The sequence below is a fragment of the Sphaerotilus montanus genome (genome assembly GCF_013410775.1).
Lineage (GTDB): Bacteria > Pseudomonadota > Gammaproteobacteria > Burkholderiales > Burkholderiaceae_C > Sphaerotilus > Sphaerotilus montanus.
In genome coordinates this window covers 401,661-516,111 of the sequence record NZ_JACCFH010000001.1, presented here as the reverse complement: position 1 = coordinate 516,111, position 114,451 = coordinate 401,661, and the positions used below count along the sequence as shown (strand labels likewise).

At 70.3% G+C, this 114,451-nt stretch carries 86 protein-coding genes and 1 riboswitch (2 of these 87 only partly in view); of the genes, 43 read left to right on the top strand and 43 right to left on the bottom strand.

The genetic code is table 11. The annotated features are described in order from the left end of the window. Both BDD16_RS02170 and BDD16_RS02165 read left to right on the top strand, forming a co-directional pair. Positions 1-894, top strand: the 3' portion of a protein-coding gene (locus tag BDD16_RS02170) for a diguanylate cyclase domain-containing protein (RefSeq protein WP_179632426.1). The gene continues 144 nt to the left of window position 1, outside the view; 894 of the gene's 1,038 nt are visible here — the last part of the coding sequence; its start codon lies off the left edge, out of view; its stop codon occupies positions 892-894. A 33-nt stretch (positions 895-927) separates the two neighbouring features. After that, on the top strand, positions 928-5,778 hold the full coding sequence (locus BDD16_RS02165) for a PAS domain S-box protein (protein ID WP_179632425.1): 4,851 nt from the start codon (positions 928-930) through the stop codon (positions 5,776-5,778). Here BDD16_RS02165 and BDD16_RS02160 read toward each other — a convergent pair. Then, positions 5,724-6,797 carry a homocysteine S-methyltransferase family protein gene (locus BDD16_RS02160; RefSeq protein WP_179632424.1) on the bottom strand — a complete coding sequence of 358 codons (1,074 nt, stop codon included), beginning with the start codon at positions 6,795-6,797 and terminating at the stop codon, positions 5,724-5,726. The genes BDD16_RS02165 and BDD16_RS02160 overlap by 55 nt on opposite strands. Before the next feature lie 128 nt (positions 6,798-6,925). On the opposite strand from BDD16_RS02160, the gene BDD16_RS02155 reads away from it, so the two are divergent. After that, the gene (locus BDD16_RS02155) at positions 6,926-7,474 is read left to right on the top strand and encodes a helix-hairpin-helix domain-containing protein (protein ID WP_179632423.1); all 549 of its coding nucleotides are present in this window, start codon (positions 6,926-6,928) and stop codon (positions 7,472-7,474) included. 22 nt (positions 7,475-7,496) lie between these two features. Here BDD16_RS02155 and BDD16_RS02150 read toward each other — a convergent pair whose 3' ends face one another. The 3 genes from BDD16_RS02150 to BDD16_RS02140 all read right to left on the bottom strand — a co-directional run bounded on the left by BDD16_RS02150 (position 7,497) and on the right by BDD16_RS02140 (position 11,416). Beyond that, positions 7,497-9,857, bottom strand: a complete 2,361-nt coding sequence (locus BDD16_RS02150) for an ATP-binding protein (protein WP_179632422.1) — start codon at positions 9,855-9,857, stop codon at positions 7,497-7,499. Positions 9,858-9,992: 135 nt separating this feature from the next. Then, positions 9,993-10,238 (bottom strand): BTH_I0359 family protein, encoded by a 246-nt coding sequence (locus tag BDD16_RS02145; RefSeq protein WP_179632421.1) that lies wholly within the window; start codon positions 10,236-10,238, stop codon positions 9,993-9,995. 74 nt (positions 10,239-10,312) lie between these two features. After that, a complete protein-coding gene (locus BDD16_RS02140; RefSeq protein WP_179632420.1) occupies positions 10,313-11,416 on the bottom strand; it encodes a DUF3108 domain-containing protein in 1,104 nt (367 codons plus the stop codon). 96 nt (positions 11,417-11,512) lie between these two features. Between BDD16_RS02140 and BDD16_RS02135 the strand changes: the two genes are divergently transcribed. The 7 genes from BDD16_RS02135 to glcF all read left to right on the top strand — a co-directional run bounded on the left by BDD16_RS02135 (position 11,513) and on the right by glcF (position 19,453). Continuing rightward, a complete protein-coding gene (locus BDD16_RS02135) occupies positions 11,513-12,361 on the top strand; it encodes a fumarylacetoacetate hydrolase family protein (RefSeq protein WP_179632419.1) in 849 nt (282 codons plus the stop codon). Beyond that, positions 12,358-13,338 carry a TraB/GumN family protein gene (locus BDD16_RS02130; RefSeq protein WP_179632418.1) on the top strand — a complete coding sequence of 327 codons (981 nt, stop codon included), beginning with the start codon at positions 12,358-12,360 and terminating at the stop codon, positions 13,336-13,338. Before BDD16_RS02135 ends, BDD16_RS02130 begins: the two co-directional genes overlap by 4 nt. Positions 13,339-13,422: 84 nt before the next feature. Then, positions 13,423-14,217 carry a PhaM family polyhydroxyalkanoate granule multifunctional regulatory protein gene (locus BDD16_RS02125; RefSeq protein ID WP_179632417.1) on the top strand — a complete coding sequence of 265 codons (795 nt, stop codon included), beginning with the start codon at positions 13,423-13,425 and terminating at the stop codon, positions 14,215-14,217. Between the two features lie 31 nt (positions 14,218-14,248). Next, the gene (locus BDD16_RS02120; protein ID WP_179632416.1) at positions 14,249-15,460 is read left to right on the top strand and encodes an FIST signal transduction protein; all 1,212 of its coding nucleotides are present in this window, start codon (positions 14,249-14,251) and stop codon (positions 15,458-15,460) included. Between the two features lie 46 nt (positions 15,461-15,506). After that, the gene (locus BDD16_RS02115) at positions 15,507-17,009 is read left to right on the top strand and encodes an FAD-linked oxidase C-terminal domain-containing protein (RefSeq protein WP_179632415.1); all 1,503 of its coding nucleotides are present in this window, start codon (positions 15,507-15,509) and stop codon (positions 17,007-17,009) included. Between the two features lie 50 nt (positions 17,010-17,059). Next, positions 17,060-18,181, top strand: coding sequence for a glycolate oxidase subunit GlcE (glcE, locus tag BDD16_RS02110; protein ID WP_179632414.1), 1,122 nt, complete (start codon positions 17,060-17,062; stop codon positions 18,179-18,181). Positions 18,182-18,187: 6 nt separating this feature from the next. Continuing rightward, positions 18,188-19,453 carry a glycolate oxidase subunit GlcF gene (glcF, locus tag BDD16_RS02105; RefSeq protein WP_179632413.1) on the top strand — a complete coding sequence of 422 codons (1,266 nt, stop codon included), beginning with the start codon at positions 18,188-18,190 and terminating at the stop codon, positions 19,451-19,453. Between the two features lie 18 nt (positions 19,454-19,471). On the opposite strand, the gene BDD16_RS02100 is transcribed toward glcF, so the two are convergent. The 3 genes from BDD16_RS02100 to BDD16_RS02090 are packed head-to-tail and all read right to left on the bottom strand — an operon-like array spanning position 19,472 to position 22,204. Then, positions 19,472-19,945, bottom strand: coding sequence for an SMI1/KNR4 family protein (locus BDD16_RS02100; protein ID WP_179632412.1), 474 nt, complete (start codon positions 19,943-19,945; stop codon positions 19,472-19,474). 2 nt (positions 19,946-19,947) lie between these two features. Further along, the gene (tgt, locus tag BDD16_RS02095; RefSeq protein ID WP_179632411.1) at positions 19,948-21,087 is read right to left on the bottom strand and encodes a tRNA guanosine(34) transglycosylase Tgt; all 1,140 of its coding nucleotides are present in this window, start codon (positions 21,085-21,087) and stop codon (positions 19,948-19,950) included. A gap of 13 nt (positions 21,088-21,100) precedes the next feature. Beyond that, positions 21,101-22,204 (bottom strand): ABC transporter ATP-binding protein, encoded by a 1,104-nt coding sequence (locus BDD16_RS02090; protein WP_179632410.1) that lies wholly within the window; start codon positions 22,202-22,204, stop codon positions 21,101-21,103. 57 nt (positions 22,205-22,261) lie between these two features. Here BDD16_RS02090 and BDD16_RS02085 point away from each other — a divergent pair, with 57 nt between their 5' ends. Beyond that, a complete protein-coding gene (locus BDD16_RS02085) occupies positions 22,262-23,911 on the top strand; it encodes an ABC transporter permease (protein ID WP_179632409.1) in 1,650 nt (549 codons plus the stop codon). Between the two features lie 12 nt (positions 23,912-23,923). On the opposite strand, the gene BDD16_RS02080 is transcribed toward BDD16_RS02085, so the two are convergent. From BDD16_RS02080 to BDD16_RS02020, 13 genes are all read right to left on the bottom strand, one after another. Further along, positions 23,924-26,380 carry a beta-glucosidase H gene (locus tag BDD16_RS02080; RefSeq protein ID WP_179632408.1) on the bottom strand — a complete coding sequence of 819 codons (2,457 nt, stop codon included), beginning with the start codon at positions 26,378-26,380 and terminating at the stop codon, positions 23,924-23,926. Positions 26,381-26,441: 61 nt separating this feature from the next. Continuing rightward, positions 26,442-27,602, bottom strand: coding sequence for a Gfo/Idh/MocA family protein (locus BDD16_RS02075; RefSeq protein WP_246332444.1), 1,161 nt, complete (start codon positions 27,600-27,602; stop codon positions 26,442-26,444). Further along, positions 27,599-28,672: a sugar phosphate isomerase/epimerase family protein gene (locus BDD16_RS02070; protein ID WP_179632407.1), complete on the bottom strand. Its 1,074-nt coding sequence runs from the start codon at positions 28,670-28,672 to the stop codon at positions 27,599-27,601. Before BDD16_RS02070 ends, BDD16_RS02075 begins: the two co-directional genes overlap by 4 nt. A gap of 13 nt (positions 28,673-28,685) precedes the next feature. Continuing rightward, complete coding sequence (locus BDD16_RS02065) at positions 28,686-29,441, bottom strand: sugar phosphate isomerase/epimerase family protein (protein WP_179632406.1); 756 nt, start codon at positions 29,439-29,441, stop codon at positions 28,686-28,688. 15 nt (positions 29,442-29,456) lie between these two features. Then, positions 29,457-30,557 carry a Gfo/Idh/MocA family protein gene (locus BDD16_RS02060; protein ID WP_179632405.1) on the bottom strand — a complete coding sequence of 367 codons (1,101 nt, stop codon included), beginning with the start codon at positions 30,555-30,557 and terminating at the stop codon, positions 29,457-29,459. Then, positions 30,554-31,594, bottom strand: coding sequence for a substrate-binding domain-containing protein (locus BDD16_RS02055; protein ID WP_179632404.1), 1,041 nt, complete (start codon positions 31,592-31,594; stop codon positions 30,554-30,556). Before BDD16_RS02055 ends, BDD16_RS02060 begins: the two co-directional genes overlap by 4 nt. Before the next feature lie 16 nt (positions 31,595-31,610). Beyond that, positions 31,611-34,169: a beta-mannosidase gene (locus BDD16_RS02050; RefSeq protein WP_179632403.1), complete on the bottom strand. Its 2,559-nt coding sequence runs from the start codon at positions 34,167-34,169 to the stop codon at positions 31,611-31,613. A 27-nt stretch (positions 34,170-34,196) separates the two neighbouring features. Continuing rightward, on the bottom strand, positions 34,197-35,282 hold the full coding sequence (locus BDD16_RS02045) for an ABC transporter ATP-binding protein (RefSeq protein WP_179632402.1): 1,086 nt from the start codon (positions 35,280-35,282) through the stop codon (positions 34,197-34,199). Between the two features lie 25 nt (positions 35,283-35,307). Then, the gene (locus BDD16_RS02040) at positions 35,308-36,222 is read right to left on the bottom strand and encodes a carbohydrate ABC transporter permease (protein ID WP_179632401.1); all 915 of its coding nucleotides are present in this window, start codon (positions 36,220-36,222) and stop codon (positions 35,308-35,310) included. 12 nt (positions 36,223-36,234) lie between these two features. Next, a complete protein-coding gene (locus BDD16_RS02035; protein WP_179632400.1) occupies positions 36,235-37,134 on the bottom strand; it encodes a carbohydrate ABC transporter permease in 900 nt (299 codons plus the stop codon). Positions 37,135-37,254: 120 nt separating this feature from the next. Beyond that, positions 37,255-38,493 (bottom strand): ABC transporter substrate-binding protein, encoded by a 1,239-nt coding sequence (locus BDD16_RS02030; RefSeq protein ID WP_246332443.1) that lies wholly within the window; start codon positions 38,491-38,493, stop codon positions 37,255-37,257. Positions 38,494-38,506: 13 nt separating this feature from the next. Continuing rightward, on the bottom strand, positions 38,507-39,850 hold the full coding sequence (locus BDD16_RS02025; RefSeq protein ID WP_179635954.1) for a GH1 family beta-glucosidase: 1,344 nt from the start codon (positions 39,848-39,850) through the stop codon (positions 38,507-38,509). 184 nt (positions 39,851-40,034) lie between these two features. Continuing rightward, the gene (locus BDD16_RS02020) at positions 40,035-40,802 is read right to left on the bottom strand and encodes a helix-turn-helix domain-containing protein (protein ID WP_179632399.1); all 768 of its coding nucleotides are present in this window, start codon (positions 40,800-40,802) and stop codon (positions 40,035-40,037) included. 232 nt (positions 40,803-41,034) lie between these two features. Here BDD16_RS02020 and BDD16_RS02015 point away from each other — a divergent pair, with 232 nt between their 5' ends. The 5 genes from BDD16_RS02015 to BDD16_RS01995 all read left to right on the top strand — a co-directional run bounded on the left by BDD16_RS02015 (position 41,035) and on the right by BDD16_RS01995 (position 45,887). Beyond that, the gene (locus BDD16_RS02015) at positions 41,035-41,442 is read left to right on the top strand and encodes a YiaA/YiaB family inner membrane protein (protein ID WP_246332664.1); all 408 of its coding nucleotides are present in this window, start codon (positions 41,035-41,037) and stop codon (positions 41,440-41,442) included. Between the two features lie 32 nt (positions 41,443-41,474). Continuing rightward, on the top strand, positions 41,475-41,909 hold the full coding sequence (locus BDD16_RS02010) for a hypothetical protein (RefSeq protein ID WP_179632397.1): 435 nt from the start codon (positions 41,475-41,477) through the stop codon (positions 41,907-41,909). Next, complete coding sequence (locus tag BDD16_RS02005) at positions 41,906-42,703, top strand: DUF2145 domain-containing protein (protein WP_179632396.1); 798 nt, start codon at positions 41,906-41,908, stop codon at positions 42,701-42,703. The genes BDD16_RS02010 and BDD16_RS02005 overlap by 4 nt, the downstream gene beginning before the upstream one ends. Positions 42,704-42,801: 98 nt before the next feature. Continuing rightward, on the top strand, positions 42,802-44,766 hold the full coding sequence (locus tag BDD16_RS02000; RefSeq protein WP_179632395.1) for an MFS transporter: 1,965 nt from the start codon (positions 42,802-42,804) through the stop codon (positions 44,764-44,766). Continuing rightward, on the top strand, positions 44,763-45,887 hold the full coding sequence (locus BDD16_RS01995) for a GNAT family N-acetyltransferase (RefSeq protein ID WP_179632394.1): 1,125 nt from the start codon (positions 44,763-44,765) through the stop codon (positions 45,885-45,887). Before BDD16_RS02000 ends, BDD16_RS01995 begins: the two co-directional genes overlap by 4 nt. On the opposite strand, the gene BDD16_RS01990 is transcribed toward BDD16_RS01995, so the two are convergent. Next, positions 45,877-46,845, bottom strand: a complete 969-nt coding sequence (locus BDD16_RS01990) for a LysR substrate-binding domain-containing protein (protein ID WP_179632393.1) — start codon at positions 46,843-46,845, stop codon at positions 45,877-45,879. The two genes, BDD16_RS01995 and BDD16_RS01990, sit on opposite strands and share 11 nt — an antisense overlap. A 115-nt stretch (positions 46,846-46,960) precedes the next feature. Between BDD16_RS01990 and BDD16_RS01985 the strand changes: the two genes are divergently transcribed. Genes BDD16_RS01985 through BDD16_RS01975 form a run of 3 tightly spaced genes read left to right on the top strand, consistent with a single transcriptional unit; the run spans position 46,961 to position 50,042 of the window. After that, on the top strand, positions 46,961-48,484 hold the full coding sequence (locus BDD16_RS01985) for an acetyl-CoA hydrolase/transferase family protein (RefSeq protein ID WP_179632392.1): 1,524 nt from the start codon (positions 46,961-46,963) through the stop codon (positions 48,482-48,484). Next, complete coding sequence (locus BDD16_RS01980; protein WP_179632391.1) at positions 48,481-48,720, top strand: bestrophin family ion channel; 240 nt, start codon at positions 48,481-48,483, stop codon at positions 48,718-48,720. The genes BDD16_RS01985 and BDD16_RS01980 overlap by 4 nt, the downstream gene beginning before the upstream one ends. Before the next feature lie 44 nt (positions 48,721-48,764). Next, positions 48,765-50,042 (top strand): RNA-guided endonuclease InsQ/TnpB family protein, encoded by a 1,278-nt coding sequence (locus BDD16_RS01975; RefSeq protein ID WP_179632390.1) that lies wholly within the window; start codon positions 48,765-48,767, stop codon positions 50,040-50,042. On the opposite strand, the gene BDD16_RS01970 is transcribed toward BDD16_RS01975, so the two are convergent. Together BDD16_RS01970 and BDD16_RS01965 are read right to left on the bottom strand one after the other, a co-directional pair. Next, positions 50,039-50,341, bottom strand: coding sequence for a hypothetical protein (locus BDD16_RS01970; RefSeq protein ID WP_179632389.1), 303 nt, complete (start codon positions 50,339-50,341; stop codon positions 50,039-50,041). The two genes, BDD16_RS01975 and BDD16_RS01970, sit on opposite strands and share 4 nt — an antisense overlap. Before the next feature lie 20 nt (positions 50,342-50,361). Further along, the gene (locus BDD16_RS01965; protein ID WP_179632388.1) at positions 50,362-54,114 is read right to left on the bottom strand and encodes a DUF748 domain-containing protein; all 3,753 of its coding nucleotides are present in this window, start codon (positions 54,112-54,114) and stop codon (positions 50,362-50,364) included. A gap of 126 nt (positions 54,115-54,240) precedes the next feature. On the opposite strand from BDD16_RS01965, the gene BDD16_RS01960 reads away from it, so the two are divergent. Genes BDD16_RS01960 through BDD16_RS01950 form a run of 3 tightly spaced genes read left to right on the top strand, consistent with a single transcriptional unit; the run spans position 54,241 to position 57,883 of the window. Beyond that, positions 54,241-56,340, top strand: a complete 2,100-nt coding sequence (locus BDD16_RS01960) for a hybrid sensor histidine kinase/response regulator (RefSeq protein ID WP_179632387.1) — start codon at positions 54,241-54,243, stop codon at positions 56,338-56,340. Beyond that, the gene (locus tag BDD16_RS01955; protein ID WP_179632386.1) at positions 56,337-57,152 is read left to right on the top strand and encodes a response regulator; all 816 of its coding nucleotides are present in this window, start codon (positions 56,337-56,339) and stop codon (positions 57,150-57,152) included. Before BDD16_RS01960 ends, BDD16_RS01955 begins: the two co-directional genes overlap by 4 nt. Positions 57,153-57,163: 11 nt before the next feature. Continuing rightward, positions 57,164-57,883 (top strand): Crp/Fnr family transcriptional regulator, encoded by a 720-nt coding sequence (locus tag BDD16_RS01950; RefSeq protein WP_179632385.1) that lies wholly within the window; start codon positions 57,164-57,166, stop codon positions 57,881-57,883. On the opposite strand, the gene BDD16_RS01945 is transcribed toward BDD16_RS01950, so the two are convergent. Both BDD16_RS01945 and BDD16_RS01940 read right to left on the bottom strand, forming a co-directional pair. Next, complete coding sequence (locus BDD16_RS01945; protein WP_179632384.1) at positions 57,829-58,452, bottom strand: PAS domain-containing protein; 624 nt, start codon at positions 58,450-58,452, stop codon at positions 57,829-57,831. The genes BDD16_RS01950 and BDD16_RS01945 overlap by 55 nt on opposite strands. A 10-nt stretch (positions 58,453-58,462) precedes the next feature. Then, on the bottom strand, positions 58,463-61,033 hold the full coding sequence (locus tag BDD16_RS01940; RefSeq protein ID WP_218897662.1) for a chemotaxis protein CheB: 2,571 nt from the start codon (positions 61,031-61,033) through the stop codon (positions 58,463-58,465). A 110-nt stretch (positions 61,034-61,143) separates the two neighbouring features. Then, positions 61,144-61,276, top strand: a riboswitch (TPP riboswitch). An 84-nt stretch (positions 61,277-61,360) separates the two neighbouring features. Here BDD16_RS01940 and thiC point away from each other — a divergent pair. The 5 genes from thiC to BDD16_RS01915 are packed head-to-tail and all read left to right on the top strand — an operon-like array spanning position 61,361 to position 67,032. Continuing rightward, positions 61,361-63,241, top strand: a complete 1,881-nt coding sequence (gene thiC / locus BDD16_RS01935) for a phosphomethylpyrimidine synthase ThiC (RefSeq protein ID WP_179632382.1) — start codon at positions 61,361-61,363, stop codon at positions 63,239-63,241. Further along, positions 63,238-64,338, top strand: coding sequence for an FAD-dependent oxidoreductase (locus BDD16_RS01930; protein ID WP_179632381.1), 1,101 nt, complete (start codon positions 63,238-63,240; stop codon positions 64,336-64,338). The genes thiC and BDD16_RS01930 overlap by 4 nt, the downstream gene beginning before the upstream one ends. Further along, positions 64,335-64,541, top strand: coding sequence for a sulfur carrier protein ThiS (gene thiS / locus BDD16_RS01925; protein WP_179632380.1), 207 nt, complete (start codon positions 64,335-64,337; stop codon positions 64,539-64,541). Before BDD16_RS01930 ends, thiS begins: the two co-directional genes overlap by 4 nt. 5 nt (positions 64,542-64,546) lie before the next feature. Beyond that, on the top strand, positions 64,547-65,362 hold the full coding sequence (locus BDD16_RS01920; RefSeq protein WP_179632379.1) for a thiazole synthase: 816 nt from the start codon (positions 64,547-64,549) through the stop codon (positions 65,360-65,362). A gap of 8 nt (positions 65,363-65,370) precedes the next feature. Beyond that, positions 65,371-67,032 carry a PfkB family carbohydrate kinase gene (locus BDD16_RS01915; RefSeq protein WP_179632378.1) on the top strand — a complete coding sequence of 554 codons (1,662 nt, stop codon included), beginning with the start codon at positions 65,371-65,373 and terminating at the stop codon, positions 67,030-67,032. Here BDD16_RS01915 and BDD16_RS01910 read toward each other — a convergent pair. After that, the gene (locus BDD16_RS01910) at positions 67,022-68,326 is read right to left on the bottom strand and encodes a GGDEF domain-containing phosphodiesterase (protein ID WP_179632377.1); all 1,305 of its coding nucleotides are present in this window, start codon (positions 68,324-68,326) and stop codon (positions 67,022-67,024) included. The genes BDD16_RS01915 and BDD16_RS01910 overlap by 11 nt on opposite strands. Positions 68,327-68,544: 218 nt before the next feature. Here BDD16_RS01910 and BDD16_RS01905 point away from each other — a divergent pair, with 218 nt between their 5' ends. Next, positions 68,545-69,822 (top strand): hypothetical protein, encoded by a 1,278-nt coding sequence (locus BDD16_RS01905; protein WP_179632376.1) that lies wholly within the window; start codon positions 68,545-68,547, stop codon positions 69,820-69,822. Here the strand turns inward: BDD16_RS01905 and BDD16_RS01900 are convergent. Both BDD16_RS01900 and BDD16_RS01895 read right to left on the bottom strand, forming a co-directional pair. After that, on the bottom strand, positions 69,785-75,592 hold the full coding sequence (locus BDD16_RS01900; protein WP_179632375.1) for a CHAT domain-containing protein: 5,808 nt from the start codon (positions 75,590-75,592) through the stop codon (positions 69,785-69,787). The genes BDD16_RS01905 and BDD16_RS01900 overlap by 38 nt on opposite strands. 22 nt (positions 75,593-75,614) lie before the next feature. Then, positions 75,615-76,589 carry a caspase family protein gene (locus BDD16_RS01895; protein WP_179632374.1) on the bottom strand — a complete coding sequence of 325 codons (975 nt, stop codon included), beginning with the start codon at positions 76,587-76,589 and terminating at the stop codon, positions 75,615-75,617. 298 nt (positions 76,590-76,887) lie between these two features. Here BDD16_RS01895 and BDD16_RS01890 point away from each other — a divergent pair, with 298 nt between their 5' ends. Beyond that, on the top strand, positions 76,888-77,865 hold the full coding sequence (locus BDD16_RS01890; RefSeq protein ID WP_179632373.1) for a GMP reductase: 978 nt from the start codon (positions 76,888-76,890) through the stop codon (positions 77,863-77,865). Here the strand turns inward: BDD16_RS01890 and BDD16_RS01885 are convergent. The 5 genes from BDD16_RS01885 to BDD16_RS01865 form a co-directional block, all read right to left on the bottom strand. Next, positions 77,813-80,704 carry an EAL domain-containing protein gene (locus tag BDD16_RS01885; protein ID WP_179632372.1) on the bottom strand — a complete coding sequence of 964 codons (2,892 nt, stop codon included), beginning with the start codon at positions 80,702-80,704 and terminating at the stop codon, positions 77,813-77,815. The genes BDD16_RS01890 and BDD16_RS01885 overlap by 53 nt on opposite strands. Further along, a complete protein-coding gene (locus BDD16_RS01880) occupies positions 80,701-82,092 on the bottom strand; it encodes a FecR family protein (RefSeq protein ID WP_179632371.1) in 1,392 nt (463 codons plus the stop codon). The genes BDD16_RS01885 and BDD16_RS01880 overlap by 4 nt, the downstream gene beginning before the upstream one ends. 128 nt (positions 82,093-82,220) lie before the next feature. Then, positions 82,221-83,132, bottom strand: coding sequence for a Dyp-type peroxidase (locus tag BDD16_RS01875; protein WP_179632370.1), 912 nt, complete (start codon positions 83,130-83,132; stop codon positions 82,221-82,223). Between the two features lie 56 nt (positions 83,133-83,188). Then, the gene (locus tag BDD16_RS01870) at positions 83,189-84,013 is read right to left on the bottom strand and encodes a segregation and condensation protein A (RefSeq protein ID WP_179632369.1); all 825 of its coding nucleotides are present in this window, start codon (positions 84,011-84,013) and stop codon (positions 83,189-83,191) included. A gap of 1 nt (position 84,014) precedes the next feature. Further along, on the bottom strand, positions 84,015-84,215 hold the full coding sequence (locus BDD16_RS01865; protein WP_179632368.1) for a DUF3460 family protein: 201 nt from the start codon (positions 84,213-84,215) through the stop codon (positions 84,015-84,017). Between the two features lie 55 nt (positions 84,216-84,270). Here BDD16_RS01865 and BDD16_RS01860 point away from each other — a divergent pair, with 55 nt between their 5' ends. Next, positions 84,271-85,212 carry a CYTH domain-containing protein gene (locus BDD16_RS01860; protein WP_179632367.1) on the top strand — a complete coding sequence of 314 codons (942 nt, stop codon included), beginning with the start codon at positions 84,271-84,273 and terminating at the stop codon, positions 85,210-85,212. Here the strand turns inward: BDD16_RS01860 and BDD16_RS01855 are convergent. Further along, positions 85,172-87,028 carry a SulP family inorganic anion transporter gene (locus BDD16_RS01855; RefSeq protein WP_179632366.1) on the bottom strand — a complete coding sequence of 619 codons (1,857 nt, stop codon included), beginning with the start codon at positions 87,026-87,028 and terminating at the stop codon, positions 85,172-85,174. The two genes, BDD16_RS01860 and BDD16_RS01855, sit on opposite strands and share 41 nt — an antisense overlap. A gap of 92 nt (positions 87,029-87,120) precedes the next feature. Further along, complete coding sequence (locus BDD16_RS01850; protein WP_179632365.1) at positions 87,121-87,729, bottom strand: PH domain-containing protein; 609 nt, start codon at positions 87,727-87,729, stop codon at positions 87,121-87,123. A 94-nt stretch (positions 87,730-87,823) separates the two neighbouring features. On the opposite strand from BDD16_RS01850, the gene BDD16_RS01845 reads away from it, so the two are divergent. Beyond that, positions 87,824-88,360 (top strand): isochorismatase family protein, encoded by a 537-nt coding sequence (locus BDD16_RS01845; RefSeq protein WP_218897660.1) that lies wholly within the window; start codon positions 87,824-87,826, stop codon positions 88,358-88,360. A gap of 22 nt (positions 88,361-88,382) precedes the next feature. Here BDD16_RS01845 and metG read toward each other — a convergent pair whose 3' ends face one another. Continuing rightward, positions 88,383-90,452, bottom strand: coding sequence for a methionine--tRNA ligase (gene metG / locus BDD16_RS01840; RefSeq protein WP_179632363.1), 2,070 nt, complete (start codon positions 90,450-90,452; stop codon positions 88,383-88,385). 68 nt (positions 90,453-90,520) lie between these two features. Between metG and BDD16_RS01835 the strand changes: the two genes are divergently transcribed. Both BDD16_RS01835 and apbC read left to right on the top strand, forming a co-directional pair. After that, complete coding sequence (locus tag BDD16_RS01835; protein ID WP_179632362.1) at positions 90,521-90,847, top strand: 2Fe-2S iron-sulfur cluster-binding protein; 327 nt, start codon at positions 90,521-90,523, stop codon at positions 90,845-90,847. A 123-nt stretch (positions 90,848-90,970) separates the two neighbouring features. Then, positions 90,971-92,068: an iron-sulfur cluster carrier protein ApbC gene (gene apbC, locus BDD16_RS01830; protein ID WP_179632361.1), complete on the top strand. Its 1,098-nt coding sequence runs from the start codon at positions 90,971-90,973 to the stop codon at positions 92,066-92,068. Between the two features lie 2 nt (positions 92,069-92,070). On the opposite strand, the gene BDD16_RS01825 is transcribed toward apbC, so the two are convergent. The 4 genes from BDD16_RS01825 to BDD16_RS01810 all read right to left on the bottom strand — a co-directional run bounded on the left by BDD16_RS01825 (position 92,071) and on the right by BDD16_RS01810 (position 99,170). Continuing rightward, the gene (locus BDD16_RS01825) at positions 92,071-93,501 is read right to left on the bottom strand and encodes a DUF1501 domain-containing protein (RefSeq protein WP_179632360.1); all 1,431 of its coding nucleotides are present in this window, start codon (positions 93,499-93,501) and stop codon (positions 92,071-92,073) included. Positions 93,502-93,509: 8 nt separating this feature from the next. After that, positions 93,510-95,675, bottom strand: a complete 2,166-nt coding sequence (locus BDD16_RS01820) for a DUF1800 family protein (RefSeq protein ID WP_179632359.1) — start codon at positions 95,673-95,675, stop codon at positions 93,510-93,512. A gap of 141 nt (positions 95,676-95,816) precedes the next feature. Further along, complete coding sequence (locus BDD16_RS01815) at positions 95,817-96,326, bottom strand: hypothetical protein (RefSeq protein ID WP_179632358.1); 510 nt, start codon at positions 96,324-96,326, stop codon at positions 95,817-95,819. A 150-nt stretch (positions 96,327-96,476) separates the two neighbouring features. Further along, positions 96,477-99,170, bottom strand: coding sequence for a S8 family serine peptidase (locus tag BDD16_RS01810; RefSeq protein WP_179632357.1), 2,694 nt, complete (start codon positions 99,168-99,170; stop codon positions 96,477-96,479). 245 nt (positions 99,171-99,415) lie between these two features. Here BDD16_RS01810 and BDD16_RS01805 point away from each other — a divergent pair, with 245 nt between their 5' ends. From BDD16_RS01805 to BDD16_RS01780, 6 genes are read left to right on the top strand one after another with little or no spacing between them, the layout of a single operon-like run. Beyond that, positions 99,416-100,333 carry an RNA-guided endonuclease InsQ/TnpB family protein gene (locus BDD16_RS01805; protein WP_375139059.1) on the top strand — a complete coding sequence of 306 codons (918 nt, stop codon included), beginning with the start codon at positions 99,416-99,418 and terminating at the stop codon, positions 100,331-100,333. An 18-nt stretch (positions 100,334-100,351) separates the two neighbouring features. Beyond that, complete coding sequence (locus tag BDD16_RS01800) at positions 100,352-101,323, top strand: LysR family transcriptional regulator (protein WP_179632355.1); 972 nt, start codon at positions 100,352-100,354, stop codon at positions 101,321-101,323. A 36-nt stretch (positions 101,324-101,359) separates the two neighbouring features. After that, positions 101,360-101,872 carry an NAD(P)H-dependent oxidoreductase subunit E gene (locus BDD16_RS01795; protein ID WP_179632354.1) on the top strand — a complete coding sequence of 171 codons (513 nt, stop codon included), beginning with the start codon at positions 101,360-101,362 and terminating at the stop codon, positions 101,870-101,872. Further along, complete coding sequence (locus BDD16_RS01790) at positions 101,869-103,440, top strand: NADH-ubiquinone oxidoreductase-F iron-sulfur binding region domain-containing protein (RefSeq protein WP_179632353.1); 1,572 nt, start codon at positions 101,869-101,871, stop codon at positions 103,438-103,440. Before BDD16_RS01795 ends, BDD16_RS01790 begins: the two co-directional genes overlap by 4 nt. A gap of 16 nt (positions 103,441-103,456) precedes the next feature. Further along, positions 103,457-106,396, top strand: coding sequence for a formate dehydrogenase subunit alpha (gene fdhF / locus BDD16_RS01785; RefSeq protein ID WP_179632352.1), 2,940 nt, complete (start codon positions 103,457-103,459; stop codon positions 106,394-106,396). Next, positions 106,393-106,707, top strand: a complete 315-nt coding sequence (locus BDD16_RS01780) for a formate dehydrogenase subunit delta (RefSeq protein WP_179632351.1) — start codon at positions 106,393-106,395, stop codon at positions 106,705-106,707. Before fdhF ends, BDD16_RS01780 begins: the two co-directional genes overlap by 4 nt. On the opposite strand, the gene BDD16_RS01775 is transcribed toward BDD16_RS01780, so the two are convergent. After that, a complete protein-coding gene (locus BDD16_RS01775; RefSeq protein ID WP_179632350.1) occupies positions 106,694-108,379 on the bottom strand; it encodes a S8 family peptidase in 1,686 nt (561 codons plus the stop codon). The genes BDD16_RS01780 and BDD16_RS01775 overlap by 14 nt on opposite strands. Positions 108,380-108,617: 238 nt before the next feature. Between BDD16_RS01775 and BDD16_RS01770 the strand changes: the two genes are divergently transcribed. The 4 genes from BDD16_RS01770 (at position 108,618) to BDD16_RS01755 (ending at position 112,620) form a co-directional block, all read left to right on the top strand. Then, on the top strand, positions 108,618-109,424 hold the full coding sequence (locus tag BDD16_RS01770) for a WecB/TagA/CpsF family glycosyltransferase (protein WP_179632349.1): 807 nt from the start codon (positions 108,618-108,620) through the stop codon (positions 109,422-109,424). A 13-nt stretch (positions 109,425-109,437) separates the two neighbouring features. Continuing rightward, entirely contained in the window at positions 109,438-110,247 is an 810-nt protein-coding gene (locus tag BDD16_RS01765; protein ID WP_179632348.1) for a WecB/TagA/CpsF family glycosyltransferase, read from the top strand. Beyond that, complete coding sequence (locus BDD16_RS01760) at positions 110,195-111,403, top strand: DegT/DnrJ/EryC1/StrS family aminotransferase (protein ID WP_179632347.1); 1,209 nt, start codon at positions 110,195-110,197, stop codon at positions 111,401-111,403. The genes BDD16_RS01765 and BDD16_RS01760 overlap by 53 nt, the downstream gene beginning before the upstream one ends. Positions 111,404-111,537: 134 nt before the next feature. Beyond that, entirely contained in the window at positions 111,538-112,620 is a 1,083-nt protein-coding gene (locus BDD16_RS01755) for an NAD-dependent epimerase/dehydratase family protein (protein ID WP_179632346.1), read from the top strand. Here BDD16_RS01755 and BDD16_RS01750 read toward each other — a convergent pair. Both BDD16_RS01750 and BDD16_RS01745 read right to left on the bottom strand, forming a co-directional pair. Next, positions 112,607-113,824, bottom strand: a complete 1,218-nt coding sequence (locus tag BDD16_RS01750) for a glycosyltransferase family 4 protein (protein WP_310732765.1) — start codon at positions 113,822-113,824, stop codon at positions 112,607-112,609. The genes BDD16_RS01755 and BDD16_RS01750 overlap by 14 nt on opposite strands. Continuing rightward, positions 113,817-114,451 carry the 3' portion of a glycosyltransferase family 2 protein gene (locus BDD16_RS01745; RefSeq protein WP_179632345.1) on the bottom strand. It continues 331 nt past the right edge of the window, so the window shows 635 of its 966 coding nt (coding positions 332-966); its start codon lies off the right edge, out of view; its stop codon occupies positions 113,817-113,819. Before BDD16_RS01745 ends, BDD16_RS01750 begins: the two co-directional genes overlap by 8 nt.

The window sequence follows — 114,451 nt, the reverse complement described above, 5'->3', positions numbered from 1 at the left end:
GAGGCCTTGCGCCTGATGGCCAGCCAGCGGCCGGACCTCGTGCTGCTGGACGCCGACATGCCCGGCCTGAACGGATTCGCGGTCTGCGAGACCCTCAAGGCCGACCCGGAGCTGGCGGACATCCCCGTCGTGTTCGTCACCGCCCACCACTCGGCCGAGTTCGAAGTCTCGGGCTTCGACGCGGGGGCGGCCGACTACATCACCAAGCCGGTGACCGCGCCGCTGGTCCGGGCCCGGGTGCGCACGCAGCTCAGGATCAAGCGCCTGTCGGACGAACTGCGGCGCATCGCGACCGAAGACCCGCTCACGGGTGTGGCCAACCGGCGCCGCTTCGACACGCTGATCCGGCGGGAACTGGCGATCGCGCAGCGCAGCGGCCAGCCGCTGGCGCTGATGATGGTCGACATCGACCAGTTCAAGGCCTACAACGACCACTACGGGCACCCGGCGGGCGACGGCTGTCTGCGCGCGGTCGCTGTGGCCGTGGCGAGCGCCTGCCAGCGTCCGGCCGACCTCGTGGCCCGCATCGGTGGCGAGGAGTTCGCCGTGCTGCTGGCGCAGACTTCGCTCCCGGCGGCGGCCACGGTGGCCGGCCGCATCCTGGATGCCGTGGCCGCGCTTGACCTGCCGCACCACGGTGTCGGCGCGCAGGCGCGGGTCAGTGTCAGCGTGGGGGTCGGCGTCGTGACCCTGGCCGGCACGGCGCTGCTGGCGCATCCGCCAGACCTGGCCGGAACGATGGACGCGCTGCTGGCTTCGGCCGACGCCGCCCTGTACGAGGCCAAGCGGTCCGGCCGCAACCGGGCCTGCGCGCTGCACGTGGCGGGCGAGGGCCGCCATGGTGTCCTGCTGCCCGGTACGGACCGGGTAGCGTGGTCGACGGGGACGACCTGAGCCGGGCCTGGCCCTGAACGGCGGAGGATCGACATGTATCTGAACACGCCTTCCCGACGGGCCGCCCGTCGCCGGCTGGTGCTGGTGTGGCTGCTGGTGGTCCTCGGGTTCGGTCTGTCGATGCTGGCGGCCTGGCTGCAGGGTCAGTCGAATCGGCGCCACCTCGATGCCGTGGTCCGCCAGGAGACCCAGCGCGTGGCCGCGCAGGTGGCGCACCAGGTGCTGCGGGTGGAACTGGGCCTGCTCGGCGCACGCGGGGCCGTGCTCACGGTGGGCTGGGAGGCGCTGACCCGCGAGGCCTTCCTGCGCTACAGCCAGTCGCGCAACCTCGACGTCGAGTTTCCGGGCGTGCGCGGCATCGGCGTCATCCGGCGCATCGCCCGCGCACAGGAGGCCGACTTTGTTGCCCGCGCCGCGGCCGATGGCTGGCCGTCCTTTGCCATCCGGGCGCTGGCGCCGCACGGCGACGAGCGCATGGTCATCCAGTACATCGAACCGGTCGCCCGCAACCGCGAGGCGATCGGCCTGGACATCGGCTCGGAACCCCGTCGGCGCGAAGCGGCTCTCGCCGCCTTGCGCACCGGCCGGGTCACCCTCACCGGGCCGGTCACGCTGGTGCAGGCGGCCGGACAGCCCCGGGCCGGCTTCCTGATGCTGCTGCCGGTCTATCCGGATGCCCGGGTCGCCGCCGATGCCGGACAGCGGGTGGAGCGGGCCCTGGGGTGGACCTACGCGCCGCTGGCCGTTCAGGAGGTGCTGCAACATCTGGACCTCGACACGCGGGCCTACCGCCTGCGCATTGCCGATGTCGAGGCCGACCAGGTCATACCGTTCCACGACACCGTATCAGGCGCCGCCTGGGCGGACAACGCGCCGCAGGCCTGGCTGGACACGGCCGTGGCCGGCCGCACCTGGCGGGTCGCGCTGCAGGCGTCGCCTGCGCTGTTCGCCCGCCAGGCGCAGCTCGATCCGCGCTGGGTGGGGCTGGGCGGGATGCTGGTGACGCTGCTGCTGGCCGGGGTGCTGCTGGCCTACCTGCGCGCCGAAGACCATGCGCGCGACCTGCGTGTCGAGCGCGAGCGCCGCGCCGTGGCCCTGCAGACCAGCCGCGATGCCGTGGTGATGGTCGATCCGAACGGCAGGGTGTTCGACTGGAACCAGGGCGCCGAGGCGCTGTTCGGCTACGCCGCGCACGAGATCGTCGGGCAATCGTCGCTGGAGCGGCTGGTGCCGGCTGCGCATCTGGCCGAGGCGCAGCATCTCCTGGTGCGTGCCGCCCGCGGCGAAGCGCTGCCCGCGTTCGACACCCAGCGGCTGGACCGCGCCGGCCGGCTGATCGACGTGTCGATGCTGATCGTGCCGCTGCGCGACCTGCGCGGCGTGTTCGCCGGACTGGCGCTGTCGATGCGCGACATCCGGCCGTCGAAGCAGGCCGAGCGGGACATCCAGCAACTCAATGCGGCGTTGCAGGAGCGCGCCGTCGCACTCAAGACCGCGCTGACCGATGTGCAGAGCACCCTGCACGCCGTGCCGGCCCTGATCTCCTACTGGAATGCCGCGTCCGTGCTGGTGCGCGGCAACCTGGCCTGGCACCGCCAGTTCGGCGCAGCGCTGGCTGCGCACCCGGGGCTGCGCTGCACCGACCTGTTCGAGCCGCTGCATCCGCAGTTCGGACGCTGCGTGGCGGTGGCGGTGGCGGGCCGCAAAAGCGTCTTCGAATGCAGCCTGCGCGCGCCGGACGAGCACACGCTGTGGCATGCGCAGGTCGAACTGCTGCCCGATCTGCGCGATGGCGAGGTGGTCGGCTACCACCTCGTGCTCCAGGACATCACCCAGCAGGCCCTCGACAAGGCGCGGCTCGCCGCGGCGCTGCGCGAGAGCGAAGCCTTCCTGAACACGGTCCACACCCACGCACTGGTGTCGGTCACCGACCGCGCGGGCCTCATCCTCGACGCCAACCCGAACTTCTGCCGCATCACCCAGTACCCCCGCGAGGCGCTGATCGGCCAGAACCACCGGATCGTCAATGCCGGCCGCCATTCGCGCGACTTCTGGCTCCGCATGTGGCAGACGATCGGCCGCGGCCGGCCCTGGCGCGGCGAGATCTGCAACCGCGCCCGCGACGGCAGCCTGTACTGGGTGGACGCGATGATCGCGCCGATCCCCGGTGCGGACGGGCTGATGGACCGCTTCATCGCCATCGGCACCGACATCACCTCGCGCAAGCGGCTGCAGACCGAGGTCGACCGGGCCCGCGTGCAGGCCGAGGAGCGCGAGCGCTTCCTGCACGACATCACCGACAAGGTGCCGCTGCGCATCGCCTATGTGGACAGCGCGCTGCGCTTGCGCTTCGTGAACGCGGCGCACTGCGTGCGCTTCGGCCGGCCGCGCGAGCAGATCGTCGGCCACACCTGGGTCGAGCTGACCGGGAAGCCCTTGCCGGCGGCGGTGCAGGCCCACGTCACCGCGGTGCTCGACGGTCAGCCGCAGCACTACACTTTCGAGGAACTGGACGAGGCGACCGGGCAGCGCGCGTACATCGAGGCCCAGTTCGTCCCCGACATCGACGCCAGCGGCGCGGTGCGCGGCTTCTACACCGTCAGCAGCGACATCACCGCCCGCCACGAGGCCGACCGGACCTTGCGCCGCACGATGGCGCTGCTGAATTCGGTGCTCGACGCCTCGTCGGAGGTCGGCATCATCGCCACGGACGCCGAGGGCAGCATCCAGGTCTTCAACCGCGGCGCCGAGCGCCTGCTCGGCTGGACCGCCGAAGAGATGATCGGCCGCAAGTCGCACCTGGCCTTCCACGACCGGCCGGAGCTGGACCGGCGCCGCGCGGCCCTGTCCGACACGCTGGGCCGGCCGGCCACGGTGGCCGATGTCTTCACCGATCCGGTGTGGCTCTGCCGGTCGCGCGAGTGGACCTATGTGCACCAGGATGGCCACCACGTGCCGGTGTCGCTGATCCTGACGCCGATGGCGGCGGGCTCGGGCGGGGTGACCGGCTACCTGGCGGTGGTGATCGACATCACCCGGCGCAAGGAGACCGAGCAGCGGCTGGAGCAGGCCACGGCGCGCGCCGAGGCGGCCAACCGCGCCAAGAGCGAGTTCCTGGCCAACATGAGCCACGAGATCCGCTCGCCACTGAACGCGGTGCTCGGCCTGACCTACCTGCTGCGCCAGACTGCGCTCGACAGCGAGCAGCGCACCTTCCTCGACCGCATCAAGCTCGCCAGCGACGCGCTGCTGCACACGGTCAACGACGTGCTGGACCTGTCCAAGGTCGAGGCCGGCCAGTTCAGCCTCGTGCAGGCGCCGTTCGATCCGGGCCAGACCGTCTCGGACCTGGTGGCGGTGATGGGCGTGCATGCCCAGGGCAAGCGCCTGCCGATCCGGCTGCAGCGGTCGCCCGCGCTGCCACGCTGCGTGGTGGGTGACGGCATGCGGCTGTCGCAGGTGCTCACCAACCTGCTGTCGAACGCGATCAAGTTCACCGAGCGCGGCCAGGTCGAGGTCGTCATCGACTGGCTGCCGGGCGAGGCGGGGCAGGGCACTGCGCGCCTGGAAGTCACCGACACCGGCATCGGCCTGGACGCCGACGCGATCAGCCGGGTCTTCGAGCCCTTCGTGCAGGCCGACAGCACCACCACGCGCCGCTTCGGCGGCACCGGGCTGGGCCTGTCGATCGTGCGGCAACTGGTCGGGCTGATGGGGGGGCGGCTCGGGGTCGACAGCACGCCCGGCGTCGGCAGCACCTTCTGGGCCGAGATCCCGTTCGAGGTGGACGCCGCGGTGCAGGTGCGCCGCGCCGCGGACCGGGTGCTGGCGAGCGACGCGCTGGCCGGCCGGACGATCCTGGTCGTCGACGACAGCGACGTCAACCGCGAGGTGGCCCGCCGCATCCTCGAACGCAAGGGCGCGCGGGTCGTGCTGGCCGAGGACGGGGCGCAGGCCGTGGAGCTGATGCGGCGTGGCCGGCACACGGTCGATCTGGTGCTGATGGACATCCACATGCCGGTCATGGACGGCTTCGAGGCGACCCGGACCATCCGCCGCACGCTGCAGCACGCCGACCTGCCGATCCTGGCGCTGACGGCCGGCGTGACCAGCGACGAGCGCGACGGTGCACAGGCCGCCGGGATGGACGATTTCATCACCAAGCCCTTCGATCCGGACCGGCTGCTGCTGGGCATCGTGGACCGCCTCGGTCTGGAGACCGGTTCCGATGCGGTCACAGCCGCGGCGCCGGCGCCGCCTGCCGCGCCCGCGCTGGCCTGGCCGGAGATCGCCGGGATCGACACCGACCGCGCGCGTCTGCACCTCAGCCAGGACCTCGGACTGTTCGTCCACCTGCTGCGCCGGTTCTTCGGCATCTGCCGGCCGCTGGCACCGGGCACCGAACTGGACGATCCGGCCGAACGGGCGCGGGCGGTGCACGAGGTGCATCTGCTGAGCGGCAATGCCGGCACGCTGGGCATGACGCGGCTGCATGCGCTGGCCATCGAGCTGGAGGCACGTCTGCGCGAAGGCGCCGTGCCCCAGGCCAGCGTGCTGGTCGAGCCGATGCAGGCGGAGTGGGTCCGGCTGCAACAGGCCTGTGCCGACGTTCTGGCCACGGCGCCGGAGGCCGCCGATCCCGGCGAAGGGGCCGCGGATGCCAGCGCGGACATCCCGCCCGATGCGCTGGAGGCGCTGATCGGCTGGCTGAACCGCCGCAGCATGCGCGCGATGGGTGCGTTCGCGGCGCTGGCGCCGGCCTTGCGCGCCCGGCTCGGTTCAGCCGACTTCGCGGCGCTGAAGGAGGCCGTCGACAACCTCCGCTTCGCTCAGGCCGCGGCCGTGCTCTCCGCGTTGAGCAAGGCGCTGAACAGCCGGTCCTGAACGCCACGCGGCCGGTAGGCGCTGACCCGCTGGGCGATGGCGTGGATGTGGTCCGGCGTCGTGCCGCAGCAGCCGCCGGCGATGTTCAGGAAACCGGCCTTCGCGAACTCCTCGACCAGCGCGCCGGTGATCTCCGGCGTCTCGTCGAAGCCGGTGTCGCTCATCGGGTTGGGCAGGCCGGCGTTCGGGTAGCAGGAGATGAAGGTGTCGCCCGCGATGCGCGACAGCTCCTCGATGTAGGGCCGCATCAGCGTGGCGCCGAGCGCGCAGTTCAGCCCGATGGCGATCGGCTTGGCGTGGCGCACGCTGTTCCAGAACGCGCCCACCGTCTGGCCGGACAGGATGCGGCCCGAGGCGTCGGTGACCGTGCCGGAGATGATGACGGGCAGGCGCTCGCCGGTGTCTTCCATCAGCTCGTCGAGCGCGAAGATGGCGGCCTTGGCGTTCAGCGTGTCGAAGATGGTTTCCACCAGGAACAGGTCGGCGCCGCCATCGAGCAGCCCCTTGGCCTGCTCGTAGTAGGCCGCACGCAGCTGGTCGAAGCTGGTGTTGCGGGCGCCGGGGTCGTTGACGTCCGGGCTGATGCTGGCGGTGCGCGGCGTCGGGCCGAGGGCGCCGGCCACGAAGCGCGGCTTGTCCACGGTCGAGAACTGGTCGCAGCAGGCGCGGGCGAGCCTGGCTGCCGCGACGTTCATCTCGTAGGCCAGCCCGCCGAGGTCGTAGTCCTCTTGCGCCACGCTGGTCGCGCCGAAGGTGTTCGATTCGATGATGTCCGCCCCGGCGGCCAGGTACTGGCTGTGGATCTCGCTGATCACGTCCGGGCGGGTCAGCACCAGCAGGTCGTTGTTGCCCTTGAGGTCCTTGCCATGGTCGCGCAGCCGCTCGCCGCGGAAGTCGGCTTCGGTGAGCTTGTAGCGCTGGATCATCGTGCCCATCGCACCGTCGAGGACAACGATGCGCTGGCGCAGCAGCTCGGGCAGCCGGGTGGCGCGGGTGTAGGCGGTGGTGGGGGCAGTCATGCCCGGGATTGTAGGGAAGTCCTTTTCGCCACAGTTTCCGGCGTGTTCAGGATCAAACCATCCGCGAGTCGGTCTCGGGACAGCCGGGGACCGCACAATCCGGAGGTCATTTCTTGCGAGGCAATGCCATGAGCTTCATGACCTTTCCCGATACGGATACCCCGCAGCGCGACGCTGTGCTCCCCGCCCTGGCCGATCTCTATGCGGATCTGTTCGCCACGGCACTGACCCCCTGGACCTGGGCGAGTGCCTGGTGGCAGCCGTGGACGCTGCTGGACATCCGGCTGGAGGTGATCCCGCACCCCGGCGCGTCCGCATCCGACTTCACCGTGCCGGCCTCGGCCTTCGACGCCGCGTCGGTGATCGAGGTGGTGCCGGTGGTCGTGCCCACGACCCCGGAGGCTGCGGCGGTGTCCGCCGCCGCGGACAACCTCACCCGCATCGAAGGCATCGGCCCGAAGATGGCGCTCAAGCTGGGCGAGGCCGGCATCACGACCTTCGCCGCGCTGGCCGCGACGCCCGTCGCGCAGCTGGAGGCGCTGATCGCCGCGGCCGGTGCACGCTTCAAGCTGGTGCGCCCGCAGACCTGGCCCGAGCAGGCGGCCTTGCTGGCCGCGGGCGACGAGGCCGGCTTTGCGGCACTGACGGCGCAGCTGAAGGGCGGCCGACGCGCCTGACGCCGTGCGGGGCTGTCGCCCCTCAGTGCATGAACCCGATGCTGCGCCGCTCGCGCACCTGCGGTTTCACCCGGTGCTCGCTCTCGATCTGCGACAGGAACTCGTCCGCATCGAAGGCCTCGCCGAGGATGTCGATCTGCCGGCGCACCGCCGCGAAGTCGCCGCAGGCCAGCTGATCGAGGATCGACAGTCGCTGGCGCTGCTCGTCGGTCAGCCGCGCGGCATCGCCGTCCAGCGCCTCGGCCACGAACATGCGCACGCGCTGTTCGCTGGTCAGCGGGTTGAAGCGGATCTTGAAGGTGAAACGCCGCAGCGCCGCCTCGTCCAGGTCCTCGAACAGGTTGGTCGTGCAGATGAAGACGCCGCCGAAGCGCTCCATGCCCTGCAGCATCTCGTTGACCTCGGTGACCTCGTAGGTGCGTTCGGCACGCTTGCGGCTGCGCAGGAAGCTGTCGGCCTCGTCCAGCAGCAGCACGGCCTGCTCGGCCTTCGCCTCGTTGAACATCCTGGCCATGTTCTGCTCGGTCTCGCCGACGAACTTGCTGACCAGATCACTCGCCTGCCGGACCATCAGCGGGCGGCCCAGTTCGCGGGCGATGTGTTCGGCCAGCGCGGTCTTGCCGGTGCCGGGTGCGCCATGGAAACACAGCGCGCCATGGCCACGCCGCTTCAGCGCCTCGACGATGCGCGGGATCTCGAAGCGGCTCTCGACGTTCAGCAGGCCCAGGTCGTAGGTCGTCACCGCCGGGCGGGCACGGTCGGCCTGGCGGTCGACGGTGCCGAGCGCGTGGTCGGCGTGGGCGATCTGGCGCTCGATCAGGGCTTCGATCGACTGCAGCGGCGCGGCGCCCTGTGCGTCGCCGATCAGCTTGGCGAAGCGCACGGCGGTGCGGATCTGCGCGGGGGTCAGGGCCTTGCGCTGCGTCAGGCGCTCGACGAACTCGGCGCTCACCGGCGTGTCGCCAAGCGCGCGCAGCACCAGCGCCTCGCGGGCGCCGGGCGGCGGCGAGGTGAGTTCCAGGTGGTACTGGAAGCGGCGGCGGAAGGCCGGGTCGATCTGCTCGATGCGGTTGGTCACCCAGACCACCGGTACCGGATTGGTCTCCAGGATCTGGTTCACCCAGGCCTTGCCGTTGACGGACGAGCTGCCGCCGTGGGGGGTGTCGCTGCTGTCCATGCGCGCCATGAGCTGCGCTGCATCCGATGAAATCGGCGGGAACACGTCCTCCACCTCGTCGAACAGCAGCGCCACGTTCGGGCTGGCCTTCAGGAAGACCTGGCTGATCTGCAGCGAGCGGTAGCGGTCGCGGCCGGACAGCGAGTTGCCGTCGCGGTCGGCGTATTCGACCTCGTACAGCTCCAGCCCGGCGGTCTGTGCGACGACGCGGCCGAGTTCGGTCTTGCCGGTGCCGGGCGGGCCGTACATCAGCACGTTCACGCCCGCCTCGCGCCGCTCGACCGCGTTCTTCAGCAGTGCGATCAGCACGTCCACTTCTTCGCCGACGAAGTGGAAGTCGGCCGGGGTCAGCTCGCTCTTGGTCGCCGGCCGGGTGAACACCGCCATCAAGTCCTGCGGGTCGCGGTACTCGCGCATCAGCACCGGGGGCAGCTGGTCCGACACCTTCATCAGGTCGGCCAGGTCGGTGATGTTGTGCTCCGAGATGAGGTTCTCGATCATGCCGATGCGCTCCAGCCGCGAGCCGGCGCGCAGGGCTTCGGCCACGTCGCGCTGGTCCACGCCGGCGACCTCGGCGATGGTGGCGTAGGCCTCCTGCGCGCTGGAGACCTTGAACTCGACCAGCAGCCCGCGCAGGTCGCGCTGGTAGCGGGCGAGGGTGCCGTAGAGGATCAGCGCGCGCTCGGCCGGGTTGAGCTGCAGCAGGCCGGCCAGCACCTCGACGTTCTTCTCGACCAGCGTGGCGCTCTCGCGCAGGTGCTGGCCCAGCCATTCGCCGGTGGTGCCGAGGACAGCCATCAGGTCCTTCGGTGCGTCCTTGACGTACTCGTCGAGGTAGAAGAAAAGGGTGCCTTCCTCGTAGGGGCCGCGCCACCAGCCGTGCTTTTCGAGGAAGTCCACATCGTCCAGCGCCTCGTGGCCGGTCCAGGCCTCGTGTTCCTTGACCCTGCGGCCGAGGAATTCGCGCAGGCGGCCCAGCACGGTGACGGGCCAGACCAGGTGCCGCGCGGTGAGGGCGAGCAGGCTGTTCCAGTCGCGCCGGCCGGCGAACCGGCCAGCCTGACGCAATGTGAGCGTCAGGACGAAGTGGGAGCACAGCTGGTCGAGCACCGGCGCGTCCTGCAGGCCGGGCGAGAGCAGCACGGGCGCACCGCCGGGACGGCTGCGGGAGCGGCGGACAGTCTGCCTGGACACTTCCTTGCGCATGCAAGCTCCTCGGGATCGTTCAAGGACGGACAAGCGGCCATCTTCGCGCCAATGGCCGATCAGGCGCAAGTTGCAAAACGGGTTCGGGACTTGCCGTTTACCCGCTGTTGCACGCGCGCCCGGGCTCGATGCGGCTCAGTGGAGCACGACCGGGTGGTGGGCCAGCGTGGTGTAGCCCGCCAGAAAATCGTCGATGCGTGCTTCGTCATCGGTCTGGCTGATCAGGTATTCGACACCGGCCTGGAAGTGGTCGGCCAGCAGTCCGCCGAGGTAGATCTCGCGCCGGCTGGTCTTGTCGACGATCTCGAACCCCTGGCCTGCGGTGGTGTTTCCGGAAAAACGCATGACGGCGAAGTTTTCCGAGTTGTAGAGCATGTGCATGGTGCAGTCCTCCTGGCGTTGGGTGGGGGGCAGGTGGGGTGGTGACCGGTGGATTCAAGCGTCCGGCGGTGGTGTCAGGCGGGTTGCAGTCCGTCGAGGGTCAGCTCCAGTGGCTCGCCGGAGGGCTCGGTGAGCTGGATGCGCACCGGCCAGTGCTGCTGGCGGGCATCGATCCAGACCTCGGCCCGGGTGTCGCGCAGGCTGTCGGGTTCGCGGCGCAGGTGCCACAGGCCGCCGGCCTCCCGACCTTCGATGGTGAACACCCAGCGCTGCACGTCGCCGCCGGTGCTGGCCACGTCCATCGCGAGGCTGCTGCCGGGGCGCCAGTCGCCGCCCGGTGGCGAGGCCATGCGGGTGGCGAGCTGGGCAATCCAGCTCAGCCGGTCCTGGGCGCCGGGGCGCAGCGGCTCGTCGCCTTCGCGGGCGGAAAACAGGATCCGCGGTGCGCCCTGGTCGCGCACGAAGCTGACCGCCCGTTCGCTGCGCTTCAGGCGGCGCTCGGTGTGGCGCAGGGGGGCCAGGCCGCTGGCATCGATCCGGCCCTCGCTGGTTTCCAGGAAGATCTGCCCGAACACGGGCACCCGGGCTTCCAGCCGCATCCGGTAGGTGCTGCCGTCGCGCAGCCAGTCGATCTGGCCGGAGCCCGACAGGGGGCCTTTCTTCATGCGGTAGTGCAGCCGCACCGATGGCGGTGCGGTCAGTGCGGTCGAGGCCACGGCAGCGGGGGCCGGACGGGTGGCGCCGGTGCCGGGCGTTGCCAGGGCGAGCAGGTGCGGCGCGGGATCGGCTGCAACGGGTTCGGCGCGGGTCTCCACAGGGTCTGCCGGGGGCTCCGATGCGGTCGGGGGGGCGGATGGAATGGCCACGGCCGGCGGCATGGGCTTCGGTCGGAGCCTGGCGGGCGGGGTGGCGTGCTGGAGGACCGGCACGGGCGCCGGTGCGGGCTCCGGGCTCGCCACCGGACGCGGCACCTCGGGTGCCGGCAGCGCGGTGATGCGCGTCGTCAACGGCCGTGCAGCCCCGTCTGTCGCGACCGGCAGGCTCCAGGCATCGATCACCCAGAGATGCCCGCCGAGCACGGCCGCCAGCGCCAGACCCAGCACCGGGCGCACGCCGCCGCGGCACTGCGCAGGATGGACGGCAGGGGCAGTGCGCGGGCGGGGACGGGCAGCGGACATGGTCGCAATCTACATCGGATCGGTGAAGGCCCGTCCTCAACGCGCCAGACAGGGCCTGCGGTGACAGGCGCGCAAGCTGCGTGCCATCATCGCCGCATGAAACTCGCGACCTACAAGGACGGCTCCCGCGACGGCCAGCTCGTGGTGGTGTCCTCCGACCTCACGCAGGCCCACCACGCCAGCGGCATCGTGACGCGCCTGCAGCAGCTGCTCGACGACTGGAACTTCCTCGCCCCGCAACTGCAGGACCTGGCCCGCACGCTGGCGCAGGGCAAGGCGCGGCACGCGTTTCCCTTCGAGCCGCGCATGTGCATGGCGCCGCTGCCGCGCGCGTTCCGGCTGGTCGATGCACAGCCACCGGCCGGTGACGAGCTGGCCGGGGACACGATGGCCGGGGACACGATGGCCGGGGCGCACGATGCGCTGCCGTTCGGGACGCCGGAGATCGACTTCGGCGCACGGCTGGCGGTGGCGCTCGGCGATGTGCCCCGGGGTGCCGCGGAGGACCAGGCGCGCGACGGCGTGCGCCTGCTGCTGCTCGGCAACCACTGGCAGCACCGGTGCCAGGGTGTGCGTGTCGCGTCGTCGATGGCCTGGGCGCCGGTGGCGGTGACCCCGGACGAGCTGGGGCGCGCCTGGCACCGCGGGCGGCTGGCGCTGACCGTGTGTGTGGCCGTCGATGGCCGCGCGCAGGCACCGGTCGAGACCGCCAAGGTCGGCACGCCGGACGCCGGGCTGCTGATCGCGCAGCTGGCGCGGCACCGGGCGGTGTCGGCGGGCACCCTGCTGGCGCTGCCGGGCCTGCCCCGCACGGTGCTGGACAGCGCCCCGGACGTGGAGACGGTGCGCATCGACGCCTTCGACGCCCAGGGGCAGTCGGTGTTCGGCGCGGTCTGCCAGTCGAGCCGGCGCACGGTGGAACCAGTGCCTCCTGGATGCGCATGAATCTGCCGCGCGGACTGCCTCGCTGGGTGAAGGGACTTGTCTGGGTCTGGTGCACCGCGACGGCACCCGCCGGCATGGCGGCCGACGCTGCGCCGGATTGCCCGGCCGCGCCCGTGCCCTTCAGCGCGGCCGAGCTGCAGGCTGCGGAGCAGGTGCCGCAGGACCACGGCCTGCTGTGGCGCATCGAGAAGGACGGGCGCGTCTCCTACCTGTACGCGACCATCCACCTCGCCCGACGCGAATGGGCGCTGCCGGGGCCGCAGGTGCGGGCGGCGATGCAGGCGGTCGACCGGGCGGCCTTCGAGCTGGATCTGCTCGACCCCGACGTGCTCCGCCGCCTGCAGCGTGCTGCCCAGGCGCGCCCCGGCGGGCCGCGCCTGCCCGCCGCAGAGGCCCGCCAGATCGAGCAGGCTGCGCGTGCAGCCTGCGTCCATGGCAGCCTCGACGGGCTGCGGCCCGAGTTGCAGGTGGTCACGCTCGTTTCACTGGCGTTGCGCCGGCAGGGGCTGGATCCCGCCTGGGGCATCGACGCCGGGCTGATGCACCGCGCCCACGGCCGCGGCCTGCCGATCGTGTCGCTCGAAACCCCCGAGCAGCAGATGGCGCTGATGGTGCACGACGCGCCGGCGGCGGCGCTGGCCGCGGTCCGCCAGGGCCTGCGGGAGCTGGGCAGCGAGGCTTCACGCGCGGTCGTGCAGCGTCTGGTCACCGACTGGGCCGAGGCCCGGCTGGACGATCTGGAAGCCTTCGCCAGCTGGTGCGGCTGCCAGGACACGGACACGGACCGTGCGCAGCACCACGCCACCGTCGACGCCCGCAATCCCGCCATGGCCGACCGCATCGCCGCGCTCCACCAGCGCGGGCAGACCGTGTTCGCCGCCGTCGGCGCACTGCACATGATCGGCCCGGCCGGCCTGCCGCTGCAGATGGCGCGCCGCGGGTTCAGCGTGCGCTACATCCCGCTCGATCGTCAGTGACACTGCAGGGATCGCTCGGCACAATGGGCTGGCAGCGCACGACTGCCATCCCGTACCACCGACCAAGATCCCGAGGCAAACAAGATGTCCGACACCCCTTCCTTCACCGACACGTTCAGCAAGTTCGTTCCTGGCTTCGAGTTCCTGCAGGGGCTGGTCAAGAACGCCGGGCAGACGCTGCCCAGCATCGGTCAGTGGGTCGCGCCGACGCTCGACCCGGAGGAACTGGACCGCCGCATCAGCGAGCTGCGCACGGTGCAGTTCTGGCTCGACCAGAACGCCCGCATGATCGGCACCACCGTGCAGGCGCTCGAAGTGCAGCGCATGACGCTGGGCACGCTCAAGACCATGAACGTGCAGATGGGCGATCTCGGCGAGGCGCTCAAGGTGCGGTCGATGGCCGACATGTTCCAGTCGGCGGCTCCTGCTGCTGCGTCGGCCCCTGCGCCGGCAGCCGCTCCGGCAGCAGCACCCGCACCGGAATCTGCCGCTGCGGAGGCCGGGGCTGCTGGTGCGGTCGACCCGATGCAGTGGTGGGGCGCGCTGACCCAGCAGTTCACGCAGCTGGCCACGCAGGCCATGCAGGCGACCTCTGAAGCCACGAACGAGGCGCAGGCCCGCGCTGCCGAGGCGCTCAAGGCCACGACCGAGGCGGCTGCCCAGGCGCAGGCCCGTGCGTCCGAGGCGATGGCCGAGGCGGTCAAGGGTGCGGTGAACACCGCGTCGGAGACGGTGGCGGCTGCGAAGCCTGCTAGCAAGGCGCCAGCCCGCAAGACGGCTCCGAAACCATCGGCCCCGCCGCCTGCCCCTGCTCCGGCCGCTGCCGCCAAGAAGGCGCCGGCCAGGAAGGCGCCCGCCCGCAAGTCCGCCAAGGGCTGAGCAGGCGTTGCCGCGCCTCGACCGCTGATCCATGCACACCTTTCTCACCGCACACGCCACCCATCCCGACGCGCACATGGCGCTGGCGCTGGTGGCGGCCCAGATCGATGCCCAGCGGGCATCGCTGTCCCCGCCCGCAGACGCTCCTGCGGACTTCACGCTCGGGCTGGTCTACATCACCGACCACTACGCGCCGCAGGCCGACGCGCTGCTGGCCGAGCTGCGCCAGCGCTGGCCACGGGTGTCGTGGGCCGGCGGGGTGGGTGTCGGCGTGGCGGTCAGCGGGGTCGAGTACTTCGACGAGCCCGCGCTGGTGCTGATGCTGGCCGATCTGCCGCCGGGCAGCTTCGAGCTGTACAGCGGCGAGCGGCCGCTGGTGCGCAGCGATGTCCACACCGCGCTGGTGCACGGCGACGGCCACACGCCCGACATGGGCGAGCTGATCGTCGAGCTGTCGCAGCGCACCGCCAGCGGCTACCTGTTCGGCGGGCTGATGGCCTCGCGCGGGCGCAGCGTGCAGTTCTGTGCACCGGCCGTGGCGGTGGGATCGGCCGCGCTGTCCGGGGTCTACGAGGGCGGGGTCTCCGGCGTGGCGTTCACGCGCGAGGTCGGGCTGCTGTCGCGGGTGTCGCAGGGCTGCCAGCCGATCGGGCCGGTGCGCCAGGTGGACGAGGCCCGCGACCACATCGTCTCGGTGCTGGACGGGCAGTCGGCGCTGTCCTGCCTGCTGCACGATCTGGACATCGACCTCGACCGGCCGCGCGAGGCCGTGCCGCGCCTGCGGGCCACGCTGGTCGGGCTGACCGACGCGCAGGACGACGTGTTCAGCCGCGGCAGCCAGTTCGGCAGCGACACCCGCGTGCGGCACCTGATCGGGCTGGACCCGATGCACCACGCCGTGGCGGTGGCTGCACAGGTCGAGCCCGGCATGAAGCTGACCTTCTGCGCCCGCAACCCCGAGGCGGCCCGGCGCGACCTGATGCGCATCTGCGCCGAGATCCGCGAGGAGCTGAGCCCCGATCCCGACGACGGCGGCGCACCCGCCCGGCGCATCGCCGGCGCGGTCTACGTGAGCTGCTCCGGACGGGGCGGGCCGCACTTCGGCGGTCCCTCGGCCGAACTGCAGATCGTGCGCCACGCGCTCGGCGACGTGCCGCTGGTCGGTTTTTTCGCCGGTGGCGAGATTGCACGGCATCATCTGTACGGATACACCGCCGTCCTGACGGTCTTTCTGCATTCCTGATCCCCCGCATTACAGTGCGGTCCACCTTTGCTGGAGAAGTTTTCCGATGAACGCCCCCTTGCCGCAAGACGTGCTGGACGCCGCTGCCCGGCGCGAGCGCCAGAGCCGGCTTGTGCAGGCGCTGTCTTCCGTGCTGCCCGCCCACGCGCTGCTGTGGCACGCCGAGGACACAGTCCCCTACGAATGCGACGGCCTGACCGCCTACCGCGCCCAGCCCATGGCGGTGGCGCTGCCCGAGACCGAGGAACAGGTCGCCAACGTGCTGCGCGCCTGCCGGCGGCTGGACGTGCCGGTCGTGGCGCGTGGCGCCGGAACCGGCCTGTCCGGCGGTGCCATGCCGCACCGTGACGGCCTGACCCTGTCGCTGGCCCGCTTCAGCCGCATCCTGAAGATCGATCCGCGCGAGCGCACCGCGGTCGTGCAGTGCGGCGTGCGCAACCTCGCCATCAGCGAGGCCGCCGCGCCGTTCGGCCTGTACTACGCGCCGGATCCGTCCAGCCAGATCGCCTGCACCATCGGCGGCAACGTCGCCGAGAACTCCGGCGGCGTGCACTGCCTGAAATACGGCCTGACGCTGCACAACGTGCTGAAGGTGCGCGGCTACACCGTCGAGGGCGAGCCGGTCGAGTTCGGCAGCGCCGCGCTCGATGCGCCGGGGCTCGACCTGCTGAGCGTGGTCATCGGCAGCGAGGGCATGCTCGCCGTGATCACCGAGGTCACCGTCAAGCTCGTGCCGCGGCCGCAGATCGCGCGCTGCATCATGGCCAGCTTCCCCACCGTCGAGACGGCGGGCGACGCGGTGGCCGAGGTCATCGCCGCCGGCATCATCCCCGCCGGGCTGGAGATGATGGACAAGCCGATGACCGCCGCGGTCGAGGACTTCGTGCACGCCGGCTACGACCTGGAGGCCGCAGCGATCCTGCTCTGCGAGAGCGATGGCACGCCGGAAGAAGTCGAGGAGGAAATCGGCCGCATGACCGAGGTGCTGCGCCGCTGCGGCGCGAGCCGGCTCGAAGTCAGCCGCGACGAGGCGCAGCGGCTGAAGTTCTGGTCCGGCCGCAAGAACGCGTTTCCGGCGTCCGGCCGCATCAGCCCGGACTACCTGTGCATGGACTCCACCATCCCGCGCAAGCGCCTGGCCGACATGCTGCGCGCCATCGCCGAGATGGAGCTGCGCCACGACCTGCGCTGCTGCAACGTCTTCCACGCCGGCGACGGCAACCTGCACCCGCTGATCCTGTTCGATGCCAGCCGTCCCGGCGAGCTGGAGCGGGCCGAAGCCTTCGGCGCCGAGATCCTGGAGACCAGTGTGGCCATGGGCGGCACGATCACCGGCGAGCACGGCGTGGGTGTCGAGAAGCTGAACTCCATGTGCGTGCAGTTCGCCCCCGAGGAGCGCGAGATGATGCTGGCGGTGAAGCGGGCGTTCGACGCGCCCGGCCTGCTCAATCCCGGCAAGGTGATTCCGACCCTCCACCGCTGCGCCGAGTACGGAAGAATGCATGTCAAGCGCGGTCTGCTGCCCTTCAGCGAACTGCCCCGGTTCTGAACCGTTTCTGATCCGTGATCCCTGATCGTGTCCCTGAACACCACACACCCATGAGCAAGGCCCTCGACAGCCTGATCGAACGCGTCCGCGTCGCCCGCGAGGCGCGCGGCAGCCTCGCCATCCGTGGCACGGGCACCAAGTCCTTCTACGGCGAGCCCATCCAGGGCCAGCTGCTCGACGTGCGCGGCCTGACCGGCATCACGCGCTACGAGCCGAGCGAGCTGGTCATGACCGTGCGCGGCGGCACGCCCATCGCCGAGGTCGAGGCCGAACTCGCCCGGCGCAACCAGTACCTCGCCTTCGAGCCGCCGCGCTACCCCGACACCGAGCGCCCCGGCCAGCGGGGCGGCACCATCGGTGGCATGGTGGCGACCGGCTTGTCCGGGCCGTCCCGCGCAGCGATGGGCAGCGTGCGCGACTACGTGCTGGGCATGACCCTGCTGACTGGCAAGGCCGAGGTGCTGACCTTCGGCGGCCAGGTGATGAAGAACGTCGCCGGCTACGACGTGGCGCGCATGGTGGCCGGTTCGCTGGGCATCCTGGGCGTGGTCTGCGAGGTGTCGCTGAAGGTGATGCCCACGCCGTCCTACACCAGCACGCTGCGTTTCGACTGCTCCGAAGGCGAGGCGCTCGATCTGATGCAGCGCTGGGCCGGTCAGCCGCTGCCGGTCAACGCGACCGCGTGGTGGCAGGGCGCGCTGGTCGTGCGCCTGTCCGGGGCGACGACGGCCGTGGCCGCCGCCAACCAGAAGATGGGCGGCGAGCCGATCGACAACGCGCTGGCGCAGCGCTTCTGGCTCGGCATGCGCGACCAGACCGACGACTTCTTCGTCGAGGCCCGCCGCGCGCTGGCCGATGGTGCGGCGCTGTGGCGGCTGTCGGTGCCTTCGGGCGCGCCGCCGCTGCCGCTGCCGGGCGACCAGCTCATCGACTGGGGTGGCGCGCAGCGCTGGTGGGTCACGCGCGAGCCGGCGGCCCGCGTGCGCCAGATCGCCAGCCAGGTCGGTGGCCACGCCACGCTGTTCCGCGCCCGCGACAAGGCGGCGGTGTCCAACGGCCTGGGCGTGTTCGCGCCGCTCAAGCCGCCGCTCGACCGCATCCACCAGGAACTCAAGCAGGCCTTCGACCCCGACGGCGTGTTCAACCCGGGCCGTCTCTACCCGGGACTCTGAGCCAGCATGCAAACCACCCTCGCGCCTGAATTCCAGGACACCCCCGACGGCGACCGCGCCGAAGAGATCCTGCGCCGCTGCGTGCACTGCGGTTTCTGCACCGCCACCTGCCCGACCTACCAGCTGCTCGGCAACGAGCTGGACAGCCCGCGTGGCCGCATCTACCTGATCAAGCAGGTGATGGAAGGCCACGCGCCGACCCGCAAGACCCAGCTCCACCTCGACCGCTGCCTGACCTGCCGCAGCTGCGAGACGACCTGCCCGTCGGGCGTGGAATACGGCGCGCTGGTCGAGATCGGCCGGCGCGTGGTCGATGCCAAGGTCGAGCGCCCGCGCGCCGACCGCAGCGTGCGCTGGATGCTGCGCGAGACCATGACCTCGCCCAGCTTCGGCCCGATGCTGCGGACGGGGCAGAACGTGCGGGCGCTGCTGCCCGGCATGCTCAAGAACAAGGTGCCGCCAAAGCTGAGTGCCACCGCGATGGCCCACGCCCAGCGCTGGCCCACGCGCGAGCACCGCCGCAAGGTGCTGATGCTGCAGGGCTGCGTGCAGCCGACGCTGGCCCCCAACATCAACAGCGCCACTGCCCGTGTGCTCGATGCCTGCGGCGTGCAGACGCTGGTGTCGGACGAGGCCGGCTGCTGCGGCGCCGTGCGCGACCACCTCGGCGACCGCGAAGGCGCGCTGACCGACATGCGCCGCAACATCGACGCCTGGTGGCCCAAGGTCGAAGGGCTGGGCGGGGTCGAGCCGGTCGAGGCCATCGTGTTCAACGCCTCGGGCTGCGGCCTCTCGGTCAAGGACTACGGCCACGCGCTGGCCGGCGACCCGGCCTATGCCGAGAAGGCCGCGCGCATCAGTGCGGTGGCGCGCGATCTTTCCGAGCTGCTGCCGACGCTGATCGGGCCGCTCAAGGCGGTGATGGGCCAGCGCCGCGCCCGCGGTGTGCTGGCCTACCACCCACCCTGCACGCTGCAGCACGGCCAGAAGCTGCGTGGCGGCGTCGAGGCGGCGATGGCCGAGATCGGCTTCGAGGTGCACCTGCCGACGCAGGACAGCCACCTCTGCTGCGGCTCGGCCGGCACGTATTCCGTGCTGCAGCCCGAGATCGCCTACCAGCTGCGCGACCGCAAGGTGCAGACGCTGGAGGCCCGCCAGCCCAGCGTCATCATCTCCGGCAACATCGGCTGCATCCAGCACCTGCAGTCGGGGACGCAGTTGCCGGTGAAGCACTGGGTCGAGGTGATCGACGAGGTGCTCGCTGCGGGGTGAGGACGCGGGTTGCTGGCGCTACGCCGTGGTGCGTGTCAGCCAGCGGCCAAACCATTCACCGAAACTTCGGCCTTCCACCGTGCGTTCGGCCGCGTCGTGCCACATCGCGATGACCTGACCGACCGAGCCGCCTTCGGCAGGGTCGAGGTCCAGGCAGAGGTGGTTGCCACCGCCGTCGTGCGTGAACGGGATCCAGCGCGGGTTCCACCAGTCGTCGCGCACGCCCGCCGCCGGTGACGAGTGCAGCGCCTTGAACTCTCCCGCGTCGTGCAGCCCCTTCCAGATCCGCCACTGCGCAAACACGTTCTGCGTCGACAGGAACTCCTGCCCGTCGAACAGCCCGTCCGCCAGGCCGCGCTGGCCGTTGTGCTGGCGAAGCACCTGCACATAGTCCGCCGGCAGCGTGACGCCGAGTTGCTGCTCCAGCGTGGTGATCTCGGCGTCGGTGGCCGGCGGGTTCAGGTCGTCCAGGGCTGGCCAGCGGATCTCCATGGCTAGACCCCGCGGGCGCGATCGGCCTTGAATTGCGCCTGAAATGCCGCGAACTCGCCGGCATCCAGCGCGTTGCGCACTTCCTGCATCAGGTTCAGGTAGTAATGCAGGTTGTGGATGCTGGTCAGCATCGGGCCGAGCATCTCGCCGCAGCGGTCGAGGTGGTGCAGGTAGGCGCGGCTGAAGTTCTGGCAGGTGTGGCAGCCGCAGGTCGGGTCGATCGGGCCTTCATCGGTCTTGTGGCGCGCGTTGCGGATCTTCAGGTCGCCGAAGCGGGTGAAGAGGTGGCCGTTGCGCGCGTTGCGGGTCGGCATGACGCAGTCGAACATGTCCACGCCGCAGGCCACGCCCTCGACCAGATCTTCCGGTGTCCCCACGCCCATCAGGTAGCGCGGCTTCTGGCTCGGCAGCAGGTGCGGCGTGTGGCGCATGATCCGCACCATCTCGTCCTTGGGCTCGCCGACCGACACGCCGCCGATCGCGTAGCCGGGCAGGTCCAGCTCGACCAGGCCGTTCAGCGACTCTTCGCGCAGGTGTTCGAACATGCCGCCCTGCACGATGCCGAAGAGCGCGTTCGGGTTCTGCAGCCGCTCGAATTCCGCCTTCGACCGCTTGGCCCAGCGCATCGACAGCTCCATCGACACCCGCGCTTCCTTCTCGCTGGTGATGTGGCCGCTGCCCTTGACGCCTTGCCAGTAGGGCGTGCATTCGTCGAACTGCATGACGATGTCGGAGTTCAGCACCGTCTGGATCTGCACGCTGATCTCGGGTGTGAGGAACAGCTTGTCGCCGTTGACGGGCGACGCGAACTTGACACCTTCCTCGCTGATCTTGCGCATCTCGCCGAGCGACCAGACCTGAAACCCGCCCGAGTCGGTGAGGATGGGCTTGTGCCAGTTCTCGAACTTGTGCAGCCCGCCGAACTGGGCCATCACGTCGAGCCCGGGGCGCATCCAGAGGTGGAAGGTGTTGCCCAGGATGATCTGCGCGCCCATCTCTTCGAGCGAGCGCGGCATCACGCCCTTGACGGTGCCGTAGGTGCCCACGGGCATGAAGATGGGGGTTTCGACGACGCCGTGGTTGAGCGTCAGGCGACCGCGGCGCGCGTGGCCTTCGGTGCCGAGGAGTTGGAATTGCAGCATGGGCCGGATTGTCTCAGGCCGCCGCTGTTTCCGTCCCCGTCCGTGTCCGCTGGTACGCCACCACATGCGCCAGCTCCAGCCGGATCCCGATCGCCTCGCCGATCGCGTGGTTGTGGTGCGAGGGCACGAGCGAGAGCACCTGCGCGCCGCTGTCGAGTGCCAGCGTGTAGAGGAACTCCGCGCCCCGGAAGGCCTTGTGGACCACGCGGGCGCGGGTCGGCGCGTCGTCGTCATGGACCACGTCGTCCGGGCGCAGCAGCACGTCCACCGCGCAGCCCGCGCCGCACAGGTCGCCGTGCTCGGTGCAGCGGATCGGCTGATCGCTGTGCGCGACCCCCAGCTCGGTGCGGACGTGGTGGTGCCCGGCCAGCACTTCGCCCGGCAGGAACGCGCCTTGCCCGACGAAGTCGGCGACGAAGCGGTTGGCCGGTTCGTGGTAGAGCTGGTAGGCGCTGGCCCATTGCTGGATCCGGCCCTGGTGCATCACGCCGATCTCGTCGGCGATGGCAAACGCCTCGTGCTGGTCGTGGGTGACAAGCAGGGCGGTGGTGCCGGCGGCTTTCAGCAGGCTGCGCAGCTCCGCGCCGAGCCGCTCGCGCAGCTCGATGTCGAGGCTGGAAAACGGCTCGTCCAGCAGCATCAGCCGCGGCGACGGCGCCAATGCCCGCGCCAAGGCCACGCGCTGCTGCTGGCCGCCGGAGAGTTCGTGCGGGTAGCGCTGTGCGGTGTGGCCCAGGCCGACCGTGTCGAGCATCTCGGCCACGCGCTTGTCGGGACTCGGGTGGCCGCGCAGCCCGAAGCCGACATTGGCGGCGACCGTCAGGTGCGGGAAGAGGGCGTGGTCCTGGAACACCATGCCGATGCGGCGCTGTTCGGGCGGCAGGTGCACGTGGGTCGAGCTGACCACCTGCCCGTCCAGCCGGATCTCGCCGCCCAGCACCGGCTCGAACCCCGCCACCGCGCGCAGCACCGTCGTCTTGCCGCAGCCGGACGGCCCCAGCAGACAGCCGATGGTGCCCTGTGGCAGGTGCAGCGCGAGGTGTTCGACGACGGTCTTGCGGCCGTAGCCGAGCCGAAGTCCGTCGAGGGCGAGCCAGGGAGTGGAGTGCGTGGACATGATCAAGGATGATAATCATTATCGTTGGCCGAATCGTACCGTTCGAAAGGTGTCCTGATGTCTTCTGCTCCGACCCGCCGCCGTCCGCCGTGGCTGTTGTGGATTGCCGTGCTGGCAGCGCTGCTGGTGGCCGCACCGCTGGTGTCGGTCGGCACGCACGTCTTCTCGGGCGGAACCGGCGACACCTGGGCGCACCTGGCCTCGACCGTGCTCGGCGACTATGTGGCGAGCACGCTGTGGCTGTGTGCCGGGGTCGGGCTGGGCGTGGCCGCGCTGGGTGTGGGTGCTGCGTGGCTGGTGACGCGCCACGAGTTCCCGGGGCGGGCGTCGTTCGAGTGGGCGCTGGTGCTGCCGCTGGCGATGCCGTCGTACGTGATCGCTTATGTCTACACCGACTTCTTCCAGTACGTCGGCCCGGTGCAGACCGCCCTGCGCGCCGCGTTCGGCTGGCGCAAGGCGGACTACTGGTTCCCGGACGTGCGCACGCTCGGTGGCGCAGCGCTGATGTTCACGCTGGTGCTGTACCCGTATGTCTACATGCTGGCGCGCACGGCCTTCCTGGAGCGGGCGGGCGGGATGATCGAGGTCGGCCGCTCGCTCGGGCTGTCGCCATTCCGCGCGTTCCTGCGGCTGTCGCTGCCGATGGCGCGGCCGGCGATCGCGGGCGGCGTGGCGCTGGCGCTGATGGAGACGCTGGCCGACTACGGCACGGTGTCCTATTTCGCGGTGCAGACCTTCACGACCGGCATCTACCGCGCGTGGTTCTCGCTTGGTGACCGGGTGGCGGCGGCGCAGCTGGCGCTGGTGCTGCTGGCCTTCGTGGTGGCGGTGCTGGCGTTCGAGCGGGTCAGCCGTGGCGGGCGGCGCTACCACGACACGACCTTGCGCCAGCGTGGCAATCCGCGGGTGCCGCTGGCCGGGGTGAAGGCGGCCGGTGCGGTGATCGGCTGTGTCCTGCCGCTGGTGGCGGGTTTCCTGCTGCCGGCCGGCCTGCTGCTGCGCATGGCGCTGACCGAGGGCGATGCGCAGTTCGGCGAGCGCTTCTTCGTGCTGGCGCGCAACAGCATGCTGGTGGCCGGCACGACCGCGCTGCTGGCGGTGGCGCTGGCGCTGCTGATCGGCTACGCGGCGCGCATCCACCGCGGCCCGGTCACGCGCTGGGCGCACCGGGTGGTCGGCCTGGGCTATGCGCTGCCGGGGTCGGTGATCGCGGTGGGCGTGCTGATCCCGGTGACGCGGCTCGACCACGCGCTGGCGGCCCTGATCGGCGAGCTGACCGGCCACACGCCGGGCCTGCTGTTCACGGGCAGCATCGCAGCACTGGTCTACGCGTGTCTCGTGCGCTACCTGACGGCGGCGGTGCAGGCGATCGACGAGGGCCTCGGCCGCATCACGCCGAACATGGACCACGCGGCGCGCAGCCTCGGCCTGAGCGTGGGGCAGACGCTGCGGCGGGTGCATCTGCCGATGCTGCGCGGCAGTGCGCTGACGGCGGGGCTGCTGGTGTTCATCGACGTGATGAAGGAGCTGCCGGCGACGCTGGTGATGCGCCCCTTCAACTTCGACACGCTGGCGACGCAGACGTACACGCTGGCCTCGGACGAGCGGCTGACCGAAGCCTCGACCGCCGCGCTGGCGATCGTCGTGGTGGGGCTGGTGCCGATGGTGCTGCTGTGCCGGAGCATCGCGAAGGGGCGCTCGGCCTGAGCCGTCCTGCGATCACGCCGCCGCGAACCAGTCCCCCGCCAGCGTCACCCCGGCCTCGCCCCGGATGTCCCGCGACGACGCTCCCAGCCGCAGTCCGAACGCCCCGGCTTCGGCCACCCAGCCGCCGCGCGCCGTGTCGAACCACGCGAAGGCGCGCATCCCGAGCGTGATCGTCGCCGTGCCGGTCTCGCCGGGCTGCAGCGCGAGCTTGGCAAAGCCCTTGAGTTCCTGCGCCGGCCGTTCCACACCGCTGACCGGATCGCTGACGTAGAGCTGCACCACCTCCGAGCCCGCGCGCGTGCCGGTGTTGGTCACGTCCACCGAGACGGTGACCGTGCCGCCCGGCTCGATCGCCGTGCGGTCGACGCGCACCTCACCCCACGCGAACGTCGTCGTCGACAGCCCGTGCCCGAACGGGAACATCGGCGCGACCCCGTGCGTGTCGTGGTGCCGGTAGCCGATGAACACGCCTTCGTCGTAGACCACGCGCCCGCCCTGGCCGGGATAGCGCAGCGGATCGCCGTTCGACGTGACGACATCCGCCAGCCGCTTCGGCCACGTCTGCGGCAGCCGCCCGCCCGGCGCGGCGCGGCCCGTCAGCACATCGGCGATCGCGTGACCGCATTCCTGCCCCGGATACCAGGCCTGCAGCACCGCCGGCACCCGGTCCAGCCACGGCAGCTCCACCGGCGCGCCAGTCTGCAGCACGACGATGGTGTTCGGGTTCGCGGCGACGACGCGCTCGACCAGCGCGTTCTGCTGGTGCGGCAGGGCCATGTCGGGGCGGTCCAGGCCCTCGCAGTCCCACTCGGCGTTCAGGCCGATGAAGACGATCGCCACATCGGCTTGACGCGCCGCCGCCTCGGCCGCGGCCAGTTCCGCCTCGGCCCGCGGCAGGTACACGCCCAGCCGCAGCGCCTTGAACGACACCGGCACGCTGGTCGGCGACGAATACTCGACCGTGATCGTCACCGGCACGCCGGCCCGCAGCGGGTGGCTGACCACGCGCTCGGTGCAGCCGAAGGTGAAGTAGGTGTCGCCTGGCGCCCAGCTCTCCCAGGCCTCGATCACCTGCACGCCATCGACCAGCACGCGGCTCAGGCCCGCGCTGGTGATCGAGACCTGGTAGTCGCCATCGGCTGGCGGCACGAACTCGACCGTCGCGCGGGCCGAGAAGTGCATCGGGTCGATGCCGGGTTCGACCGCGCCAGCCCACAGCTTCTCGCTGCTCGGATAGACCGCGCGCACGGCCACGTCGCCGCTCAGGTCGGTCGAGGTGTAGAAGTCCACCGCCATCGGCTGTTGCAGCAACGGCACCCAGCGGTAGTTGTCTGCGCCGGGCACGCAGACCAGCACGGCGTCGGTCTGCGCGGCCAGCCCTTCGTGCGGGGTGATGCGGTGCAGCGCGTTCACGTTGGCACTGCCGCCGCCCATGATCTGCGCGGTGTCGACGTTCGGGCCGATCAGCGCGATGGTGCGCGCCGTGCCCGCCAGCGGCAGCAGCCCGCCGTCGTTCTTCAGCAGCACCGAGCCTTCCGCGCCGAGGCGGCGGATCAGGGCGCGGCGCTCGGGCGCGTCCTCCGAACGCTCGTCCGGAATGCCCGGCGACGCGAAGCCGCCGACCCGCTCGACCAGCTGCAGCACCCGCCCCGCGCAGGCGCGCACGTCGTCGGCTGACACACGGCCTTCGCGCACCGCCTGCACCAGCGCCTCGCCGCGGTGGCGGGTCGTGCCGGGCATCTCCAGGTCCATGCCGGCGGTGGCGGATTTCTGGGTGGCGTGCTCGGCGAACCAGTCGGACATCACCAGCCCGTCGAAGCCCCACTGGCCGCGCAGGATGTCGCGCACCAGCGGCGCGTTGTCGCCTGCGAAGTCGCCGTTGATGCGGTTGTACGAGGTCATCACGGCCTGCACGTTCGCGTCCTTGACCGCTTTCTCGAACGGCACCAGGTACAGCTCCCGCATCGTGCGCTCGTCGACGACCGAGTCGATCGACATGCGTTCCACCTCGCTGTCGTTGCAGACGAAGTGCTTGATCGTCGCCGCCACACCGTGGTCCTGCAGCCCGCGGATGTAGCCGCAGGCGATCTCGCCGGTGAGGAACGGGTCTTCCGAGTAGCACTCGAAGTTGCGGCCGTTGAGCGTCGAGCGGTGCAGGTTGACGGTCGGCGCGAGCAGCACGCCCGCGCCCTTGAGCCGTGCTTCGGCCGCCAGCGCGGCACCGGCTTCGGCGATCAGCGCAGGATCCCAGGTCGAGCCGAGCGCGATGGCGACCGGGAAACAGGCGGTTTTCGGGCCGCCGTTGAAGATGCCGCCGCGGGCGCCGTTCGGGCCGTCGGTGACCTTGATGGCGGGGATGCCCAGGCGCGGGATGGCGACGGTGCACCAGAAGTCGGCGCCGGTGAGGAGGCTGACTTGCTCTTCCAGGGTCATGGCGTCGAGGAGGGCGGGGAGGTTGGGGGTGGGCATGGGGGTGGTGGTCTGCGTGGGTGCCCGCGTTCGCGGGCATGACGGCGGAGGGGGCGGGGCGTCAGGGGGTGGGGAGGGCGGTCCAGGCGCCGTCGCGGGAGGCGCTGGCGAGGACCGTTTCCACGAAGGCGAGGCTGCGCACGCCGTCGTCCACGCCGGGCACGCTGGCGGGCTGGTCGAGGGCGCGCAGGTCGCGGGCGAAGTCGCGGTAGAGCTGGGCGAAGGCTTCGAGGTAGCCCTCGGGGTGGCCGCCGGGTGTGCGGGTCGCCGCCGCCGCGACGGCCGGCAGCGACGCCATGCCGCGGGTCAGGCGCTGGGCGGGCTGACCGGCCGGGTGCCAGGTCAGTGCGTTGGGCGATTCCTGGTCCCAGTGCAGCGCCGCTTTCGTGCCGTAGACGCGCAGGCGCAGGTGGTTCTCCTCGCCGGTCGCGACCTGGCTGGCCCAGAGCAGGCCGCGTGCGCCGTTGGCGTAGCGCAGTTGCACCTGCACATGGTCATCGACCCGCCGGCCGGGCACGAAGGTGGTCAGCTCCGCGCTAATCCGCTGCGGCGCCATGCCGGTGACGAATTCGGCGAGCTGCGCCGCGTGCGTGCCGATGTCGCCGAGGCAGCCTGCCGGGCCGGCCAGCGCGGGGTCTGTGCGCCACGCGGCCTGCTTCTGGCCGGAGTCTTCGAGCGGCTGGGCGAGCCAGTCCTGCGCATATTCGACCTGCACGATGCGCACGTCGCCCAGCTCGCCGGCCTCGACCAGCGCCCGCGCCGCCCGGATCAGCGGATAGCCCGTGTAGTTGTGCGTCAGGCACAGCCGCACGCCGTGCTGGCGGACGAGCGCCTGCAGGTGCTGCGCGTCGGCGAGGCTGGTCGTCAGCGGCTTGTCGCAGACGACGTGGATGCCGGCCTCAATGAAGGCGCAGGCGACGGGGAAGTGCAGGTGGTTCGGCGTGACGATCGCCACCGCGTCGATGCCGTCGCCGCCGTGGCGGGTGCGCTCCGCCTCGGCGCGGGCCATCTCGCGGAAGTCGCTGTAGCAGCGCTCCGGGTCGAGGCGCAGCTCGGCTCCGCTGGCGCGGGCGCGTTCCGGGTCGGACGACAGCGCGCCGGCCACCAGCACCCAGTCGTCATCCAGCCGCGCCGCGATGCGGTGCACGGCGCCGATGAACGCGCCTTGCCCGCCGCCGACCATGCCGAGGCGCAGGCGGCGCGGAGCCACGGTCGGGCTCATGCGCGGGGCTCCAGGCCGAGCATGCGGCGGTTGGTCGCGTCGTCGGTGGCGCTGGCGGCGAAGTCGTCGAAGGCCTTGTCGGCGACGCGGATCAGGTGGTCGCGGATGAATGGGGCGCCTTCCGCCGCGCCTTGCTCCGGGTGCTTGATGCAGCACTCCCACTCCAGCACCGCCCAGCCGGTGTAGCCGTACTGGGTCAGCTTGCTGAAGATGGCGCGGAAATCCACCTGCCCGTCGCCGAGCGAGCGGAAGCGGCCGGCGCGGTCCTTCCACGACTGGAAGCCGCCGTAGACACCTTGTTTGCCAGTCGGGCGGAACTCGGCGTCCTTGACGTGGAAGGCCTTGATGCGCTCGTGGTAACAGTCGATGTAGGCGAGGTAGTCGAGCTGCTGCAGCACGAAGTGGCTCGGGTCGTACAGCAGGTTGGCGCGCGGGTGGTTGCCGACACGCTCCAGGAACATCTCGTAGCTCGCCCCGTCGCAGAGGTCTTCGCCGGGATGGACCTCGTAGCAGACGTCCACGCCCGCCTCGTCGAAGGCATCGAGGATCGGCCGCCAGCGTGCCGCGAGTTCGTCGAAGGCCGCCTCGATCAGCCCGGCCGGGCGCTGCGGCCACGGGTACAGATAGGGCCACGCGAGCGCGCCGCTGAAGGTGGCGTGCGCCTTCAAGCCGAGGCGCTGCGAGGCTTTTGCGGCCAGATGCAGCTGGCGCTTGGCCCATTCGGTGCGCTCGGCGTACTTGCCGCGCACGGCCTCCGGTGCGAAGGCATCCATCGGTGCGTCGTACGCCGGGTGCACCGCAACCAGCTGGCCCTGCAGGTGGGTGGACAGCTCGGTGATCTGCAGGCCGTGGTCGGCGAGCCGGCTGCACAGGTCGTCGCAGTAGGTCTGGCTGTCTGCGGCGAGCGCGAGGTCGATCAGGCGGGTGTCCCAGGTCGGGATCTGCACGCCCGCGTAGCCGTGGCCTGCCGCCCAGCCGGCCAGGCCGTCGAGCGTGTCGTACGGCGCGGCATCGCCCGCGAACTGCGCCAGGAAGACGCCCGGGCCGCGGATCGGGGAAGTCGTGGGCATGGCGTGCTCCGGCTCAGTTGGCGATCAGGTGCTGGTGCAGGAAGTCGAAGCTGGTCTTCAGCATCGCGGCATGGTCCGTGGGCTTGTCGTGTTCGAGCACGAACAGGCTCGCCCGCTTCTGCAGGTCGGCGAGCAGGGCCGGCCACGGCACGATGCCCTGGCCCAGCGCACACCAGCCGTCCTCGTCCGGCGCCGTGCCCGGCTCGGCGATGTCCTTGGTGTGGATGGCCACCAGCCGGTCGGCGTAGGGGGCGATGGTGGCCATCGGGTCGAGCCCGGCGCGGGCGACCCAGCCGAGGTCGGCTTCCCAGCCCAGCTGCTGCGGCCGGGCGGTGCTGAAGATCCAGTCCAGTGCGGTGCGGCCGCTGTAGAGGTGGAACTCGAAGTCGTGGTTGTGGTACGCCAGCCGCAGGCCTTCGTTGTTGAGCCTGTTGCCGATGGCGGCCAGCCGCGCGCCGACGGCCTGCCAGCCGATCGCGGTGGACGGGCGTTCGCCCATCGGCAGCCACGGCACGATGGCCAGGCGGCAGTCGGTGGCGTGGCAGGTGTCGATCACGCCCTGCAGGTCGTGTTCGGCCATCGCCATGCTGACGTGCATCGAGGACACCCGCAGGCCGTGCGCGGCCACCTTGTCGGCGAACTCCTCGGGCGGCAGGCCGTGGCTGGCCACCGATTCGACCCACTTGAAGCCGGCGGCGCGTGCCATCGCGAGCTGGGTGTCGAGGTCACCGGCGTCGCGCAGGGAATAGAGCTGGACGGAGAGTTTCATGGGGGGCTCCTGGGCCTAGAACAACTTGCCCGCGAGCGGCGCCGGGCGCTCGCAGCGGGTGGTGAGGGAGATGCGCTGGCCGGTTCGGCCGGCGTCGAGGGCGCGGTCCATCACTTCGAGGACGTGCAGCGCCATCTCTGCGCTGCAGCGGTGCGGGCGGCCTTCCTGCAGGGCCAGCGCCATGTCGATCAGGCCGATGCCGCGGCTGTTGGTGGTGTACGGCCGGCCGCCGGGCGCACGTTCGAACTCGCCGGTCTGGCGGTTGTGGCGCACGGTGCCGCCGAACTGGTTCGGGTCGGCGCCGAGCAGGGTGCCGTCGTCGCCGTACAGCTCCATCGGCGTGTGCGTGTGGCGCCAGACGTCGAAGCTGGAGGTCTGCACGAGGTGGGCGCCGCTGGCGAAGGCGAGCTGCGTCACCACATGGGTCGGCACCGCCACCGGCAACTGCTCGCCTGCGCGGGCGCCGAGCGGCACGGTGCGCGGGTTGTGCGTGGTGTGGCTGGTCGAGGTGAGGCTGGCGACCGGGCCGAGGTGGTGGACGAGGTGCGTCAGGTAGTAGACGCCGACGTCGTGCAGCGGCCCGCCACCCGGCTGGTAGAAGAAGGCCGGGTTCGGGTGCCAGTGGTCGGGGCCGTGGTTCATGAACTGCGCCGTGCCGTGGCGGATGGCGCCGACCGTGCCGGCATCCACCAGGGCCCGCAGCGCCTGCCCGGCCGCGCCGAGGAAGGTGTCCGGCGCGCAGCCGACCCGCAGACCCCTGGCGCGCGCCAGCTCGACCAGCTCCAGCCCCTGCTCGAACGTGGCGGCCAGCGGCTTCTCGGTGAAGAAGTGCTTGCCAGCGTTCAGCACGCGCAGGCCGACGGCGTGGTGCGCCTGCGGCGGCGTGAGGTTGAGGATGATCTGCGCGTCGCTGGCGAGCAGGTCGTCGATCGACAGCGCAGTCAGGCCGTGTTCGGCGGCGCGACTGGCGGCGAGATCCGCGTTGGCGTCCGCGATGGCGACGATGCGCACGCGGCGGCAGCGCGAGAGCGTCTTCAGGTAGGCGGGGAAGATGTTGCCGCAGCCGATGATGCCGATCGGCAGGGCAGCGGGGCGGGTCGAGGCGGCGGTGGTCATGGGCATTCCATGGGGGCGTGCGGGCCGGGGCCGACCGAGGCACGCCAGACGACTTCGGGCGGGAAGTCGCGCGTGACCGGCAGGTCCAGCCCGTAGCAGAGGTTGAGGACGTGCCGGCAGGCGCTGGTGGCGACGCTGGCCGTGGGGATGCGGATCGTGGTCAGCGGCGGGGAGGTGTAGGGGGCGAAGTCGTCGTCGTCGTAGCCGAGCACGGAGATGTCCTCGGGCACGCGCAGCCCGGCCTGCACCAGCCGGCTGATGCAGGCCAGCGCCATGACGTCGTTGGCCACGAACACGGCGGTGAAGGCCGGACGCCCGCCGGGTGCCGCGGCCAGCAGGCGCTGCATGGCCGCATCGCCGCTGGGCAGGTCGAAGGCGCCGTCGGCGCTGTGCTCGGGGCGCACGGTGATGCCGTGGCGGGCCAGTTCGCCATTGAAGCCGTTCAGGCGGGCTTCGTTGTCGGGCGTGTCCTGCGGGCCGCGCACGGTGGCGATGCAGCGGTGGCCCCGGGCCAGCAGCGCGCGGGCGGCCAGCCGTCCCCCGGCATGGTGGTCGGCGCAGAAGGCGTTGTCGCGGTGCACGGCGAGCCGGCGGTTCACCGCCACCAGCGTGGGCACGCGCTCCATCAGCCGCTCCAGATCGTCGTCGTCCAGGCTGTTGGAGGCGACGATCAGGCCGTCGCAGTCGCGGCCGATCAGGAAGTCGATGCCGTCGAGGTCGAGCTGGCGGGTCGTGCCGATGCCGCAGCCGTTCGCCGCGATCATGTGGCGCCCGACCGAGCGCAGCACGCCGTCGATGGTGGCAACGATGCCGGAATAGAAATGGCCGTCGAAGCCGGGGACATAGACGCCGATGGCGCTGGATTGCTGCAGCGACAGCGCCCGTGCCGTGCTGGACGGCCGGTAGTCGAGCGCAGCGGCCGCATCGCGCACGCGCCGTGCGGTGTCCTCGGAGACCGAGCCGTTGCCGGACAGGGCGCGCGAAGCCGTCGCCACGCCCACGCCGGCCAGCCGGGCGACATCCTTGATGGTGCTCATCGCGGTGGGGAGCAGGTCACCCCGGAGGGTCCTGCAGAGTATTGAGACAGGTCGCGATGATCCCATCGGCCGCTGTTGCTGCCCCCGTCACCCGCAGGCGCCGCAGCTCGCCGGGCAGCAGATCGAGGAAGTTGTCCTCGAACGGCATCCCCGGCGTGCCGGGCAGGTCCAGCCAGACGCCCTTGGCGGGCCGGGTCGCCTGCACGGTGACGCAGCCGTCCGCGTCCGTGGCGATCTGCAGCCCGGGATCGGGGAAGCGGTGCCAGCGGTAGGGCTCGGGCCAGGCGTGGCCCTGGGCGCTGCCCGTGTCACTGGTGAGCTGGAGCGAGGCGATCAGCGGCCGTTCCGGTTCGGCAGACCACGACGGCGGTGGCGCCAGCTCGGTGGTGGCATTGGCGCGCAGCGTCGCCGCGGTATGGGTGTCGTCGACCGTGTCGCCATCGACCGTGTGCAGCTGCCAGCGCGCCTGCACGGCCAGCGGCTGCGCCCCGGCGTGCATCGCCCAGGCGGCCACGCCCGACGCCCCGCGCCGCACGGCACAGGCCAGCGGCGCCATTGCGCGGCGGATGGCGTACCAGGCCGGCTTGGGCGTGCCGGCGCTGTCCACGATGGCCCAGCTGGTCACCGGCCAGCAGTCGTTGAGCTGCCAGACCAGCGCGCCGCCGCAGCCCCGCGCGCCAGCGGTCTGCCAGCGGCGGCGGAAGGCTTCGTAGGCGTGGCGCAGCGCCTCGGCCTGCACGAACTGCGTGGCGTAGACCTCGGCCGCCAGCGTGTCCGGGCTGCGCAGCGTGTCGGCGCGGTAGACGGCCAGCCGGCGGTGGCCATCCGCGCCGACCGGGGAAAACGCCTTGTTGTGCCACTGCAGCGTGCGGCTGCCGGGAAAACGTGCCTCGGCGGGGATGGCGTGCTCCAGCACCGCCATCGACGGATGCGACTGCATCCCGAACTCGCTGACAAAGCGCGCACCGACCTCGGCGTAGCGCTGGTACGGGAGCATGAGCTGGTGCCAGACCTCCCAGCTGTGGCGGTCGCCGACGGTGGGGTCTTGTGACGGGCGCACGCCGCTGCCGGCCACGGTCGCTTCCGCGCCGGTGCTGGCGGTGTAGGGACTGCCGGGCCAGTAGGGGCGGCCCGGGTCGAGCGCGTGGCACAGCGTCGGCAGCACCTGCTCGTAGATCGCCCGCGCCTCGAAGCGCGACAGGTCGCCGCCCGGTCCGTAGGCGCCGACGGCCTCGGCGAGCATGTAGTCCTCGTTGTTGCCGCACCAGAGTGCCAGGCTTGTGCGGTGGCGCAGCCGGGTGATCGCGGCGCGCGCCTCGGCCTCGACGCTGGCGACAAACGCCGGGTGCGCCGGGTACAGGCCGCAGGCGAAGACGAAGTCCTGCCAGACCAGCACGCCGAGCGCGTCGCAGGCGTCATAGAAAGCGTCGTCTTCGTAGATGCCGCCGCCCCAGACGCGCAGCATCACGAGGTGTGCGTCCACCGCCTGCTGCACCCGCTCGCGGTAGCGCGCCGGGGTGATGCGGTTGAGCAGGTTGTCGTCGGGAATCCAGTTCGCGCCGCCGCAGAAGACCTCGACGCCGTTGACCTCGAACACGAAGCTGCGCCCCGACTCGCCCGCCACCGGCGCCTGCACCAGCCGCAGCCGGCGCAGGCCGAGGCGGCGCTGCTGTGCGTCGACCACGGTGCCGTCGGCGCGCACCAGCCGGGTGTACAGCGTGTAAAGCGGTTGTGCGCCGTGGCCGGCCGGCCACCAGAGCTGCGGTGTGTCCACTGACAGCGACGCGGTGTGCTGCGCGGTGGCAGGGCTGCGGTGCGTGGCGACCAGCGTGCCGGCGGGATCCCGCAGCGTGTGCTCCAGCGCGATGCTGCCGAGCAGGTCACCGTCGAGCCGGGTGTGCAGGTCGATGCGGGCGTGGGCCAGATCGTCGCCGAGCGTCACCGGGCTGGCGAGTTCGGCGATGCGCAGGTCGGCCGACTCCAGCCGGACCGCCTTCCACGGCCCGCAGGTCAGCAGCGTCGGGCCCCAGTCCCAGCCGTAGTGGTAGGGCGCCTTGCGGACGTAGAGCCGGCTCGGGTCGCCGTTCCACAGCGGACGGGCGCCGTGGTGCGCTTCCAGGGCGCGGCCGCGGCGCAGCGCGCTGTCGAAGCGGATCCACAGCGTGTGCCGGCTCGGCCCGGCGTGCGGCAGCCGCGCGGTGATGTCCACACGCAGCGGCACGAACATGTTGTCGCTCTCGGCCAGCGGCTGGCTGTCGAGCCAGACCCGGGCGAAGGTGTCCAGCCCCTCGAACACCAGCGCCACCTGGTCGCGCAGCGCGTCGGCGGCGAGGTCGAAGTCCAGCCGGTAGCACCAGTCGCGCTCGGCCACCCACTGCACGGCGGTTTCCTGGCGGCCGATCAGCGGGTCCGGGAGGGCTCCGCTGTCGATCAGGTCCTGGTAGACGGTGCCGGGGACCGTGGCCGCGTGCCAGCCGTCGGGCGCGGTGAACTGTTCCGTGTCGCCCAGCCGCGCATCGGCCGCACGAAACCGCCAGCCCGCGTGCAAGGGCTGCTGGAGCAGGGGACGGGCCATGGCGTGTCCTGTGGTGGTGGCGTCGGCTCAGAGCCGGGCTTCGCTCTTGGCGTCGAACATCGAGGCGCGCGGCAGGTCGAAGCCGAAGGCGATGGCGTGGCCGACCGTGCCCTGCCACTGGTCGTCGGCGATGGCGCTCAGCAGCACGTCGCCGACCGTGAACCAGACGATCTTCTGCGGCCCGAGCGGCTCGATCAGCGTGAGGCGGCCGGTGTGCGGCGTGGCGTCACCGACCGTGTGGGCCAGGCGGACCTGCTCCGGCCGCACCCCGAGGACCACCTCGCGGCCATCGGTGGCGGGGGTGGCAAACGGATAGGCCGACACGTCGGTGCTCAGCGTGTCGCCGACGAAGGTGGTGCCACCGCTGCGGGTCACCAGCTTGCCGCGCAGCGTGTTCATCGTCGGCGAGCCGAGGAAGCCCGCCACGAACAGGTTCACCGGCCGGGTGTAGATCTCGTCGGGCGAGCCGATCTGCTGGATCACGCCGGCCTTCATCACCGCGATGCGGTCGGCCAGCGTCATCGCCTCGACCTGGTCGTGCGTGACGTAGACCATCGTGGCGCCGAGCTGGTGGTGCAGCTGCTTCAGCTCGCGGCGCAGCTCGGCGCGCAGCTTGGCGTCGAGGTTCGACAGCGGCTCGTCGAACAGGTAGACCTTGGCGTCGCGCACCACCGCGCGGCCGATCGCGACCCGCTGGCGCTGGCCGCCGGAGAGCTGCGCCGGGCGGCGCTTGAGCAGCTCCGTCAGGTGCAGCATCTCGGCCGCCTTGGCCACGCGCTTGTCGATCTCGGCCGCCGGCACCCGGGCCACGCGCAGACCGAAGGACATGTTCTTCTCGACGTTCATCGTCGGGTAGAGCGCGTAGGACTGGAAGACCATGCCGATCTCGCGGTCCTTGGGGTCGGCCCAGGTGACGTCGCGGTCGCCGATGCGGATGCTGCCCTCGGCGACGTCGTTGAAGCCGGCGATGGTGTGCAGCAGCGTGGACTTGCCGCAGCCCGAGGGGCCGAGCAGCACCAGGAACTCGCCGTCGGCGACATTCAGGTTCATCCCTTTCAGGATGGTGTTGCCGCCGAGGACGATGTCGAGGTTCTCGATGTGGACGCTGGCCATGGTGGGGTCTCGTGAAATATTGGGATCAGCCCTTGACCGCGCCGGCGGCAATGCCCCGCACGAACCAGCGACCGGAGAAGAAATACACCGCCAGCGGCACGAGCGAGGTGAGGATGGTGGCGGCCATGTCGATGTGGTAGCGGCGCTCGCCGAACGTGGTGTTGACCAGGTTGTTGAGCTGCACGGTCATCGGGTAGTTGTCCTTGCCGGCGAAGATCAGGCCGAACAGGTAGTCGTTCCAGATGCCCGTGACCTGCAGGATGGTCGCCACGATCAGCATCGGCGTGGCCATCGGCAGCATCAGCTGGAAGAAGATGCGCCAGAAACCGCCGCCGTCGATGCGCGCGGCCTTGAACAGCTCGTTCGGCACGGCGATGTAGTAGTTGCGGAACAGCAGCGTCAGCACCGGCATGCCGAAGATGCAGTGCACCAGCAGGATGGCCCAGTAGGTGTTGTAGAAGCCGCCCAGCCGGAACCACGCCACCAGCGGGTAGATCATCACCTGGAAGGGCACGAAGGCGCCCAGCAGCATGATGCCGAACAGGATGTCGCCCCAGCGCGAGCGCCAGAAGCTCAGCGCGTAGCCGTTCAGTGCGGCGAGGAAGACCGACAGGATGGTGGCCGGCACGACCAGCCGGATCGAGTTCCAGAAGCCGCCCTGGATGCCCTCGCAGGCCAGCGCGATGCAGGCGCTCGACCAGGCTTCCTTCCAGTTGCCGAACTGCGGCGAGGCGGGCCAGGCGAACAGCAGCGCCTGGCGGATCTCCTCGGGCGACTTCAGCGAGGTCACCACCATCACGTACAGCGGCAGCAGGAAGAAGGCGGACGTGGTCAGCAGGAAGGCGTAGATGCCGATGCGGGCGGGCGTGACCAGCGGCCGTCGGGGACGCTGGCCGCGTGGCGTGGTCGGGGTGGCCAAGGAAGCAGCAGTGGTGCTCATGTCGATAAACCCTCAGTGGCCGGCGTTCTGACGCGCCTGGACCTTGGAGCGCCAGTACAGCAGCGGCGCGAGCACGGTGAACACGGTGACCAGCATCACCACGGACGCGGCCGACGCCAGCCCGATGTTGTTGCGGCCGAACAGGTGGTCGATGATGAATTTGGCGGGCACTTCGCTGGCGTCGCCGGGACCGCCGCTCGTCATCACGGCGACCACGTCGAAGGTGCGCACCAGCGCCACGGCCAGCAGCACGAAGGCCGTCGCGTAGGCCGGGCCGAGTTGTGGCAGCACGACGCTGAGGTAGTAGCGTGGCTTGGACACACCCTCCAGCCGAGCCGCTTTCCACTGCTCCTCGTCCACGCCGCGCAGTGCGGCCAGCAGGATGGCCATCGTCGTGCCACTGCCCTGCCAGACCATCGCCAGCCCGATCGCGTAGAGCACCATGTCCGGCTGCACCGTCCAGTCCAGCGTGAAGCTCTCCCAGCCCATCAGGCGCAAGGCGTTCTGCAGGCCCAGCGTCGGGTTGAACAGCCACTGCCAGATCAGGCCCGTGACCACGAAGCTCATCGCGTAGGGGTAGAGGAAGATCGTGCGGAACCAGCTCTCGGCCCGGACCTGCTGGTCGATGAAGATCGCCATCAGCGTGCCGAGCACCAGCACACCGAGGATGTAGACCACCGCCAGCACGCCCATGTGCTGCAGCGACACGATCCAGCGGTCGGTCTCGAACAGGCGCTGGAACTGGTCCAGGCCGACCCAGTCGTTGCGCGGAAACAGCTTGGACGAGGACAGCGAGATCCGGATGCTCCAGATCACCGAGCCGACGTAGGCGAGAAGCGCCGTGATGGCCAGCGGCAGCAGCGCAGCGTGCAGGGCCAGGTTCAGGCGTTTGGGTCGTGCGGAGCGCGCCATGGCGGTTCTCGCTGGTCATGCAGCAGCCCGACCCTGGCGGCTGGGGCCTCGGGGGTCGGACGGTCGCAAAGGGGAGAAAGGGCGCGCGGGGTCAGGGACCTGGTCCCGCGCGGTGCAAGCTCAGCGCTTCAGGGCGACAGCCATGGACTTGATGGCGTCATCGGCCGACTGGCTGGAGTTCCAGTATTTGCTGACCGCGTCCTCGAAGGCGCCCTTGGCATCCGGGCTCAGCAGCTCGTTGTCGCTCTGCAGCAGGCGGTTTTCCTTGATGGCCTGCACGCCGGCCTGGGCGCAGATGTCCATCTTGCTGGTGTCCACGTCGGTGCGGATCGGGATCGAGCCCTTCTTGTTGTTGAAGGCGACCTGTCCTTCCGGCGAGATCATCATCTCGGCCAGCTTCTTCTGCGCTGCTGCCGAGTCCGCCGACTTCTGCTTCGGGAACACGAACACGTCGCCACCGATCGCGTAGGGCATCTTCGGGCCGCCGGCCATGAAGCAGCCGTATTCCTTGCCTGCGGTCTTGCCAGCGTTGACGAACTCGCCCTTGGCCCAGTCGCCCATCATCTGGAAGGCGGCCTTGCCCTCGATGACCATGCCGGTGGCCAGGTTCCAGTCGCGGCCCGGCGAGCCCGGATCGACGTAGCCCTTGAGCTTCTTGAAGGTCTCGACGGCCTTGCGGAAGCCGGGGGTCGAGGCGTCCTTGTCCTTGAAGGTCTTCAGGTACAGATCCTGTCCGCCGGTGGCCAGCAGCACGCCGCGGAAGGTGATGCCTTCCTGCCAGCCCTGTCCGCCAAGCGCCAGCGGGACCACGCCGCCCGCCGCCTTGACCTTGTCCATGGCCGCGAACATCTCGTCCATGTTGGTCGGCTCCTTGGCGCCGGCCTTGGCCAGCACGGCCTTGTTGAACCAGACCCAGTTCTCGTTGTGCAGGTTGACCGGAACGGCGAAGTACTTGCCGTTGACCTTCACGGCGTTGCGGATCTTCTCGGGCAGCAGCTTGTCCCAGTTGCCCTTCTTGGCCACGTCGTCGAGGTCGTTCAGCAGGCCTTCCTTGATGATCTCCTCGTACTGCTTGCCGTAGTTGTACTGGGCGGCCGTCGGGGCGTCGCCGCCCATCGTGCGGTTGGCCATCACGGTGCGGGCCTGCGCGCCGCCGCCGCCGGCGATCGGGGTATCGACCCAGGTGCCGCCCGCCTTGGTGTACATGGTGGCGAACTCCTTGATGGCGGCGGCTTCGCCACCCGAGGTCCACCAGTGGATGACTTCGGCCTTCTGGGCCTGCGCGGCGCCGATGGCACCGAAGCTGATCAGCGCGGCCGCGGCCACTTGCTTCATGCGGATGTTCATGGTCATCGTCATCGCTCTTGTCTCCTCAGGTTGTAAGGGCGGCTGGGGTAGCGGTCGCCCGACGCTGTTGCAGGAAGGCCTGGAAGGCGCGCGCACTGTCCTTGAGCGTGCGCACCTGGGTTGTGTAGTCGACGTGGACCAGCCCGAAGCGGCGCTCGTAGCCGAAGGCCCACTCGAAGTTGTCCATCAGCGACCAGACGAAATAGCCGCGCACGTCCACCCCGGCGTCGATCGCGCGGCTGACCGCGGCGAAGTGGCGCTTGAGGTAGGACTGGCGCTGGGTGTCGTCGATGCGGCCGCCCTCGACGCGGTCGTCGCTGGCCATGCCGTTCTCGGTGATGTAGACCGGCGGCAGGTTCGGGTAGACCGCCTTGAAGCGGCGCAGCAGGTCTTCGAGGCCTTGCGGGTAGACCTCCCAGCCCATCTGCGTGCGCTCGACATCGGCCAGCGGCACATCGGTGAAGCCGTGCGCGCCGTCGCTGCGCAGGTTGCTGCGGAAGTAGTAGTTGATGCCGAGGAAGTCCATCGGCTGGCGGATGAGGTCCATGTCGCCGGGCAGCACCAGCGGGGCGCTGCCGGGCCAGAGCGTGTCCCACAGGTCCGCGGGGTAGCTGCCGGCCAGCAGCGGCTGCAGCACCCAGTCGTTGTGCTGGAGTTCGTAGAGGCGGGCGGCTTCCTGGTCGGCCGGGTCAGCGCTGTCGGAGGTGCCGCGGCCGACGTTGGCGACGATGCCGGCGGGCGTGCCCGGGTCGTGTTCGCGGATCGCCTGGAGGCCCAGCCCGTGGCCGAGCAGCAGGTGGTGCATGGCCTGCGTCGCGTAGCGCGGATCGGCCAGACCCGGCGCATGGTGGCCGTTGCCGTAGCCCAGGAAGGCCGAGCACCACGGCTCGTTCAGCGTCATCCAGCCTTCGACCAGCCCGCCCAGTTCGCGGGCCACCAGCGCGGCGTACTCGGCGAAGCGGTAGGCGGTGTCGCGGTTGAGCCAGCCGCCGCGGTCTTCGAGGTGCTGCGGCAGGTCCCAGTGGTAGAGGGTGACGTAGCGCTGGATACCGTGCGCGCCGAGCCGCGTCAGCAGGCGGCGGTAGAAATCGAGGCCTTCCTGGTTCGGCGTGCCGTCGGCGTGCATGACCCGTGGCCAGGCGATCGACAGGCGGTAGGCGTCGACGCCCAGGTGGGCGATCAGGTCGGCGTCGTCGGCCCAGCGGGCGTGGTGTTCGCAGGCCTGCTCGCCGGTGTCGCCGCCCAGGGTCTTGCCGGGGATGGCGGAGAAGGTGTCCCAGATGCTGGGCAGGCGGCCATCGGCGTCGATGGCGCCCTCGATCTGGTAGGAGGCCGTTGCCACGCCCCACAGGAAATCGGGCCGCGCCATCGCCGATCCGGGCGGCGGGGCGATGCGTTGGGGCAGCGGGCTCTGGTCGTGATCGGACAAGGGGGACTCCGGAAGCTGGAACCGTTGGAACCGGTTCCAACGAGCCGCCAGTGTCACGGTGTCAGCACATCGTCAGGAGAGGGGAAACCCGATTCCTCGGGAATCCCCGGAGCCATGCGCCCCTTCAAGGCCCGGATCCATGGCGCAGTGTCCCGCCCGTGTCGCGTCGCAGATCGCGAAAGGGCCCGAACAGCCACGAGCGGGTGCCGATCACCAGCGTGTACGGGCGCTTCTGGTCCTCGGGCAGGCGCTGGTCGGCCAGGTGCTGCTGCGCGAAGTCGCTGGCGATGCGGGCCAGGCGTTCATTGAAGACCTGCGCCAGCCGGGTGTTGATCTCGCCGTGGACCAGCATGAGCTGCTCGCCTTCGCCGTCGAAGCCGCCGCGGAAGTAGTCCGGCACCACCTCGGCGCGGAAGAACTGCATCACCGGCCCGTGCGGCCGCCAGCGGAAGGTCTTGGCCACCTTCATCCGGTAGCGGTTGTGCGGCTTCAGCTCGATGATGCCGAGCCGGTCGAGCTGCGCAAAGTAGCCCGTCAGCTCGGCCTCGGTGTAGCCGTAGCCGGCCAGCACCTGCTCGAAGGTCCACTGGCTCAGGCAGCAGATCGCCGCCAGCAGCAGCTTGCGGTCGGCGACCACGGCGCGCTCCTGCTCGGGGGTCAGCTCGATGCGGGGCGGGGTGTCCTCGGCGACGCGCCGCGCCAGTTCGGCGAAGTCGGTGCGCAGCACGCGGCAGATGGCGTCGATGCGCGACAGCGGCATGTCGCCCTGCGCGAACATGCGCTTGACGCTGGACTCGGCCATGTCGAGCTGCACGGCCAGCGCGGCGTAGGTGAGGCCAGCGGTCTTCAGCTCGGCCTTGAGGACGCGGATCAGGTCGGCGGTGGTGCTCATGGCGTGGCGGGTCCTCGGTCTGCAAACTGGTATCGCCAAATGATACTCATCAAGGCATTGGCTGATATTTCGTTGCTTATCGTTGCCCCCCGGGGCGCTCTGCCCGAGTATCCATTCCGTGTTCAACGCACTGCCAGTCGAAAGGTTTTTCACCATGCTCCCCGATGTGTCCACCCCGTCTTTCCCGGCTGCTTCGTCCAGCCTGGTGCGCCGCGATACCCGCGCCTGGCGCATGCAGGTCTGGATCTCCTTCGGTCTGGCGGTGACGCTGTGCGCGACCGGCCTGGCCTGGCTGCCGGGGCAGGACCTGGACCGCGCGTTCATGGTGATGGGCTACCTGTTCTGCCTGACCTCGGCCTTCGGCCTGTCCAAGTTCATCCGCGACAACGACAAGCGCCGCAACGACACCCCCGGCTGGCGCTACGTGGTCTGGGGCGGCTTCTTCCTGGCGATGGGCCTGACGGCGTGGGGGCTGTGGCGCATGGACGTGCAGCCGGTGTGGAAGGCCTACCTCGCGGTGAGCTGGCTCTACCTGATCTCCTCGGTGTTCACGCTGGCCAAGACGCTGCGCGATGCCCACGAGGCCGATGTGCTCGAAGCCCGCCTGCAAGGCCGCCGCGAAGCCCGCGACGACGCCTGATCCACGACCTCCGACCCGACAAGGAAACCGCCATGAAAGCGATGAAGAAGTTTCTTGCGCTGGCGCTGGCCGCCAGTGTCGTGATCGCCCCGACGCAGGCCTGGGCGCACCGCGATGGCTCGGAAGCCAGCGCGCTGTCCGCGCTGTCGCTGGGCGTGCCGCTGGCGATCCTGGCGGCTCCTGCGGCAGCGGGTGTGCTGTCGGCCGGTGCGGCGCTGACGGTGGCGAGCGTGCAGGTGGCCGCGGCCGGCACGGTCTGGGTGCTGACACAGGCCTCGACCGGCGCCAGCGTCGCGCTGACGCTGAGCGCCGCAGGCGCCGAGGCGCTCTCGGTCACGGCGGGCACGGCCGTGGTGGTCACGGCGCTGAGCACCGGCTGGATCCTGTCGGCGGCGGGCAAGGCGCTGTGTTTCATCCCCAACGAGATCGGTGCCTCGCTGCTCTACAACGAACGGATGACGCGATGAACGCCGCCGCCGTGCGCCTGGCCCCCTGGGCGCTGCTGCTGCCGCTGGTGCTGACCTCACCGGCCGCCCACGCTGGCCGGAACTGCGAGCAGAAACCGCCGTCCCCCGAGCAGATCCGCAGCGCGCTCGATCTGGCCGCGAAGACCGCGCGCTGGCTCGACAGCAGCGGCGCGACGCTGGCCGTCATCGCCCGCCGCGGCCAGAACCTCGACCGCTACGGCGTGCGCTACTCGCACCTCGGCTACGTCTACCGCGACGAGGGCGCCAAGGCCTGGCGCATCGTCCACAAGCTCAACCAGTGCGGCACGGCCGAGTCGGCGCTGTACCGGCAAGGGCTGGCCGAGTTCTTCAGCGACGACCTGTTCGACTTCGAGGCCGGGCTGGTGGTCCCGACCCTGGCCGTGCAGGACGCGCTGCGCCCGCTGCTGCAGGACAACACCCGCGCCGCCACGCTGCACCACAAGCCCTACAGCATGGTCGCCTACCCGTGGGCGCAGCGTTACCAGCAGAGCAACCAGTGGGCGCTGGAGACGCTGGCCTGCGCGGTGGAGCCGAGCGCCTGCGAGCGCTCCCGCGCCCAGGCCTGGCTGCAGTTCAAGGGCTACCAGCCGACCACGCTGAACCTCAGCGCCGGCCAGCGCCTGGGCGCCCGCGTCGGCAGCGCCAACGTCGCCTTCGACGACCACCCCAGCGCCCGCCGCTTCTCCGACCGCATCGACACGGTCACCGTCGACTCGGTGTTCGCCTTCCTGCCGCGTGCGGGGCTGGCCGGCGCGCCACAGACCGTGCGCTGAACGCGGCACGCCGCGGCTGCCGTGTCACGCCGCTTGGACTACAGTGTTTTCGGCGGCACCATCCCGGCGCGCCGCCCCCCCGACGAGGACCGCTCCCGATGAGTCACCCCGACCAGACCAGCCAGTTCGCGCTGCTCGGCCAGCGCCGCTTCGCCCCCTTCTTCTGGACCCAGTTCCTCGGCGCCGGCAACGACAACCTGTTCAAGTTCGCCTTCACGGTGCTGGTGACCTACCAGCTGCAGGTCGAATGGCTGCCGCCGTCGCTGGCGGGGCTGGCGATCGGGGCGCTGTTCATCCTGCCCTTCCTGCTGTTCTCGGCCACCAGCGGCCAGCTCGCCGACAAGCTCGACAAGGCGCTGCTGATGCGCTTCGTCAAGTCGCTGGAGATCGGCATCATGGGGCTGGCGGCCTGGGCCTTCGTGCAGGACGCGGTGAACGTGCGGGTCGTGACGCTGCTGGCCTGCGTCTTCCTGATGGGGCTGCACTCGACGCTGTTCGGCCCCGTGAAATTCGCCTACCTGCCGCAGCACCTCGGCGAGCGCGAGATCACCGGCGGCAACGGCATGGTGGAGATGGGCACGTTCGTCGCCATCCTGCTCGGCAACGTCGTGGGCGGCCTGCTGATCGGCATGGCCGAGGGCGGGGCGCGGGCCGTGGCGATCGGCTGCGTGGCGGTGGCGCTGCTGGGGCGGGTGGTCGTGCAGTTCGTGCCGCCAACGCCGGCCACCGATCCGACGCTGAAGATCAACCCCAACCCCTTCACCGAGACCTGGCGCAACCTCAAGCTCGCGCACGGCAACCTCGTCGTCTTCCGCTCGCTGCTGGGCATCTCGTGGATGTGGTTCTTCGGCGCGGTCTTCCTGAGCCAGTTCCCCGCCTTCGCCAAGGAGGTGCTGCACGGCAACGAGCAGGTCGCCTCGCTGCTGCTGGTGGTGTTCTCGGTCGGCATCGGCACCGGCTCGCTGCTGTGCGAGGTGCTGTCGAAGCGCCACGTCGAGATCGGCCTGGTGCCACTGGGCGCCATCGGGATGACGGTGTTCTCGGTCGACCTGTACTTCGCCGCGACGGGCCTGCCACTGCCGCAGGGTGCTGCGTCGTACACGCTCGGCGCCTTCCTCGCGCAGCCGGCACACTGGCGCGTGATGCTGGATCTGGCGCTGCTGGCCGGCTCGGCGGGGCTTTACAGCGTGCCGATGTACGCGCTGATCCAGCTGCGCGCTCCGAAGAGCCACCGCGCCCGCATCATCGCCGCCAACAACATCCTCAACGCGCTGTTCATGATCGCCAGCTCGCTGATCGCTGGCGCACTGCTCGGCGCGGGGGCCACGATCCCGCAGGTGTTCCTCGCGACCGGGCTGGCCAACGCGCTGGTGGCCGGCTACATCTTCCTGCTGGTGCCGGAGTACCTGCTGCGCTTCCTGGCCTTCATGCTGACGCGCTTCGTCTACCGCCTGAAGCTGACCGGCGACGCCCACATCCCGACCGAAGGGGCCGCCATCGTCGCGGCCAACCACGTCAGCTTCGTCGACGCGATCGTGCTGGCCGCCGCCAGCCCGCGGCCGATCCGCTTCATGATGGACCACCGCATCTTCGCCACGCCCGTGCTCGGCGCGCTGTTCCGGCTCGTCAAGGCGATCCCGGTCGCACCGCAGAAGGAAGACCCGGTGGTCTACGAGCGCGCCTTTGCCGAGGCGGCGAAGGTGCTCGCCGAGGGCGACGTGCTCGGCATCTTCCCGGAAGGCAGCATCACCCGCGACGGCACGCTGCAGCCCTTCAAGGGCGGGATCATGAAAATCCTGGAGCGCCAGCCCGCGCCGGTCGTGCCGGTGGCGCTGGTCAACCTGTGGGGCTCCACCTTCTCGCGCATCGAGGGCGGGCGCGCGATGGCCCGGCCGCTGCGGCGCGGGCTGTTCAGCCGGGTCGAGGTGATCGCCGGCCCCGCCATCCCCGCGGCGCTGGTCACGCCGGAGCGCCTTCAGACCGCTGTAGGCACGCTGTTGCACACTGGGGGCCCGAACCCCGGCCCGGTGGCCGTCCCCGTTGCCCGCTCTTCGACGCCATGAACCTGCCCGAGTCCCGTGCCTCCGTCCTGTCCGTCACCCTCGTGCGTGACGAGTCCGCCTTGCTGGCGCTGCGGTCGGCGTGGGAGTCGCTGGAGGACCAGGCGGTGGAGTACGGGCTGTACGTGACCTGGGGCTATGTCCACCACGCGTGGCAGCACCTGGCCGAGCCGGGCCATGCGCTGTGGGTGATGGCCGTGCACGACGCGGCGGAGCGGCTGGTGGGCGTGCTGCCGCTGGTGCGGGTGCCGGAGCGCCACTACGGCATGACGGTGCAGGTGCTGCGCCACATCGGCATCTGGGAGGGCGACCGGCCCGGCCTGCTGGCGCTGGAGGACGCGGACCGCGTCTGGAGCGTGCTCTGGCAGGAGCTGGTCGCGCTGCGCTCGGAGTGGCAGGTGCTCGACCTGCGCGAGCTGGTCTCGGGCTGCTGGCCGCTGCGCGAGCTGCAGCGGCCGGGGCGGGGGTTCTCCAGCGAGTCGTTGCCCGACATCGAGGCGCCCTACCAGCGGCTGGACGGCGACTGGGAGCTGCACGTCGCCACCCGCCGCGACGCGGTGCAGGCGCAGTGGGCGCGCATGCAGCAGCGGCTGCAGCTGGAGCAGCCCGGCGCCTGCATGGTGGTGGCCCAGGGGCCGGACGACATCGTGGAGGCGCTGGAGCGCTACCTCGCGCTGGAGCAGGCGCTGGTGCAGGCTGGCGGCGGCGTGACCATCGGCAGCGACCCGCGCCGCGCCGCCTTCTACCGCGCGTGGCTGCCGGTGCTGGCCCGGCGCGGCGATGCGGCGGTGTGGCTGCTCGCCAGCGACGGCGGCGAACTCGCCGGCCTGGTCCGCCTGCGCTGCGGCGACACCTGGATCGAGCGCCACGCCTGCTACGACCCCGCCCACGCCGACATCACGCCGAGCCTGCTGCTCACCGTCGAGGCGCTGCAGCAGGCCTTCGAATCCACGGCCGAGGCTTCGACGCTGGTCAGCGTGCGCGAGCCCGAGGGCGCCAGCGCGTCGGTGCTGGACTGGTACGACGGCCGCAGCCTGACGCGGCGCCTGTCGGTGTGGAACCTGCAGTCCCGGCTCGGGCCGATCGCGCTGCTGAAGGGGCTCGGCAGCAAGTTCAGGGGCTGATGGCGTCCAGCGCCGCCTGCGCCACGACCCACTGCCGGAACGCCACCGCCGCCGGCCGGCGCGCCACATCCGCCCGCGCCACCAGCCAGTAGGTGTACGGCGAGCGGATCGCCACCGGAAACGGCGCCACCAGCGTGCCCGCCGCCAGACTCGGCGCCACCATCGGCCGCGCCGCCAGCGCCACGCCTTGACCGGCCAGCGCCGCCTCGATCGCCAGCATCGCGTCGGAGAAATGCCGCCCCGGCGTCGCCACCGGTGTGTCCACCCCCGCCGCCTGCAGCCACTGCGGCCAGCCCCAGGGCTGCCCGCTGCGGCCGGTGCTGCCGTAGATGTCGCTGTGGATCAGCACTTGCCGGCACAGATCGGCCGGGGTGTGCAGCGGCCGGGCGGCGGTCGCCAGACCCGGCGCGCACACGGGCACCAGCTCCGGCGCGAGCAGCGCGTCCACCCGGCAGCCGGCGTGGTGCCCCGCGCCGTAGACGATCGCCATCGCGCAGCCCTCGTCGCCCGCCGGGCGGTCCAGTGCCGCGAGCACGGCGGCTTCACCCCCAGAGTCCACCGTGTCGGCGCGGCTGGCCAGGTGCAGCTCGATCTCGGGGTGGGCGGCGTGGAACGCCGGCAGGCGCGGCACCAGCCAGTGGCTGGCGAAGGAGGGCGGCGCCACCACCGTGAGCCGCCCGCCGGTCTGCACCACGCCGGCGCGGCGCACCGCCTCGTCCAGACAGCCGAACGCCGCCTGCACCGAGGGCAGCATCGCCGCCCCCTGTTCGCTCAGCCGCAGCGCCCGCGTCAGCCGCAGGAACAGCGGCACGCCCAGGTGCGTCTCCAGCGCCTTGATCTGCTGGCTCACCGCCGCGGGTGTGACGCACAGCTCGTCGGCGGCCTGCTTGAAGCTGAGGTGGCGGGCGGCGGCCTCGAAGGTGCGGAACAGGGGCAGGGGAGGGAGGCGGTCGCGCATCATGGATAAGCAATACTTAACCGTCGGATCATAAGTGCTCGTTTGTCGGCGGCGACCGGGCTGCCTAGAGTGCCGGGCTGTCTCCACTTTCTCCAGCTCCTGCTGCTGCGCCGACATGTCCCACGAGAGCCGCGTCCTCCCTCCCGCCCTGCGTGGCCGCCTGATGTCGGCGGACGCCGCCGCCGCGCTGATCCGCCCCGACGACCACATCGGCATGAGCGGCTTCACCGGCGCCGGTTATCCCAAGGCGGTGCCGAAGGCGCTGGCGCAGCGCATGCAGGCGGTGCACGCGGCCGGGGCGCCGTTCAAGGTCGGCATCTGGACGGGCGCCTCCACCGCGCCGGAGCTGGACGGCGCGCTCGCCGCCGTCGATGGCGTCGAGATGCGCCTGCCCTACCAGTCCGACCCGGTGTGCCGCCAGCGCATCAACGCCGGCCAGATGGAGTACATCGACATCCACCTCTCGCATGTCGCGCAGTTCGTCTGGTTCGGCTTCCTCGGCCACCTGGACGTGGCGGTGGTGGAGGTGGCGGGCATCCTGGAAGACGGCCGGCTGGTGCCCTCGACCTCGGTCGGCAACAACAAGACCTGGCTGGAGCAGGCGGACAAGGTGATCCTGGAGGTCAACACCGCGCAGAACCCGCAGCTGCTCGGGATGCACGACATCTACTACGGCACCCAGCTCCCGCCGCACCGCCAGCCCATCCCGCTCGTGCGCCCTGGCGACCGCATCGGCGAGACCACGCTGCGCTGCGACCTGGACAAGGTGATCGCCGTCGTCGAGACGCACGCGCCGGACCGCAACATCAATTTCGCGGCGCCGGATGACAACTCCGTGCGCATCGCCGGCCACATCCTGGAGTTCCTCTCGCACGAGGTGCGCAAGGGGCGGCTGCCGGCCGAGCTGCTGCCGCTGCAGTCGGGCGTGGGCAACATCGCCAACGCCGTGCTGGCCGGGCTGGCGGACGGCCCGTTCGAGCAGCTCACCGCCTTCACCGAGGTGCTGCAGGACGGGATGCTCGACCTGATCCGCTGCGGCAAGCTGGGCTTCGCCTCGGCCACGGCGCTGTCGCTGAGCAACGCGGCGATGGCCGATTTCAACGCCAACCTGGCCGACTACCGCCGCCGCATCCTGCTGCGCCCGCAGGAGATCAGCAACCACCCCGAGCTGATCCGCCGCCTGGGCGTGGTCTCGATGAACGGCATGATCGAGGCGGACCTCTACGGCAACGTCAACTCGACCCACCTCATGGGCACGCAGATCATGAACGGCATCGGCGGCTCGGGCGACTTCGCGCGCAACGCCTACCTGTCGATCTTCATGACGCCGTCCACCGCCAAGAACGGCCTGATCTCCTGCATCGTGCCGATGACGCCGCACGTCGACCACACCGAGCACGACGTGCAGATCCTCGTCACCGAGCAGGGGCTGGCCGACCTGCGCGGCCTGTCGCCCAAGCAGCGGGCGCAGGTCATCATCGAGCGCTGCGCCCACCCCGATTTCCGGCCCGCGCTGCGCGACTACTACCGCCGCGCGCTCGACCAGTCGCCCGGCAAGCACACGCCGCACCTGCTGCAGGAGGCCTTCGCTTGGCACCTGCAGGCGCTGCGGGGCGAGCGCATGGGCCACGGCGCGTGATCGTCCGGCCGCGGCCGCACTGGGTGCACCTGCTGTTCGTGCGGCGGGGGTCGATGGTGCGGCAGATCCTGGCGCAGCAGCTCTTCACCGTCGGCTTCGCGCTGCTGGTGGCGCTGGCGCATGGCTGCTTCTTCCAGTGGAAGGTGACGCTCACCAGAAAGCGCGAGAAGCCCCGTCCTTCAGGGCGGGGAGGTAGAGCGCAGGCTCGCGCAGCGAGCCGTTGGCTTGGTGGATGAGTTTCCTGTGGCATGGTTGACTGGCTTTGTATACAGTATCGATCATGTCCATTCGAGCCTTCCGCTTCCAGTTGCGCCCCAAGCCCGGCACCGCACACGCCTTGCGCCGGTTCGCTGGCGCGTGCCGCTGGGTGTGGAACCGGGCCATCGGCGAGCAGCAGCGGCTGAGGGCGGCGGGCGAGAAGTTCTCGGGCTACGCGGCGATGTGCCGCTGGCTGACGGCGTGGCGCAACGACCCGGACACGGCGTGGCTGTCCGAGACGCCTGTGCAGGCGCAGCAGCAAACCTTGAAGCGACTGGAGGCGAGTTACCGGCGCTTCTTCGAAGGCCAAGGCGGCTATCCCCGGTTTCGCGGACGTGGGCAAGATGCGGGACTTCGCTTCCCGAAGGCTTTGGACTGCAAGCTCGACACGGACAACCAGCGGCTGAAGCCACCGAAACTCGGCTGGGTGCGGATGCGTCAGTCGCAGCCGGTCGAGGGAACGGTTCGGAACTACACGCTGACGCAGGAGCGGGGCCGCTGGTTCGTGTCGATCCAAGTTGAACAACCGGACGTGATGCCGGCAGCGGGGCTGGTGCCGACACTGGGGATCGACTTCGGTGTGAAGCTGTTCGCCGCGACGACAGACGGCGAGTGTGTGGCACCGCTGAATGCGCTCAAGCGGCAGCAGAAGTACCTGAAGCGCGTTCAGCGATCGGTGTCGCGCAAGGTGAAAGGCTCGAAGAACCGGCGCAAGTCGATTGACCGACTGGGCAGGGTGCATGCCCGGATCGCGGCGCAGCGCAATGACTGGCTGCACAAGCTGACGACGCGGTGGGCGAACGAGCATCCGGTGATCGCGATCGAGGATCTGAAGGTGGCGGCGATGAGCGCCAGCGCCCAGGGCACGGCCAGCGCGCCAGGAAAGCGGGTGCGACAGAAGGCGGGGCTGAACCGCTCGATCCTGGATCAGGCGTGGGGCGAGGCACGGCGACAACTGGAATACAAGACCGCGGCCCGAGGTGGCGCAGTGGTGCCAGTGGAGCCGGCGTACACGAGCCAGCGGTGCAGCGCCTGCGGCCACACCGCCAAGGAGAATCGGCCGACGCAAGCCCGCTTCGCGTGCGAAGCGTGCGGGCACAGCGAGAACGCGGACCTGAACGCCGCGAAGAACATATTGGCCGCGGGACACGCGGTCTGGGTCGCAAGGCCCGAAGCCTGTGGAGCGGAGGTCAGACGCGCCAGACCCGTGAGGGGACGACGCGCAGCCGCGAGGAAGCAGGAACCCGCCGAAAGCTCGGCCGCGCAAGCGGTCGCGCCCGCCGGAATCCCCGTCCTTTAGGGCGGGGAGGATGTCAAGGAGAGCCCGACAAGGACGTGGCCGTGCGACACCAGTGCCAGCGCAGCGAGCTTGACTGGCAGCAGCATCAGCCCCGGTGCGAGGAACACCCCCAGCGCCAGCGCGGGCGGCAGCCGCGCGATGCGGCGTTCCAGCCAGCCGATCAGCGGCAGCTGCGCCAGTTGCGCCATCAGGCGCGCCAGCGGCTCCCAGCCCCACTCCTCGAACAGGACGATCAGCGCGAGCAGCCACTGGAACAGCCAGCGCAGCGGGCGGGCGAGCAGGTCAAGGAACGCGTGCATGGCAGGCCCTCTCCGTCCGGCTAGCGGGCCGACAGCGTCATCGCGGCCGAGGGTTTCCATGCCGCGGCGTCCCCCTCGCCGCGGCCCACCTTGGGCGCTCCGAGGAAGATCCGCTCGTTCGACAGCTGCCGTGCCAGCAGCGCGTCGCGCACCGCCTCGCCGCGTTGTGCGGCCAGTTCGCGCCAGACGTCGGCCGACACGGGCATGGCGGCGGCCAGCGTTGCCGCCAGTTCGGCGTCGGTCGGCTCGCCGGAGGCCTTGGCGGGTGCCGCAGGGGCCGATGCCGCGGCCTTGCCCGGTGCCGGCTTCGGCGCCTTGGGCAGTTGCCGGACCAGCGTGCGGAGCAGGCGTGCGCGCTCCTCGGCGGACAGCGGGGCCTCCAGGGCGTCGGGCGCCACACCGGCTTCGGCCCGCTCGCGCAGGGCCGCGGCCAGCAGGCGTCTTTCCAGCGCGGCGGCCCGGTAGGAGTCCGTTTCCGTCGGGCCGTCGGCCAGGCCGTGCAGCGTCAGGGTCAGTGCCGGCCGGTCGATCAGTGCTTGCGCGACCTTGTCGGCGGTGCTCCGGCCTTCCGCCGTGAGGGTGGCGGTGCCCGGCTCGAACGCCACGGCGCTCAGGTCGTCCGTGCCGTCGCCGGACAGGAAGGAGAACGGGGCCGTGACGGCCTTGGTCAGCACATTGCCGATCACCTTCAGCACCAGCCCGAAGACGCTGAACTGCAGGTCGTTGACCGAGCCGCTGATGGGGATGTTCAGGTCGATCACGCCGTTGCGGTCCTTCAGCAGCGCCACCGCCAGCAGCACCGGCAGCTGCGTGGCGCTCGGGCTCTCGACCCGGTCGCCGAAGACGAGCTGGTTGATGACGACCTGGTTCTTCGCGTCGAGCGTGCCGTCGGGCGCGATGCGGTAGGACACGTCCATGCCCAGCTTGCCGCGCTCGATGCCGTAGCCGGCGTACTTGCCGGCATAGGGCGACAGCGGCGTCAGCTCCAGGTCGGTGGCGCGGGCGCGCAGGTCCAGCGCCAGCGGCTGGGCGGTCGGGTTGATCTGGCCGCTGATGTCCAGGCTGCCGGTGCGCTGGACCTTGCCACGCAGCGCGAGCGTGGCCATGTCGCGGTTGCCGGTGCGAAATTCGCCCAGCGTGCCCTGCAGCTCGCTCAGGTCGGCGCTGTAGTTGGGCTGGATGAAGCGGTCGGTGAAATCGACCGTGCCGCGGCTGATGCGCGTGGCGCTGATGGTGAGATCGACCGGCGGACCTGCACTGGCGCTGGCCGCTGCGACGGCGGCGCTGGCCGCAGGTGCCGCACCGGAGGCCGCAGCAACTGGCGCTGACGCTGCCGCAGCCGGGCTGGCCCCGACGTCCTGCAAGTTGAAACGGCCGTCCTCGGTGATGACGAGCTTCGAGAAGAAGTTGTCCAGCGCCAGCTCGCGCACCAGCACCCGCGGGCGCTGCGAGGGCTTGATCGCCACGTCCAGGCCCTGCAGCGTCAGCGTCTGCCAGCGCAGCAGCGCGTCTGCGTCTTCCGTGGTGGTGCCGCCGGCCGCGTGCCGGCGGGTGTAGAGCTGCAGATCGCCGATCCGCCCGTCGCCGCGCAGCGCGACCGTCCAGCCGGCCGGCGCTTCCTGCAGCGCCAGCTCCCCCTGGTAGCCGAACAGCGCGCGGCGCAGGTCCAGCCCGAGCGCGTCGCCGAAGTAGGGCTCCACCGCGTGGACCGGGAATCCGTCGATGCGCAGCGCACCGCGTACTTGCAGCGGCTGCAGCGCGAGTTCGCCGTGGCCGTCGAGCGTGCGTGTGGCGGTGGCCCCCTTGGCCGGGCGCGCCCGCGGCAGGTCGCCCGCGACGTTGCCGCCGAGCTGCCAGCGCAGCGGCGCCAGCGTGCGGTCGCCGCGGAGCTGGACGTTCTGCAGCCCGGCGGCGAGCTGGGTGATGTCGAGCTGGACCGCGCGGGTGCCGGCCTGCGCATCGGCATAGCGCAGGTGGCCGTTCTGCAGTTGCAGGTCCTTCAGGGTGATCTGCCAGGGCGGGGCCGCCTCCGGTGCCTGGGCCGCCGGTTTTGCGCCGGGTTTGGCGCCGGGTGTCGACACCGCGGTGTCGGGCACGAGCCACTGCGCCACGTTCCACTGTCCCTTGGCGTCGCGGGCGAGGAGGGTGTCCGGCTGGACCAGCTGCACCTTGCCCAGCACCACCGTGCGCGCGGCCACATCGACCGCGGCGTCGTCCACGCGCAATTGGCCCAGGGTGGCCAGCGGCGGCGCATTCGCGGCGGCGGCGGGATCGGTGAGCCGGAGCGTGTCGAGCTGGCCCTTCTGCAGCGCGAGCGTGAGCTGCATCGGCGTGTCGCCTGCAGCCGCTGCCCAGCGCAGCTGCCCTTGCGCGGACAGCGCGCCGCTCAGCCGCGGCTGCAGCACCGTATTCAGGTAGGGCGCCAGCGCGGACAGCGCGAGCTGGTCGAGCTGCAGGTCGATCTGTGCGGCCTGGTCGTCGGCCTGTCCCTGCAGCTGCAGGCGGCCGAGGTCGGGCGATCCGTCCGCCATGCCGCGCAGCGTGGTCGCGGCCTGCACGGTGACCGGCTGGTCGAGCGGCCAGTGCACCGGGCCGGTGACCAGCGACAGGCCGTCCAGCAGCAGCTGTGCCGCGGGCTGCTGGACGGCGTCGTGCCAGCGCACGCGGGTGTTCTGCAGGGCGATGGCGTCCAGCGCGATGTGCCAGGGGGTGGCGGGCGTGCTGGCCGCAGTTTCCGTCGGGGCAGGCGGGGTGTCGCCGAGCTGGACGAGGTTGATCCGCCCGCGGGCGTCGCGCGTGACGTCGAGCACCAGGCCGTCCAGCGTCACCGCGCCGAGCGTGATCCGCCGGGCCAGCGGCTGGACGTCGCGCAGCGCCACGTCCAGTGCGCCCCAGGACAGCAGCGCGGCGCCGGCGCGGTCGGTCAGGGCGAGGTCGTCGGCGTTCAGGCGGCCGCTCAGGCGCAAGGTCGGCGGCTGGTCCGGTGGCGCCTCGAAGTGCAGCGCCATCTCGCTCGACACCTTGCCGCGCTGCAGCTTCACCGGCAGCGCGTCGGGCCAGTAGCCGAGCCAGGGCGCGAGGTCGAAGCCGTCGAGCTTGAACTGCGCCTGCGTGGGGTGCTGCGCCGCGAAGGGGCGGACCTTGGCGTCGGAGTCGAAGGCGGTGCCGTCGAGCTGGAAGGCCAGCCGTGGCGTCACCTCGGTGTCGATCGCCGCCGGCAGGTTGGACAGGAAGGGCACCGCCAGCGTGAGGCCGGTGAGCCGGTGCTCGCGCTGCAGCGGCTGGTCGGTGAAGTGCACCGCGCCGCCACGCAGCTGCACGTTGTGCAGCGCGAAGCGGGCCGGCGCGGCGTCGGGTGGAGCGGGGACGGGGGCCGGCTGGCTGAAACGGGCGATCAGGTCGTCGATGTCGTAGTGGCCGGTGGCGGTGCGGGTCAGGCGGACTTCGGGCTGGTCGATCTCCAGCGCGGTGAGCACGGGCGCCAGGTTCAGCACCGAGCGCAGGTCGGCGTTGGCGTGGAGCCGGGCGATCGTCAGCAGCGGCTCGGCCGACGCGGCCCCCGGCGCGGCACCGATGGCGAGCTGCTCGGCAGTCAGCTCCAGCGTCCAGGGCGTGAAGTCGATCCGGCCGACCGTCACCGGACGGCCGAGCGCCGCGCTGGCGTGCTGCTCGATCTGCGACTTCAGCAGCGGCGGCACACCGACCCAGGCCAGCGCCAGCAGCCCCAGCACCGCCAGCACGGCCCCTCCCAGTCGCTTCAGTCCAGTTGCCACAGTCGCCACAGTTGCCTTCTCCTCGTGAAACTTGTCGTCCGCTATGTACGGCACCGTACAGACACCTTGCCGGTGTATCCGGGACGATTCGTGCCGAATCGTCACACGCTTTGCACAGGAATCTGCATGCCCGATACCGAAAATGGCCTCGCCCGGGCTGAAGTGCAGCGCCAGGCGTCCATCCTGAAGACCGGGGCCCTGCAGGCGGCCATCTTCAACAGCGCCAATTTTTCCAGCATCGCCACCGACACCAAGGGGGTGATCCAGATCTTCAATGTCGGTGCCGAGCGCATGCTGGGGTACGCCTCGGCCGATGTGGTGAACAAGATCACGCCCGCCGACATCTCCGACCCGCTGGAGATGGTCTCCCGGGCGCGGGAGCTGAGCGCCGAGCTGTCGACGCCGATCACGCCCGGCTTCGAGGCGCTGGTGTTCAAGGCGTCACGCGGCATCGAGGACATCTACGAGCTGAGCTACATCCGCAAGGACGGCAGCCGGTTTCCGGCCGTCGTCTCGGTCACCGCGCTGCGCGACGCCGAGGACCTCCTCATCGGCTATCTGCTGATCGGCACCGACAACAGCGCCCGCAAGCAGGTCGAGGCCGAGCAGAAGAAGCTGGACCAGCGCCTGCGCGACCAGCAGTTCTACACGCGCTCGCTGATCGAGTCGAACGTGGACGCGCTGATGACGACCGACCCCTCGGGCATCCTGTCCGACGTCAACAAGCAGACCGAGGCGCTCACCGGCTGCACGCGCGACGAGCTGATCGGCGCGCCGTTCAAGAACTACTTCACCGACCCGGGGCGGGCGGCGGCGGCCATCAAGCTGGTGCTGAACAAGAACAAGGTCACCAACTACGAACTCACCGCCCGCGCCCGCGACGGCAAGGAAACCGTGGTCTCGTTCAACGCCACCACCTTCTACGACCGCGACCGCACGCTGCAGGGCGTGTTCGCCGCGGCCCGCGACGTCACCGAGCGCAAGTTCCTCGACCAGGCCTTGCAGGAAACCAATGTGGAGCTGGAGAGCGCCAAGTTCGCCGCCGAGCAGGCGAACCTGGCCAAGTCCGACTTCCTGTCGAGCATGAGCCACGAGCTGCGCTCGCCGCTGAACGCGATCCTCGGCTTCGCGCAGCTCGTGGAGTCCGGCACGCCCAAGCCGACGCCGAGCCAGAAGGCCAGCATCGACCAGATCCTGCAGGCCGGCTGGTACCTGCTGGAGCTGATCAACGAGATCCTCGACCTGGCGCTGATCGAGTCCGGCAAGCTCTCGCTGTCCCAGGAGGCGATGTCGCTGACCGAGGTGCTGGCCGACTGCGAAGCCATGATCGAGCCGCAGGCCCATGGCAACCACATCCACCTGCAGTTCCCGGTGTTTGCCTGCCCCTGTTTTGTCAAGGCCGACCGCACGCGGGTGAAACAGGTGTTCATCAACCTGCTGTCGAATGCCATCAAGTACAACCGTGTCGGCGGCGGGGTGGAGGTGTCGTGCAAGCAGATTGGCCTCCGCACGCGCATCAGCTTCCGCGACACCGGTGCCGGCCTCGCGCCAGACAAGCTTGCCCAGCTGTTCCAGCCCTTCAACCGCCTCGGGCAGGAGGGCAGCGCGGCCGAAGGTACCGGCATCGGCCTGGTGGTGAGCAAGCGGCTGGTGGAGCTGATGGGCGGCGAGATCGGCGTGCAGAGCACGGTGGGCGTGGGCAGCGTGTTCTGGGTCGAGCTGAACACGACGGCGGCACCCGGGCTGGCAGCGTGCATTCAGGCGCCCGAGCCGACCGCGTCCGAGCCTGCGCCCGACGGCCTGCCCGTCCGCATGGTGCTGTGTGTCGAGGACAACCCGGCCAATCTGATGCTGGTCGAGCAGCTCATCGCGCGTCGGCCAGACCTCCGCCTGCTGAGCGCGCGCGATGGCCAGCGGGGTGTCGAGATCGCCCGTTCTGCATTGCCTGACGTGATCCTGATGGACATCAACCTGCCCGGTGTCAACGGCATCCAGGCACTGAAGCTGCTGGCGCGCGAACCCGCCACGGCCGGCATCCCGGTGATTGCGCTCAGTGCCAACGCCATGCCGCGGGACATCGAGAAGGGGCTGGAGGTGGGCTTTTTCCACTACCTCACCAAGCCGATCAAGGTCGACGAGTTCATGGCGGCGATCGATGCCGCCCTGCAGAGGCACACCGCGACCGCCGATGCCACCAGCGGTCTTGCACCACGTGGCACCCGATGATCACCGACTCGGAACTGCGCGCTGCCAGCATCCTCATCGTCGATGACCAGGAGGCCAATGTGCTGCTGCTGCAGCGCCTGCTGGCCGACAGCGGCTACACCTGCGTCCGTGCGACCCGGCAACCGGCAGAGGTCTGCGCACTGCACCGGCACCAGCCCTTCGACCTGATCCTGCTGGACCTGCAGATGCCGGAGATGGACGGCTTCCAGGTGATGGAGTGCCTGAAATCCTGTCTGCTGGACGACTACATGCCGGTGATCGTGCTGACCGCGCAGCCGGGGCACAAGCTGCGCGCATTGCAGGCCGGCGCGCGGGACTTCATCAGCAAGCCCTTCGACCTGCTCGAAGTCCGCACGCGCATCCGGAACATGCTGGAAGTCCGCCTGCTCTACCGGCATCTGGCGCACGCCAACGCGGTGCTGGAGGCCACCGTCGCGGAGCGCACCGCCGAACTGCGCGAGAGCGAGGCCCGCTTCCGCAGCCTGGCCGAGCTGGCCTCGGACTGGTACTGGGAGCAGGACGAACACGGCCACTTCACGCGGGTGTCCGGCCCGGTGCTGGAGATGCTCGGGATCTCCGTCGATCCGCTGGCAGGGGCGGCCGATCCGGCCCGGGGCGACGGCTGGAACGCGCTGGAGCGCCAGACCCTGCGGGACACCATCGCCGCGCGCCAGCCCTTTCTGGATTTCACCTTCAGCCGGGTCCACCCTGGTGGTGCGGTCCAGCGCTTCCGGGTCAGCGGCGAGCCGATGTTCGGCGAGGCCTGCCGCTTTGTCGGCTACCGCGGCATCGGCGTGGAGATCACCGCCTGAGCGGCGTCACCATGTCCGATCCCATCCTCTGCACGGAACAGAACCACCTGCTCGCCGCGTTGCCCGCCGCGGTGTTCGCCCTGCTGGCGTCCCATCTGGAACTGGTGGCGATGCCGCTCGGGCAACTGGTCTACGGGCCGGGCCGGCCCTTGCTGCACGCCTATTTCCCCACCACGGCGATCGTGTCGCTGCATTACGTGACGCAGTCCGGCGCCTCGGTCGAAACCGCGGGGGTGGGCAACGAAGGGGTGGTCGGCATGGCGCTCTTCATGGGCGGCGACACGACGCCCAGTTCGGCCATGGTGCAGACCGCCGGGTACGCCTACCGGCTGGAACGCAGCGTGCTGAAGGCCGTGTTCGGGCGAGTGGTCCAGGTCCGCGATCCGCTGCTGCGCTACACCCAGGCCTTGATGACGCAGGTCTGCCAGACGGCGGTGTGCAACCGCCACCACTCGATCGACCAGCAGCTCAGCCGCTGGCTGCTGCTGAGCGCCGACCGGGTGCCGGAGCGGGAGCTGGTGGTGACGCAGGAGCTGATCGCCAGCCTGCTGGGTGTGCGCCGCGAAAGCATCACCGAAGCGGCCGGCAAGCTGCAGCTCGCCGGCTGCATCCGCTACCGCCGCGGGCACATCGCGGTGCTGGACCGCGCGGGGCTGGAATCCCGCGCCTGCGAGTGTTACGGCGTGGTGCGCAGGGAGTGGTCGCGGCTGCTGGACAAGGCCAGCAGGTAGCGCCCCCCGGCCGGATCTGCAGCGGCCGAGGCCTCGACGCGGTGGCGTTGGCCGTCGCGTGCGACCAGCTCCAGCGGGCTGGCCGCGCGGGCATCGACGCCCTGACCGGCATCGACCTGCGCCAGCAGGGCCCGCAAGGTCTCGGCGCCCTGTGGGGCAAGGAACGCCTCCAGCGAGTGGCCGGGCAAGGCCTCGCGCTCGACACCGAGCAGGCGTGCGCCGGTGCGGTTGACCTCGCACAGCACCAGACCGCGGTCGATGGTGAAGCAGCCCACCGGCGCGTGGTCGTGGCACTGGGTCAGGCGCAGCAGGTCGGCTTCCAGCTCGGTGCGGTTGCGGTGCAGTTCCTCGTTCTGCAGCTCGACCTCCACCTGGTGCACCTGCAGCTCGTGCAGCAGGGCCAGTGCGTCTGCGGCCGTCGCCGGCGACGACGCGAGCTGGTGCAGCACGCCGAGCGCCGCCGAGGCGGTGGCCTGCCGGCCCGTCGGGGCGGAGTGTCCGGTCAGGCGGGACTCGGCCTGCGTGCGCAAGGTCTGCTGCCGGTCGGATTCGATGGTGGGGTGGGGCATGGAGAGCACTCTACGCCGAGCGCAGCCGGGATTCGAGTTCTTTCGCGACCGTGATGTCGACGAGGGTGATCACCACGCCCTGGATCACGTTGGCCACGGTCCGGTACGGCATGATCCGCACGCTGAACCAGTGACCGTCCGTCGTGGCGATCTGCTTCTCGGACACCGCCAGCGTGCGCAGCGTTTCCCGCGCATCGGCGTTCAGTTCCGGGTAGACGAGGGTGCTGGCCAGATCGCTGAGCGGGCGGCCGATGTCGCCTTCGCGGAGGTGGATGATGCGCGTGACCTGCTCGGTGTAGCGGCGCACGTTCAGCGCGTTGTCGAGGAAGAGCGTGGCGATGTCGGTGCTGTTGAGCAGGTTCTGCATGTCGCTCTGTGCCAGCGCGAGGTCGTCGAGCTTGGAGTTCAGCTCGTTGTTGATGGTCTGCAGCTCCTCGTTCATCGACTGCGCCTCTTCCTTGGAGGTGGTCAGTTCCTCGTTGGCCGACTGCAGTTCCTCGTTGGTGGACTGCAGCTCCTCGTTGGCGGCCTGCAGCTCCTCCTCCGAGGAACGCATCTCCTGGCGCAGCACACGGATCTCTTCCTGCAGCCGCACGAGTTCGTCGCTGGCGGACGGATCGACGGTCCGTGCCGCCCGCCGCCGCCGCACGCCGCTGGCTGGCAGCTCTGCCGCATCGCGGAACACGATCATCACCATGCCCGTCAGCGGCTTCGGCTCGTCGATCCACTGCACCGTCACATCCACCGTGCGGCGCGGGTCGTGTTCCAGCCGCAGTCCGTGCAGTTCGACGGGCCGCTTGTCCTGCAGCGTCTGGCGCAGCGCAGCGGCGATCTGCGTGCGCAGGCCGGGGCGGGCCATGACGTGGATGTTCCAGTTCGCCTTGCCGGCGGCGGGTTCGAGGTACTGGCCGGTGCGCCCGCTGATGTAGACGATGTCGCCGCTGTCGTTGACCAGCACCGCCGGGGGCGAGAACTGCTGCAGCAGCATCTGTTCGGCCATGGCCTGCAGGTTGGCGGGGTTGGGCGGTGAGGAAGGGGACACATGCGGCTCCTGCGCAAGGCTGCGCGACGGGAAGTGGCGGTGCACCGGGAAGTACAGCGTGTCCAGCTGGAGGGGCTGGCCGCTGCGCTGGTAGAGGCGCGCACCGGGGTCGAGCGGGGTGAACAGTGCCAGCGAGCGGCCGACGGTTTCCGAGCCGCCCAGCAGCAGCACCCCCTGCGCGCGCAGGCTGTAATGAAACAGCGGCACCAGCCGCCGCTGCAGTGCTGCGTTGAAGTAGATCAGCACGTTGCGGCAGGACAGCAGGTCGAGCCGCGTGAAGGGCGGGTCCAGGATCACGTCGTGCTGCGCGAACAGCACGACCGCGCGCAGCGACTTGTCGACGGTGTAGCCATCGCCCTCCGCGCCGAAGAAGCGGGCCAGCCGCTCGGGCGCGATGTCGTTGGCGATCCGCGCGGGGTAGTGCCCCTTGCGGGCGAACGCGATGGCGTCCTTGCTGAGGTCGGTGGCGAAGATCTGCAGCGTGAACGCCTTGGGGTCGGGCAGCGTGTCCATGGCCTCGCGGAAGGCGATGGCCAGCGAATACGCCTCTTCTCCGGTCGAGCAGCCGACCACCCAGGCGCGCAGCTGCGCGCCGGGTGCGGTGCGGGCGAGCAAGGCGGGTAGCACGGTGTCCTGCAGCGCCTGCCAGACGGGCGGATCACGGAAGAAGCTGGTGACGCCGATCAGCATCTCCTTGAACAGCAGATCCAGTTCCTGCGGATTGCGTTGCAGGAACTGTTCGTACTCCGCCACCGATTCCAGCCCGTGCACCGCCACGCGCCGATCGATGCGGCGCTTCAGGGTGCTGGGCTTGTAGAGGGACAGGTCGTGCTTGCTGCGTTCGCGCAGCATCGCGAGGATGGTGGTCAGCGGATGGGGGTCGTGGTGCGCGTCGTCCGCGGAGAGGGCGGCGGCGGGCGGTGGCGCGGGGAGCTGGCTGGCCGTGATGCGCAGGATGCGTGCGGGCAGCTCGGCCGGCAGCGCCACGATGTCGACTGCGCCGGCGGCGATGGCGGCACGGGGCATGGAATCGAACGGCGCCGACTCGGGCGGCTGGGTCAGCGTCAGGCCGCCGCGGGAACGGATCGCCTGCAGGCCGAGGGTGCCGTCCGAGCCCATGCCCGAGAGCACCACGCCGATCGCCCGCTCGCCCTGGTCGCGGGCCAGCGAGCTGAACAGCACGTCGATCGGCAGACGCAGGCCGCGCGGCTGGGCGGGGGTGCCCAGGTGCAGCCGGTCGCTGGCGACGGTGAGTTCCGCGTTCGGCGGGATCACGTAGACCACGTCCGGCTCCACCGCCATCCCCTCGGCGGCCACCCGCACCGGCAGGTTGCAGCCCCGCTGCAGCAACTCGGCCAGCATCGCCTTGTGGGTCGGGTCCAGGTGCTGCACGATGACATAGGCCAGCCCGCTGGCTGCCGGCACGTGGCTCAGGAACTGCCCCAGCACCTCCAGCCCACCCGCGGAGGCCCCCAGACCGACGATGCGGACATGGCCCGGCGCGGCGGGGCCGGAGGGGCTGGTCAGGGGCAATGGCATGGGTGGGGACCGGGTCGCTGCGGTGGCACGGAGTGTGGCGTCACGCATTACAACCTACTCGGCAGCGGGGCGGTTGCCTTGACGCCGCCGCGCCGGCTCACCACAATGCGCCCCACGCTCCGGGGTGCCCCGGGCCGGCAGTGCTTCACTGACTGTGGCCCGATGTGCTGAGATGGTCGAACGACCGAACCCGCTGTACTTGACCCGGTTAGTACCGGCGTAAGAAGAGCCCGCACCCAGACCACCAGGCATCCGTCTCCCGGATTGCCGGCCCGGGGCACCCTTCGGAGCGTAGCCATTCCGCGCCCACCGAAGGAGATCTGCCCGATGAACGCCCCCGACAAGCTCCAAGCACTGCTCTCGCTGACCCGCGAGCCCTTTCCCGCGTCCACCAAGGTCTACGTCGACGGCGCACTGCCCGGCGTCAAGGTGCCGATGCGCGAGATCGCGCTGACCAATGGCGAGCGCGTCACGGTCTACGACACCTCCGGCCCCTACACCGACCCGACCGCCGAGATCGACGTGCGCAAGGGCCTGGCTCCGGTGCGCGCCGGCTGGATCGAAGCGCGTGGCGACACGGAAACCTACGTCGGCCGCCAGCGTGCAGCCCTGGATGACGGCGTCAAGAACGAAGACCTGCACGGCGACCGCATCAACGCCCTGCGCGCCGAAGCCGCCGGTCTGCAGCGCACGCCGCGCCGCGCCAAGGCTGGGCAGAACGTCTCGCAGATGCACTACGCCCGCCAAGGCATCGTCACGCCGGAGATGGAATACATCGCCATCCGCGAGAACGGCAAGCGCGAGTGGATGCGCGAATACCTGGGTGACGCCGAGCGCGAGGCCCGCTTGAAGGGCAACGCGATGGGCGCCCGCATCCCCGAGATCATCACGCCGGAGTTCGTGCGCGACGAGGTGGCCCGTGGCCGCGCCGTGATCCCCGCCAACATCAACCACCCCGAAGTCGAGCCGATGATCATCGGCCGCAACTTCCTCGTGAAGATCAACGCCAACATCGGCAACTCGGCGGTGACCTCCTCGATCGAGGAAGAGGTCGAGAAGCTGGTCTGGTCGATGCGCTGGGGCGGCGACACCGTGATGGACCTGTCCACCGGCCGCAACATCCACACGACGCGCGACTGGATCATCCGCAACTCGCCCGTGCCGATCGGGACCGTGCCGATCTACCAGGCGCTGGAGAAGGTCGGCGGCGTGGCGGAAGACCTCACCTGGAACATCTTCCGCGACACGCTGATCGAGCAGGCGGAGCAGGGGGTGGACTACTTCACCATCCACGCGGGTGTGCGCCTGCCGTTCATCCACCTGACGACCAAGCGCCGCACCGGTATCGTCTCGCGGGGCGGCTCGATCCTCGCCAAGTGGATGATCACGCACCACAAGGAAAACTTCCTGTACACGCACTTCGACGAGATCTGCGAAATCATGAAGGCCTACGACGTGACCTTCTCGCTGGGCGACGGCCTGCGTCCGGGTTCGTCGGCCGACGCCAATGACGAAGCGCAGTTCGCCGAACTGCGCACGCTGGGCGAGCTGACCAAGACCGCGTGGAAGCACGACGTGCAGACCATGATCGAAGGCCCGGGCCACGTGCCGATGCACCTGATCCAGGCCAACATGGACGAGCAGATCAAGCACTGCGACGAGGCGCCGTTCTACACCCTCGGCCCGCTGACCATCGACATCGCGCCCGGCTACGACCACATCGCCTCGGCGATCGGCGCGGCCATGATCGGCTGGATGGGCACCGCGATGCTGTGCTACGTGACGCCGAAGGAGCACCTGGGCCTGCCGGACCGCGACGACGTGAAGCAGGGGATCATTGCCTACAAGATCGCCGCCCACGCCGCCAACAACGCCAAGGGCCACCCCGGCTCGCGGGCCCGCGACGACGCGATGAGCAAGGCGCGCTTCGAGTTCCGCTGGCGCGACCAGTTCGCCCTCGGCCTCGACCCGGAAACCGCCGAGTCCTACCACGACGAGACGCTGCCGAAGGACTCGTCGAAGGAGGCGCACTTCTGCTCGATGTGCGGGCCGAAGTTCTGCTCGATGAAGATCACGCAGGACGTGCGCGACTACGCCGACAAGCTCGGCGTGGACGAGCAGGCGGCGCTGGCGCAGGGCATGGCGGAGAAGTCGGCCGAGTTCAAGGCGGTGGGCGGCGAGCTGTACATCCCGATCCACAAGGCATGACCTCCGTGACAGGGTCTGCCCACATCGGCATCGCTGGCGCGGGTGTGCTGGGGCGGTTGCTCGCGTGGCAGCTCTCGCACGCCGGGCACCGGGTCGAGGTCTTCGATCCGGCGCCGGGACCGGAGCCGCGCAGCGACGGGCTGGGTCCGGCCGGCTTCACGGCCGCCGGGATGCTCAGCCCGCTGGCCGAGCTGGACGCGGCGGGGCCGGAGGTGGCGACGCTTGGCCTGCGCTCGGTCACGCTGTGGGCCGAGGTGGCGCAGCGGCTGGCGGTGCTCGACGGGCAGGGCGACGCGGCGCGCTATTTCCGCCAGCACGGCAGCCTGCTGCTCGCGCACGGGCCGGATCTCGGCTCGGCGCAGCGGGTGCTGTCGCGGCTGTCCACCGCGCCGGCCGGCATGGCCGTGCCGACGCGTCTGACACGACCCGGCCTGGCCGAGCTGGAGCCGGCGCTGCTGCCCGGCCTGCACGCGTGGTTCCTCGACGGCGAGGCGCAGGTGATGCCGCAAGCGGTGTTGCCCGCGCTGTGTGCGTTCGCCCGCGACGTGCAGTGGCACTGGGGCCGCACTGCGACGCAGACGGCCCCCGGCCAGATCACGCTGGATAACGGCACCTCGGCCGGGTTCGATCTCGTGTTCGATGTGCGCGGCCTGGGCGGGCGCTCTGCGGAGCAACCGCTGCGGGGCGTGCGCGGCGAGGTGATCTGGCTGCACGCACCCGGCGTGCCGTTGACCCGCCCGCTGCGGCTGCTGCACGCCCGCCACCGCGTCTACATCGTCCCGCGCCCGGACGACCGCATCGTCATCGGCGCCAGCGAGATCGAGAGCGAGGACCGCTCGCCGGTGAGCCTGCGCTCGGCGGTCGAACTGATGGCGGCGGCGCACAGCGTGCTGCCCGCGCTGGCCGAGGCGCGCATCCATCACATGGAAACCAATCTGCGCCCCGCGCTGCCGGACAACGCGCCGAAGCTGACCGTCGAGCCGGGGCGGGTGGCGATCAATGGCCTGTTCCGCCACGGCTGGCTGCTCGCACCGGCCCTGATCGAGCAGGCGCTGCAGCAGGTGGCGCTGCCCTTGATGTCCCAGGAGCTGACATGAGCCTCCACGTGCTTCTCAATGGCGAGATGACCGAACTGCCCACGGGCACGACGCTGGCCGCCCTCATCGCGCAGCGCGACCTGACGCCCGAAGCGGTCGGCTCTGCCGTCAACGGCCGCCACGTGCCGCGTGCCGCCCGCGCCGAGCGCGTGCTCGACGACGGCGACACCGTCACGCTGTTCCAACCCATCGTCGGAGGCTGAACACCATGCATCCCGAGCTTGCCCCGTCCCCGTGGACCGCCTACGGCGTCACGCTCCACAGCCGCCTGCTGCTCGGCACGGCAGGCTACCCGTCGCCCCAGGCGCTGCACGAGGCCATCGTCGCCTCGGGCACCGAGGTGGTGACGGTTGGTCTGCGCCGCATCCATGCGGGTGCCTCGGGCGCGGGCGACAACGGCCACATCGCCGCGATCCAGTCCGCCCTGCGCGCACGCGGCGCGCGGCTGCTGCCGAACACCGCCGGTTGCCGCACCGCGCGCGAGGCCATCGAGCTGTCGCACCTGGCGCGCGAGCTGTACGACACGCCGTGGATCAAGCTCGAAGTTGTCGGTGACGAGCAGACGCTGCAGCCCGACCCGTGGGAGCTGGTCACCGCCGCCGAGCAGCTCATCCGCGACGGCTTTGCGGTTTTCCCGTACTGCACCGACGACCTCGTCACCTGCCAGCGCCTGCTCGACGTGGGCTGCGAGGTGCTGATGCCGTGGGGCGCGCCGATCGGGTCCGGTCAAGGGCTGATCAATCCGTGGGCGCTGCGCACGCTGCGGGAGCGCTGGCCGGACGTGCCGATGGTGGTGGACGCCGGCATCGGCTCACCCGCGCACGCGGTGCAGGCGATGGAGCTGGGCTATGACGCGGTGCTGCTGAACTCGGCGGTGTCGCAGGCGCGCGAGCCGGTGCGGATGGCGGCGGCCTTCGGGCAGGCGGTACAGGCGGGGCGGCTCGGCTTCGAGGCGGGCGTGATGGCGCCGCAGTCGATGGCGGTGGCGACGACGCCGGTCGGCGGTCGGCCGTTCCTGCTGTGAGCGGCGCCATGCACCGTCCGGTCCTCTGGAGCGTCGCCGGCAACGACAGCGGCGGCGGCGCCGGCCTGAGCGCCGATGCGCGTGCCGCCGAGGGCTGCGCGGTCCACCTCTGCCCGGTGGTCGCGGCCGTCACGGCGCAGAACTCGCTCGGCGTGCAGCGGGTCGTGCCGGTGGCGCCCGAGGTGCTGGAGGCGCAGTTCGCGGCGCTGGCCGAGGATCTGCGCCCAGCGGTCATCAAGACGGGCCTGATCGGCAGCGTTGACGGCGTGGCCTTGCTGGCGCGCTGGCTGGACCGGCTTGACGCGGACGGCGGACCGCGCGTGCGGCTGGTGATCGACCCGGTGCTCGGCGCGAGCGCGGGCGGCGCAGCCTTCGCGGACGCCGCGCTGATCGACGCTTACCGCACGCACCTGCTGCCACGCGCCGACCTCGTCACGCCGAACCGGCGCGAGGCGGCGCGGCTGCTCGGTCAGCCGGAAGCCCAGTCGCTCGCCGACGTGCCCGCACAAGCCGCCGCATTGCGCGCGCTGGGTGCGGAGGCGGTCTGCATCACCGGCGGCGACAGCCCGGATGGCGCCGATGCGCTCGACTGGCTCGACACGCCGCACGCCCGCGGCTGGCTGGCGCTGCCGCGGCTCGACGTGCGGCACACGCATGGCACGGGCTGCACCTTCGCCACCACCGCGGCGTCGGCGATGGCGCGCGGCTTTGTCACGGCCGACGCGCTGGTGCTGGCCAAGATGGCGACGACGGCGGGGCTGGCAGTCGGCCACGCGGCGGGGCAGGGGGTCGGGCCGGTCGGGTTCGACGCTGGCTTTGCAGCGGATCCGCGCTGGTTGCCGCGCCTGAGCTGCGACGACTCGCCGGTGTCCGGCACCAGCAGGCCGGCGTTGCCGTGGCCCGCCGGCCTGTACGCGATCGTGGACGCCGCGGACCAGGCCACACCGCTGCTGGCGGCGGCCGAACCGGCGCTGTGCGCGCTGCAGCTGCGCATCAAGCGGGCGTCGCACCCGGCGCTGGACGACCGGGCGTTTGCTGCCGAAGTCCGTGCCCAGATCGACCGCACGCTGGCGCAGGCCGCGGCCATGCCCACGGCGGCGCGTCCCGTGATCGTCGTCAATGACCACCACGCGCTGGTGCTCGACGCGATCGAGGCCGGCACCATCGACCCGGCCGAGATCGCGCTGCACCTCGGGCAGGAAGACGTGCTCGCGCTCGGCCCGGACGGGCGGGCACAGCTGGCGTCGGCGCAGGTCCGCGGGCTGCGGCTGGGGGTGAGTTCGCACAGCCTCTGGGAGCTGTGCCGGGCGGCGGCGCTGGCGCCGGCGTACATCGCCTGCGGCCCGGTCTGGGCGACGACGACCAAGGACATGCCCTGGCATCCGCAGGGGCTGCACAACCTGCGCTGGTGGGCGGCGATGTCGCCGGTGCCGGTGGTGGGCATCGGCGGGCTGCTGGAGCTGGCGCAGGTCGAGGCCGTGGCGGGCAGCGGGGCGGCGTGTGCCTGTCTGGTGCGGGCACTGGCTTCGCGTCCCGGGGAGGCCGAGCCGGTCGCCGGCCGTCTGGTGGCCGCCGTGGCCGCCTGGAACGCCGGTCGCGCCGCGCCGCGCAGGCCGGCGCCGGACTGGCCGCAGCCGAGTCTGGATCCGTCGGACGCCGTCAGCGCCTGACCGGCGGGGAGTGCGCGCGCGTGCTCCCCGTGTGACCGGCGCACCAGGCGAGCACCTGCTCGGCGGGCATCACCTTGCCGCAGGCGGCACCCTGTGCGCCGTCGCAGCCCAGTTCGCCCAGCCAAGCCAGCGTGTCCAGATCATCGACGCCGTCGGCGACTACCCGGGCGTTCCAGCCCCGTGCCAGCGCGAGGATCGAGCGCACGACGGCCGTGCGCTGTTCCGGGCGGGGCAGCAGGCCCAGCGCGGCGGCATCGAACCTGAATTCCGCCACCGGATCGAGCCCGGCCAGCGCGACGTGCAGGTTCAGCCCGGAGCCACCGTCATCGAGCGCCAGTGCCACGCCAGCCCGCGTGAGCGCCTCGATGACGTCACCACCGCGCTGGGCGACGGCGGCGGCCTGTGCTTCGACCATGAAGTGGCGCGCCGGCCAGCGGTGGCGGTCCAGCAGGGCCAGCAGCGCGGAGGCCAGTCCCGGCTCGTCCAGCAGGCGTCCCGGCAGCGGCAGCGACAGGCGCTGCACCAGCCCCTGCTGCCGCCAGGGTTGTGCGTGGCGCAGTGCGGCGTCGGTGGCGGCGATCAGCCGGACCATCAGGTCCTTGCGGCTGGTCTGGCTGGTCGAGCCGAGTTCGGTGGGGGCGAAGTCGTCCTGGGCGGGCGTGAGCCCCGTGGTCGAGATCTGCAGGCGGGAGAGGCCGCCGTCGCGCAGGTCCTGCACGGGCTGGAACGCCGAGCGCACGGCGCTGTCCGTGATCGGCGCAAAACCCGAGGGGGTCTGGGCCGTGCGGGGTTCGAACAGGGCGGTGGTGACCTGGGCCAGACGCGCCTGCTCCAGCGCGCTCCGGGCCTGCATGAGCAGGGTGTCGGCGTCGCCGGCATGCCGCGGACACAGCGCCACGCCGATGTGCACCTGCACCCGGTCGGCGAACTCGGTCGCGATCTTCTGGCCCATGGCCATCAGCCCGGCCACCGACGGATTGCCCGGCAGCAGTGCCGCGAACTCGGAGGCGCTCATGCGCGAGAAGCTGTCGGTGCGCCGGCTGAGGCGGTGCAGCTGGCAGGCGAACTGCTGCATGACCGTCTCCATCGCGCTGCCCTGCACGGCCGGTGTGGCCGGACTGGTGCCGATGTACATCAGCGCGAAGGCCGATCCGCCGCGCGCCACGCCCGCGGTGGCCTGCCCGAGCCGGTCGAGCAGCAGGTCCCGGTGCGGCAATCCCGTGCGGGCGTCGATCAGGCCGAGCTGCCGCATGGTGGCGTCGTGATCCTCCGCCAGCAGGGGGCCAGGTTCCATGACCACGATGCGCAATTGATTCATGAAAGTCGGTTCACCGAGGGAGCGTCTAGGGATGGAAAAAATGCTACCACAGGGTGTCTGACCCGGCTGAAACGAAAACGTTCCAATGGCCGCTATCAGGCTTGCTTCATAAAAAGCGTGATGGTTTTCACGATAGTAGGCACATTGCAGGTGGTTACAAAACGTAACTCGTTTTCTTGCCAAGGAGGTGTTCCATGGGTGTGATCGGTCAGGTGTGGTGGTTGAACCTGTTGCTGGCGGGTCTGACCGGACTGGTGCTGGGTCAGCTGTTCCAGGCACTGCGCGAACGACAGGCACGGCTGGCCGAGATCGATGCCGTGCATCGCCGCTGCTGGGCCGAGCAGGACCGCTGGCTGGAGGAGCACATGCAGCAGTCGGAAGCGGCGGAGACGGACCGGCTCGATGCGCTGGCGCGTGTGCAGGTGCTGGGCCAGTCCTGCGACGAGGCGCTGCAGGCGCTGGCGCGCAGCCAGGCGGACCGCGACAGCCTGGACGCCGAGGTGGCCTGGCTGCGGGACGACGCCGTGCGGGCGGACCAGGCCCTGCGGGCGCTGACCGAGGCCCGCGACGAGGGTCTGCAGACGATCGAGCGGTTGCGCCGCGAGATGGACGGCGCCCGCGCCGGCCACTGCCAGGCCGAGCAGGCCCTGTGCCAGCAGATGCTCGCGCTGGAGCGGCAGATGGGTGGGGAGCGGGCGGCGCACCGGCGCGAAGTGCAGGCGCTGCGGGTGCAGTGCGACGAGCTGAGCGAGTTGCTGGCGGCGGTCCGTGCCGACCTGCTGGTCGCCCAGATGAAACCGGCCCCCGAGCGCCAGGCCCTGCAGGTGGACGCCGAGGCGCACCGGCAGGTCTGCCAGGCGCGCGATGCCTTGCGGGACGAGGTGAGCAAGCTGCTGGACCTGCTCGACCAGTCCGACACGGCGCAGGCCGCGCTGCAGCACCGGGCCAATGTGCTGGAGCAGCAGATGGCGATCGGGCAGCGCCAGCTGGAGGAGTTGCGCCAGGGCCTGCCGCGCGAGCCGGTCCGCCTGCCGCTGATGCGCCCGGTCGCGCAAGCCGCGCTGACCACCTTCACCACGGCCGTGCCGGCGGCCAATGTGGTGTTGCCAGGGCAGGCGAGCCCGTCCGGCGGGCGCGAGCCCCGGCCGTTCGAGCGGCAGCCCGACAGCCCTGCACCCGACAACCTGCAGCGCATCAAGGGGGTCGGCCCGTCCAACCAGGTCTGGCTCAACCGCTGCGGGGTCTGGTACCTGTGGCAGATCGCGGGCTGGAAGGCGGACGAGCAGCAGTGGGTGGCGGGCCACCTGCCGCGCTTCGGTCGCCGCATCTACCGCGAGAACTGGGTGGCCCAGGCGAAGGCGCTGCTCGACGAGCAGCGGCGCGAGCGGCGGGTGTTTCCGGCGCAGCTGCCGCCGGGCGTGCCGGACCGGCGGGTCAATGCGCCGGCGGAGCGGGAACGGGTGGCGGCCTGAGCGGGCGTGGTGGTCGCGGGGGGCGGTCGCGGCGCGGCTGGCTGCCGGGGAGCAGCCCCTCGCACAGCGTCAGCAGGTGCTCGGCCGTCCACCAGTGGCGCAGGACCTGTGCGTCCGCGCTGCCGCCAGCGTCGAAAAGCACCATGGCATCGAACAGGCAGGACAGCGTGCGCAGGCGTGCCATCACCGCGTCGATCTGCCGTGGCTTGACGGTCAGGTTCGACAGCGCCTCCTGGTAGGCGCGCCGCAGATCGTCCCGCACGGGGGTGTCGGGCCTGCCGAGTTCGCCATCCAGCAGCACCTCGGCCAGCCGCGCCTCCGGCACCATCACCGCGTTCCAGAAGTTGTCGCGGGTTCCGAACTGCCGCTCGGCGACCTCGCCGGCCTCGGTCGCCAGACGCCGGGCGGCCATGCGCTCCTCTTCGTTCTCCCACGGCGTGATGGCGTCGAGCGACAGCCGGTTGATGGCGTGGAAGGGCGAGAAGGGGCGGGTGCCCTGTCCGCCCTCTGCCTGCGTGTAGGCGTTGATGGCTGCCTGCAGCGCATTGAGCATGGACAGCCCGTCCTTGCGGATCAGCGCCGGGTTGTCGGCGTGCCGGAGCACATGGGCCGCATGCAGGCTTGCCAGATGCACCTGGCTGCCACCGACCATGGCGCAGTGGTCCGGGCTGTCGGGCATGCGGGTCCGGTCGTGCAGGCCGATGACCCGGCGCACGCCGTTCAGGCGCCGCAAGGCCTGCCGGACCAGACCGGGGTTGCCGGAGCGCTCGCCCCAGCGGGCCTCCATCAGCGCGAGCTGCTCGATGGCGCGCACCGGCACCCGGCCGCGCAGATCCTCGCGCTGCAGCGCGGCCCGGTAGGCCAGGCAGGCCTGCTCCGGGGCGTCGAGTTCGGCCCAGGTCGTGCCGAGTGCCGACAGGATCACCGGGTCGTCCTGCCATTCCGGGGGAACCCGCTGCGCGATGTAGGTGGCCAGCTGCGTGCGCTGCGCCGCCAGCACGCCGGGGTCGAGCAGGCAGATGCGCCGCGAGGCCTGCGCGCTGTGGCGCGACAGCTCGTCCAGCAGCTCCTCGACGCTGGCCGGCGGGGTCTCGGTCGCCGGGGCGTTGCCGCGCTCGCTGCCGCCGGCCTCGGCCTGCCAGGCCGGATCGCCGTAGGCCTGGAAGGCGCCCCAGGTCACGTTGTCCGGCGCCGTGTCCCAGAGGGCCTTGCGGGCGCGGAAGACCGCTTCGCCGAAGGGCTGGTTGTCGCGCAGCAGGGCCTCGTAGAACACCTGCCCGAACTGCGCCGCCAGCGCGTCGTCCACCGCCCAGCCGGCCACCACGACGCAGCGCACGCCGATGCCGATCAGGTGCTGCGCCAGGCTGGCCGCCAGCCGGTTGCCCTGCGGTGTGCCGCCCACCACCACGCCGAGGTGGCAGCAGTTCAGGAACACCAGCTCCGGCACGGCTTCCATGGCCTCGATCTCGGCTGCCGTGATCAGCAGCCCGTCCGACAGCACGACCCCCGAGCGCAGGGCGCCGTCCCGGTGCTGCAGCTGGTGGACACCGTGGGCGCTGATGTGGACGAAGCGGAAGGGCTGTCCGAGCAGCGAGCCGAGGACCTGCGTGGCGGTGGCCGCTTCGGGACCGATCAGCGGCACGACCGTGTGGCCCAGCCCTTCCATCAGCTGGGTGAGCGCGCGGGCCTCGGCTTCGGCGCCGGGCAGGTCGATCGGATCTGCCAGCGCGCTGCCGTCGCGGCCGCGGAAGCCGGTGGAAAAGCCGCGCACGCTCGGGTTGCCGATCATCAGCACCGAGCGGCCCGGGCTCTGGCGCACCCGTGACCGGTACTGGGTGGTGTCGAGCTGGCGCACGACGGGGGTGCGCAGCGACAGCGGCACGCAGGTCTTCTCGTCGTCCGGGTCGGGGGCGTAGAGCAGCTCCCAGGGCACGTTGGCGGTCGTGTCGTCCACCACCAGCACGATGCGCTCCAGCTGGCGGGCGGTGTCCTTGAAGTCGTTCGGCACCATCAGGTGGAACAGCATCCGGCCGATGTGCTCGTTCCAGACCGGGCTGCCGTTGTGCTGCTGGACGATGGCCTCGATCAGCCCTGGCTGGCGCTGCTGCACGACCGATTCGGCCCGGGCGCGCTGGCCGACGTAGAGGAACTTCAGGCAGTCGGCCATGCGCGGGCGGCCCGGCTCGGCCCGGGCTGGTGGGTCGGCATCGGTCCGTGGAGCGACCGGGGTGCTGCGGGTGCAGGGGTCGTCGTCCCGGGCGTCGGTGACGATCAGGCGCGGCCAGTAGCTGGCACTGCGCGTGTCGGCCAGCCGCGGGCGCAGGCCGTCGCCTTCGACGAGGCGGGTCTGGCAGTGCAGCGCGAGGTCGGCCAGGCGGGCCTGGCGGGCGAGGGTGGCGGACAGGTCCCGCAGCGCGTGCACGGCGCTGATGGCGGTGTCGATGTACAGCTCGACGATCTCCAGCCGCTCGATGTGCAGCCGCGCCCGGGCGGTTTCGGCGAAGCGCTGGTTGGCCTCCAGCACGCCGCGCACCAGGGCTTCCACCGACGCGGCCACGGTCAGGTTGAGCGAGGAGTTGTAGCCGATCAGCAGCGTGCTCAGCGACAGCGCCCGCTCGGCGCTGCCGAGCACGTCCTGCGCCTGCATCAGGTAGCGCAGCGCGCCGGTGCGCACCGACTCTGTCAGCTCGCGGGCACCGAGCGCGCCGTCGTAGCGCCCGAGGCCGACCACGATGGCGCCGCGCAGGCTGCCGCGGCGGCGCTCGGTGTCGTTGGGCGGCGAGAGGACGACGGTGGCACTGCCGCGCGGGCCGGCGTAGAGCCCGAGGCGGTAGCGCTCGCTGAGCGCGCCGTCCAGCAGTTCGCGGTCCACCACCAGCTGCGGCCCGGCAATGGGGTCGTGTTCGTAGTGGCCGACCATCAGGGGCGTGCTGACGAAGCGCAGGTCGCCGGCACGCACCTGCACCGTCATCGACCGGGTGGGCAAACGCGGCGCCTGCACGGCAGGGCGGCGCGGCCGGCGGGTGCCGCCGGACAGGCCGCGCATCAGCAGTGCGGTGTCGAGCGCTTCGGGCGGGCCGGCGTCGTAGCGGGTCGAGACGTCCGGGGTCGCGTCCCGTGCCACGGGCGGCGTGCCGGGCAGCAGCCGGGTGGTGCCGCGCTCCAGCAGCTCGGTCAGCGCGGGGAAACCGTCGCGGCAGGTCGTGAGTTCCCCGTGCTCGGCGGCGAGGTAGTAGTGGCGGCCGATGCCGTCGAGGTGGCCCGAGGCCCAGGTCACCGTGCCGTCGCCGCGCGTGGTGCCGACCATCTGCAGCCGCCCGTTCTCGATGCGCAGGCCGCAGGGTGTGAGCCGGGCGATGCCGTGGACGGCGACCGTGCGGTCGGTGTAGGCCGGCGGCAGGGTGCCGCCCGACTCGGTGGTCTGGTGCCAGAGCCAGCTGCCTTCATCGAGCGCCCGCTGGGACGGCAGGGCGCCCCGGCCGTCACCGAACCAGCGGTCCCGGTTGGCCCGACGCAGCGCGGCCCAGGTGTCGGCACGCTGGAAATCCGGGTGTTCGTGCGCGTTGCCGGCATGGGCCGCGTCCTCTTCGTCGAAGCCGCGCCGGGGCAGCAGCTGCAGCAGTCCGCGGAACTCGGCCAGCAGGCCGAGCACGCTGTCCATCGGCTGCGCGGTGTCGCGCCAGACCAGCCCGCGCAGCGCCGCCGACTTGCCCAGCAGGGCCTCGACGGCGGCGTGGGTGCCGTGGTGCGGCGTGCCGAGCAGGACGAGGCGGGCGCCGTTGCGCTGCATCAGTTCGTCCACCACGGCACGGCGCCGGTGGATGCAGGCCCGCACCACCAGCCCGCCCAGCCCGTGGGCCAGCAGCCGCAGCGGCCGGTCGGTCTCGCGCAGCAGGGCGGTCAGGCGCTCGCCGAGCCGGTCGGCGAGCACGTCGAGGGGCTGGCGCCAGTCGTAGGGGAAGGTCTCGACGCGGTGCGTGGCGGCCAGGTGCGCGGCCAGATCGGCATGGACCGCGTCGAACAGCGACTCGGCCTCGACCTGCTGCCGGGACCAGGTGATGGACGGCAGTCCGCCCAGCGGCAGCGTCTGCGGATCGAACCAGGTCCGCTGCCCGTCCGGGCCGCGCAGGTGCGAGCCCATCAGCCCGGGCAGCAGCAGCACGACCGGCTGTTCGCGGCGATCAGGTGCGCGGGGCGCCGCCGCGCTGCGGCTGCCGGTCGCAGGGGGCTCGGGCAGGGGGGTGCCGGTCAGCGGGGTCCAGCCGGGTTCGGCGCGGGGCTGTGCTGCGAGGAGCCAGTTGCAGGTGGCGCGCCGCGTGCTGTCGTTGGTGAAGTAGCGCCAGTGCCCGACCTGCCGGCCGCGGTCGAGCAGCACCTGTGCATCCGCCGCCGCAGCCACCCCGCCGAGCATCGCGTCGGTGCCGATCAGCAGGTCGTGTTCGCTCTGGTCGAAGCGCAGGCAGTCGCTCAGCGAGGCGCCCAGCCGGTGCAGCAGCGAGCCGCCTCCGGTGTCGCCGGCGATCACGGCCATGTCGATGCCGGTCTGCACCCGGGCGCGCAGCAGCAGCCGCGCCAGCGGCGCAGCCGGCAGCAGCGCTTCGAGGCCCGGCACTTCGCGGAGATCGATCTGCCGCGTGACCAGCTCGATCACCGCCCGCCGCAGCGCGGTGTGCACCGGCCGCCCCGCCATCTGCGGCACCTGACCGACCTGGCCCAGCAGCAGGGACAGGAACAGGTCCGGGTGCTCGTCCAGCCAGAGCGAGCCGGCCGCGGGGCTGGCGATGCGGACATAGCGTTGCACCACCGGCTGGCGCGCGCCGAGGCGGCTGGCCAGCGTGTGCATCAGCGCCCGCTGTGCGGCGGTGGCCGGTTCGTCCTCGGGCAGACACTGCGCGACCACCGCCTCGATGTCGCGCAGGCACAGCAGGTCGCCCACCAGTCCGCCGCGCCCATGGGTCACGAGGCTGACCCGGGCGCCCACGGGCAGGGCGTCGAGCAGGTCGATCGCATTGCGCAGCGGGCTGTCGGACAGCGTGCGGTGCTCCAGCGCCCAGATGCCGCCGCTGTAGCGGCGCTCCAGCCCGGCCCAGAGCACGCGGTCGCGGCTGGCCAGTTCGGCGAAGCTGCCCGCGGTGTCCGAGCCCAGGTCGTGGATGAACACGAGCATCGGCTGCTCGGTGCTCAGGCCGCTGGCACGCCGACCGAGCGCCCGTCCGTCCCAGCGGTAGAGACCCGGTGCCAGCGGTGCCTCGATGGCGCGCACCAAGGCCTGCGCCCCGTGGCCGATGGCGTCGACCAGACGGTCGAGCTCTGGCGGCAATCCGCCGGCGATGGCCACGTGCACCTGCGCGATCACCGGGCTCGGCGGTGCGTCGGACGGGCGTGGCCCGGCGGGGGGGATGTTCGGCAGGGTGAGCCGGTCCAGTCGCCACACGCCGTTCGCATCGGCGAGGGTCGGGTGGTGCGCGTTCAGGCACGCGCCGAGCCGCGCCGCGGTGGTGAGCCAGGTGCTGCCGTCGGCCAGGACGAGCGCCAGCAGGGTGCGTCCGTCCGGGGCGTCCGCCGGCACGGTGTCCGGATCGAGGGTGTGCAGCGGCGCGTCGGACGGGCAGGCGACCGCCAGGCTCAGGTGCGCGCGCAGGTAGCCGGGGGGCATCCAGCGGTCGTCCTCGACCGCAGCAACGCCGGCAGGGTGGGCCGCACCTGGCTGCTGCGGTGCACGCAGCAGCGCCGGCAGGGCGGGCGTCCCGGGTTGTGCGCGGAACTCCATGGCGGCCCCCGGCGCGTGCAGGTCAGACCGTGAACGGCCGCTGGGTGAGGAAGCCCGCAGCGCTGCCCAGCACGAACAGGTTCGGCGTCTGGGTCGCGGGCAGCCCGGCGACGATCACGTTGCGGAACTGGGTGTAGTTGCCGGTGAAGCCGCCGTTGTTCCACACCTGCAGCAGCCGCCCGGTGAAGGCGCCGTTGAAGTCGCCGTCCATCGAGGTCTGGTTGTCCTGGCAGCCCGAGATCAGGATCACGGCCGGGGCGAAGGTGCTGACCACCGCGGTGAGGCGGCTGCTGTCGACCGCGACCTGCGCGAGCGCGCTGTCCGGGTCGATGACACCCGCCTTGCCGGCCTGTGCGGCGACCTCGCGCTGCAGGCCGTCGTAGAAGGCCTGGTGGTCGCGGTAGGTGCGCAGCGCGATGGCCGGCGGCATCATGCGCGGCCGTCCGGCGCCATTCGCCGCATGCACGGGCACGACCTCGCGCACCACGGTGCCGCTGTGGCAGCTGTCCGAGAGCACGAGGATGCGCACGCCGGCGGCGAAGCGGCTCAGCTCCAGGTACAGCTCGTCGTCGATGAGCTGGCTGTCGAAGAGGCACCAGGTCTCGTCCTTGCGGTCGAGCTCCTCGCCGGTCACGTCGGCCACCTGGCCCCCATGGCCGGAGTAGGTCAGGAAGAAGAAATCACCCCGCTTGAGGGCCTTGGCGGCGGCGCGCAGGGCGGCCAGCACCGCCGCACGGGTGGCCTTGGCGGTCAGCAGCACGGTCGGCTTCATGCCCTTGGCCTTGGCGATGGCCTGCATGTCGGCGGCATCGGCCTCGCAGGCGGCGAGATCGCCGCTCCAGCCGCCGTAGTGCGCCGGGCTGACGGCGTTCAGGCCGATGTGCAGCGACTGCGCGACCGGCTTGGGTTTGACCGTGGCCTTGGTCGCGGCGGTCTTGCTGGTGGTCCTGGAGGTCTTCTTGGGCGTGGCGGCGGGAGCTTGTTCGGAGGAGGTCATGGCAGCAGGTCAGCAGGTGGAACGGACTCCGGCAGGGCGTGCCGGAAGTGAAACGAGTTGAATGCGCCGTGTGCCGGAAGTCCATAGTCGAATGAATGACGTCCGACCTGCCGTGCGTGCAAATTTCACGGGAATCCGCCCGATGAACTCCGGGGTTTCACCGCCTGGACGCCGCGTAGAATCGGTCACCGGGCCCAAATTCTGCGGCCCGGTCTGCTGACCGGGTCCCAGGTCAAGCGCTCGCAGCTTCGTGGCCGCACTGCCTCCCGCGGCCCGCGTCTCCGAGAGCCTTTTCCCCATGGACATCTTCGACTACGACAACGTGCTGCTCCTGCCCCGCCGCTGCCGCGTGGACAGCCGCAGCGAATGCGACACCGCGGTGGAGTTCGGCGGTCGCCGCTTCCACCTGCCGGTCGTGCCCGCCAACATGAAGACGGTGCTGGATGCGCCGCTGGCCGCCTGGCTGGCCGCGAACGGCTACTTCTACGTGATGCACCGCTTTGACCTGGACAACGTCGCCTTCGCGCGTTCGATGCGGGCGCAGGGACTGTTCGTCTCGATCAGCTCGGGCGTGAAACCCGCCGACATGGCGGTGGTCGACCAGCTCGCCGCCGAGGGCGTGGGCGCCGACTACATCACCATCGACATCGCCCACGGCCACGCCGACAGCGTGCGCCGCATGATCGAGCACATCAAGGCCAAGCTGCCGAACACCTTCGTGATCGCCGGCAACGTCGGCACGCCCGAGGCGGTGATCGACCTCGAAGCCTGGGGCGCGGACGCGACCAAGATCGGCATCGGCCCCGGCAAGGTCTGCATCACGCGGCTGAAGACCGGCTTCGGCACCGGCGGCTGGCAGCTCTCGGCGCTGAAGTGGTGCGCGCGCGTGGCGACCAAGCCGATGATCGCGGACGGCGGCATCCGCCACCACGGCGACATCGCCAAGAGCGTGCGCTTCGGGGCGGCGATGGTGATGATCGGCTCGCTGTTCGCGGGCCACGCGGAGTCACCGGGGCAGACGGTCGAGGTCGATGGCCAGCTCTACAAGGAGTACTACGGCTCGGCCAGCGACTTCAACAAGGGCGAGTACCGCCACGTCGAGGGCAAGCGCATCCTGGAGCCGGTGAAAGGCCAGCTGGCCGACACGCTGCGCGAGATGCGCGAGGACCTGCAAAGCTCCATCTCCTACGCCGGGGGCACCCGGCTGCAGGACATCCGCCGCGTCAACTATGTGATTCTGGGTGGAGATAATGCGGGGGAACATCTGCTGATGTGAGCACCTCCCGGATGGCGTCCGGGCTGCCGGGGCGACCGTAGAGGTAGCCCTGCACGATGTCGCAGCGGTGCTCGCGCAGGAAGCGGATCTGGGCCTCGTTCTCGACGCCCTCCGCCACCACCGGCACCCCCAGCCCATGGGCCAGCGCGATGGTCGCGCGCACGATGGCCGCACCGTTCGGGTCGCGGTGGATGTCGGCGATGAAGCTCGGGTCGATCTTGATCTGATCGACCGGGAAGCGCTTGAGGTGGGCCAGCGAGGAGAAGCCGGTGCCGAAGTCGTCCAGCGCGATGGCCACGCCAAGCTGGCGCAGCTGCAGCAGCAGCTGGCGCAGGTGGTCGAGGTCGGCCATCGCGGTGCTCTCGGTGATCTCGACCTTGAGCAGCGAGGCCGGCACGTTCGCCTCCTTCAGCGCTCCGGCGATCACGTCGATCAGGTGCGAGTCCATGCACTGGCGGGCCGAGACGTTGACCGACACCGGCACCGGCGTGACGCCGGCGTCGATCCAGCGCCGCAGCTGCTGGGTGGCTTCGCGGATCACCCAGTTGCCCACGGCCACGATGAGCCCGGTTTCCTCGGTGATCGACAGGAAGCGCGCCGGTGCCCACAGCTCGCCGTCCTCCTGCCGCCAGCGCAGCAGGGCTTCCAGTCCGATCGGGCGCCCGGAGCGCAGGTCGGTCTGGATCTGGTAGTGCAGCACGAACTCGCCGGCATCGAGCGCCTGGCGCAGCCGGTTCTCCAGCGCGAGCCAGTCGCGGGTCAGCGTGGACATGCCGGAGGTGTAGAACTCGAAGCGCCCGCCACCGGCCGCCTTGGCCCGCATCATGGCGGCCTCGGACATCGTCAGCAGGCCGTCGGTGGTCTGCGCGTCATCGGGCGAGAGCGCGATGCCGATGCTGCAGGTGCAGGCGATGGACACCTCGTCCACGCGCAGGTCGCGGGCGACCACGTCGATGAGCTGCGAGGCGAGCGCGGCCACGACTTCGCGCGAGGTCACGTCCTCGATCAGCACGACGAACTGGTCGCTGCCCCAGCGGGCGATGGTGTCGTGGGCGCGGAAGACGCGGCGCAGCCGGGCGGCGATGACTTCCAGCACCTCGTCGCCCTGGCGCTGGCCGAGGCTGTCGTTGATGCGGCCGAAGCGGTCGAGGTCGATGAACAGCACCGCCAGGGCCTGGCTCTGGTGGCGGCCGTGGGCGAGGGCGTGCGCCAGCAGGTCGGTCAGCAGCACGCGGTTGGGCAGCCCGGTGAGGCCGTCGTGGGTGCTGCCGTGCTCGACCAGCTGTTCGGCGCGGGCCGTGGCGGTGACGTCGGCCAGCACGACCACGACACCGCTCCGCGCATCGCCTGCGGGGCCCATCGGGCTGATGACGGCCTGCACGAGGTGTTCGCCATCGTTCGTCCTGACGTGCAGCGCCACCTCGATGTGCACGACCCGGTGCTGCGTCTGGCAATCGCCAATGGCCTGCAGCAGGATCTGCGCATCGGGTGCTTCCAGGCGCAGTACCGACTCGATGGTCTGGTTCCGTGCAGCGTCCGGTGTGTGCGGGAGCGCCAGACGTTCCGCGCTGGCATTGAGGTAACGGACCCGGCGGCTGTGGTCGAGCGTGATCACCGCGTCGGTGATGGCCTGCAGCGTGACCTCGGCCAGACCGCGCTCGCGGCGCAGGGCGATGCGGGTGTTGCGCAGTTCGAGTGTCCGGCCGAGCAGCAGCGCGATCGTCCAGCCCAGCACCATCGCTCCCAGCGGCAGCCAGACCTGGCCCCAGACCAGCGCGATCCCCTGGACCAGCAGTGGCAGCGGCAGCAGCCACAGCATGGCCTGGAGCCGCACGCCCAGCGACCGCATCAGCCGCCGCCCGAACAGGGCCGCGAACACCAGCGGCAGCACGTTGGCAGCCAGCACGACCGGTTCGCTGGCCAGGGTGACCATGCGGTTGCGGTCCATGGCCTGGTGCACCTGCGCCTGCCACTGCACGGTGCTCAGCGCCATGCTGCCGCGTGCACCGGGAACGGTCACCATCGGGTCGATGCCCTGCGCGGTGACGCCGACCCAGACCACGCGCCCGGTCAGCAAGGTCACCAGACTGGGATCGCGCAGCAGTTCGGAGGCGGAGATCTGCGAGACCGGGTGGTTGCCGAAGGGCAGGAGCTGCACCCGCTCGCGCCACCACGGATCGGTGCCGTGGCGACGGGCATCGGTGTCGGAGAGCAGGCTGGCGCGTGGCGCGCTCACCCGCTGCACGGCCAGTGGCAGCGCTTCCCAGGCGGTCGGGCCGCTGCCGGCGACCAGCGCGATGCGGCGCACCTGACCGTCCAGATCGATCGGCGATTCGGCGTGACCGAGTGCGGCGGCCACCTTGGCGAGTGCCGGCATGGGCTGCAGCACGCGCGCCGGCGTGCCGTCCAGCCGGTCGCCCGGCACGACGGGCAGCACGATCTGGCCGTGCGCGGCGATCGCTTCGGCCAGCCGTGCATCCTCGGCCGGATCCGTGGACGGTTCGGTGAACAGCACGTTGTAGCCGACCGCCTGCGTGCCGGCGCTGCGCAGCACGTCGATCAGCTCGGCGTGGCGCTGGCGCGGCCAGGGCCAGCGGCCGAGTGCCTGCAGGCTGGCATCGTCGATGGCGACCACGAGGCTGTCCGCCGGTGGCGTCGGCCTGGACAGCGGCTCGATCACGTCGCGGGACAGCAGATCGTGCACGGCCAGGTCGAACCGGTCGACCAGCGGGCGGGCGCCCAGCAGGAGCAAGGCGGTCAGCATGGCCGCGAACCACCAGGGGGCAGACACCAGCCGGAGCGACAGGGTTTGCCGGGCGAAAGGGGGGGGGTGGGTCACGGCGGGGGCTCCTGGGACGAGCGAAGGTCGAAGGCGCGCGGCTCGGACCACCCGCTGCGACCACCATCGGCCAGCAGCACTCGAACGCGTACGTGGTAAGGCCCGGGCCGAAGCGGCGCAGGCAGGTTCAGCCCCTCTCGGGGTGTCAGCTCATCCAGCACGACCCGCTCGAAGGCCCCATCCTCGGCGATCTGCACCTGCACACACGCTTGCGGATCGACCGGGGCCCAGCGCAGTTCGATGCGGTTGTCCAGCCAGTGGGTGCTGAACTGCGGGGTCCGGGGCGCAGGAGGCGGTGGCGGCGGCGGCGGTGGTGGCGTGAAGAGCGTGAGCGTGCGGGCGCCAGGCAAGCCTTCGAGGCCGATGGCATCAATCGCCCGCACGCGGAGCTGGTAGGTGCCATCGGCGAGCGCGGGGACCCCCGGTCCGGCGGTTGGCTGCACCGATTCGTGGAGCAGGCTGGCCGAGGCATCGTCGCCGAACCACTGCACGCGGTAGGCCACGGCACCGGCCACCGGCGGCCAGCGCAGTGCGCGGACCTGCTCGGTGGACAGCGGATCCGGGGCGGTCTCCAGTTCCGGTGCCGGCAGCAGCGGCACGGCGGCCACCGGCTGCAGACCCTGGTCGGCGCGGGAGCCGGTGGCGGTCTCCAGGGGCACCTCGCCGAGCGTGTTGCCAAAATCGACCCGGCCATGCACGACCTCGGCCCGTGTGCTGTCCGCATCGGCAGACACCCGGAATTCGGTGCCCCGCACGGTCGTCACGGCCGAAGGCGTGCGGATCTCGAAGCGGCTGTGGTCTGGCTGCGGCTGCACGGCACTCTCCAGCCCGCCCCGCAGCAGTTCGATGCGCACGGGCGCGGTGCCTGCGCGGGGGGCTGGTCCCGGGCTGCTGGCCGACTGTGCCCGGATCCACGCTTCTTGCTGCGCCCGGTCGAGCGGGATCAGGCGCAACTCGCTGGACGGGCGGACCAGCACCCGCGTGCCGTCCTGCATCTGCAGTGTCGCGGTGCCGTCGACCGGGGTGCGCAGCCAGGTGCCCGGGGGCAGGGGGGTGTCGGCACGGGCGGCAGTCCAGCCGGTGCCGCTGTTGAGCATGACGTCGCCGCGGAGGGCGGCCAGTCGCGCTTCCTGCGTTGTCAGGCGCAGCCAGGGCAGCGGAATGCGCAGCACCTGGCCGGGTTGCAGCCGGTCGCTGCGCAGCTGGTTGTTCGTCCGCAGGTCCTGCCACGTGTGCTGCTGGTGCAGGTAGCGCGCCGCGAGTGACCAGACCGAGTCACCCGGCTGGACCGTGTACAGGAACTCGTCCGATGTGGCCGACGAGGCGCCCCCGGCTGCGGACAGCAGCAGGGCCAGCAGTGCGGCGGCCGGGCGTGGAAGCAATGTCATGGGAGCGTGGTGTCAGCGGGTCACCGGAGGGAGACTCCGGAAGTGACAGATTCGCTCCGGACATCTTATGCCTTTGCCCGGGCTGGATTGAAGGCTGGATACGGCAATTCACGCCGCACTTGTGCAGATCAGGCCGGGGGGTGCCCTTGGTTCTGGAACAGCCGGCGCAGATCCAGCCGGCCCGCCTGCACCGGCGGGCACCAGTAGTAGGCCCCGCTGACCGGTTGGCTGAAACGGAAGAGATCGTCGACTACGCCGTCCTCGACCCCTGCCATGCGGGCGAGCTGGGCCTCGAAGGCGTCGAAGCCGGTGGCGAAGGCCGTGAAGTGCAGGCCGCAGCGCGCGCCCTCGATCCACGGCATCGAGCGCCGCACGACAAAGGCTTCCGGGGAGAAGCTCTCCTGCGCGGTGCGCTGCACGTGGGCGCTGGGGGGTGCGTCGTCGAGTTCGACGTTGTCGTCGCGGCGGCGGCCGATCATGCGGTCCTGCGTGGGGCGGTCGAACCGGTCGAAGCGCTCCAGCGCATGCTCCCATTGCTGCACGGCGACGAAGCTGCCGCCGTCCAGCCCCGGCCCCTGGCCCTGCACGCCGATGGTGTCGACCATGTCGCGGCCGGTGGGGTTCTCGGTGCCGTCCTCGTAGCCGGTCAGGTCGCGGCCGTCCTGGTGGCGGAAGGCGGCGAGTTCGTGGGTGACATCGAAGGCGGGCGCCAGCAGGCGGGCCAGTGCGCGGCTCCGCTGCAGCAGTGCGCCGGGATCGTCCTCGCTGCGCAGCCACAGCCACAGCTCGGCGGGCGTGGCCGGCAGATCGACCCGGCTGGCCGGCGGCGCGCTGAAGCTGCGCAGGCCGGGCACGGCGGCGTCCAGCCGTGCGACCAGCGTGGCGCCCAGCCCGACGACGGTGTGCAGCCCGTCGACTTCGGCGGCCAGGGCCTGCAGGGTGGTGCGCACGGCGGCATCGGCGTCCGGGCGCAAGGCCAGGCTGAGGTAGCGGCCGTGGGCGGGGACGCGGGCCGCAATGCCGGCTTGGATCGTGGACATCTGCACACTCCTGAAGGGTTTTCAGCGGAGTGTAGGGGGCGCAGGGCGAGGTCCGCTCAGGACGGGGTGTAGGTCAGCCGCACGTAGATGGGCGCGAAGGCCTCGGCCTGGGTGATCTCCAGCAGGCGCTCGCGGGCCAGTTCCAGCATGGCGATGAAGGTCACGACCAGCACCGGCACGCCGCGCGTGGCGTCGAACAGCTCGTGGAACTCGACGAAGCGCCGGCCCTGCAGCGCGCGCAGCACCAGCGTCATGTGCTCGCGCACGGACAGCGCCTCGCGGCCGATGTGGTGGCGCTGGGTCAGCTTGGCGCGCTGGAGCACGTCGGCCCAGGCATTGCGCAGGTCGATCGGGCTGACGTCGGGCAGGCGCGGCTCCAGGGCCTGCTCGATGTGCACTGCCGCGGCGAGCAGGTCGCGCCCGACGAGCGGCAGCTGGTCGATCTTCAGCGCGCCGAGCTTGATGCGCTCGTACTCCAGCAGGCGCCGCACCAGCTCGGCCCGCGGATCGGCGGCTTCCTGATCGGCCGCCACCTGGCGCGGCGGCAGCAGCATGCGCGACTTGATCTCGATGAGCATCGCCGCCATCAGCAGGTACTCGGCGGCGAGTTCGAGGTGGTGTTCGCGCAGCTGGTCGACGTAGGCCAGGTACTGGCGCGTCACCTCGGCCATCGGGATGTCGAGGATGTTGAAGTTCTGGCGCCGGATCAGGTAGAGCAGCAGGTCCAGCGGGCCCTCGAAGGCGTCGAGGTAGACGGCCAGCGCCTCGGGCGGGATGTAGAGATCCTGCGGCAGCGCGAACAGCGGCTCGCCGTACAGGCGGGCCAGCGCCAGCTCCGCCGGGTCGGTGTCCGACGCGGCGGTGCCGGGATCCGGGGTCACGTCAGGCCTTGGTCTGGTAGACGTAGGGTTGCTGCGGCACGGTGGCGGTGTTGAACTCGCCCTGGGCGCTGCGGTTCTGCTCGCGGTCCCACAGCAGGGCACGGCCTTCGCGCTGGCGCTGCTCCAGCTTCGGGTCCTGCTGCTTCAGGCTCTCGATGAACTGGGTGGTCTCGGACTTGTAGTGCTTCCAGAAGAGCGGCATGGTGTGTGAGCGGGCGGACGCTATAGAGTGAACCCCTGATTTTACAGGCGCTGCCATGCAAGAGATTGAACTGAAATTCCAGATTCCCCCCGCATCCCGTGCGTCGCTGTCCGAGTCCCTGCGCGACGCCGCGAGCGCGACCACCCGCCTGCGCGCCCGCTACTTCGACACCGGCGACCGCCTGCTGGCGCGCTCCGCCTTCGCGCTGCGGCTGCGGCAGGAGGGCGAGGGCTGGGTGCAGACCCTCAAGGGCCGCGGCGACGGCCTGATGACCCGGCTGGAACACAACGCGCCGCTCGGCACCGACTCCGGCGACGCGGCCCCCGCACTGTCGCTGGAACGCCACGCCGGCACGCCCGCCGGCGCGGCCCTGCTCGCCTTGCTGGACAGCGCGGGCCGCACGCCGGCCGATCTGGTGCTGCAGTTCTCCACCGACATCATCCGCACCCACGCCGAGGTCGAGGCCGATGGCGCGGTGGTCGAGCTGGCGCTGGACGTCGGGCAGATCGCCGGTGGCGGGCAGACGCTGCCGGTGTGGGAGATCGAGTTCGAGCTGGTCCGTGGCGCGCCCACGGGCCTGCTGTCGATGGCCTACCTGTGGACCGAAGCCTTCGGGCTCTGGCTCGATGCCCGCAGCAAGGCCGAGCGCGGCGACCGGCTGGCGCGTGGCGTGACGCAGGGCGACGTGCCGGCGGTGCGCCCGGTCGATGCGGCGCAGCCGTGGTCGCGGCAGGTGGCCGTGGCGCTGGCGCCGGTGCTGGCGCTGGTGGGCGATGTGGCGGACGACCTGGCCTCGCCGGCCCAGCGGGTGGCGCTGGCCCAGGCGCTGGGGGTGCTGGCGCAGACGTTGCGGGCGGAAGCACAGGCTGCAGGCGCGGCGGACACCGTGGCCGCACTGGCCGGGATGGTGTTCGACGCCGCGATCTGGCGCCGCACCGAGACGCAGGCGCTCTGGCTCAGCCTGCTGGAGTGGAGCCTGCCGGCGGACGCCCGCTGAGCGGATCCACGTACAGGTGCGCGGCTTCGAGGGCGGCCGCGAGCGTCGGCGCGACGCCGTGTTCGCCCAGCAGCGTGTCGAAGCCGGAGCGGGTCAGCAGCGAGCGGGGCTGTTCGTTGAGCGCCGCCACGATCAGCCGCACGCCACGGCGCTGCAACTGCCGGTGCAGCTGCACCAGCGCATCGACGCCCGAGGTGTCGACCGAGATCAGCCGGTGCATCTCCAGCACCACGACGCGGGTGCCGGCGTGCAGGCGATCGGGCAGGGATTCGACCTTGCCGACCGCGCCGAAGAACAGCGTGCCGTAGAAGCTGAACACCTCGACGCCCGGTTCTGCCAGGGGCAGCGTGTCCTGGAAATCACCGCTGGCCGAGGCCATCGAAGGCGAAGACGAGGGCTGTGGCGAGGGCGGTGGCGCGGTGTCCGCCGACACCCGCTCGACCTGGAAGAGCTGGCTCATGCGCCAGATGAAGAAGCCGCAGGCCAGCAGCAACCCGACCTCCACCGCGATCGTCAGGTCGAAGATGACGGTGAGGAAAAACGTGCCGAGCAGCACCGAGCGGTAGGGCAGCTTGAAGTGCCGCAGCCGCGCGAACTCGTGCCACTCGCCCATGTTCCACGCCACGAACAGCAGGATGCCGGCCAGCACCGCCAGCGGCACGTTCATCGCCAGCGGCGCCGCGACCAGCATGATCGCCAGCAGCGCGAGCGCGTGCACCATGCCGGCCACGGGTGAGACCGCCCCCGCGCGCACATTGGTGACGGTGCGCGCGATGGTGCCGGTGGCCGGGATGCCGCCGAACAGCGGCACGACGAAGTTGGCCACGCCCTGCGCCATCAGCTCCTGGTTCGGGTCGTGGCGGGGCGCGTCGATCATGTTGTCGGCCACCCGGGCGCACAGCAGCGACTCGATCGCCCCGAGCAGCGCGATGGTCAGCGTGGGCATCAGCAGCTGCTTGGCGGTGGCCCAGGTGAAATCGGGTAGTTCGAACGCCGGCAGTGCCTGCGGAATGCCGCCGAAGCGCGAGCCGATCGTCTCGACCGGCAGGTTGAACAGCGTGCTCACCAGCGTCAGCGAGATCAGCGCGACGATCGGCCCCGGCACGCGCGAGATGACGCGGGCGCTGCGTCCCTCGACCAGTTGCGTGGGCAGGATCGTGCCGGGCTTGAACAGCTTCATCCACACGAACAGACCCACCAGGCACACCATGCCCAGCGCGAACGCCCAGGGGTTGAAGCTGTCGGCATGGGCCCAGAGCGTGCGGATCTGGGCGAAGAAGTCGGCCGGCATCTTGTCGATCCGCAGGCCGAACAGGTCCCGCAGCTGCGACAGCGCGATCAGCACCGCGATGCCGTTGGTGAAGCCGATGACGATGGACACCGGGATGTAGCGCACCATGCCGCCGAGCCGGAGCAGCCCCATCGCGAACAGCAGCACGCCGGCCAGCATGGTCGCGATCAGCAGGTTCGGCAGGCCGTAGCGCTCGATGATCCCGTAGATGATGACGATGAAGGCGCCGGCCGGCCCGCCGATCTGCACGGCCGAGCCCCCCAGCGCGGAGATCAGGAAGCCCGCGATGATGGCGGTGTAGAGGCCCTGTTCCGGCTTGACCCCCGAGGCGATCGCAAACGCCATCGCCAGCGGCAGCGCCACGATGCCGACCGTCGCGCCCGCACCCAGGTCGGCCAGGAAGCGCTCGCGGCCATAGCCGGCGCGCAGGGTGTCCAGCAGGCGTGGATGGAACGGGTGCAGGCGCTGCAACCACGCCGGCTTGGACAGGAAGATGGACCAGTTCGGCACGCGGGGAGTCTCCATCGGATCACGGGTGCCGTTTCCCGGCATCGTGCGCTGGAGTGTGCGCCTGTTGTGTGCCGGGACGCTTACAAGTGCTGACGTCGTGCGTGGTGTCAGGCGTGGATGTAGCGGCTGAACACCTCGCCGAAGTCGCGCCGCGTGTGGCGGTCGAGCACGGTCTGGTTGAGGTTGTCGAGCAGGGCGTTGAACTGGTCCGGCAGGTCGCGGGGGAGTCCGGCCTGGCCGATCTTGTACATCGACGACATCGCGCCCAGCACCTTCAGCGCGTTCTGGCGGCCGGTCTCGTCACGCGCCTGCAGCCGGCTGATGGCGATCAGGGCCTTGTAGACGTCCTTGAGCTGTTCGAGGAACTGCTTGCGCACGTCGATGCTGAACGTGGTGCCGCCGATCGAGAACTTCAGCTCCACGTCCATGTCCACGGTCCCGGCCGTCTCGATCGTGACGGTGCCGATGGCGCAGTCGGCGTACTCGTGGCGGCGGATCGTGCGCTTGGAGGACACGGCCGAATCGCCGTCGACGTGGATCAGCGCCAGGTTGGTGAAGCAGTATTCGTCCTTCTTCGATTTGATCAGGAAGAAGATCTTTTCGCCGTCCTCGTGGAAGAGGTAGTCGTCGGCATCGACGCTGCCGAAGTCCTTCGGCTGGATGATGGTCCCGATGTCGCTCAGGCCGAGGGCTTCGGAGGCAAGCTTCTTGAACATGGGTGGGCTCCTGGAATGGGAGAAAGCGCGCATGCGCCGGGCGAGGAATCGGCGCAGCATAGACGTTTCAGATTCGGGAGAAACGGCGATGTGGATGGAGGCAAGACGTTCGGTGCTGCTGGTGGTCGACGTGCAGGCGCGGCTGGCGCCCGCGATCGACGGCGCGGCGGCGGCGGTGGACAACAACCGCCGGCTGCTGCTGGCGGCGCAGCGTCTGGGCGTGCCGGTGGTCGTGACCGAGCACTATCCGAAGGGGCTGGGCGCGACGGTCGAGGCCCTGCAGCCGCATCTGGCGGGGGCGACCGTCATCGAGAAGATCCATTTCGGCGCGACCCGCGAGCCGGGATTCGTGGAGCGGCTGCGCAGCTTCGGGCGACCGCAGGTGATCTTGACCGGCATGGAGACGCACATCTGCGTGCTGCAGACCGGTCTGGGACTGCTGCAGGCCGGCTTCGAGCTGGCGCTGGTGGCCGACGCCAGTTCCTCCCGTACCCCGGCCAACCGCGAGGCCGGCCTGGCCCGTCTGCGCCAGCACGGCGCCGAGATCGTCACCACCGAGATGGTGGTCTACGAATGGCTGGAGCGTGCGGGCACCGAGGACTTCCGGGCGCTGCTGCCGCTGGTGCGCTGACCGGCGGCGCAGCGGCGGGTCGTCAGCGGATGCGCATCCCTGGCTGTGCGCCCGGGAACGGCTCCAGCACGAAGATCCCCGGGTTCTTCTTTTCATCCGCGTCGCTGGCGGCCAGCACCATGCCTTCGCTGATGCCGAACTTCATCTTGCGCGGCGCGAGGTTGGCGACCATCACGGTGAGCTTGCCTTCCAGATCCTCCGGCTTGTAGACCGAGGCGATGCCCGAGAAGACGTTGCGGGTGCGGCCTTCACCGGCGTCGAGCGTCAGGCGCAGCAGCTTGGTCGAGCCGTCCACCGTCTCGGCCTTGACGATCTTCGCCACGCGCAGGTCGACCTTGGTGAAGTCGTCGATCTTGATCTCGGGCGCGATGTCCTCGCCGCCAGGGATGACCTTCTCGGGCTCCGGCGCGGCGAAGAGTTCCTCCAGCAGCTTCGGATCGACGCGCTGCATCAGGTGCTGGTAGGTGCCGATCGTGTGGGCGCCGAGCGCGCGGCTGGCCGAATGGAAGTCCAGCGGCTCGACCTGCAGGAAGGCTTCGACCTGCGCAGCCAGCTTCGGCAGCACGGGCTTGAGGTAGATCGTCAGCAGCCGGAACGCCTCGATGCAGACCGAGCAGACATCGTGCAGCACGGCGTCCTGCCCCGCCTGCTTGGCGAGTTCCCACGGCTTGTTCTGGTCGACGTACTCGTTGACGCGGTCGGCCAGCGCCATGATCTCGCGCAGCACCTTGCCGAGTTCACGCGTCTCGTACAGCCCGGTCACGGTGTCGCGGTGGGCGCGCAGCGTGTCGAGCAGCACGCGGCCCTCGACGCCCAGGTCGCCGCTGAGCTGGCCGCCGAAGCGCTTGCTGATGAAACCGGCGGCGCGGCTGGCGATGTTGATGTACTTGCCCACCAGGTCGGCGTTGACGCGGGCGGTGAAATCGTCGCGGTTGAAGTCGATGTCCTCGACGTGGGCGTTCAGCTTGGCGGCGATGTAGTAGCGCAGCCACTCGGCGTTCATGCCCAGCGACAGGTACTTCAGCGGGTCCAGGCCGGTGCCGCGGCTCTTGCTCATCTTCTCGCCGTTGTTGACGGTCAGGAAGCCGTGGACGAAGACGTTGTCCGGTGTCTTGCGGCCGCTGAAGTGCAGCGTCGCGGGCCAGAACAGCGTGTGGAAGTAGGTGATGTCCTTGCCGATGAAGTGGTACTGCTCGATCGCCGGGTCGGCCATGAAGTCAAAGTAGCTGCGCGTGTCGCCGTACTTCGCGGCCGGGCCGCCCTTGTCGAACCAGTTCTTCAGCGACGCCAGATAGCCGATCGGCGCGTCCAGCCAGACGTAGAAGTACTTGCCCGGCGCGTCGGGGATCTCGATGCCGAAATACGGCGCGTCCCGCGAGATGTCCCAGTCGCCGAGGCCGCCCTTGCCTTCCTCGTCCTTGGTGAACCATTCCTTGATCTTGTTGAGCACCTCGGGCTGGAGCTTGCCCGGCTCGGTGGTCCATTGCTGCAGGAACTCGACACAGCGCGGATCGCTCAGCTTGAAGAAGTAGTGGTCGCTGGTCCGCAGCACCGGCGTCGCGCCCGACAGCGCCGAGTAGGGCTGCACCAGCTCGGTCGGGCTGTAGACGGCGCCGCAGTTCTCGCAGGAATCGCCGTACTGGTCCTTCGCGCCGCACTTCGGGCACTCGCCCTTGATGAAGCGGTCGGGCAGGAACATGCCCTTCTCGGGGTCGAAGAACTGCTCGACGGCGCGGACCTCGATCAGCCCGTTGTCGCGCAGGCCGCGGTAGATGTCCTGCGCGAGTTCGTGGTTCTCGACGCCGTCGGTGGAGTGCCAGTTGTCGAAGCTGATGTGGAAGCCGTCGAGGTATTCCTTGCGGCCGGCGGCGATGTTGGCGACGAACTGCTGAGGGGTGATGCCGGCCTTTTCCGCCGCGATCATGATGGGCGCGCCGTGGGCGTCGTCCGCGCCGACGAAGTGGACCTGGTGGCCCTGCATCCGCTGGTACCGCACCCAGATGTCGGCCTGGATGTACTCCATGATGTGGCCGATGTGGAACTTGCCGTTGGCGTAGGGCAGGGCGGTGGTGACGAAGAGCTGGCGGGTCATGTCGTGGCGTCTTGGCAGAGTGCGCGGGAAGGAGGGCAATTTTAGGGCGCCGCGGTATCGTGGCGGCGATGAATCCGATCCAGCCTCCCGATCCGGTCGATCCGCGACCCGTCCTGACCGTGCAGCCGCTGGGTTGGTGCGTGCGCGTGGCCCCGGGCCAGTCGCTGGTGGAGGCGGCGCGGGCGGCAGGGGTTCGTCTGCGCAGTTCCTGCCGCAACGGGACGTGTCGGGCCTGTCTGTGCCGGCTGGTGGCGGGCGAGGTCGCCTGCCGCGTCGACTGGCCAGGGCTCACCGCCGAGGAGCGTGCCAGCGGCTGGATCCTGCCCTGCGTGGCGCTGCCGCTGGGGGATGTGGATGTCGAGGCGGTGGCCGAGCTGGTCGAGATTCGGCGCTGATTGCTCCAGTCTGGAGCGAGATCGCGGCCGATGCGTGAATACCGCTTTGCACCTAGCGACTTTCCCTTTCACCCTGGCGAGAGCGGTTCGCTAGACTGCGGGCTGTTTTTCTCTGACCTCATCATGTCCAACATCAACGACGCAGCGATCAAGCAAGCCCTCCAGGCTGTCATCGACCCCAACACGGGCCGTGACTTCGTGTCCACCCGCCAGTTGAAGAACCTGCGCGTGACCGGCAGCGATGTCGCGTTCGACGTGGAACTCGGCTATCCCGCGGCCAGCCAGATCGACGGTCTGCGCAGCGCGCTGATCGCCGCAGCCCGCTCGGTCGAGGGCGTCGCCAACGTCAGCGTCAGCGTCACCAGCAAGATCGTCGCGCACTCGGCGCAACGCGGCGTGCAGCTGCTGCCCGGCGTGAAGAACATCATCGCAGTGGCTTCCGGCAAGGGCGGCGTCGGCAAGAGCACGACGGCCGTGAACCTGGCGCTGGCGCTGGCCGCCGAAGGTGCAGCGGTCGGCATCGTCGACGCCGACATCTACGGCCCGAGTCAGCCCATGATGCTCGGCATCACCGGCGCCCGCCCGGAGAGCTACGACGGCAAGACGATGGAGCCGCTGATCGGCCACGGCATCCAGGTGATGTCGATCGGCTTCCTGGTGGACAACGACCAGGCCATGATCTGGCGCGGCCCGATGGCCACCCAGGCGCTGGAGCAGCTGCTGCGCCAGACCAACTGGAAGGATCTGGACTACCTGATCGTCGACATGCCGCCGGGCACCGGCGACATCCAGCTGACGCTGGCGCAGAAGGTGCCGCTGACGGGGGCCGTCATCGTCACGACGCCGCAGGACATCGCGCTGCTCGACGCCAAGAAGGGCCTGAAGATGTTCGAGAAGGTCAGCGTGCCCATCCTCGGCGTGGTCGAGAACATGGCCGTCTACTGCTGCCCGAACTGCGGCCACACCGAGCACATCTTCGGGGCCGACGGCGGCAAGAAGATGGCCGCGGAATACGACATCGAGTACCTCGGCGCGCTGCCGCTGAACCTGTCGATCCGCGTGCAGACCGACGCCGGCTGCCCGACCGTGGTGGCCGAGCCGGACGGCGAGATCGCTGCGCTCTACAAGACGGTGGCGCGCCGCATCGCGGTGAAGGTCGCGGACAAGGCCAAGGACTACTCGTCCAAGTTCCCGACCATCACGGTGTCGAAGGGCACCTGAGTTCAGGCCAGGAAGCCCAGGTCCGGCACGGAGAAGTTGCCCAGGTTGGGCAGCACCGTGCCCAGCTCGCTGCGGCTCAAGCCCATCCAGCGGCCGAGCGTGGCCGCGTACTCCGTCACCGAGACCGTGGGCAGCAGGCGGCCGTTGTCGACGTCCGTGGCCGTGCCCAGTGCCGTGATGGGGAAGTGGCCGTAGATCTGGCGTCCCTTGACCGCGCCACCCGCGATGAAGTGGTGCGCGCCCCAGCCGTGGTCGCTGCCCTGGCCGTTGCTGGTCAGGGTGCGGCCGAAATCGCTGGCGGTGAACAGCGTGGTACGGTCGAGCAGGCCGGCGCCCTGGAGCGCGGTGAGGAACCAGTCCATGCTGTGGGCCACGCGGGCCATGAGCAGGGGCTGGTCGCGGCGCTGGTTGGCGTGGGTGTCGAAACCACCCACCGACACCATGAAAACCTGGCGGCGCATGCCCAGGCCCGTGCCCGCCGCGATCATCTGCGCGACGATGCGCAACTGTCTGGCCAGCCCTTCCTGGTCGAGGCGCAGGCTGCCGCCGGAGGGTAGCGTGACCGCCGTGGTCGGCAGCGCAGGCACCGCGGCATGGGTCAGCGCCGTGCTCAGCAGGGCGGTGGTGTCCAGCGAGCGCTGTGTGAGGCGTGCGTAGTCGGACTGGAACGGATCGCTGCCCCCGGCGAGGACGACCCGGCGCAGCAGCGCCGCGGTCTGCGCGGACCCCATCATCCGGTCGCGTCCGAGGGCTTCGATGCGGATCGGGCCCGATTCGCCGAGCTGGTATTGCTGCACCGAATGGCCCGTCAGGAAGACCGCGTTGCCGCACGCGGAGACGCTGGTCAGCAGCGGCTGCGCGTTGGTCGACTGCAGCAGGTCGCCCATGCGTCCGCCCCAGCCCGACGCGGCACCTTCCGGTGCCAGCGACTGCCAGAACGACTGCTGGTCGTTGTGCGAGTAGAGCTTCGGCGGCACCGCGGAGCCGCCGGCCGTGTACTCGGCCTTGGTGAGCGGGCGCACCAGCGCGCCGACGTTGGACAGCACGGCCAGCTTGCCGGCCTCGTACCACTTGCGCATGGGCGCCAGTTCCAGCGGCATGCCGAAGCTGCGGCCGGCGGCCTGGCCGGTGCTGCCGAGCGCCTGCAGCTGCTGGGCCGGCCAGGCCAGCGGGCCGCGGGCACGGGTGTACTCCAGATGGCTGGTGCTGTCGGTGGGCACGATCCAGTTGTGGGCATCGTTGCCACCGGCCAGGTAGAGGCAGACCAGGGCCCGGTAGCCGCTGGTGTCGGCGGCGGCCGCCTGTCCGGCGGCGAGGGCACCGATGCCGGCCAGCCCCATGGCCAGCGGCGTGTCGAATCCGGGCAGCAGCGGCCCGGCGGTGGCGGCCAGTCCGCAGGACTGGCGCAGGAAGTGGCGGCGCGAGGCGTTCATGGCGGGTGTCAGCGTTGGATCCGGAATTCGGGCGAGGCCAGGGTCAGGAAGACGGCCAGACGGACGCGGTCGGGGTCGCCGCGCGTGCTGGCGTCCTCGATGCCGACCACCGCCTCGGTCAGGATCCTGCGCAGATCGGCCGACATGCGTCCGCCCAGCAGCAGCACGTCGATCTCGTCGAGCAGGCCGCTGACGCCGGCATTGGTCAGCACGTTCAGCAGGTGGCTGTGGTTGCCCGGAACCTCGGGGGCGTTGTCGACCCAGCCGAGTCCTCCGGCGCCCATCGCTCCGGCCAGGTTCACCCACGCCGCCACGCTGTTCTCGTCGAGGATCTGGAATTCGGGCGCCGTGGCCTTGCGCGGCGCAAAGGCCGGGGTGGGCGGGACGTAGCCGGGGCGGAAGTAGCCGAACACCGAGGGCGCCCGGAACGGGGTCTCGCCGAGCGGATCCAGTTGCCAGCCCATGCGGTAGCGGCCGTTGGTCGAGGTGGCGCCGAAGGTCCGCATCCAGTGCAGCAGACCCAGCACCGGCTCCCGCAGCTTGCCGTTCGGGCTGGTCGGGGCCGGGATGGTGCGCGCCTCGGTGTCCAGCAGGATGGCGCGCACGACGGCGCCCAGGTCACCGCGCACCCCGGCGCCGTTGTTGTTGAAGACCGCCGCGACGCGGCCCACGTAGGCCGCGCTCGGCTGGCTGGTGACCAGCTGCTGGATGAGCTGGCGGCCGATGAAGGGGCCGACATTGGGGTGCTGGAACAGCGTGTCCAGCGCGGCCTTCACATCGGCTTGTGCCGAGGATCCGGCCGGCAGGGTCACGGCCCAGGGCTTGCCGGTGAACAGCTTCTTCTCTGCCGTGGAGTGCTGGTCGGGCAGGGCCTTCATGCGCTGCAGGTCGACGCGCTGGTCGCCTGCCGCGGTGTAGGTCGGGTCGAGCCAGCCGAACTTGTCGTTGCTCATCTGCCCGTCCGGGAAGCCCCAGGTGAAGCCGGTGAAGACCTTGGCCAGCGCCATCACGTCGGCATTGCGGTAGGTATCGATCGGCTGGCCGGTGCTGTCGAGCTTCGGGCTGCCGTCCGGGTTCAGCTCCTGCAGGCCGATGGTGAAGAGCTGCATCAGCTCGCGCGCGAAATTCTCGTCGGGCTGGCGGTTGATCGACGGGTCTTCCTTGCGGTTGCGCAGGTGCGAGAGGTAGATGCCCATGGCCGGGCTGAGCGCGATCTCCTCGATCAGCGTGCGGAAGTTGCCGAAGGCATGGCGGTTCAGCAGATCGAGGTAGCTGGCGTAGGCGCGGCTGTGGAACCACAGATTGGCGTCCACCTGCGACACCATGAAGAGGTGGTGCAACGCGAAGGCGGTGCGCTTGCGCAGCTGGTCCGGGGCCGCTGGTGCTGTGCGCCAGAAGATCCGCACGATTTCGGACGGGTCGTACTGGTCGCCGCCCGGGCGGTTCATGTCACCCAGGTCGTAGCGCGCCTGCACCCCGCGGACGAAGTCGTCGGTGGTCGGCAGGGCCATCTGGGTGGTGATCCAGCTGGCGTCGGTGGTCGCGGCCAGCGCGTCGACCGCAGCGGGTGTCGGGCCGAAGCTGGCCTGGAGCAGCAGCCGGGCCGCGGCCTTGCGGCGGGGCAGCGTGGAGGCCGCTGCATTGGGTCCGCCGGGCCAGGTGAGCCGCAGCGCGCCGTTGCTGGCCAGGGTGCTGCTGCCGGGAAGCAGGTCCAGACCGTCGAACGCCGCGGCGCCGGCACCGCGGTCGATGACGATGCCCGTGGTGAAGGGCAGCAGCACGGTCGTGCCGTCGCTCAGCGAGGCGATGTGGAGATTGCGGTCGACGCCGTTGGCGGCGATGTCGTTGGTGAAGACCACATCGATCTTGTCCCCGCCGCGCAGCGCCGGGAGACTGAACGGGAAGTCGGCCCAGTCGGCGGTGTTCTTCACCTCGACCGTGCCGACCACCTGCTGGTTGAGACGGACCACCATGACCGGGCCGACGCCGGCGTGGAGGCTGCCCTTGGCGCGTACCGTGAGCACGCTCGGTGCAGCGAGGGCCTGGGCCGTGCGGGCGGGTGTCCGTGTGTCCGCGGGCGCTGCGTCGGCACTGCCGCCGCCGCACCCCGCCAGCAAGGCCAGCAGGAGCGCAGCCGAGGCGGCGTGCGAACGCAGGAAAGGACAGGTGACCATCGTGGTGGGGGGGCTGGCGCCAGACAGAGGTTGCAGGGTGCGGTGGTTCTAACCGCCTGACCGCCGGATCCATCCCCATACAACGGGGTCTTCTGTGTCACTTTTCTCCCAATGGGCCCCAATGCAGGCCGGGCTGCAGGATCAGGGCCGTGCCGGCACGACCTTGATGCGCTGCCAGTAGGCGCGGTCGATGGTCGTCATGACACACGGCCGGGTCAGCACGGAGGCCTTGTTCGCGCCCGTCTCCGGCTGTACCTGCCGCACCGGCCAGTACAGCACACCATGCGCCAGCCGGATCACCCGCGACGGAGAGTCCAGGCGCACCCCCGCGTAGGGCTTGGACTCCAGCGCGTAGACCAGCACACGCTCCCTGGCCCAGCGCACCTTGCGACCCAGCGCCGTGACCTCGTCCTGGCGCTCGATGGTGTCTTCCCATTCCCGGGGCGAGTCGATGCTCAGCAGCCGGGTGTTCTTGCCCGGCAGCGGGCACTGCATGTGGCTGCGGGTCGAGAGCACGCGCACCACGGTCGGTGCGGCTGCGGACCGGCTGGCACTGGCGTCGGCGACCGGGTTGCGGGTGACCTGCAGACCTTGCGCTGCAGCGACCTGCACGGCTGCGGTGCCCGCCAGGAACAGCAGCAACCTCTTCACGGAGGCGGTCCACCGGGTCGGGTGGGGTCGAGGCGGCGCTGAGGGCTTGGTCATGGGCTCCCGGTGGCAGGTGAGGGGGGATGGTTCGGCGAATATACCGAGATTCGACCAGCCCTCCTCAGGGGAAACCCGGTGCGCTAAGAATGGGCTTCAGGGACCCCAGGGGACGGGCGAGAGGCTCAGATCCAGGCCGCTCTGGTCGACCGACAGCGTCGCCGCCCGCTCGTGGCTGGGGGCCAGATTGCCGGACACCCAGGTGCCGCAAGGCTTGCCCGGTCCGCAAAGGACCCCGTCGTTGTTCGGATCGGCGCCGGCCCGGACCACGACCTTCGACCGCCGGTAGCCGCTGAACTGCCAGGCGTAGCGTCCCTGGCTGGCGTGCACCAGCACGGTGTGCAGCACCCGGCCGGTGTCCGGATCGCTCAGCGTCACGTAGACCGGCCCGAAGCCGGGGCCGCTGCTGGCGCTGCCGGCGGGCCGGTCGAGCGTGACCGGCAGGGTCAGCTCCGCGCCGGTGCTCAGCGTCAGCGTGACGGTGGCGCTGAAGCTGCCATCGGCGGGCAGCAGGCGGCGGTCGACATCGAGGACCTGCCGGTGCAGGCTGATGCTGGGGTCGGCGGTGCCGGTGTGCAGCGCCAGCGCCGGGTGGCTGCTGCGCACGGCGGTGACGGTCGCGGTGACCGAGGAGCGCTTGCCGGAGAGCACCACGAGGTCGATCGTGGCCGCGCTGCGCAGGCTGCCGAGGTCCAGCCGGGCCGGGCGCAGGCCCAGTGTCGCCGCGCCGTTCGCCACGCTGCTGGTGCCGGTGGCCGATTCCAGCGCGGCATCGACCGCCTTGAGCGCGTTGATCAGCCCGTGGCCGAAGAGGCTGTCGTGGCCGGTGGCGCCCAGGTCATCGGTCAGCCGGCCGGTGGCGAAGAGCGTGTCGATCTCGTCCACGGACAGGTCCGGGTTCAGGTAGCGCATCAGGGCGAGCACGCCGCTGACCTGGGGTGCGGCCATCGAGCTGCCCTGCAGCGGGCCGACGCCGGGGATGCGCAGCCCGTCGCCGCTGTAGTTGACGAGGGTGCTGAAGATGCCCTCGCTCAGGCCGCTGGCGACACCGGCCGTCCCGAGGTCGCCGCCGGGTGCTGCCACGGTCAGCGCCGCGCCCGAGTTGGCGTAGCGCGAGCGCTGCCGGTCCGAGTCGATCGCGCCGACGGCGATGACGCCCGCGCAGTTGGCTGGCTGCTGGACTTCGGCGGGCTGGCCGCCGGGGTTGTCTGCCAGGCTGCCGGCGGCGGCCACGACCAGGGTGCCGGCGGCCCGCACCCGGTTGACGGTGTCCTGGAAGGCCACGCCGCAGGCACCGGGGCTGCCCATGCTCACGTTGATCACGTCGGCCCGGCGCGCCGGCAGCACACCGGCGCTGTTGTCCAGCCCGGCCGCGTAGAGCATGGCCTGCAGGAGATCGATGGTCTTGGCCGAGGCCTGGCGGCCGAACACGTTCAGCGGCAGCAGCCGCGCCATCGGCGCCACGCCTGCCACGCCGATGCCGTTGTACGTGGCTGCCGCTGCCGTGCCGGCGACGTGGGTGCCGTGGGACACGGCGTGGTCGGCGGCCAGTCGCTGGTCATCGCCGCTGGCCAGGTTGCGGTCGCCCGGCAGGCGCTCGGTGAGGAAGGTCCGCCCGGGCGAGGCGAGCTGCGGCTGGAGGTCGGGGTGGTCGAGCATCACCCCGGTGTCGATCACCGCGATGACCGGTCGCTGCGCGGGCTGCATCGGCAGTGCCTGGATGCGCTGGATGGCCGCGGGCAGGGTGATGAGTTCGTGGTCCCGGCGCTGCTCGCCGTAGTGGAGGTCGTTGGGCGGAAAGGGACCGATGGTGGCGGAGGGCTGCAGCAGCACATTCGGCTGCACGTAGTCGTAGGCACCGGTGGCCTGCAGCGCCTTGGCGTAGCGCAGGGTCTCCAGGCGGGCCTCGATGCTGTCGCGCAGCGGGTCGGCGGACGTCCCCTCCGACAGGATGCGCGCGCGGGTGGCCTCGGACACGCGGTCGCCCGCCAGCACCGCGAGCCCGCTGCGGCGGCTGGCGGCCTGGTCGGGCAGGCGCAGCAACTGCGGGCCGCGGGCCGACGCGCCGGCCACGGGGGTGACGCCGGCGCGCTGTGCCAGTGCCTGGGCGCTGACGGTCGCCGTGGCCGCGTTGCTGCTGCGGATCTGGGCGATGAGTTCGCCCGGGTCGAAGACCGTGCGGGCCGTGGTCGCGGTGCAGCCTGTGGTCGGGGTGGCCGCCGGTCCGGCCCGCAGCGTGTAGCCGGCCGCCCGCCTGAAGGCCTCGACCCGCAGGTAATAGCGCCCCGTCTGCGTGATGCGCACACATTCGTAGGCGGTGTCGCTGCGGTCGGACGCGCCCGTCAGCGAGCCGTCGGCGGACGCCACGTACAGGTCGAGATCGGCAGACTCGGTGGCCGTGCCCGTAGCGAACTCCAGCTCGACCAGATCGCCTGGCTGCAGGTCCAGCACATGGGCATCGGTGGGGTCGCCGTCGGCCTGGTTGCTGCCGGCCGGGCCGGTGCCGGGGCGGTTGACGCTGCCGACGAGCAGCACCGGGGCGCCGAGGGCCTGGGCGGTGGCGAGGTCGTTGTTGCGGGTGCGGCCGAGCTGGTTGACGTCGTTGAGATCGCTGTCGACCGCCGCACCGGCCGGCACGGACAGCGTGCCCGAGAGCCGGTAGCCGGGCCCGGCGAGCTCCGCGGCCGCGCCGGTGTCCCCCGCGCTGCCACCGCCGCCACACCCCGCCAAGGCGGCACACGCCGCCACCAGACCCGTCGCTGCCCGCCGGGCCACTCCCCTGATTCCCATGCAAATGCTTCCTGAATGTGTCTAAGTGTGACGTATTGCGCGGAAAATCATATACATTCGCAGCGAATGGACCGAGTTTGCTTCGGCATGTAGCGTGGCAGCGCAGTGCGGTATTGCACGGTTCCACGGCTACAGTTGTGACCCGGATGTAGCGACAATCCCCGGGTTCAGCCCGGGGTCGAGCGTTCAAGCCGTTCCAGCTTGTCAACCGACATGTATGGAAATACAGTTGTCGGATGGAAGCCGTGAAGACTCTCAAGCTGCGCATCAAGGACAAGCACGCTGGCGTGCAGGTGGGCAGCGCGACGGTGCAACTGGTGTGCGAGGAATACGCCACCCGGCGCAAGCAGTTCAAGAAGTCGAGGCTGAACTGGCGGGTGTCGAACCCGAAGTCGGCGAAGCATTCGCTGGGCTGGGTACCGTTCAAGGCGGGCGGCGCGAAGTACAAGGCCGGGCAGATCGCTTTTCTCGGGTACAAGTTCGGCCTGTGGGACAGCTATGGTCTGAGCCGTTTCGATCTGCGCGCCGGCTCGTTCTCGCAGGACGCGCGCGGCCGGTGGTACCTGAATGTGTGCGTCAAGGTGGGCGTGCCGAAATCGGAAGGCGTCGGATCGGTGGGCATCGACCTCGGCCTGAAGACCGCGGCTACATGCTCGGACGGCGAAGAGCTGGCGTCCGGCCTGTACCGCAAGCATGAAGGCGCGCTGGGGATCGCCCAGCGCGCCGGGAAGAAGAACCGGGTCCGCGCGATCCACGCGAAGATTGCCAACACGCGCAAGGATGCGATGCACAAGTTCTCGACGGGGCTGGTCGCGCGCAACGCGGCGATCTTCGTGGGCAACGTGCAGGCCGGTGCGATGGTGAAGACCACCATGGCGAAGTCGACGCTGGACGCCGGATGGTCAATGCTGAAGACGATGCTGGAATACAAGAGCCATCAGGCCGGCATCGTGTTCGAAGAGGTGAATGAAGCCTACACAACCCAGACCTGTTCGGGCTGCGGGGTCATCCCCGCCAGCAGTCCGAAAGGCAGGACAGGTCTGCGAATGAGGCGATGGACTTGCTGCGAGTGCGGCGCGGAACACCACCGCGACGTGAACGCCGCCAGGAACATCGCTGCGCGCGGGCATGCGCGTCGCGCAGGAGGAATCCCCGTCCTTTAGGGTGGGGAGGATGTCAACATGAACTTGCTCGACGCCATGCGTTACCTGGCTGCGCTGGCCCAGCACCGCCATTTCGGCCGCGCGGCCGAGGCCTGCCACATCACCCAGCCCGCGCTGTCCAACGCGGTGCGCGCGCTGGAGCAGGAATTCGGCGTGACCATCGTGCGCCGCAGCCGCCAGTACGAGGGCCTGACGCCGGAGGGCGAGCGCGTGCTGGCCAGCGCCCACCGCATGCTCCACGAGCGCGAGGCGCTGCGGCAGGACCTGTGTGCCTCGGTCGACCGGCCGGGCGGCCCGCTGGTGATCGCGTGCGTGCCCACGGCGGTGCCGGTGGCGGCCCGGCTGGCCGCACGTCTGCGCGAGCGGCACCCGGACATCCGCCCGTCGGTGCGCTCGCTCAGCTCGGCCGAGATCGAGACCGGGCTGGAGCAGCTCTCCTTCGATCTGGCGCTGGGTTATGTGGACCGGGCGCGGGCGCGGGCACTCAAGGCGCAGGTGCTGTCCACCTACCGCGAGCGCTATGTGCTGCTGCGCCGCCGCGATGCCAGCGCGGTGCCCGCCGAGCCGGCCCCGATGCGCTGGGCCGACGCAGCGCGGCTCGACCTGTGCATGCTCACCCGCGAGATGCACAACCGCCACATCGTCGACGAGGCCTTCGCCCAGGCGGGCGCGGTGGTGCAGCCGGTGATCGAGACCAACTCGGTGCTGACGCTGATGCTGACGGTGCTGGAGGGCCAGGTCTGCAGCGTGATGCCGGGCGTGCTGGCTGCGCTGGCGCGGCAGTACCCGGCGCTGGAACTGGTGCCGCTGGTCGAGCCGGACCTCACCGTCACCATGGGCCTGCTGCTGCCGCAGGGCGGGCGGCTGTCGCTGGCGCAGCAGGCGGCCACGGCGCTGGCAGCGGATGCGGCGTGGTGGCGCGGCGTGGTCGGCACGGCGGATGCTGCGGTGCGTCATTCGGCCGCTGTATCGGACGGTTCGGCGATGTGATTGGACAGGGGCAGCGTGCAGGCCGATAGTGCCGCCATGAACGCTCCTGCCTCTGCCGCACCCGCTGCCGCGACCGCCGATGTCCCCCTGACCCCGCGCCAGCAGCAGGCGCTGTCGGCCGTGCTCGCCGAACGTGGCGCGCTGCCTGGTGCGCTGCTGCCGGTGCTGCACGGCGTGCAGGACGCGCTCGGCCACATCCCGCCAGCGGCGCTGCCGGTCATTGCCCGGGCGCTGCACCTGTCGCGCGCCGAGGTCCACGGTGTCGTCACCTACTACCACCACTTCCGCACCACGCCGCCACGCGGCCGGGTCGTGCAGATCTGCCGTGCCGAGGCCTGTCGGTCCATGGGTGCCGAGGCGTTGATGGCGCACGCGCAGTCGGCGATCGACGCGCACGGCTGCGACACGCTCGAAGCCGCGTACTGCCTCGGGCTGTGCGCGCAGTCGCCGGCGGTGATGGTCGGCGATCGGCTGCACGCACGGATGACGCCCGCGAAGCTCGATGCGCTGCTGGTCTCTGACCCGTCTGCCCAAGGAGAAGGCGCATGAGCGCGATGCTGACCCTCTACGTGCCCCGCGACAGCGCGGCACTCGCCGTCGGTGCCGACGCGGTGGCCGATGCGCTGCACGCCGCGGCGCTGGCGCATGGCGCGGCGCTGCAGCTGGTCCGCAACGGCTCGCGTGGCCTGCTCTGGCTGGAAACGCTGGTCGAGGTCGCGACGCCGCAGGGCCGTGTCGCCTACGGTCCGGTGGCGCCCGACGACGTGCCGGCGCTGTGGCCGGCGCTGGTCGCCGAGGCCGATGGCACGCCGTCCGCGCATCCGCTGCGCCAGGGCGTCACCGACCAGATCCCCTACCTCGCGCTGCAGGAGCGGCTGACCTTCCGCCGCGTCGGCATCACCGATCCACTGTCCCTGGACGACTACGCGGCGCATGGCGGCTGGGCCGGTCTGCAGGCCGCGGTGGGCATGGACAGCGCCGCGATCCTGCACGAGGTCACGCACAGCGGGCTGCGCGGGCGGGGTGGGGCGGCGTTTCCGGCCGGCATCAAGTGGAAGACGGTGGCGCACGCCGTGGCGACACCGGGCGCGACGAAGTACGTGGTCTGCAACGCCGACGAGGGCGACTCCGGCACCTTCGCCGACCGGATGCTGATGGAAGGTGATCCGTACCTGCTCATCGAAGGCATGGCGATCGCCGCGCTGGCGGTCGGAGCCACCGAGGGTTATGTCTACATCCGCTCCGAGTACCCGCACGCGGTCGCCACGCTGACCGAGGCGGTGGCGCGCGCGACGGCCGCGGGCTGGATCGGCGACGACGTGTGCCGCTCGGGCCGGGCCTTCCACCTGCACGTGCGCATGGGCGCCGGCTCCTACGTCTGCGGTGAGGAGACCGCGATGCTGGAGAGCCTGGAAGGCAAGCGCGGCATCGTGCGCGCCAAGCCGCCGCTGCCGGCGCTCGAAGGCCTGTTCGGCCAGCCGACCGTCATCAACAACGTGCTGACCTTCGCCGCCGTGCCGACCATCCTGGCGCAGGGCGGGGCCTTCTACCGGAACTACGGCGTCGGCCGCTCGCACGGCACGCTGCCCTTCCAGCTCGCCGGCAACATCCGCCGCGGCGGGCTGGTCGAGAAGGCCTTCGGGCTGACGCTGCGCGAGCTGCTCTACGGCTTCGGTGGCGGTACCGCGTCGGGCCGGCCGGTCAAGGCGGTGCAGGTCGGCGGGCCGCTCGGCACCTACGTCCCCGAATCGCAGTGGGACGTGCCGCTCGACTACGAAGCCTATGCCGCCATCGGTGCGGTGGTCGGCCACGGCGGACTGGTGGTGCATGACGACACCGCGGACATGGCCGGGCTGGCGCGCTACGCGATGGAGTTCTGCGCGCTGGAGTCGTGTGGCAAGTGCACGCCGTGCCGCATCGGCTCCACGCGCGGCGTCGAGGTGATCGACCGCATCACCTTGAACCGCCACCAGCCTGTGGTCCGCGACCAGCAGGTCACCTTGCTGCGCGATCTGTGCGAGACGATGGTCGGCGGCAGCCTGTGCGCGATGGGCGGCATGACGCCGTTCCCGGTGCTGTCGGCGCTGAACCACTACCCCGCGGACTTCGGTCTGTGAGGCGAAGGAGACATTGATGAACCACCCCGTCATCCCGATCACGGCCGTCAGGGCGATCAAGGTCCAGGAAATCGACCACGGCACCCCCGTGAGCCGCCTGGGTGCTGACGCCGAACCGGTCACGCTGACCATCGACGGCTTCGAGGTCACGGTGCCGAAGGGCACGTCGCTGATGCGCGCCGCCGTGGACGCGGGCATCCAGGTGCCCAAGCTCTGCGCGACCGACTCGCTGGAGCCGTTCGGTTCGTGCCGGCTGTGCCTGGTCGAGATCGACGGCCGCCGCGGCACCCCGGCGTCCTGCACCACGCCCGCCGAAGCCGGCATGAACGTCCGCACCCAGAGCCCGAAGCTGCAGCAATTGCGCAAGGGCGTGATGGAGCTGTACGTCAGCGACCACCCGCTCGACTGCCTGACCTGCGCGGCCAATGGTGACTGCGAGCTGCAGGACATGGCGGGTGTCGTCGGTCTGCGCAATGTGCGCTACGGCGTCGGCGAAACGGCGGTGGCGGGCATCACCGGGCGCCACCACCTGCACCTCGCCCACGCCAAGGACGAATCGAACCCGTACTTCACCTACGACCCGAGCAAGTGCATCGTCTGCAACCGCTGCGTGCGCGCCTGCGAGGAGGTGCAAGGAACGTTCGCGCTGACGATCTCGGGCCGCGGTTTCGAGTCGCGCGTGTCGCCGGGGATGGACGAGCCGTTCATGCAGAGCGAGTGCGTGTCCTGCGGCGCCTGTGTCCAAGCCTGTCCGACCGCGACGCTGACCGAGAAGACGGTGATCGAACTCGGCCAGCCTGAGCACAGCGTCGTCACGACTTGCGCCTACTGCGGCGTCGGCTGCAGCTTCAAGGCCGAGATGAAGGGCTCGCAGGTCGTGCGCATGGTGCCGTGGAAAGACGGCAAGGCCAACGAAGGGCACAGCTGCATCAAGGGCCGCTTCGCCTGGGGCTACGCGACGCACAAGGACCGCCTAACCAAGCCGATGATCCGCGACAAGATCACCGACCCGTGGCGCGAGGTGAGCTGGGACGAGGCGCTGGCGCACGCCGCGGGCGAGTTCCGCCGCATCCAGGGCACTTACGGCCGCGATTCGGTCGGCGGCATCACGTCGAGCCGCTGCACCAACGAGGAAACCTACCTCGTGCAGAAGCTGATCCGCGCTGCGTTCGGCACCAACAACGTCGACACCTGCGCCCGCGTCTGCCACAGCCCGACCGGCTACGGACTTGGCCAGACCTTCGGCACCTCGGCGGGCACGCAGACCTTCAAGTCGGTCGAGCACACCGACGTGGTGATGGTCATCGGCGCGAATCCGAGCGAAGGCCATCCGGTGTTCGCCTCGCGCCTGAAGAAGCGCCTGCGGCAGGGTGCACGGCTGATCGTGGTCGATCCGCGCCGCATCGATCTGGTGGACGCGCCACACATCCATGCCGACTTGCACCTGCAGCTCCGGCCCGGCACCAACGTCGCGGTCATCACGGCGCTCGCGCATGTCGTCGTCACCGAAGGGCTGGTCGACGAGCCCTATGTCGCCGAACGCTGCGACCCGAAGAGCTTCCAGCAGTGGCGCGACTTCGTGTCGAAGCCCGAGAACGCCCCCGAGGCGATGGCCGAGGTCTGCGGCGTGCCAGCCGACGCCCTGCGCGCCGCGGCGCGGCTCTACGCCCGCAAGGGCAACAGCGCGATCTACTACGGCCTGGGCGTCACCGAGCACGCGCAGGGCTCGACGATGGTCATCGGCATCGCCAACCTCGCGATGGCCTGCGGCATGGTCGGCCGCGAGGGCGTCGGCGTGAACCCGCTGCGCGGCCAGAACAACGTGCAGGGCTCCTGCGACATGGGCAGCTTCCCGCACGAGCTGCCCGGCTACCGCCACATCAGCGACACGACCGTGCGCGCCCAGTTCGACGCCGCCTGGGGCGTGACGCTGAACCCGGAGCCGGGGCTGCGCATCCCGAACATGCTGGACGCGGCGCTCGACGGCTCGTTCAAGGCGCTCTACGTGCAGGGCGAAGACCCGGCCCAGTCCGACCCGGACACGCAGCACGTGGCCGCAGCGCTGTCGGCGATGGAGTGCGTGGTGGTGCAGGACATCTTCCTCAACGAGACGGCCAAGTACGCCCACGTCTTCCTGCCGGGTTCGTCCTTCCTGGAGAAGGATGGCACCTTCACCAACGCCGAGCGCCGCATCAGCCGTGTGCGCCAGGTGATGCCGCCGCTGGCCGGCAAGGCGGACTGGGAGGTGACGCAGGCCTTTGCCAACGCGCTGGGCTACCCGATGCACTACACCCATCCGTCAGAAATCATGGCCGAGATCGCGGCGCTGACGCCGAGCTTCGCGGGCGTGAGCTTCGAGAAGATCGAGCGACTCGGCAGCGTGCAGTGGCCGTGCAACGAGACGACCGACGAAGCGGGCACGGCGATCATGCACGTCGACCGGTTCGTGCGCGGCAAGGGCCGTTTCCTGCCGACGCAGTACGTGGCGACGGACGAGAAGGTCACGCGCCGCTTCCCGCTGATCCTGACCACCGGGCGCGTGCTGAGCCAGTACAACGTCGGCGCGCAGACGCGGCGCACCGAGAACAGCCGCTGGCATGAAGAGGACCGGCTCGAAATCCACCCGCACGATGCCGAGGAGCGTGGTGTGAAGGACGGCGACTGGGTCGGGATCGCCAGCCGGGCCGGGGAGACCGTGCTGCGGGCGGACGTCACCGAGCGGGTGCAGCCGGGGGTGGTCTACACGACGTTCCACTTCCCGGAGTCTGGCGCCAACGTCATCACCACGGATTCGAGCGACTGGGCGACCAACTGCCCCGAGTACAAGGTGACGGCGGTGCAGGTCAGCAAGGTCACGCAGCCGAGCGCATGGCAGCGTGACCACGCCCGGTTCAGCCACACCCAGGAAGGCCTGCTGGCCCAGGCCCGCACGGATCAACCGGAGGCTGCACGATGAGCGGGCAGGACGAACACACCGGGCACCCCGGGCACACCGGGCACGTGCACGACCCCGACCAGACGCTCGTGCGGCTGGCCAACCGGATTGGCGATTTCTTCGCGGCGTATCCGGAGCACGCCGAGGCCATCGACGGCGTGGCTGGCCACATCCGCAAGTTCTGGGAGCCGAGGATGCGGCGGCAGCTGTATGCCTACCTGGACGGTCCGCACGGTGGCGCCGGGCTCGGCGATCTGGTGCGAGAGGCGTGCACGTCCCGGCGGGCCCTGCTCGCGCCCGAGGGGGCCGAACCCCGCCTCAAGGACGGATGACGAGCGCGCTGGAGCGCAGGTTGTCGGCCGCCCTGTAGGTCATGGCGGTGCCGCCGAGCTGGGTCACGGCCAGGGTCACGTTCGTGGTCGTCAAGGGCAGGTTCACGCTTTTCAGGACGCAGGCGCCGGTCGCCGTGGTGGTGCATGTCACCAGGTTGGACCTGTTGGAGAACTGTGCCGTGACCTTCACATCCTTCTGCGGGAGCGCGTCCTCGTTGTGCACGGTGACGGTCATGCTGGCCTGCCAGCTGGTGCGGGTCAGCGTCTTGCCGACGGGCGTCAGCTGGGCGATGTGGACATCCCACGGCGTTGGAAAGTACCGCTGTTTGCCCGGTCCGGTGAACAGCAGCTTGTTGGGCGAGCCCCTGGCGTCCGTGATGCGCGAGGGGGTGGCCTGGTAGAGCATCTGGGTGGCGACCTGGGCCGGCGTCAGCTTGGGTCGCTCCTGCAGCAGCAAGGCGGCGGCACCGGTCGCGTGCGGCGTCGCCATCGATGTGCCGCTCAGGACTCTCCAGCCATGCGGATCGGTGGCCGAGGCAGAACTGATCGCGGTGCCCGGGGCGAACATGTCCACGCAGCGTCCGAAGTTCGAGAAGCCGGAGCGCGCATCACTGGCGGCGCTGGAGGCCACGGTCAGCACCGCCGGTGCACGGGCCGGCGACTGGGTGCAGGCATCGGCATTGCTGTTGCCGGCGGACACCGAGACGGTGAAGCCGGCGCCCGTGAGGCGGGTGACCGCTTCGTCCAGCGCGCTGCTGGGGCTGCTGCCGAGGCTGAGATTGACGACACCCGGGCGCTGGCCGTTGGCCATGATCCAGTCGAGCCCGTGGAGGATGTCGCTCACGCTGCCGCTGCCGAAGCAGTTCATCACCCTGACCGGCACGAGCGTGGCGCCAGGGGCGACGCCCGACATCGCGCCAGCGGCCGTGCCCGCGACATGGGTGCCGTGGCCGTTGCAGTCGGTCGTTCCTCGTCCGTCCTGCAGGGCGGTGAAGCCATTGCCCGCGAGTCGGCTGCCGAATTCGTCATGGACGCTGATGCCCGTGTCGACGATGTAGAGGTGCACGCCGCTGCCGTCCAGATTGCTCCGGAATGTGTTGTTCAGCGGCAGTTTCGGCTGATCGATGCGGTCCAGCCCCCAGATCCGGCTGTCGAGCGAGCGGATGACCACCGTGCCGGTCGGCACTGCGCCGATGCGGGCGGCGCGGTCGTGTTCGATGCGGGTCACCGCCGGATCGCTGCGCAGGCGCTGCACGAAGGCGATGGCCTCGGATGGCGGCACCGTGGCGGCGAAGCCCTGCAGCGCGTGGGCATAGATCCGGTGGGCCCGCGCACCGGTGGCGGTGCCCACCAGCCGGGCGGTGACCGATTGCACGGCGCGCTCCGCCTGGGGCTGTGGCGACCTTGCACCGAGCGTGCGGGCGTTCAGACGGCTGTTTTCCGCAACGACTGCGGCATTGAGCGTGACGATGAAGTGCGCGCTGTCCTGGGCACTCGCCGGATCCAGGGTGGCCCTGGCCAGACGTTCCGGCTCGTCGAGGGGGCCGAGTTCGACTGTGGCGGCACTGGTCGTGTCCGGTTCGTCGCCATCCTCCCCGCCGCCGCAGGCCATCAGCAGGGCCGCGAGGGTGGTGGTCACCACCCGCTGATGGAGCTTGCGCGGTTTTTTCATCTTCAGACCATCCGTTGGAGTGTGCCGGGTGCCTCCGGGTGGTGGGACCGGTGGATCCTTCGTGTTGTCGATCGCTGCAAAAGAAAGTGAATCCTCTGCTTTTCATTTCGATATGCCGCGGCCGGCATGTGTGAATTCGTGCGCGTACATATCGTGCGCCGCAGGCCAGGCTGCGCAGGGAGCCGTCGTTTAGACCGACGGCCCCGCTTACCATTCAAGCCCTCACTTTTCCTCGACCATGCTCCATCGGACCGACGTCTCCCACATACCTCCGCCAGCAGATCTGCTGCCTTCGGCCGGTGGACGCACGCTGGTCAGCGTGATCGGAGCGCCCATCGATGCCATCTCCTGGGACGAGACCTGCGCCGTGATCACCGGCTGGGTGGATCGCCGGGAGAGCCGCTATGTCTGCATCTGCAACGTCCATTCGGTGATCACCGCACAGCAGGATCCGGACTTCCACGACGTCATCCAGCAGGCGGACATGGCCACGCCGGATGGGGCTCCGGTGGCCTGGATGATGCGGCGGCTCGGGTACCGCGACCAGATGCGCATCAATGGTCCCGATCTGATGTTCCGGTATTGCGCCCAGGCCGCCCGGCGAGACGAGCGCGTCTTCCTGTACGGCAACACGCCGGAGACGCTGGAGACGCTGCAGAAACGCCTGCACAAGGCGTTTCCGACCCTCCAGATCGCGGGTTGCTATTCGCCGCCGTTCCGCGCCCTGACGCCCGAGGAAGACGCCGAGATCGTGCAGCGCATCAATGCTTCCGGTGCGGGCACGGTCTGGGTCAGCCTGGGCTGTCCGAAGCAGGAACGCTGGATGGCCGCACACCGTGGCCGCATCAACGCCGTGATGGTGGGGGTGGGTGCAGCGTTCGACTACCACGCCGGGACCCTGCAGCGCGCGCCGGTGTGGATGCAGCGGCATGGCCTGGAGTGGCTGCACCGGTTCTGGTCCGAGCCGCGCCGTCTCGGCCGCCGCTATCTGGTCACCAACACCCGGTTCATGCTGCAGGTCGTCAAGCAGTTGCTGAGCCGCTGAGGAGGCAAGCGCCATGCACCAACTGGATTTCACCCGGTCTGACCGGACGCAGCACCCTGTGCTGGGCGTGCCGGTCGATGTGCTGGACTGGTCGACCGCGGTGGCACGCATCTGCGACTGGGCCGAGCGGCGCGAGTCGCGTTACGTGTCGATCTGCGATGCCCACTCGGTCGTGCGGGCCAGCCGGGATCCGGTGCACGGTCGGCACATTGCTGGTGCGGACATGGTGACGCCGGACGGCTGGCCCGTGGCCTGGATGCTCCGCCGTCTTGGCCACTCCCGGCAGCAGCGCATCAACGGACCGGATCTGATGGAGCGGCTGCTGGTGTCCGCCGAAGCACGTGGCCTGGGGGTCTATGTCTACGGCACGACCGACCGCACGCTCGCTGCGCTGGAAACCGCGCTGCGCAAGGCCTATCCCCGCCTGAAGATCGTGGGCCTGCATTCGCCGCCATTTCGCCCGCTGGACGACGCGGAGGACGCTGCAGATGTCGCGCGCATCAATGCCTCCGGGGCCCATCTGGTCATGACCGGCCTGGGCTGCCCGAAAGAAGACCGCTGGATGTTCGAGCACCGGGGCCGTGTCCAGGCGGTCATGCTGGGCATCGGCGCAGGGATCGATTTCCACGCGGGCACCGTGGCACGTGCGCCGGTCTGGATGCGCGAGCATGGCCTGGAGTGGCTCTTTCGCCTGTCGCAAGAGCCCGGTCGACTCTGGCAGCGCTACCTGGTCAACAACACCCTGTTCGTGGTGGGTGCGATAGGGCAGTTTGCACGGCACGTGGCGGTACACCCCGGCCGGAACAGGGCGTCGGGCGATTAAGCTCTTGCTGACATTGAACGTCGGCAAAAAAGGGGTTAAAAGCATGCAGTTCCATCGTATTCAGCAGGTAGAGCCTTGGCTGGGACGTTCCGAGCTCGAAGCACTCAACGGCTGCATCGAACGGAACTGGTTGACCGAGGGCCCGGCGGCGGCAGCCTTCCGGCAGAGCATGAGCCAGCTCACCGGTGCCAACCACGTCGCCCTGGCGCCCAACGGCACGCTCGGTCTGTTCCTGGCCCTGCTGGCGCTGGATCTGCCGCGGGGCAGCGAAATCATCATTCCCGGGTTCACCTTCATGGCGTCGGCCAGCGCGGCGGTCTTTGCCGGGCTCAAGCCGGTGCTCGTCGACGTGGATCCCCACACCTTCACCGCCCGCCCCGAGGCGTTCGAGCGGGCCATCACGCCCCGGACCTCCGCGCTGATGCCGGTGCATATCTATGGCCAGGCCGCGTATGCCGCGGAGATCGCGCAGGTGGGCAAGCGCCACGGTCTGGCCGTCATCGAGGATGCGGCGCAGGCCTGTGGCGTGCGCTACCGTGGTCAGCACGCAGGCACATTCGGCGATGTCGGCGTGATCTCGTTTTTCGCCGACAAGACGATCACGATGGGCGAGGGTGCCGCCGTGCTGTCCAGGGAGCAGCGCCTGGCCCGGCGCATCAGCCTGCTGCGCAACCAGGGGCGCGAGTCCAGTGGTTCGTTCATCCACGAGTCGCTGGGCATGAATTTCCGGGTCACCGACATGCAGTGCGCTGTCGGGCAGGCGCAGATGGCCCGCCTGCCGCAGGTGAAGATCGACCGCCTGCGCCGCTACAACCTGTTCCAGGAGGGTCTGACCGGACTGGCGCAACTGCGGTTCATGAAGGTGGATCCGAATTCGGAATTCATTCCGTTCCGGTTTCCGATCCTGTGCCCACGCATGCCTGAACTTCGGGATGCGCTGGAGTTGGCCGGTGTCCAGACCCGTTCGATGTTCTATCCGCTGCACCGTCAGCCCTGTCTCGCAGGGCTGATCGACCCGGTGGACCTGCCGATCTGCGACACGCTGTATGGGGAAGGGCTGTGCCTGCCGGTCCACCAGGGGCTCCAGGACAGCGATGTGCACCACGTCATCGACGTGATCCGCAACACCTTGTCGCGCAAGTCTTCAGTCAGTTGACTTAGTTCTCACCTTGTGCGGGTTTTTGGAAACAACCCGTGTTCAGGTGGTCCGCATGCAGTGGCGGACGCGGCACAGTCCTGCAGCGGTGCACTGACGTACCGCCTCGCTTCCCACTTTCCTGCTCTCACATGATGGACCGCCCTCAGCACATTCTGGTCACCGGCGCCGCTGGCTACATCGGGTCTGCGCTGGTTCGTGCGCTGCTGGAGCGGGGGCACGCGGTCACCGCGGTGGACAGCATGATCTTCGGGGAGCAGGGGTTGGCGGATCTGCTCCACCATGCGCGGCTGCAGATCCGCCGCATGGACACCCGCGCGCTGCACCGCGGCCACCTGACCGGCATGCAGGCGGTGGTCGATCTGGCCGGGTGGTCCAGCGAACTGGCGGCCGCGTCGGATCCGGCCGGTGCGGATGCGGTGAACCACCGCGCGCAGGTCCGCCTGGCGCAACTGGCGCGCAGTTGCGGCATCCCCCGCTACCTGCTTGTCAGTTGCTGCAGTGTCTACGGCTTCTCCAGCCTGCAGGAATCGACCGAGTCCTCGCCGGTCCGGCCACTCACGCACCAGGCACAACACTGTCTGATGGCGGAGGCCGCCATTCTTCCCATGGCGACGACCGGATTTTCGCCATCGGTCGTGCGCCTGGGGCAGGTCCATGGGCGCGGTTCGCGCATGCGACTGGATCTCATGGTCCATGCGATGGTCCTGAGTGCGCTTCGGCTGCGGCAGATCACCCTGGACAACCAGGGCCTGCAGTGCCGCGGACACGTGCATCTGTCGGATGCCGTTCACGGCCTCATGGCAGTGCTGGCCGCGCCCGCCAGCATGGTCAGCCGGCAGATCTTCAACATCAGCCATCACAACGTGAGCGCAGCGCAGGTGGCAGATGCCATCCGGACGGCGCTGGGCGGACAGATCCACATCAACCTGCAGGGCGGTGCGCCGGACCTGCACCACCACCGGCCCAGCTACCGCAAGGCCCAGGATCTGCTGGGCTACCGTCCGCAGGTCGGGTTGGGCGAAGGTCTCCATGGCCTGATCGATGCGCTGGATCCCGGGCTGTCCGCGGAGCCGCCAGAGGCCCGCGCGATGCGGTGGATCCACGAGGTGCTTGCGCAAGGACGCGAGGCCAAGGCTGCAATCGAACACACGGCGGTGTTCGATCGCCTGCCCACCCGGATGGCGCGCGCAGGCGGCAGTCTCACGTACCAGTGAGTCTCGCCGAGGAGGTCGATGCCCGTCGATGGACGATTGCGTCCTCGTAGATCGCCAGCAGTTGCCGGTAGTTGGACTCGGGGGTGTAGTGCGCCAGATAAGCCTGGCGCGCGGCGACTCCCATTTGTCGAATGGCCGCCGGGTGTGCTGCCGCCCAGCGCAGCTTGTCGGCGAGATCGCCTGCATCCCCCGGGTTGAAGAGCAGGCCGTTGACACCGTCCTCGACCAGCGTGGCCAGCGGCCCCAGACGGCTGGCCAGAACGGGCAGGCCATTGCAGAACGCTTCGACCAGCGTCATGGGCAGACCTTCGTAGCACAGGCTCGGCAGAACCAGCATGCTGGCGTGCCGCATCTTGTCGCGCACCGAGGCGGCCGGCACCGTGCCGCTGTAGATGATGTTGTCCCGACGCGGCAACTGGGGTCCTAGTGGTCCGCCACCCGCGAGATCGAAGCGCAACTCCGGCACCCTGGCGGCCGCCTCGACCAGCACATGGGGCCCTTTTTCCTCGGACAGGCGGCCCACGTACAGAAATCCGGTCCGGTCGGCCGAAGCCGCTGCCAGCGGATCACCGGCGTCAGGAACGAAGTTGGGCTTGATGGCCATGCGCTCAGCCGGAAAGCCGTTCAGCACGTACTTGTCGCGTGCAAATTCGCTCAGCGCGATGATGCGATCTGCCTTCCGGTGCAGCGAGCCCAGCGCCGTGTGGAGGCCGAAGGTGGTGGCCATGACGGCACTCTGCACGGCCGACTCCCGGTAGCAGCGGTGCACCACCGCCCGCCAGGCGAACTTGCCGACACAGTCTTCGCAGATCTTGCCGTCCCGCAGCAGGGTGGCCTTGGGGCAGAACCAGCGGTAGTTGTGGAGCGTCTGCACCAGCGCAACCCCGCTTGGCGCCGCATCCACTGCCCAGTACACGGACGGGGACACCAGCGGCAGCGTGTTGTGGACATGCACGACATCCGCCCCGAACTCCCTGATCAGCCGCGTGACGTCTGCATGGCTCGAAGAAGACCAGAGCGTGTCCCGGAGCAGGCCCAACCGGGATTGGCCGGCGACCTCATGGTTGTCCCGCTCGTAGAGACAGACCTCGTGCCCGTGGTCGCGCAGCAGCGCCACTTCGGCATCCACGACCGATTCCTCCCCGCCACGGATCTGGTAGCGGTTGTGGACGATCAGGATGCGCAGGGGCCGTCCCTTATCCACCATAGTTGCCGCCGCCATAGAATCTGGCTGCAATCTTTCCCAGATTGCCTGCCAGGATGCGGGCGTACTGCATATATCGGGCATGCCCGATGGCCACGGTCAGCAGCAATGGTGGCAGGACCGCCAATGAATAAAGCAATCCATACGCTGCATAGTAGCCGTATGCCAGGGGACTTACCAATTTGGCTTGCAGTCTCACGAACGTACGGCCTCCGTGAAAGGCTCGCTCCAGTACCCAGCGTCTTGTCATCCGTTCCAGGGGAACCGTTTCAGTGACCACGGCTTCATCGCACCAGACCAGATGGTGGCCTGAGGCGGCGGCGGCGGCGAAGAACAGAGAATCTTCCCCCCCCGTTTTTGCAAACTCAACGGAAAACCGGTGGCCGGAATTGAGCAAGGAGCGACGGAACGCGACGTTGTTCGTCTGCGCATTTCTCCATGCGACGGGACTCCCCGTTGAAGAGCGGGCACGCTGGTGTGTGCCCGTCGCGTTCACCCAGGCTGGCGGAGGTACCGCAAAGCTGGGGACGACCGGGCCGAACACCGCGTCTGCCTGCTGCCGTTCCAGCGTCGAAATGAGATTGACCAGCCAGTGTTGGCCGACATACTCGTCATCGTCAATGAATG

Excerpts from the sequence above, each read along its gene's own strand:
- BDD16_RS02165 (WP_179632425.1), top strand. The coding sequence starts at position 928 with ATGTATCTGAACACGCCTTCCCGACGGGCCGCCCGTCGCCGGCTGGTG.
- BDD16_RS02160 (WP_179632424.1), bottom strand. The coding sequence starts at position 6,797 with ATGACTGCCCCCACCACCGCCTACACCCGCGCCACCCGGCTGCCCGAG.
- BDD16_RS02155 (WP_179632423.1), top strand. The coding sequence starts at position 6,926 with ATGAGCTTCATGACCTTTCCCGATACGGATACCCCGCAGCGCGACGCT.
- BDD16_RS02150 (WP_179632422.1), bottom strand. The coding sequence starts at position 9,857 with ATGCGCAAGGAAGTGTCCAGGCAGACTGTCCGCCGCTCCCGCAGCCGT.
- BDD16_RS02145 (WP_179632421.1), bottom strand. The coding sequence starts at position 10,238 with ATGCACATGCTCTACAACTCGGAAAACTTCGCCGTCATGCGTTTTTCC.
- BDD16_RS02140 (WP_179632420.1), bottom strand. The coding sequence starts at position 11,416 with ATGTCCGCTGCCCGTCCCCGCCCGCGCACTGCCCCTGCCGTCCATCCT.
- BDD16_RS02135 (WP_179632419.1), top strand. The coding sequence starts at position 11,513 with ATGAAACTCGCGACCTACAAGGACGGCTCCCGCGACGGCCAGCTCGTG.
- BDD16_RS02130 (WP_179632418.1), top strand. The coding sequence starts at position 12,358 with ATGAATCTGCCGCGCGGACTGCCTCGCTGGGTGAAGGGACTTGTCTGG.
- BDD16_RS02125 (WP_179632417.1), top strand. The coding sequence starts at position 13,423 with ATGTCCGACACCCCTTCCTTCACCGACACGTTCAGCAAGTTCGTTCCT.
- BDD16_RS02120 (WP_179632416.1), top strand. The coding sequence starts at position 14,249 with ATGCACACCTTTCTCACCGCACACGCCACCCATCCCGACGCGCACATG.
- BDD16_RS02115 (WP_179632415.1), top strand. The coding sequence starts at position 15,507 with ATGAACGCCCCCTTGCCGCAAGACGTGCTGGACGCCGCTGCCCGGCGC.
- glcE (WP_179632414.1), top strand. The coding sequence starts at position 17,060 with ATGAGCAAGGCCCTCGACAGCCTGATCGAACGCGTCCGCGTCGCCCGC.
- glcF (WP_179632413.1), top strand. The coding sequence starts at position 18,188 with ATGCAAACCACCCTCGCGCCTGAATTCCAGGACACCCCCGACGGCGAC.
- BDD16_RS02100 (WP_179632412.1), bottom strand. The coding sequence starts at position 19,945 with ATGGAGATCCGCTGGCCAGCCCTGGACGACCTGAACCCGCCGGCCACC.
- tgt (WP_179632411.1), bottom strand. The coding sequence starts at position 21,087 with ATGCTGCAATTCCAACTCCTCGGCACCGAAGGCCACGCGCGCCGCGGT.
- BDD16_RS02090 (WP_179632410.1), bottom strand. The coding sequence starts at position 22,204 with ATGTCCACGCACTCCACTCCCTGGCTCGCCCTCGACGGACTTCGGCTC.
- BDD16_RS02085 (WP_179632409.1), top strand. The coding sequence starts at position 22,262 with ATGTCTTCTGCTCCGACCCGCCGCCGTCCGCCGTGGCTGTTGTGGATT.
- BDD16_RS02080 (WP_179632408.1), bottom strand. The coding sequence starts at position 26,380 with ATGCCCACCCCCAACCTCCCCGCCCTCCTCGACGCCATGACCCTGGAA.
- BDD16_RS02075 (WP_246332444.1), bottom strand. The coding sequence starts at position 27,602 with ATGAGCCCGACCGTGGCTCCGCGCCGCCTGCGCCTCGGCATGGTCGGC.
- BDD16_RS02070 (WP_179632407.1), bottom strand. The coding sequence starts at position 28,672 with ATGCCCACGACTTCCCCGATCCGCGGCCCGGGCGTCTTCCTGGCGCAG.
- BDD16_RS02065 (WP_179632406.1), bottom strand. The coding sequence starts at position 29,441 with ATGAAACTCTCCGTCCAGCTCTATTCCCTGCGCGACGCCGGTGACCTC.
- BDD16_RS02060 (WP_179632405.1), bottom strand. The coding sequence starts at position 30,557 with ATGACCACCGCCGCCTCGACCCGCCCCGCTGCCCTGCCGATCGGCATC.
- BDD16_RS02055 (WP_179632404.1), bottom strand. The coding sequence starts at position 31,594 with ATGAGCACCATCAAGGATGTCGCCCGGCTGGCCGGCGTGGGCGTGGCG.
- BDD16_RS02050 (WP_179632403.1), bottom strand. The coding sequence starts at position 34,169 with ATGGCCCGTCCCCTGCTCCAGCAGCCCTTGCACGCGGGCTGGCGGTTT.
- BDD16_RS02045 (WP_179632402.1), bottom strand. The coding sequence starts at position 35,282 with ATGGCCAGCGTCCACATCGAGAACCTCGACATCGTCCTCGGCGGCAAC.
- BDD16_RS02040 (WP_179632401.1), bottom strand. The coding sequence starts at position 36,222 with ATGAGCACCACTGCTGCTTCCTTGGCCACCCCGACCACGCCACGCGGC.
- BDD16_RS02035 (WP_179632400.1), bottom strand. The coding sequence starts at position 37,134 with ATGGCGCGCTCCGCACGACCCAAACGCCTGAACCTGGCCCTGCACGCT.
- BDD16_RS02030 (WP_246332443.1), bottom strand. The coding sequence starts at position 38,493 with ATGACGATGACCATGAACATCCGCATGAAGCAAGTGGCCGCGGCCGCG.
- BDD16_RS02025 (WP_179635954.1), bottom strand. The coding sequence starts at position 39,850 with ATGGCGCGGCCCGATTTCCTGTGGGGCGTGGCAACGGCCTCCTACCAG.
- BDD16_RS02020 (WP_179632399.1), bottom strand. The coding sequence starts at position 40,802 with ATGAGCACCACCGCCGACCTGATCCGCGTCCTCAAGGCCGAGCTGAAG.
- BDD16_RS02015 (WP_246332664.1), top strand. The coding sequence starts at position 41,035 with ATGCAGGTCTGGATCTCCTTCGGTCTGGCGGTGACGCTGTGCGCGACC.
- BDD16_RS02010 (WP_179632397.1), top strand. The coding sequence starts at position 41,475 with ATGAAAGCGATGAAGAAGTTTCTTGCGCTGGCGCTGGCCGCCAGTGTC.
- BDD16_RS02005 (WP_179632396.1), top strand. The coding sequence starts at position 41,906 with ATGAACGCCGCCGCCGTGCGCCTGGCCCCCTGGGCGCTGCTGCTGCCG.
- BDD16_RS02000 (WP_179632395.1), top strand. The coding sequence starts at position 42,802 with ATGAGTCACCCCGACCAGACCAGCCAGTTCGCGCTGCTCGGCCAGCGC.
- BDD16_RS01995 (WP_179632394.1), top strand. The coding sequence starts at position 44,763 with ATGAACCTGCCCGAGTCCCGTGCCTCCGTCCTGTCCGTCACCCTCGTG.
- BDD16_RS01990 (WP_179632393.1), bottom strand. The coding sequence starts at position 46,845 with ATGCGCGACCGCCTCCCTCCCCTGCCCCTGTTCCGCACCTTCGAGGCC.
- BDD16_RS01985 (WP_179632392.1), top strand. The coding sequence starts at position 46,961 with ATGTCCCACGAGAGCCGCGTCCTCCCTCCCGCCCTGCGTGGCCGCCTG.
- BDD16_RS01975 (WP_179632390.1), top strand. The coding sequence starts at position 48,765 with ATGTCCATTCGAGCCTTCCGCTTCCAGTTGCGCCCCAAGCCCGGCACC.
- BDD16_RS01970 (WP_179632389.1), bottom strand. The coding sequence starts at position 50,341 with ATGCACGCGTTCCTTGACCTGCTCGCCCGCCCGCTGCGCTGGCTGTTC.
- BDD16_RS01960 (WP_179632387.1), top strand. The coding sequence starts at position 54,241 with ATGCCCGATACCGAAAATGGCCTCGCCCGGGCTGAAGTGCAGCGCCAG.
- BDD16_RS01955 (WP_179632386.1), top strand. The coding sequence starts at position 56,337 with ATGATCACCGACTCGGAACTGCGCGCTGCCAGCATCCTCATCGTCGAT.
- BDD16_RS01950 (WP_179632385.1), top strand. The coding sequence starts at position 57,164 with ATGTCCGATCCCATCCTCTGCACGGAACAGAACCACCTGCTCGCCGCG.
- BDD16_RS01945 (WP_179632384.1), bottom strand. The coding sequence starts at position 58,452 with ATGCCCCACCCCACCATCGAATCCGACCGGCAGCAGACCTTGCGCACG.
- BDD16_RS01940 (WP_218897662.1), bottom strand. The coding sequence starts at position 61,033 with ATGCCATTGCCCCTGACCAGCCCCTCCGGCCCCGCCGCGCCGGGCCAT.
- thiC (WP_179632382.1), top strand. The coding sequence starts at position 61,361 with ATGAACGCCCCCGACAAGCTCCAAGCACTGCTCTCGCTGACCCGCGAG.
- BDD16_RS01930 (WP_179632381.1), top strand. The coding sequence starts at position 63,238 with ATGACCTCCGTGACAGGGTCTGCCCACATCGGCATCGCTGGCGCGGGT.
- thiS (WP_179632380.1), top strand. The coding sequence starts at position 64,335 with ATGAGCCTCCACGTGCTTCTCAATGGCGAGATGACCGAACTGCCCACG.
- BDD16_RS01920 (WP_179632379.1), top strand. The coding sequence starts at position 64,547 with ATGCATCCCGAGCTTGCCCCGTCCCCGTGGACCGCCTACGGCGTCACG.
- BDD16_RS01915 (WP_179632378.1), top strand. The coding sequence starts at position 65,371 with ATGCACCGTCCGGTCCTCTGGAGCGTCGCCGGCAACGACAGCGGCGGC.
- BDD16_RS01910 (WP_179632377.1), bottom strand. The coding sequence starts at position 68,326 with ATGGAACCTGGCCCCCTGCTGGCGGAGGATCACGACGCCACCATGCGG.
- BDD16_RS01905 (WP_179632376.1), top strand. The coding sequence starts at position 68,545 with ATGGGTGTGATCGGTCAGGTGTGGTGGTTGAACCTGTTGCTGGCGGGT.
- BDD16_RS01900 (WP_179632375.1), bottom strand. The coding sequence starts at position 75,592 with ATGGAGTTCCGCGCACAACCCGGGACGCCCGCCCTGCCGGCGCTGCTG.
- BDD16_RS01895 (WP_179632374.1), bottom strand. The coding sequence starts at position 76,589 with ATGACCTCCTCCGAACAAGCTCCCGCCGCCACGCCCAAGAAGACCTCC.
- BDD16_RS01890 (WP_179632373.1), top strand. The coding sequence starts at position 76,888 with ATGGACATCTTCGACTACGACAACGTGCTGCTCCTGCCCCGCCGCTGC.
- BDD16_RS01880 (WP_179632371.1), bottom strand. The coding sequence starts at position 82,092 with ATGACATTGCTTCCACGCCCGGCCGCCGCACTGCTGGCCCTGCTGCTG.
- BDD16_RS01875 (WP_179632370.1), bottom strand. The coding sequence starts at position 83,132 with ATGTCCACGATCCAAGCCGGCATTGCGGCCCGCGTCCCCGCCCACGGC.
- BDD16_RS01865 (WP_179632368.1), bottom strand. The coding sequence starts at position 84,215 with ATGCCGCTCTTCTGGAAGCACTACAAGTCCGAGACCACCCAGTTCATC.
- BDD16_RS01860 (WP_179632367.1), top strand. The coding sequence starts at position 84,271 with ATGCAAGAGATTGAACTGAAATTCCAGATTCCCCCCGCATCCCGTGCG.
- BDD16_RS01855 (WP_179632366.1), bottom strand. The coding sequence starts at position 87,028 with ATGGAGACTCCCCGCGTGCCGAACTGGTCCATCTTCCTGTCCAAGCCG.
- BDD16_RS01850 (WP_179632365.1), bottom strand. The coding sequence starts at position 87,729 with ATGTTCAAGAAGCTTGCCTCCGAAGCCCTCGGCCTGAGCGACATCGGG.
- BDD16_RS01845 (WP_218897660.1), top strand. The coding sequence starts at position 87,824 with ATGGAGGCAAGACGTTCGGTGCTGCTGGTGGTCGACGTGCAGGCGCGG.
- metG (WP_179632363.1), bottom strand. The coding sequence starts at position 90,452 with ATGACCCGCCAGCTCTTCGTCACCACCGCCCTGCCCTACGCCAACGGC.
- BDD16_RS01835 (WP_179632362.1), top strand. The coding sequence starts at position 90,521 with ATGAATCCGATCCAGCCTCCCGATCCGGTCGATCCGCGACCCGTCCTG.
- apbC (WP_179632361.1), top strand. The coding sequence starts at position 90,971 with ATGTCCAACATCAACGACGCAGCGATCAAGCAAGCCCTCCAGGCTGTC.
- BDD16_RS01825 (WP_179632360.1), bottom strand. The coding sequence starts at position 93,501 with ATGAACGCCTCGCGCCGCCACTTCCTGCGCCAGTCCTGCGGACTGGCC.
- BDD16_RS01820 (WP_179632359.1), bottom strand. The coding sequence starts at position 95,675 with ATGGTCACCTGTCCTTTCCTGCGTTCGCACGCCGCCTCGGCTGCGCTC.
- BDD16_RS01810 (WP_179632357.1), bottom strand. The coding sequence starts at position 99,170 with ATGGGAATCAGGGGAGTGGCCCGGCGGGCAGCGACGGGTCTGGTGGCG.
- BDD16_RS01800 (WP_179632355.1), top strand. The coding sequence starts at position 100,352 with ATGAACTTGCTCGACGCCATGCGTTACCTGGCTGCGCTGGCCCAGCAC.
- BDD16_RS01795 (WP_179632354.1), top strand. The coding sequence starts at position 101,360 with ATGAACGCTCCTGCCTCTGCCGCACCCGCTGCCGCGACCGCCGATGTC.
- BDD16_RS01790 (WP_179632353.1), top strand. The coding sequence starts at position 101,869 with ATGAGCGCGATGCTGACCCTCTACGTGCCCCGCGACAGCGCGGCACTC.
- fdhF (WP_179632352.1), top strand. The coding sequence starts at position 103,457 with ATGAACCACCCCGTCATCCCGATCACGGCCGTCAGGGCGATCAAGGTC.
- BDD16_RS01780 (WP_179632351.1), top strand. The coding sequence starts at position 106,393 with ATGAGCGGGCAGGACGAACACACCGGGCACCCCGGGCACACCGGGCAC.
- BDD16_RS01775 (WP_179632350.1), bottom strand. The coding sequence starts at position 108,379 with ATGAAAAAACCGCGCAAGCTCCATCAGCGGGTGGTGACCACCACCCTC.
- BDD16_RS01770 (WP_179632349.1), top strand. The coding sequence starts at position 108,618 with ATGCTCCATCGGACCGACGTCTCCCACATACCTCCGCCAGCAGATCTG.
- BDD16_RS01765 (WP_179632348.1), top strand. The coding sequence starts at position 109,438 with ATGCACCAACTGGATTTCACCCGGTCTGACCGGACGCAGCACCCTGTG.
- BDD16_RS01755 (WP_179632346.1), top strand. The coding sequence starts at position 111,538 with ATGGACCGCCCTCAGCACATTCTGGTCACCGGCGCCGCTGGCTACATC.